The organism is Rubrobacter aplysinae, assembly GCF_001029505.1.
GTDB lineage: Bacteria > Actinomycetota > Rubrobacteria > Rubrobacterales > Rubrobacteraceae > Rubrobacter_A > Rubrobacter_A aplysinae.
In genome coordinates this window covers 1-112,012 of sequence record NZ_LEKH01000006.1, presented here as the reverse complement: position 1 = coordinate 112,012, position 112,012 = coordinate 1, and the positions used below count along the sequence as shown (strand labels likewise).

Annotated in this window: 115 protein-coding genes, 3 tRNA genes and 2 pseudogenes (1 of these 120 cut by a window edge); 72 read left to right on the top strand and 48 right to left on the bottom strand. The window is 64.9% G+C overall.

Translation table 11 applies throughout. From position 1 onward, the window contains the following. Positions 1-710: the 3' portion of a tRNA (adenosine(37)-N6)-threonylcarbamoyltransferase complex transferase subunit TsaD gene (gene tsaD / locus ABD53_RS08125; protein ID WP_047865264.1), read on the top strand. It extends 286 nt beyond the left edge of the window; 710 of the gene's 996 nt are visible here — the last part of the coding sequence; its start codon lies beyond the left edge, outside the window; it ends in the stop codon at positions 708-710. A gap of 108 nt (positions 711-818) precedes the next feature. Then, positions 819-1,886 (top strand): GGDEF domain-containing protein, encoded by a 1,068-nt coding sequence (locus ABD53_RS15875; protein WP_053057826.1) that lies wholly within the window; start codon positions 819-821, stop codon positions 1,884-1,886. An 81-nt stretch (positions 1,887-1,967) separates the two neighbouring features. Here the strand turns inward: ABD53_RS15875 and ABD53_RS15870 are convergent, their stop codons facing one another. Next, positions 1,968-2,573 carry a TetR/AcrR family transcriptional regulator gene (locus ABD53_RS15870; RefSeq protein WP_053057825.1) on the bottom strand — a complete coding sequence of 202 codons (606 nt, stop codon included), beginning with the start codon at positions 2,571-2,573 and terminating at the stop codon, positions 1,968-1,970. Between the two features lie 152 nt (positions 2,574-2,725). On the opposite strand from ABD53_RS15870, the gene ABD53_RS08110 reads away from it, so the two are divergent. Continuing rightward, positions 2,726-3,964 carry a cytochrome P450 gene (locus ABD53_RS08110; protein ID WP_053057824.1) on the top strand — a complete coding sequence of 413 codons (1,239 nt, stop codon included), beginning with the start codon at positions 2,726-2,728 and terminating at the stop codon, positions 3,962-3,964. 72 nt (positions 3,965-4,036) lie between these two features. Here the strand turns inward: ABD53_RS08110 and ABD53_RS16915 are convergent, their stop codons facing one another. Beyond that, positions 4,037-4,312 carry a hypothetical protein gene (locus ABD53_RS16915; protein WP_152670663.1) on the bottom strand — a complete coding sequence of 92 codons (276 nt, stop codon included), beginning with the start codon at positions 4,310-4,312 and terminating at the stop codon, positions 4,037-4,039. A gap of 152 nt (positions 4,313-4,464) precedes the next feature. Here ABD53_RS16915 and groL point away from each other — a divergent pair, with 152 nt between their 5' ends. From groL to ABD53_RS08090, 7 genes and pseudogenes are all read left to right on the top strand, one after another. Then, positions 4,465-6,099, top strand: coding sequence for a chaperonin GroEL (groL, locus tag ABD53_RS08105; RefSeq protein WP_047865263.1), 1,635 nt, complete (start codon positions 4,465-4,467; stop codon positions 6,097-6,099). Between the two features lie 141 nt (positions 6,100-6,240). After that, a pseudogene (locus ABD53_RS17960) lies at positions 6,241-6,351 on the top strand (zinc ribbon domain-containing protein); the annotation flags it as partial. Then, positions 6,328-6,660, top strand: coding sequence for a CD225/dispanin family protein (locus ABD53_RS17955; protein ID WP_084709445.1), 333 nt, complete (start codon positions 6,328-6,330; stop codon positions 6,658-6,660). The pseudogene ABD53_RS17960 and the gene ABD53_RS17955, both read left to right, overlap by 24 nt. 18 nt (positions 6,661-6,678) lie before the next feature. Then, positions 6,679-7,074 (top strand): DUF2752 domain-containing protein, encoded by a 396-nt coding sequence (locus ABD53_RS17950; protein WP_407690111.1) that lies wholly within the window; start codon positions 6,679-6,681, stop codon positions 7,072-7,074. A 417-nt stretch (positions 7,075-7,491) separates the two neighbouring features. Next, the gene (locus ABD53_RS08100; protein WP_047865262.1) at positions 7,492-8,649 is read left to right on the top strand and encodes a GuaB3 family IMP dehydrogenase-related protein; all 1,158 of its coding nucleotides are present in this window, start codon (positions 7,492-7,494) and stop codon (positions 8,647-8,649) included. A gap of 9 nt (positions 8,650-8,658) precedes the next feature. After that, positions 8,659-10,185: a glutamine-hydrolyzing GMP synthase gene (guaA, locus tag ABD53_RS08095; RefSeq protein WP_047865261.1), complete on the top strand. Its 1,527-nt coding sequence runs from the start codon at positions 8,659-8,661 to the stop codon at positions 10,183-10,185. A gap of 112 nt (positions 10,186-10,297) precedes the next feature. Further along, positions 10,298-11,089 carry an endonuclease/exonuclease/phosphatase family protein gene (locus tag ABD53_RS08090; protein WP_053057823.1) on the top strand — a complete coding sequence of 264 codons (792 nt, stop codon included), beginning with the start codon at positions 10,298-10,300 and terminating at the stop codon, positions 11,087-11,089. Between the two features lie 287 nt (positions 11,090-11,376). On the opposite strand, the gene ABD53_RS08085 is transcribed toward ABD53_RS08090, so the two are convergent. The 8 genes from ABD53_RS08085 to ABD53_RS08050 all read right to left on the bottom strand — a co-directional run bounded on the left by ABD53_RS08085 (position 11,377) and on the right by ABD53_RS08050 (position 17,104). After that, a complete protein-coding gene (locus ABD53_RS08085) occupies positions 11,377-12,174 on the bottom strand; it encodes a bacteriorhodopsin (protein ID WP_084709429.1) in 798 nt (265 codons plus the stop codon). Positions 12,175-12,261: 87 nt separating this feature from the next. Beyond that, entirely contained in the window at positions 12,262-12,501 is a 240-nt protein-coding gene (locus ABD53_RS08080; protein WP_047865260.1) for a DUF2273 domain-containing protein, read from the bottom strand. A gap of 23 nt (positions 12,502-12,524) precedes the next feature. Next, entirely contained in the window at positions 12,525-13,097 is a 573-nt protein-coding gene (locus tag ABD53_RS08075) for a hypothetical protein (protein WP_047865259.1), read from the bottom strand. Then, on the bottom strand, positions 13,094-13,675 hold the full coding sequence (locus tag ABD53_RS08070; RefSeq protein WP_152670660.1) for an Asp23/Gls24 family envelope stress response protein: 582 nt from the start codon (positions 13,673-13,675) through the stop codon (positions 13,094-13,096). The genes ABD53_RS08075 and ABD53_RS08070 overlap by 4 nt, the downstream gene beginning before the upstream one ends. After that, positions 13,662-13,958, bottom strand: a complete 297-nt coding sequence (locus ABD53_RS08065; RefSeq protein ID WP_235401465.1) for a hypothetical protein — start codon at positions 13,956-13,958, stop codon at positions 13,662-13,664. Before ABD53_RS08065 ends, ABD53_RS08070 begins: the two co-directional genes overlap by 14 nt. Positions 13,959-13,991: 33 nt before the next feature. Continuing rightward, entirely contained in the window at positions 13,992-14,465 is a 474-nt protein-coding gene (locus ABD53_RS08060) for an Asp23/Gls24 family envelope stress response protein (RefSeq protein ID WP_047865256.1), read from the bottom strand. Between the two features lie 438 nt (positions 14,466-14,903). Then, entirely contained in the window at positions 14,904-16,268 is a 1,365-nt protein-coding gene (locus ABD53_RS08055; protein WP_047865255.1) for an NCS2 family permease, read from the bottom strand. Positions 16,269-16,423: 155 nt separating this feature from the next. Further along, positions 16,424-17,104, bottom strand: coding sequence for a hypothetical protein (locus ABD53_RS08050; protein ID WP_152670659.1), 681 nt, complete (start codon positions 17,102-17,104; stop codon positions 16,424-16,426). A gap of 285 nt (positions 17,105-17,389) precedes the next feature. Here ABD53_RS08050 and ABD53_RS08045 point away from each other — a divergent pair, with 285 nt between their 5' ends. From ABD53_RS08045 to ABD53_RS08015, 8 genes are all read left to right on the top strand, one after another. Beyond that, on the top strand, positions 17,390-18,022 hold the full coding sequence (locus tag ABD53_RS08045) for a hypothetical protein (protein ID WP_047865253.1): 633 nt from the start codon (positions 17,390-17,392) through the stop codon (positions 18,020-18,022). Positions 18,023-18,037: 15 nt separating this feature from the next. Beyond that, entirely contained in the window at positions 18,038-19,396 is a 1,359-nt protein-coding gene (locus tag ABD53_RS08040) for a cytochrome ubiquinol oxidase subunit I (protein WP_047865252.1), read from the top strand. A gap of 59 nt (positions 19,397-19,455) precedes the next feature. Continuing rightward, entirely contained in the window at positions 19,456-20,127 is a 672-nt protein-coding gene (locus ABD53_RS15865; protein ID WP_053057821.1) for a QcrA and Rieske domain-containing protein, read from the top strand. 70 nt (positions 20,128-20,197) lie between these two features. Beyond that, the gene (locus ABD53_RS08030; protein WP_235401462.1) at positions 20,198-21,028 is read left to right on the top strand and encodes a cytochrome b; all 831 of its coding nucleotides are present in this window, start codon (positions 20,198-20,200) and stop codon (positions 21,026-21,028) included. Positions 21,029-21,114: 86 nt separating this feature from the next. After that, the gene (locus ABD53_RS08025; protein WP_047865251.1) at positions 21,115-21,597 is read left to right on the top strand and encodes a cytochrome b family protein; all 483 of its coding nucleotides are present in this window, start codon (positions 21,115-21,117) and stop codon (positions 21,595-21,597) included. A gap of 16 nt (positions 21,598-21,613) precedes the next feature. Next, positions 21,614-22,957, top strand: a complete 1,344-nt coding sequence (locus ABD53_RS08020; RefSeq protein WP_047865250.1) for a cytochrome ubiquinol oxidase subunit I — start codon at positions 21,614-21,616, stop codon at positions 22,955-22,957. Then, complete coding sequence (locus ABD53_RS17245; RefSeq protein WP_160309647.1) at positions 22,957-23,100, top strand: hypothetical protein; 144 nt, start codon at positions 22,957-22,959, stop codon at positions 23,098-23,100. Before ABD53_RS08020 ends, ABD53_RS17245 begins: the two co-directional genes overlap by 1 nt. Positions 23,101-23,244: 144 nt before the next feature. Next, a complete protein-coding gene (locus ABD53_RS08015; RefSeq protein WP_047865249.1) occupies positions 23,245-23,910 on the top strand; it encodes an LON peptidase substrate-binding domain-containing protein in 666 nt (221 codons plus the stop codon). A 187-nt stretch (positions 23,911-24,097) separates the two neighbouring features. Here the strand turns inward: ABD53_RS08015 and ABD53_RS08010 are convergent, their stop codons facing one another. The 5 genes from ABD53_RS08010 to ABD53_RS07990 all read right to left on the bottom strand — a co-directional run bounded on the left by ABD53_RS08010 (position 24,098) and on the right by ABD53_RS07990 (position 28,434). After that, the gene (locus ABD53_RS08010; protein WP_200900337.1) at positions 24,098-25,198 is read right to left on the bottom strand and encodes a D-alanine--D-alanine ligase family protein; all 1,101 of its coding nucleotides are present in this window, start codon (positions 25,196-25,198) and stop codon (positions 24,098-24,100) included. Positions 25,199-25,283: 85 nt separating this feature from the next. Continuing rightward, positions 25,284-25,838 (bottom strand): HD domain-containing protein, encoded by a 555-nt coding sequence (locus ABD53_RS08005; RefSeq protein WP_047865247.1) that lies wholly within the window; start codon positions 25,836-25,838, stop codon positions 25,284-25,286. 103 nt (positions 25,839-25,941) lie between these two features. Next, positions 25,942-26,436 carry a hypothetical protein gene (locus tag ABD53_RS08000; protein ID WP_047865246.1) on the bottom strand — a complete coding sequence of 165 codons (495 nt, stop codon included), beginning with the start codon at positions 26,434-26,436 and terminating at the stop codon, positions 25,942-25,944. A gap of 99 nt (positions 26,437-26,535) precedes the next feature. Beyond that, positions 26,536-27,192 carry a uracil-DNA glycosylase gene (locus ABD53_RS07995; RefSeq protein WP_047865245.1) on the bottom strand — a complete coding sequence of 219 codons (657 nt, stop codon included), beginning with the start codon at positions 27,190-27,192 and terminating at the stop codon, positions 26,536-26,538. A gap of 27 nt (positions 27,193-27,219) precedes the next feature. Continuing rightward, the gene (locus ABD53_RS07990; protein ID WP_200900336.1) at positions 27,220-28,434 is read right to left on the bottom strand and encodes a 2,3-bisphosphoglycerate-independent phosphoglycerate mutase; all 1,215 of its coding nucleotides are present in this window, start codon (positions 28,432-28,434) and stop codon (positions 27,220-27,222) included. Positions 28,435-28,608: 174 nt separating this feature from the next. On the opposite strand from ABD53_RS07990, the gene ABD53_RS07985 reads away from it, so the two are divergent. Then, the gene (locus ABD53_RS07985; protein WP_053057820.1) at positions 28,609-29,502 is read left to right on the top strand and encodes an MBL fold metallo-hydrolase; all 894 of its coding nucleotides are present in this window, start codon (positions 28,609-28,611) and stop codon (positions 29,500-29,502) included. 18 nt (positions 29,503-29,520) lie between these two features. Here ABD53_RS07985 and ABD53_RS07980 read toward each other — a convergent pair whose 3' ends face one another. From ABD53_RS07980 to ABD53_RS07965, 4 genes are all read right to left on the bottom strand, one after another. Continuing rightward, positions 29,521-29,886, bottom strand: coding sequence for a methyltransferase family protein (locus ABD53_RS07980; protein ID WP_084709427.1), 366 nt, complete (start codon positions 29,884-29,886; stop codon positions 29,521-29,523). Between the two features lie 215 nt (positions 29,887-30,101). Then, positions 30,102-31,508 (bottom strand): NAD(P)(+) transhydrogenase (Re/Si-specific) subunit beta, encoded by a 1,407-nt coding sequence (locus tag ABD53_RS07975; RefSeq protein WP_047865243.1) that lies wholly within the window; start codon positions 31,506-31,508, stop codon positions 30,102-30,104. A gap of 3 nt (positions 31,509-31,511) precedes the next feature. Continuing rightward, positions 31,512-31,820 carry an NAD(P) transhydrogenase subunit alpha gene (locus tag ABD53_RS07970; protein WP_047865242.1) on the bottom strand — a complete coding sequence of 103 codons (309 nt, stop codon included), beginning with the start codon at positions 31,818-31,820 and terminating at the stop codon, positions 31,512-31,514. Then, the gene (locus ABD53_RS07965; RefSeq protein WP_047865241.1) at positions 31,820-33,139 is read right to left on the bottom strand and encodes an NAD(P) transhydrogenase subunit alpha; all 1,320 of its coding nucleotides are present in this window, start codon (positions 33,137-33,139) and stop codon (positions 31,820-31,822) included. Before ABD53_RS07965 ends, ABD53_RS07970 begins: the two co-directional genes overlap by 1 nt. Before the next feature lie 137 nt (positions 33,140-33,276). On the opposite strand from ABD53_RS07965, the gene ABD53_RS07960 reads away from it, so the two are divergent. The 7 genes from ABD53_RS07960 (at position 33,277) to ABD53_RS07930 (ending at position 41,866) form a co-directional block, all read left to right on the top strand. Next, positions 33,277-33,978 (top strand): adenylate kinase family protein, encoded by a 702-nt coding sequence (locus tag ABD53_RS07960; RefSeq protein WP_235401456.1) that lies wholly within the window; start codon positions 33,277-33,279, stop codon positions 33,976-33,978. A gap of 245 nt (positions 33,979-34,223) precedes the next feature. Beyond that, positions 34,224-34,922: a GntR family transcriptional regulator gene (locus tag ABD53_RS07955; RefSeq protein WP_200900335.1), complete on the top strand. Its 699-nt coding sequence runs from the start codon at positions 34,224-34,226 to the stop codon at positions 34,920-34,922. Next, a complete protein-coding gene (locus ABD53_RS07950; protein WP_235401453.1) occupies positions 34,919-36,142 on the top strand; it encodes a CaiB/BaiF CoA transferase family protein in 1,224 nt (407 codons plus the stop codon). Before ABD53_RS07955 ends, ABD53_RS07950 begins: the two co-directional genes overlap by 4 nt. Further along, complete coding sequence (locus ABD53_RS07945; RefSeq protein ID WP_047865239.1) at positions 36,142-37,092, top strand: hydroxymethylglutaryl-CoA lyase; 951 nt, start codon at positions 36,142-36,144, stop codon at positions 37,090-37,092. The genes ABD53_RS07950 and ABD53_RS07945 overlap by 1 nt, the downstream gene beginning before the upstream one ends. Positions 37,093-37,208: 116 nt before the next feature. Continuing rightward, positions 37,209-39,323 (top strand): hydantoinase/oxoprolinase family protein, encoded by a 2,115-nt coding sequence (locus tag ABD53_RS07940; protein WP_047865238.1) that lies wholly within the window; start codon positions 37,209-37,211, stop codon positions 39,321-39,323. A gap of 2 nt (positions 39,324-39,325) precedes the next feature. Then, positions 39,326-41,239: a hydantoinase B/oxoprolinase family protein gene (locus ABD53_RS07935; protein WP_047865237.1), complete on the top strand. Its 1,914-nt coding sequence runs from the start codon at positions 39,326-39,328 to the stop codon at positions 41,237-41,239. A 3-nt stretch (positions 41,240-41,242) separates the two neighbouring features. Continuing rightward, positions 41,243-41,866: an isochorismatase family protein gene (locus ABD53_RS07930; protein WP_047865236.1), complete on the top strand. Its 624-nt coding sequence runs from the start codon at positions 41,243-41,245 to the stop codon at positions 41,864-41,866. A 28-nt stretch (positions 41,867-41,894) separates the two neighbouring features. Here ABD53_RS07930 and ABD53_RS15860 read toward each other — a convergent pair whose 3' ends face one another. Further along, on the bottom strand, positions 41,895-42,653 hold the full coding sequence (locus ABD53_RS15860; protein ID WP_160309646.1) for an amphi-Trp domain-containing protein: 759 nt from the start codon (positions 42,651-42,653) through the stop codon (positions 41,895-41,897). Positions 42,654-42,815: 162 nt separating this feature from the next. Here ABD53_RS15860 and ABD53_RS15855 point away from each other — a divergent pair, with 162 nt between their 5' ends. The 4 genes from ABD53_RS15855 to ABD53_RS07905 all read left to right on the top strand — a co-directional run bounded on the left by ABD53_RS15855 (position 42,816) and on the right by ABD53_RS07905 (position 48,448). Then, positions 42,816-43,805, top strand: a complete 990-nt coding sequence (locus tag ABD53_RS15855; protein WP_053057816.1) for a Ppx/GppA phosphatase family protein — start codon at positions 42,816-42,818, stop codon at positions 43,803-43,805. Next, entirely contained in the window at positions 43,802-46,024 is a 2,223-nt protein-coding gene (ppk1, locus tag ABD53_RS07915; protein ID WP_084709425.1) for a polyphosphate kinase 1, read from the top strand. The genes ABD53_RS15855 and ppk1 overlap by 4 nt, the downstream gene beginning before the upstream one ends. 82 nt (positions 46,025-46,106) lie before the next feature. After that, entirely contained in the window at positions 46,107-47,840 is a 1,734-nt protein-coding gene (locus ABD53_RS07910; RefSeq protein WP_084709424.1) for a CYTH and CHAD domain-containing protein, read from the top strand. Between the two features lie 11 nt (positions 47,841-47,851). Beyond that, positions 47,852-48,448, top strand: coding sequence for a SixA phosphatase family protein (locus tag ABD53_RS07905; RefSeq protein WP_047865234.1), 597 nt, complete (start codon positions 47,852-47,854; stop codon positions 48,446-48,448). A gap of 186 nt (positions 48,449-48,634) precedes the next feature. Here the strand turns inward: ABD53_RS07905 and ABD53_RS07900 are convergent, their stop codons facing one another. Then, complete coding sequence (locus tag ABD53_RS07900; RefSeq protein WP_047865233.1) at positions 48,635-49,330, bottom strand: 2'-5' RNA ligase family protein; 696 nt, start codon at positions 49,328-49,330, stop codon at positions 48,635-48,637. A 538-nt stretch (positions 49,331-49,868) separates the two neighbouring features. Continuing rightward, positions 49,869-50,978, bottom strand: coding sequence for a baeRF10 domain-containing protein (locus ABD53_RS07890; RefSeq protein WP_152670658.1), 1,110 nt, complete (start codon positions 50,976-50,978; stop codon positions 49,869-49,871). Positions 50,979-51,253: 275 nt separating this feature from the next. Here ABD53_RS07890 and ABD53_RS07885 point away from each other — a divergent pair, with 275 nt between their 5' ends. Beyond that, positions 51,254-51,811 carry a glutathione S-transferase family protein gene (locus tag ABD53_RS07885; RefSeq protein WP_084709423.1) on the top strand — a complete coding sequence of 186 codons (558 nt, stop codon included), beginning with the start codon at positions 51,254-51,256 and terminating at the stop codon, positions 51,809-51,811. 68 nt (positions 51,812-51,879) lie between these two features. Here the strand turns inward: ABD53_RS07885 and ABD53_RS07880 are convergent, their stop codons facing one another. Then, complete coding sequence (locus ABD53_RS07880) at positions 51,880-52,275, bottom strand: ArsR/SmtB family transcription factor (protein ID WP_235401450.1); 396 nt, start codon at positions 52,273-52,275, stop codon at positions 51,880-51,882. 180 nt (positions 52,276-52,455) lie between these two features. Further along, positions 52,456-53,439: an aldo/keto reductase gene (locus ABD53_RS07875; RefSeq protein ID WP_047865230.1), complete on the bottom strand. Its 984-nt coding sequence runs from the start codon at positions 53,437-53,439 to the stop codon at positions 52,456-52,458. Positions 53,440-53,650: 211 nt separating this feature from the next. Between ABD53_RS07875 and ABD53_RS07870 the strand changes: the two genes are divergently transcribed. The 4 genes from ABD53_RS07870 to pruA all read left to right on the top strand — a co-directional run bounded on the left by ABD53_RS07870 (position 53,651) and on the right by pruA (position 58,968). After that, complete coding sequence (locus tag ABD53_RS07870; protein ID WP_047865229.1) at positions 53,651-54,370, top strand: GntR family transcriptional regulator; 720 nt, start codon at positions 53,651-53,653, stop codon at positions 54,368-54,370. A gap of 319 nt (positions 54,371-54,689) precedes the next feature. Further along, positions 54,690-56,231 carry a sodium/proline symporter PutP gene (gene putP / locus ABD53_RS07865; RefSeq protein ID WP_047865228.1) on the top strand — a complete coding sequence of 514 codons (1,542 nt, stop codon included), beginning with the start codon at positions 54,690-54,692 and terminating at the stop codon, positions 56,229-56,231. A 190-nt stretch (positions 56,232-56,421) separates the two neighbouring features. Beyond that, a complete protein-coding gene (locus tag ABD53_RS07860) occupies positions 56,422-57,339 on the top strand; it encodes a proline dehydrogenase family protein (RefSeq protein WP_047865227.1) in 918 nt (305 codons plus the stop codon). An 81-nt stretch (positions 57,340-57,420) separates the two neighbouring features. After that, entirely contained in the window at positions 57,421-58,968 is a 1,548-nt protein-coding gene (pruA, locus tag ABD53_RS07855) for an L-glutamate gamma-semialdehyde dehydrogenase (RefSeq protein WP_047865226.1), read from the top strand. 111 nt (positions 58,969-59,079) lie between these two features. On the opposite strand, the gene ABD53_RS17240 is transcribed toward pruA, so the two are convergent. After that, complete coding sequence (locus tag ABD53_RS17240; protein WP_160309645.1) at positions 59,080-59,661, bottom strand: septal ring lytic transglycosylase RlpA family protein; 582 nt, start codon at positions 59,659-59,661, stop codon at positions 59,080-59,082. A 156-nt stretch (positions 59,662-59,817) separates the two neighbouring features. Between ABD53_RS17240 and ABD53_RS07845 the strand changes: the two genes are divergently transcribed. Beyond that, positions 59,818-61,050 carry a mannosyltransferase family protein gene (locus tag ABD53_RS07845; RefSeq protein ID WP_152670657.1) on the top strand — a complete coding sequence of 411 codons (1,233 nt, stop codon included), beginning with the start codon at positions 59,818-59,820 and terminating at the stop codon, positions 61,048-61,050. Between the two features lie 330 nt (positions 61,051-61,380). Further along, positions 61,381-61,911, top strand: a complete 531-nt coding sequence (locus tag ABD53_RS07840; RefSeq protein WP_047865224.1) for a DoxX family protein — start codon at positions 61,381-61,383, stop codon at positions 61,909-61,911. Positions 61,912-61,937: 26 nt separating this feature from the next. On the opposite strand, the gene ABD53_RS07835 is transcribed toward ABD53_RS07840, so the two are convergent. The 4 genes from ABD53_RS07835 to ABD53_RS07820 form a co-directional block, all read right to left on the bottom strand. After that, positions 61,938-62,564 carry a response regulator gene (locus ABD53_RS07835; RefSeq protein ID WP_047865223.1) on the bottom strand — a complete coding sequence of 209 codons (627 nt, stop codon included), beginning with the start codon at positions 62,562-62,564 and terminating at the stop codon, positions 61,938-61,940. Beyond that, on the bottom strand, positions 62,561-63,772 hold the full coding sequence (locus ABD53_RS07830; RefSeq protein WP_047865222.1) for a sensor histidine kinase: 1,212 nt from the start codon (positions 63,770-63,772) through the stop codon (positions 62,561-62,563). The genes ABD53_RS07835 and ABD53_RS07830 overlap by 4 nt, the downstream gene beginning before the upstream one ends. 102 nt (positions 63,773-63,874) lie before the next feature. Continuing rightward, positions 63,875-64,609 carry an ABC transporter permease gene (locus ABD53_RS07825; protein ID WP_047865221.1) on the bottom strand — a complete coding sequence of 245 codons (735 nt, stop codon included), beginning with the start codon at positions 64,607-64,609 and terminating at the stop codon, positions 63,875-63,877. A gap of 33 nt (positions 64,610-64,642) precedes the next feature. After that, the gene (locus tag ABD53_RS07820; RefSeq protein ID WP_047865220.1) at positions 64,643-65,554 is read right to left on the bottom strand and encodes an ABC transporter ATP-binding protein; all 912 of its coding nucleotides are present in this window, start codon (positions 65,552-65,554) and stop codon (positions 64,643-64,645) included. A 240-nt stretch (positions 65,555-65,794) separates the two neighbouring features. On the opposite strand from ABD53_RS07820, the gene ABD53_RS07815 reads away from it, so the two are divergent. The 4 genes from ABD53_RS07815 (at position 65,795) to ABD53_RS07800 (ending at position 71,008) form a co-directional block, all read left to right on the top strand. Then, positions 65,795-67,582 (top strand): S9 family peptidase, encoded by a 1,788-nt coding sequence (locus ABD53_RS07815; RefSeq protein WP_047865219.1) that lies wholly within the window; start codon positions 65,795-65,797, stop codon positions 67,580-67,582. Positions 67,583-67,650: 68 nt separating this feature from the next. Continuing rightward, the gene (locus ABD53_RS07810; RefSeq protein ID WP_047865218.1) at positions 67,651-68,259 is read left to right on the top strand and encodes a hypothetical protein; all 609 of its coding nucleotides are present in this window, start codon (positions 67,651-67,653) and stop codon (positions 68,257-68,259) included. A gap of 330 nt (positions 68,260-68,589) precedes the next feature. After that, entirely contained in the window at positions 68,590-69,957 is a 1,368-nt protein-coding gene (locus tag ABD53_RS07805) for a TrpB-like pyridoxal phosphate-dependent enzyme (RefSeq protein ID WP_235401447.1), read from the top strand. Between the two features lie 73 nt (positions 69,958-70,030). Next, the gene (locus ABD53_RS07800; protein WP_200900334.1) at positions 70,031-71,008 is read left to right on the top strand and encodes an aldo/keto reductase; all 978 of its coding nucleotides are present in this window, start codon (positions 70,031-70,033) and stop codon (positions 71,006-71,008) included. A gap of 136 nt (positions 71,009-71,144) precedes the next feature. Here the strand turns inward: ABD53_RS07800 and ABD53_RS07795 are convergent, their stop codons facing one another. The 4 genes from ABD53_RS07795 to ABD53_RS07780 form a co-directional block, all read right to left on the bottom strand. Continuing rightward, complete coding sequence (locus ABD53_RS07795) at positions 71,145-71,693, bottom strand: hypothetical protein (protein WP_152670656.1); 549 nt, start codon at positions 71,691-71,693, stop codon at positions 71,145-71,147. 145 nt (positions 71,694-71,838) lie between these two features. Further along, complete coding sequence (locus ABD53_RS07790) at positions 71,839-73,041, bottom strand: MFS transporter (protein ID WP_047865215.1); 1,203 nt, start codon at positions 73,039-73,041, stop codon at positions 71,839-71,841. Between the two features lie 302 nt (positions 73,042-73,343). After that, positions 73,344-74,705 carry an FAD-dependent oxidoreductase gene (locus ABD53_RS07785; protein ID WP_047865214.1) on the bottom strand — a complete coding sequence of 454 codons (1,362 nt, stop codon included), beginning with the start codon at positions 74,703-74,705 and terminating at the stop codon, positions 73,344-73,346. A gap of 252 nt (positions 74,706-74,957) precedes the next feature. Continuing rightward, positions 74,958-75,578, bottom strand: coding sequence for a superoxide dismutase (locus ABD53_RS07780; protein WP_047865213.1), 621 nt, complete (start codon positions 75,576-75,578; stop codon positions 74,958-74,960). A gap of 270 nt (positions 75,579-75,848) precedes the next feature. Here ABD53_RS07780 and ABD53_RS07775 point away from each other — a divergent pair, with 270 nt between their 5' ends. From ABD53_RS07775 to ABD53_RS07760, 4 genes are all read left to right on the top strand, one after another. After that, positions 75,849-76,175 (top strand): DF family (seleno)protein, encoded by a 327-nt coding sequence (locus ABD53_RS07775; RefSeq protein WP_152670655.1) that lies wholly within the window; start codon positions 75,849-75,851, stop codon positions 76,173-76,175. 84 nt (positions 76,176-76,259) lie between these two features. Further along, positions 76,260-76,520, top strand: coding sequence for a hypothetical protein (locus ABD53_RS07770; protein ID WP_047865212.1), 261 nt, complete (start codon positions 76,260-76,262; stop codon positions 76,518-76,520). Positions 76,521-76,594: 74 nt separating this feature from the next. Continuing rightward, positions 76,595-77,275, top strand: a complete 681-nt coding sequence (locus tag ABD53_RS07765; RefSeq protein WP_084709419.1) for a DsbA family protein — start codon at positions 76,595-76,597, stop codon at positions 77,273-77,275. Positions 77,276-77,277: 2 nt separating this feature from the next. Next, entirely contained in the window at positions 77,278-77,685 is a 408-nt protein-coding gene (locus ABD53_RS07760; RefSeq protein WP_047865211.1) for a vitamin K epoxide reductase family protein, read from the top strand. Here the strand turns inward: ABD53_RS07760 and ABD53_RS07755 are convergent. Together ABD53_RS07755 and nirA are read right to left on the bottom strand one after the other, a co-directional pair. Next, entirely contained in the window at positions 77,682-78,209 is a 528-nt protein-coding gene (locus tag ABD53_RS07755; protein ID WP_268778276.1) for a hypothetical protein, read from the bottom strand. The two genes, ABD53_RS07760 and ABD53_RS07755, sit on opposite strands and share 4 nt — an antisense overlap. Next, a pseudogene (gene nirA / locus ABD53_RS17795) lies at positions 78,183-78,338 on the bottom strand (ferredoxin--nitrite reductase); the annotation flags it as partial. The pseudogene nirA and the gene ABD53_RS07755, both read right to left, overlap by 27 nt. A gap of 221 nt (positions 78,339-78,559) precedes the next feature. On the opposite strand from nirA, the gene ABD53_RS07750 reads away from it, so the two are divergent. From ABD53_RS07750 to gluQRS, 5 genes are all read left to right on the top strand, one after another. Then, a complete protein-coding gene (locus ABD53_RS07750) occupies positions 78,560-79,024 on the top strand; it encodes a DUF4149 domain-containing protein (RefSeq protein WP_053057812.1) in 465 nt (154 codons plus the stop codon). 136 nt (positions 79,025-79,160) lie between these two features. After that, positions 79,161-80,240 carry a calcium/sodium antiporter gene (locus ABD53_RS07745; protein WP_047865210.1) on the top strand — a complete coding sequence of 360 codons (1,080 nt, stop codon included), beginning with the start codon at positions 79,161-79,163 and terminating at the stop codon, positions 80,238-80,240. Positions 80,241-80,375: 135 nt separating this feature from the next. Beyond that, complete coding sequence (locus ABD53_RS07740; protein WP_047865209.1) at positions 80,376-80,852, top strand: GNAT family N-acetyltransferase; 477 nt, start codon at positions 80,376-80,378, stop codon at positions 80,850-80,852. A 212-nt stretch (positions 80,853-81,064) separates the two neighbouring features. Continuing rightward, positions 81,065-82,678 carry a peptide chain release factor 3 gene (locus ABD53_RS07735; RefSeq protein WP_053057849.1) on the top strand — a complete coding sequence of 538 codons (1,614 nt, stop codon included), beginning with the start codon at positions 81,065-81,067 and terminating at the stop codon, positions 82,676-82,678. A gap of 49 nt (positions 82,679-82,727) precedes the next feature. Beyond that, positions 82,728-83,663, top strand: coding sequence for a tRNA glutamyl-Q(34) synthetase GluQRS (gene gluQRS / locus ABD53_RS07730; RefSeq protein WP_047865207.1), 936 nt, complete (start codon positions 82,728-82,730; stop codon positions 83,661-83,663). Between the two features lie 6 nt (positions 83,664-83,669). Here gluQRS and ABD53_RS07725 read toward each other — a convergent pair whose 3' ends face one another. The 4 genes from ABD53_RS07725 to folB form a co-directional block, all read right to left on the bottom strand. Next, positions 83,670-84,011 carry a DUF7475 family protein gene (locus tag ABD53_RS07725; protein ID WP_047865206.1) on the bottom strand — a complete coding sequence of 114 codons (342 nt, stop codon included), beginning with the start codon at positions 84,009-84,011 and terminating at the stop codon, positions 83,670-83,672. Between the two features lie 228 nt (positions 84,012-84,239). Further along, entirely contained in the window at positions 84,240-84,689 is a 450-nt protein-coding gene (locus tag ABD53_RS07720; protein ID WP_047865205.1) for a hypothetical protein, read from the bottom strand. Between the two features lie 269 nt (positions 84,690-84,958). After that, positions 84,959-85,732, bottom strand: coding sequence for a 1-acyl-sn-glycerol-3-phosphate acyltransferase (locus tag ABD53_RS16910; RefSeq protein WP_160309644.1), 774 nt, complete (start codon positions 85,730-85,732; stop codon positions 84,959-84,961). Between the two features lie 397 nt (positions 85,733-86,129). After that, positions 86,130-86,498: a dihydroneopterin aldolase gene (gene folB / locus ABD53_RS07710; protein WP_047865204.1), complete on the bottom strand. Its 369-nt coding sequence runs from the start codon at positions 86,496-86,498 to the stop codon at positions 86,130-86,132. A gap of 153 nt (positions 86,499-86,651) precedes the next feature. Here folB and ABD53_RS07705 point away from each other — a divergent pair, with 153 nt between their 5' ends. The 6 genes from ABD53_RS07705 to ABD53_RS07680 are packed head-to-tail and all read left to right on the top strand — an operon-like array spanning position 86,652 to position 91,321. After that, positions 86,652-87,467 (top strand): RibD family protein, encoded by an 816-nt coding sequence (locus ABD53_RS07705; RefSeq protein ID WP_235401444.1) that lies wholly within the window; start codon positions 86,652-86,654, stop codon positions 87,465-87,467. After that, positions 87,460-88,503, top strand: coding sequence for a zinc-dependent alcohol dehydrogenase (locus tag ABD53_RS07700; protein ID WP_047865203.1), 1,044 nt, complete (start codon positions 87,460-87,462; stop codon positions 88,501-88,503). Before ABD53_RS07705 ends, ABD53_RS07700 begins: the two co-directional genes overlap by 8 nt. A gap of 21 nt (positions 88,504-88,524) precedes the next feature. Further along, positions 88,525-88,971, top strand: a complete 447-nt coding sequence (locus ABD53_RS07695; RefSeq protein ID WP_084709416.1) for a pyrophosphohydrolase domain-containing protein — start codon at positions 88,525-88,527, stop codon at positions 88,969-88,971. Positions 88,972-88,986: 15 nt separating this feature from the next. Beyond that, complete coding sequence (locus tag ABD53_RS07690; RefSeq protein WP_047865202.1) at positions 88,987-89,361, top strand: 6-pyruvoyl trahydropterin synthase family protein; 375 nt, start codon at positions 88,987-88,989, stop codon at positions 89,359-89,361. A 5-nt stretch (positions 89,362-89,366) separates the two neighbouring features. Continuing rightward, a complete protein-coding gene (locus ABD53_RS07685) occupies positions 89,367-90,434 on the top strand; it encodes a glycosyltransferase family 4 protein (RefSeq protein ID WP_047865201.1) in 1,068 nt (355 codons plus the stop codon). Further along, a complete protein-coding gene (locus ABD53_RS07680; protein ID WP_047865200.1) occupies positions 90,431-91,321 on the top strand; it encodes a class I SAM-dependent methyltransferase in 891 nt (296 codons plus the stop codon). The genes ABD53_RS07685 and ABD53_RS07680 overlap by 4 nt, the downstream gene beginning before the upstream one ends. A gap of 672 nt (positions 91,322-91,993) precedes the next feature. Here ABD53_RS07680 and ABD53_RS07675 read toward each other — a convergent pair. Both ABD53_RS07675 and ABD53_RS17480 read right to left on the bottom strand, forming a co-directional pair. Next, a complete protein-coding gene (locus ABD53_RS07675) occupies positions 91,994-92,593 on the bottom strand; it encodes a GAF domain-containing protein (protein ID WP_047865199.1) in 600 nt (199 codons plus the stop codon). Between the two features lie 123 nt (positions 92,594-92,716). Next, positions 92,717-92,878, bottom strand: a complete 162-nt coding sequence (locus tag ABD53_RS17480) for a hypothetical protein (protein ID WP_200900332.1) — start codon at positions 92,876-92,878, stop codon at positions 92,717-92,719. Between the two features lie 254 nt (positions 92,879-93,132). Here ABD53_RS17480 and ABD53_RS16905 point away from each other — a divergent pair, with 254 nt between their 5' ends. The 3 genes from ABD53_RS16905 (at position 93,133) to ABD53_RS16515 (ending at position 95,012) form a co-directional block, all read left to right on the top strand. Further along, positions 93,133-93,738, top strand: coding sequence for a hypothetical protein (locus tag ABD53_RS16905; RefSeq protein ID WP_152670652.1), 606 nt, complete (start codon positions 93,133-93,135; stop codon positions 93,736-93,738). Positions 93,739-93,896: 158 nt separating this feature from the next. Continuing rightward, positions 93,897-93,969: transfer RNA gene (locus ABD53_RS07670), tRNA-Glu, on the top strand. A 104-nt stretch (positions 93,970-94,073) separates the two neighbouring features. After that, positions 94,074-95,012, top strand: a complete 939-nt coding sequence (locus ABD53_RS16515) for a transposase (RefSeq protein ID WP_084709415.1) — start codon at positions 94,074-94,076, stop codon at positions 95,010-95,012. A 20-nt stretch (positions 95,013-95,032) separates the two neighbouring features. Here ABD53_RS16515 and ABD53_RS16900 read toward each other — a convergent pair whose 3' ends face one another. After that, positions 95,033-95,434, bottom strand: a complete 402-nt coding sequence (locus ABD53_RS16900; RefSeq protein ID WP_152670651.1) for a hypothetical protein — start codon at positions 95,432-95,434, stop codon at positions 95,033-95,035. Between the two features lie 856 nt (positions 95,435-96,290). Between ABD53_RS16900 and ABD53_RS07655 the strand changes: the two genes are divergently transcribed. From ABD53_RS07655 to ABD53_RS07645, 3 genes are all read left to right on the top strand, one after another. Continuing rightward, positions 96,291-96,623, top strand: coding sequence for a hypothetical protein (locus tag ABD53_RS07655; protein WP_047865197.1), 333 nt, complete (start codon positions 96,291-96,293; stop codon positions 96,621-96,623). Between the two features lie 153 nt (positions 96,624-96,776). Then, positions 96,777-97,436: a class E sortase gene (locus tag ABD53_RS07650; protein ID WP_047865196.1), complete on the top strand. Its 660-nt coding sequence runs from the start codon at positions 96,777-96,779 to the stop codon at positions 97,434-97,436. A gap of 191 nt (positions 97,437-97,627) precedes the next feature. After that, positions 97,628-97,816, top strand: coding sequence for a hypothetical protein (locus ABD53_RS07645; protein ID WP_047865195.1), 189 nt, complete (start codon positions 97,628-97,630; stop codon positions 97,814-97,816). Between the two features lie 83 nt (positions 97,817-97,899). Here the strand turns inward: ABD53_RS07645 and argF are convergent, their stop codons facing one another. The 4 genes from argF to argJ are packed head-to-tail and all read right to left on the bottom strand — an operon-like array spanning position 97,900 to position 102,137. After that, the gene (gene argF, locus ABD53_RS07640) at positions 97,900-98,874 is read right to left on the bottom strand and encodes an ornithine carbamoyltransferase (protein WP_084709441.1); all 975 of its coding nucleotides are present in this window, start codon (positions 98,872-98,874) and stop codon (positions 97,900-97,902) included. Then, positions 98,874-100,112: an aspartate aminotransferase family protein gene (locus ABD53_RS07635; RefSeq protein WP_235401441.1), complete on the bottom strand. Its 1,239-nt coding sequence runs from the start codon at positions 100,110-100,112 to the stop codon at positions 98,874-98,876. Before ABD53_RS07635 ends, argF begins: the two co-directional genes overlap by 1 nt. A gap of 58 nt (positions 100,113-100,170) precedes the next feature. After that, positions 100,171-100,941 carry an acetylglutamate kinase gene (gene argB, locus ABD53_RS07630; protein WP_047865194.1) on the bottom strand — a complete coding sequence of 257 codons (771 nt, stop codon included), beginning with the start codon at positions 100,939-100,941 and terminating at the stop codon, positions 100,171-100,173. After that, positions 100,938-102,137, bottom strand: a complete 1,200-nt coding sequence (gene argJ, locus ABD53_RS07625; protein WP_047865193.1) for a bifunctional glutamate N-acetyltransferase/amino-acid acetyltransferase ArgJ — start codon at positions 102,135-102,137, stop codon at positions 100,938-100,940. Before argJ ends, argB begins: the two co-directional genes overlap by 4 nt. A gap of 130 nt (positions 102,138-102,267) precedes the next feature. On the opposite strand from argJ, the gene argC reads away from it, so the two are divergent. Genes argC through ABD53_RS07610 form a run of 3 tightly spaced genes read left to right on the top strand, consistent with a single transcriptional unit; the run spans position 102,268 to position 105,087 of the window. After that, positions 102,268-103,287 carry an N-acetyl-gamma-glutamyl-phosphate reductase gene (gene argC / locus ABD53_RS07620; protein WP_160309643.1) on the top strand — a complete coding sequence of 340 codons (1,020 nt, stop codon included), beginning with the start codon at positions 102,268-102,270 and terminating at the stop codon, positions 103,285-103,287. Between the two features lie 53 nt (positions 103,288-103,340). Next, the gene (locus tag ABD53_RS07615) at positions 103,341-103,820 is read left to right on the top strand and encodes an arginine repressor (protein WP_053057809.1); all 480 of its coding nucleotides are present in this window, start codon (positions 103,341-103,343) and stop codon (positions 103,818-103,820) included. Positions 103,821-103,866: 46 nt separating this feature from the next. After that, positions 103,867-105,087: an argininosuccinate synthase gene (locus ABD53_RS07610; protein ID WP_047865191.1), complete on the top strand. Its 1,221-nt coding sequence runs from the start codon at positions 103,867-103,869 to the stop codon at positions 105,085-105,087. 293 nt (positions 105,088-105,380) lie between these two features. Here the strand turns inward: ABD53_RS07610 and ABD53_RS07605 are convergent, their stop codons facing one another. Further along, the gene (locus ABD53_RS07605; protein WP_152670650.1) at positions 105,381-105,821 is read right to left on the bottom strand and encodes a hypothetical protein; all 441 of its coding nucleotides are present in this window, start codon (positions 105,819-105,821) and stop codon (positions 105,381-105,383) included. A gap of 43 nt (positions 105,822-105,864) precedes the next feature. Here ABD53_RS07605 and ABD53_RS07600 point away from each other — a divergent pair, with 43 nt between their 5' ends. From ABD53_RS07600 to ABD53_RS16895, 4 genes are all read left to right on the top strand, one after another. Continuing rightward, positions 105,865-106,395 carry a nucleoside deaminase gene (locus ABD53_RS07600; protein WP_047865189.1) on the top strand — a complete coding sequence of 177 codons (531 nt, stop codon included), beginning with the start codon at positions 105,865-105,867 and terminating at the stop codon, positions 106,393-106,395. A gap of 356 nt (positions 106,396-106,751) precedes the next feature. Next, positions 106,752-107,252, top strand: coding sequence for a transcriptional regulator NrdR (gene nrdR / locus ABD53_RS07595; RefSeq protein ID WP_047865188.1), 501 nt, complete (start codon positions 106,752-106,754; stop codon positions 107,250-107,252). A 121-nt stretch (positions 107,253-107,373) separates the two neighbouring features. Continuing rightward, complete coding sequence (locus ABD53_RS07590; RefSeq protein ID WP_235401439.1) at positions 107,374-109,725, top strand: vitamin B12-dependent ribonucleotide reductase; 2,352 nt, start codon at positions 107,374-107,376, stop codon at positions 109,723-109,725. A gap of 91 nt (positions 109,726-109,816) precedes the next feature. Beyond that, on the top strand, positions 109,817-110,497 hold the full coding sequence (locus ABD53_RS16895) for a hypothetical protein (RefSeq protein ID WP_152670649.1): 681 nt from the start codon (positions 109,817-109,819) through the stop codon (positions 110,495-110,497). A 60-nt stretch (positions 110,498-110,557) separates the two neighbouring features. Here the strand turns inward: ABD53_RS16895 and ABD53_RS16890 are convergent, their stop codons facing one another. After that, positions 110,558-110,872: a hypothetical protein gene (locus ABD53_RS16890; RefSeq protein WP_152670648.1), complete on the bottom strand. Its 315-nt coding sequence runs from the start codon at positions 110,870-110,872 to the stop codon at positions 110,558-110,560. 326 nt (positions 110,873-111,198) lie between these two features. Here ABD53_RS16890 and ABD53_RS07580 point away from each other — a divergent pair. From ABD53_RS07580 to ABD53_RS07575, 3 genes are all read left to right on the top strand, one after another. Continuing rightward, a tRNA-Ser gene (locus ABD53_RS07580) sits at positions 111,199-111,288 on the top strand. Between the two features lie 82 nt (positions 111,289-111,370). Beyond that, positions 111,371-111,462 (top strand) — tRNA-OTHER (locus ABD53_RS16885). Between the two features lie 189 nt (positions 111,463-111,651). Continuing rightward, the coding region (locus ABD53_RS07575) for a hypothetical protein (RefSeq protein ID WP_047865186.1) at positions 111,652-112,012 on the top strand (361 nt) is incomplete at its 3' end.

Below are 112,012 nucleotides of genomic sequence, written 5' to 3'. Positions count from 1 at the left end.
CCAAGGGGCTCGCCTACTCGCGGGGCTTGCCGCTGGTGGCCGTGGATCACCTCGAAGGGCACGTCGCCGCCGCCTATCTTACCGAGCCGGACCTCGAGCCTCCTTTCGTCGCCGGTATAGCCTCGGGCGGGCACACCGCCCTCTACGCCGTGGACGAGCGCCGTGGCATGGAAGGGCTCGGCGCGACGCTGGACGACGCGGCCGGCGAGGCGCTGGACAAGGGAGCCCGCATGCTCGGGCTCGGGTTCCCGGGCGGCCCCGCGCTGTCGGAGGCCGGGAGGGAGGGGGACCCGGCCGCATACGATTTCCCGGTCGCGCTCAAGGGCCGCGACGACCTGAACTTCTCTTTCTCCGGCCTGAAGACGAGCCTTTTGTACCGGCTCAAGGGGCTCTACGCGGAGGCGGTGGCCGCGGAGTTGCCGGATCTCGCGGCGAGCTACGAGTCGGCGGTGGTCGAGGCGCTGGTCCGAAAGATGGTGCGGGCTGCCGAGCTGCGGGAGGCGCGCTCGCTGGTCGTGGCCGGGGGCGTGGCCGCCAACGCCCGGCTGCGGCGCAGGCTCGGTGAGGAGTGCGAGCGCCGGAGCCTCGGGCTCGTGGTCCCGCCGTCCGCGCTGTGCACCGACAACGCGGCCATGATCGGGGCCGCAGCCCTCTACACGCCCGCGCTGGCCCACCCGGACTACCTCTCTGTGAGCGCCCGTAGCGCGTAAGGTTACGTAGCTTATGCGGCGGACGTAGAGCCGGAGGCGGCCAGGGGTTATTCTTGTACCGTGTCTACCATCGTGCCGGGAACGGGGCAGAGTGCTACGGGGGAGGTAGTGGATTCCCTAGCCGGTTTCAAGCGCCGCACCTACGCGGTGATCCTGACCGTGGGTTTTACAGGCTCCTGCCTTGCCTGGCTTGCAAACGAGCTGGCGGGCAGCATTTCGCCCTTTACCCGGGCCGCGTTCGTCTCCGTCTTGTTAGTCTCGGCCGTCTCTATCTGGACGTTACTCTCCGGCAGGCTGCCGGTGCGCATCGTCGAGGAGGCGGTGTATATAAGCATAGGGGCCGTGTTGCTCGCGGTCCTCGCCTATGCTCTGTACTTGGAGCCGCAGCCGGGGCTCACGGACGTCTCGCTGTTCAGCCTCTACCTGTGGTTTCCTTTTATCTACATCTTCGTCTTTCTGGCCCACGAGAGATTCGGGGCGCTGGTCCGCGCGGGAATTCTGTACGCGCTCTCCGTCCTGCTTTCCTTACCCGTTTTCTTTCTACCCGCCGGTGAGAGAACCCCTCTGGAGGGAGTGAACACGCTGGGCCTGACCTACGTCTCTGGAGTCTCTATCATTACGGTGCTCTATTTCTTGACCAGTATGAAAGACGACCTGCGCCGCACGGAGCTCGACGCAGAGCGCCTCAAGCGCCTGGCCGACACCGACCCGCTCACGGGGATATTAAACCGCCGGGGCCTGGAGCCGATACTGAGCCGGGAGGTGGAGCGGGCCGCGCGCACGGGCGGGGCTCTGTCCCTGATCGTCTTCGACCTGGACGACTTCAAGATCCTCAATGACACCTACGGTCACGACTCCGGCGACGAGGCCCTGATAAACGTCGCCCGCAAGGTCCAGCCACACCTCAGAGAAAACGACAGCTTCGCGCGCTGGGGAGGCGAGGAGTTCGCCGTCCTCGTGCCGGACACCGGCCTCGAGCCCGCCTACCTGCTGGCCGATAGGCTCCGGATCACCATCGAGGAGCACGAGTCGGCCACCGGATGGTGGATTTCGGCGAGCTTTGGGGTCTCCTCTTATCGCCACAACGATAGCGGGACCACGCTCTCAAAACGGGCCGACCTCGCCCTCTACCGCGCTAAAGAGCTCGGCAAGAACCGCACGGAGACCAGCGCCTGAGCCCGCTTGTCCCGCCTTACCCCGTATTGCCCTGTCTTTACTCTGCCTCGCTCCGATCCGCCCTGTCCGGGGACCGACGGCTCAGGTCTCGAACGCCGCGTTGCGGGTAGGGTGTTCGATCAGGTCCCGGTAGATCCCACCCATTCGCTCGGGCGGGTAGGGCATCCCGCGCTCCAGCCACCACCGGATCAGCGCGATCGAGGAAACTACCAGGTGGTGGGCCGCGATCTCCGCCGGCACGGGCTCGTTTTGATAATTCTCTCCGCCCACTCCGGACGGGACGTTCTGACCTAGCACGTTGCTCGTGCCGGTCTCTACCATCCGCCTGACCAGCGCCGGCGAAGCGCCGTCTCCCAGCAGTACCCGGCACACCTCGGCGTTCTCCTGAACGTACCGGAAAAGCGAAGCGCCGACGGCGGCCTGTCCCTCGGCCTGCGCTGGACCGAGCAGTTGGAGCAGGTCGTCGAGCACGACCTCCAGTACCTCTTCGAGCAGGGCGTCTTTACCGGGATAATGCCGGAAAAACGTCGCGTAACCGACGTCCGCGCGCCCGGTGATCTCCCGGACCGTCACCTCCTCGTAACCCCGCTCCAGGACGAGCGAGATCAAAGCCTCGGCCAGAAGACGCCGCGTGCGCCTCACCCTCCGGTCCCCGGAGTACCCGCTCGTCCCGTCTACGGCCTCCATGTCCCTCCTCTGCCTCTGGCATACCTCTGACTGACAACCACCACGGCTGCCAAGATTATTATGATACTCTGTGTCTCAAAAGCTGTACACCGTAACGTAAAGTAACGTAAAACGCCGGGTGGCGGATTAGCGGTGAGTGAGAGGGGTGATCCATGTCGGATGAGGTTCGGGGAGGGTGTCCGGTTGACCACGCGGCGCTGTCTCAGCGCAAGACGGTGCGTACCGTGGAGGCCCCCGCGCGGGAGGCGGTTGAGCAGGGGCCGGACGGGGTCTGGCACGTCCGCGGCCACGCCCAGACACGAGAGGTCTTGCGGAGCACCGAGGTCAAGCAGGCGGGGTTCAACGCGGAGCTACTACAGAAGATGCCGGGGGAGATGAGGGCCCCGATCCTGTACCAGGAAGGCAAGCCGCACAACGAGCAGCGCGCTAAGACCGCCCGTTTCTTCTCGCCCAGGGCCGTAAGCGAGAACTACCGGGGGTTGATGGAGGAGTTTGCGGGGGGCTTGATCTCCGAGCTGCGGCGCAAGCGTCGCGCCGAGCTAGACGACCTGAGCCTGAAGCTCGCCGTGAAGGTCGCGGGCAAGGTCGTCGGGCTCACGGATAGCAGAGTGCCGGGGATGGACCGGCGTCTGGAGGCATTCTTCGCGAACGACATCACGAGCTTCGGCTGGAGCCCGCGCGCCCTGCTCGGCTTCGCCCGCAACCAGACCCGGGTCGCGGCCTTTTTCTATTTGGACGTCAAGCCCGCCATAGAGGCTCGCAAGAAAGAGCCCCGGGAGGATGTGATCTCCCACCTCATAGAGCAGGGCTACGGCGACGGCGAGATCCTGACCGAGTGTCTGACCTACGCCGCGGCCGGCATGGTGACGACCCGCGAGTTCATAAGCGTCGCCGCCTGGCACATGCTCGAACAGCCCACGGTCCGCGAGCGTTACCTGCAAGCCGACGAGAAAGAACGCCACGCGCTGCTAGAGGAGATACTGCGCCTCGAGCCCGTGGTCGGCCACCTGTACCGGCGCGCCACCGCCGACATCCAGCTGGACGGCGGGCCGGACGGAGAAGCCTCGGTGACCATCCCGGCGGGCAGCCTCGTGGACCTCCACATCTACGACGCAAACGCCGACGAGTCGGTGGCCGGGGAATGTCCGCTCGCCCTCCGGCCGGGCCGCGAGCTGCAGAAAGAGAAGGTCGGAGCGGCGGTCATGGGCTTCGGCGACGGCAGCCACCGCTGTCCCGGGAGCTACATCGCCATTCAGGAGTCCGACGTCTTCCTGCGCAAGCTGCTCGCCCTCGAAGACCTGCACATCGAGCGTAAGCCCTCCGTGAGCTGGAACGAGCTGGTAGCGGGTTATGAGGTTCGGAGCTTCACCATAGCCCTGGGGTCCTCGTAGCCCGCCTTACTCCTCTGTAGGCCGGGATTCTTGAGATCCGGGGGACCTATCCGGGAGCTATCCCAGCCTGCTTTATGCGCCCTGTAGCGCCCGCTCCCGCTCCTCGCCGGTGAGCACGGTGCTACGGGCACACTCCCTGCAGGTCGCCTGCACGTTGTTATCGTGGTTTTTCAGGTAGACCACGAGCATCTTCTTGGGCACCCGATAGATAATGTGCTCCGTGTCGGCGGCGCACCGTTCACAGTAACGCTCTTCCCGGACCAGCTCTCTAGGTATTCTGCTAAGCGCCGGGAGTCCCTCCCGGCGCGAGCTATCGTTTCTTTCTCGTGATTCAGTCCTCGGGTTCATGGTTTGAATTCTACCCCTGCCGGGACTATACTGCTCGTTGTTGGCACTCTCCTGGTGAGAGTGCCGAAAAGTGTAAGCCGGTGGGCCGAGACGATTAGATGTAGCCAGATCGGCTAAAGTCCGGCAGGTAGTCTAACAGAGGAGGACCGAGGGTGGCTCACAAAGAGCTAAAGTTCCACACCGACGCCCGGCAGTCGCTAGAGTCCGGCGTCAACAAGCTGGCGGACGCCGTAAAGGTAACGCTCGGGCCGAAGGGCCAGTACGTGGTGCTGGACAAGAAGTTCGGCTCGCCGACCATTACCAACGACGGCGTGACGATTGCGCGCGAGATCGAGATCGAGGACATCTTCGAGAACCAGGGCGCGCAGCTCGTAAAAGAGGTCGCCACCAAGACCAACGACGTCGCCGGTGACGGCACGACCACGGCCACGGTGCTGGCCCAGATCATCGTGCGCGAGGGTCTGAAGAACGTCGCGGCGGGCGCCAACCCGGTCATCCTGCGCGCCGGCATAGACAAGGCCGTGGATCAGGCCGCCGAGGCCATCAAGGGTCAGGCGAACGAGATCTCCGGCAAGGAAGACATCGCCCGCGTCGGCGCCATCTCCGCTCGCTCGGACGAGATCGGCAACGCCATCTCCGACGCCATAGACAAGGTCGGCAAGGACGGCGTGGTGAACGTCGAGGAGGGCAACACGCTCGGACTCGACCTTGAGTTCACCGAGGGCATGCAGTTCGACAAGGGCTACCTCTCGCCGTACATGGTCAGCGACCAGGATCGCATGGAGGCCGTGCTCGACGACCCCTACATCCTGCTCGCCAACCAGAAGATCGGCAACATCCAGGACGTGCTGAACCTTCTGAACCAGGTAATGCAGCAGAACCGTCCGCTGCTCATAGTGGCCGAGGATGTCGAGGGCGAGGCTCTCGCCACCCTGATCGTCAACAAGCTGCGCGGCACCTTCAACGCCGCCGCCGTCAAGGCCCCCGGCTTCGGTGACCGCCGCAAGCGGATGATGGAGGACATCGCGACGCTAACCGGCGGCGAGGTCATCACCGAGGAGCTCGGCCTCAAGCTCGAGAACACCCAGATGAACCAGCTTGGCCGCGCCCGCCGCGTCGTTATCACCAAGGACGACACCACAATCGTGGACGGCGCCGGCGAGGCTGACGCCATCCGGGGCCGGATCGGCCAGATCCGCAGCGAACTGGATAACACCGACTCCGACTTCGACCGCGAGAAGCTCCAGGAGAGGCTCGCCAAGCTCTCCGGCGGCGTGGCGGTCATCAAGGTCGGCGCGGCCACGGAGACCGAGCTCAAGGAGAAGAAGCATCGCGTCGAGGACGCACTCTCCGCGACCCGCGCGGCCCTCGAAGAGGGCGTCGTGCCGGGCGGCGGCGTCGCGCTGCTGCACGCCCAGAACGCGGTCGGCGACTTCCTTTCCAGCCTGGACGGCGACGAGCTGACCGGCGGCAGGATCATCTACCGCGCGCTGGAGGAGCCGATCCGTCAGATTGCCTCCAACGCCGGGGCCGACGGCTCCATCGTGGTGGACAAGGTCCGCAATCAGGGCGGTAACGTGGGCTTCAACGCCCTGAGCGGCGAGTACGAGGATCTCGTGAAGGCCGGCGTCATCGAGCCCGCGCTCGTGACCCGCTCGGCGCTCCAGAACGCCGCTTCCATCGGGAGCCTCATCGTCACGACCGACGTCGTCGTGGCCGAGCCCGAGGAGGAAGGCGCCGGAGCCGCCGCCGGTGGCGGCATGGGCGGCATGGGCGGCATGATGTAAGGGCCGTCCAAAGCGAGAGATCCATCGGGGCGGGGCCTTATTGGCTCCGCCCCTCTTTGTTTTGCGGGACCCGCCACTGGATTCCAGTCGTCGTGTTGCGCGAAATGCTTCGCATAGCGCATAATAAACGAGCAGTGAGTAATGCTAGGGGAGTTTCAACCAGTAGCAATAATAGATGGAGGACTAGTGTATTGCTCTAACTGCGGCGCCCAGAACGACGATAATGCTATCCACTGCACCAATTGCGGGGCCAATCTACGATCTGGGGCTTCCCAGCCTACTGGTGTTCCACCATACACTCAGCACCACTCGCAGGAATACGTTCCGAATTACCTAGTTCCAGCTATTCTCACCACGATCTTCTGTTGTTTGCCGTTTGGGATAGTATCTATAGTCTATGCAGCGCAAGTTAATGGCAGAGTGGCGGCGGGTCAGAGAACAGCCGCTGCGGAGACGTCGAGGAAAGCAAAGACTTGGGCGTGGGTAGCTTTTGGGAGCGGGATAGTGCTTTGGCTAGGCTATCTATCCTTCACTGTCATTGCGGCTCTTGCCGGAGCCTGAGTCTTGGCCTCGACCTCTATGGCCCGGCTCTCCTCTGCGGGCTTTATTTTTGCAGTGTTAATATCTATAAGCGTTCTGTACTTAGTCAATCCGACTAACTCTAACCTCTTCCCGCGGTGCCCGTTTTTAGCAATGACGGGTTGCTATTGTCCGGGATGCGGGAGTCTTCGAGCTATACATCAACTCGCACGTGGAGAACTTGTTGCAGCTCTAGGCTTGAACCCTATGATGGTTCTTTCCGTCCCCTTTATCGCCTACTACTTTACATCTCAACTCAAGCTCACCTTCTTTGGACAATCGTTACGACGTTTCTTTATCCAACCTGTATTTATATGGTCATTACTATTGATTATCTTGGTGTACTGGATACTAAGGAATATCCCTGTTTATCCGTTCTCTTTGCTAGCACCGTAATATCCTGCTGGTTTGATTACTCCGCGTACAGGGAACTACACTTACAACGAAAACGGCGGTCAAGGGAGGAGTAAAATGGGACGAGGGCTGTTAGGCACAATCATTAGCGTGCTGGTCATAATAATCTTGGTTGTGCTCATATTGAGGCTTGTTAACTAAGCGTTCTTGCCAGAGGACCCGGTGCTGTGTGAACTAGCAGACAAGCTGGCGGATAACTTACCTTGACCCTCGCGGACGACGAGGTGTAGCATAATCTGGATTTGCGAGGGCCAGAGTAAAGAAGAGGCGGAGCCCACGGACGACTGTTCGTGGGCTTTGTTATACCCGCTGCGGGCTTTAGGCGTCGGGCGGCGGCCTCCGATTCGGGCTCTAGGTAGTGGTGCGGGCCTCTCGGGGCCTGCCTAGAAAGGAGGCTAAATGGACATTGAGATAGGGAGAGGAAAGACGGCGCGAAGGGCCTACTCTCTGGACGAGATCGCCATCGTCCCGAGCCGCAGGACCCGGGATGCGGAGGATGTGGACATATCCTGGAGTCTCGGGAATTTGCACCTGGATCTACCGTGTATGGCGAGCGCGTTGGACGCCTCGGTAGACCCCAAGACCGCCGGGATCATCGGTAACCTGGGCGGGCTGGCGGTGCTCAACCTGGAGGGGCTCCAGACCCGCTACGAGGACCCGGACTCGATCTTTGAGGAGATTGCGAGTCTGCCGCAGGAGAAGGCGACCCGCGTGATGCAGGAGCTCTACCAGGAGCCCATCAAGGAAGAGCTCATCTTCCGCCGGGTGCAGGAGATCAAGGACCAGGGCGTCCTCGCCTGCGCGAGCCTTACCCCCCAGAGGGTGGAGAAGTATCATCGCTCCGCCCTGGAGGCCGGGCTGGACCTCCTGGTGATACAGGGCACCGTGGTCTCCGCCGAGCACGTCTCCACCACGACCACTCCTCTGAACCTCATGGAGTTCATACCCTCGCTCAACGTGCCCGTGGTCGTCGGCGGCTGCGCCAGCTACTCGACCGCACTCCACCTCATGCGCACCGGCGCGGTCGGCGTGCTCGTCGGGGTCGGGCCGGGCCGTATCTGCACCACCCGGGGTGTGATCGGGGTCGGCGTGCCCCAGGCCACCGCGGTGGCCGACGCGGCCGCGGCCCGCATGCGCCACTACTTCGAGACCGGCGACTACGTGAACGTCATCGCCGACGGCGGCATGTCGACCGGGGGCGACGTATCCAAGGCGGTTGCGGTCGGCGCCGACGCCGTGATGCTCGGCAGCGCGTTCGCCAAGGCCGAGGAGGCCCCGGGCAAGGGCTACTCTTGGGGTATGGCGACCTTCCACCCGACGCTGCCGCGCGGCACCCGCATAAAGACCACCACTACCGGCAGCATCGAGGAGATCCTGACCGGCCCGGCTCGGGAGAACGACGGCTCCCTGAACCTTATGGGCGCGCTCCAGATGAGCATGGCCACGACCGGCTACCAGAACATCAAGGAGTTCCAGAAGGCCGAGGTCATGTACGCTCCGGGACTGCAGACCGAAGGCAAGGTCGAGCAGCGCTCCCAGGGCGTAGGTATGGGCTAGGGGCGGCGCGTGATCCTGGTCCTCGACTTTGGCGGACAGTACGCCCAGCTAATAGCCCGCAGGGTGCGCGAGGCCCGCGTCTTCAGCGAGCTCGTCCCCTACGACACGCCGGTGGAGAAGATAGCCTCCTACGGCGAAGACCTCGAAGGCATCATCCTCTCCGGCGGGCCGAACAGCGTGTACGAGGAAGGCGCACCGAGGATAGACCCGGCGCTCTTCGACCTCGAAGTGCCCATACTCGGCATCTGCTACGGCATGCAGCTCATGGGCCTCGCGCTCGGCGGCGAGGTCGAGAGCGTGCAGATCCGGGAGTACGGCCGGTCCGAGATCCACGTGAAGGACGATAAGGGGATCTTCGCCGGGACCCCCGAGACCCAGGTCGCCTGGACCAGCCACGGCGACGCCGTGCTCGCCCCGCCGCCCGGCTTCGAGGTAACCGCCGAAACCCCGACCGTGCCGATAATCGCGTTCGAGGACCGCGAGCGGCACCGCTACGGCATCCAGTTTCACGCCGAGGTAAAGCATACCGAGAGCGGCGAGGACATCCTCAAGAACTTCCTCTTTGAGGCGTGCGAGGCCAGGCCGGAGTGGACCCCGGTCAACATCATCACCGACGCGGTGGAGAAGATCCGGGATCAGGTGGGGGAGTCGAAGGTGATCTGCGGCCTCTCCGGCGGCGTGGACTCGGCTGCGGCCGCGCTGCTCGTCCACCGGGCCGTCGGCGACAACCTCACCTGCGTCTTCGTGGACCACGGCCTCTTGCGTCAGAACGAGGCGGATCAGGTCATGGAAACCTTCCAGGAGAACTCGGACGTGCCGCTCATTCACGTGGACGCCCGGGGCCGCTTCCTGGACAAGCTCGCCGGCGTCACCGACCCGGAGGCCAAGCGCAAGATCGTGGGCGAGGAGTTCATCCGAACCTTCGAGGAGGAGGCCGGGCAGATACAAGACGCCGGATTTCTCGTGCAGGGCACGCTGTACTCGGACGTCATAGAGAGCGGCACGCGGGACGCGGCCAAGATCAAGAGCCACCACAACGTCGGCGGCCTGCCGGAGGTGATGGACCTCGACCTCGTCGAGCCCCTGCGCAGCCTGTTCAAGGACGAGGTGCGTGTCGTGGCTGCGGAGCTCGGGATGCCGGAGCGCATGGTGTGGCGCCAGCCGTTCCCCGGCCCCGGCCTCGCCATCCGCATTATCGGGGAGGTAAACGCCGAGCGCCTGGAGATACTCCGCAGGGCCGACGCCGTACTACAGGAGGAGATCCGCACTGCCGGCCTGTACCGCGACCTGTGGCAGAGCTTCGCCGTCTTACCCGCCATCCACTCCGTCGGCGTCATGGGCGACGCCCGCACCTACGCCTACCCGGTGATGATCCGGGCCGTCACCTCCGACGACGCCATGACCGCTGACTGGGCGCGCCTCCCGTACGACCTGCTCGAAAAGGTTAGTAACCGCATCATAAACGAGGTCCCCGGCGTCAACCGCGTTGCTCTCGACATAACCAGCAAGCCTCCCGGCACTATCGAGTGGGAGTAGAGGCGGCCTGCCGCCGGCGGTCAGCAGGTGTGTGGAGCGACCTGCAAGCAGAAGAGGCCGCGTTCCCAGGAGCGTCAAAGCTTAAAGCTAAACGCTGAGCGCTCTAAGGGTGATGACCTTCAACGTCCGGGGCTCGCAGCACCGCGACGGCGCGAACGAGTGGCCCCGGCGCGCCGGGCTAAACGTGGACTGCATCCGGCGCTGCGCGCCGCACCTAATAGGCTTCCAGGAGCTTCAGAAAGGCAACCGGAAGACCTACGATAGGGAGCTGTCCTGCTACGAGCGGCGGCTCGGGCCAGGCTACGAGAATCACAGGCCGTGGGCCTACAACGCGGTCTACTGGGACCCGAATAGGCTGAACCTCCTCGACGGAGGCGGGTTCTGGCTCTCCGAGACGCCTGACGAACGATCTCGCTCGTGGGGGTCGAGCCACGTGCGCTCGGCGTCGTGGGCGCGTTTCCGTACCCCGCACGGCGCGGAGTTCGTTCACCTCAATACCCACCTGGATCACGAGAGCGGCGAGGCCCGGGTAGAGGGCAGCCGCCTCATCCTCCGCAGGCTTGAAGAGCTAACGGGCGGCACGCTACCCGCGATCGTGACCGGAGACTTCAACTGCAACCCGGGCTACAGGACCTACCAGATGTACGAGGAGGCCGGTTACTCGGACGCCCATCGTCTGGTCGGCAACCCGCCGGAGAACACCTTCCACCGCTTTGCGGGCCAGGACTTTACCCCCAGGAGGCGAGATAGCGAGGCGAGGCTCGACTGGGTGCTCGTGCGGGACGGCTCGGAGAGACGGTGGGAGACACGCTCCTGCTCCGTGGTACGCGACGAGGTCCCGCCCGTCTACCCGAGCGACCACTATCCGGTGGTCGCCGAGCTCGTGCTCTCTGACCCCGGCTAGCCGCTTACGCCCAGTTGGCGAAGGCGTACATCAACGCCGTTATGAAGACTATCGCCGCGAGGTCAGCCATACTCCGGTAAGTACCATCTGAGCGATGTAGCCGGAGCCGGGTCTCTCTGCCCCGGTGTTCCTCCGAGCTCCGCCTACCAGGACCACGTGTAGCGTCTTCCACGTCCAGTGCGGTCACGTCCAGTGGATTTTCGGCAAAAGTGGAGAAGTAGGGCAAAGAAAAAGCGGGCCCCCATGGGGACCCGCTAGGGAGTCGTGCAATACTTTTCGTTTACGCTCTAGCTAACCCGGGCGGCCCTTCTCTGGGAGCCACCGCCGCTCTGCTGCTGGCCACCCGAGGCGCGCCTGACGCCGCCGAGCAGGATAGCGCCGAAGGCTATCTTCGCCAGGACATCCAGAACCGCGTAGAGGAAGACCTCGATCGGGGCCGTAACGAGCCCGGCGCCTTCGGTACCGATCAGCCACACGATCGGGTAGATGATCCAGAGCACCGTCAGCATGGTAGCCAGGGTGTAGAACAGCCCAAAGCCGCCCTCCGGCTCACCCTGCTGGGCCGCGGAGCGCAGCGGACCCCAGACGAGAGCGAGTACGATCAGGAAGAAGATGGTGCTGAGCACGAAGAAAAGCCCGGACACGAACGCGGTGGTCGCACCGGCCACAACACCGGTCAGGATCATCAGCACGTCGGCGATGACGAGGCCCCAGATCAAGCCTGACCTGTTTCCTACTCCTGTGCCGCCGAGACCGACCCAGGCCAGGCCCAGGAGCAGCAGGGGAGTCGTTAGCGTCCAGTCTATGTAGCGACCAAAGTAGTACACCACCGGCTCGCCGCCGGGGCCCGAAACGAGAGAGATGGCACCGCCGGTGGCCATTATCGCGTACCACACGCCAGCCCAGAGCACGATAATGGTGCTAGCTACATAGTGGTGAGTGTGACTGCCACCGCTGGTAGCGGCCAGATAAACGAACCATGCGGTAGCGAGGAAGAAGCCGCCAGCCCCGATCCAGAGCCAGAAGACCGAACTGCCCTCCTGTACCAACTCTCCCAGTACTCCCTGCAACAACGCAAGCTGCATTCTTTACCCCTTCCTTTCTGAGTTGCTTTCCGGCACCTCACAGAACCTTAAATGCTCTGCGGCCCCGGAGAAGTGAAACAGACTACCCTAGTCCACCCTCGGAGGCCTCGGGGGACCCTGCCCCTGTTCCGGATACCGCGTGCGGCCCTGGGCCCGGTACTGTATCTCCTGGAGACTCAACTCTCCGTCGAGGAACTTGCCTATGAAGTATCCCAAAAGCCCCGCCAGGACGGCGAGGGCGGTCAACCCGACCCCGACCAGTCCTATAAAGAGCACCACCAGGGCACCGAATAGTGCGCCCCAATGTTTGTTAGTCCAGTATTGCACGAACTCTCCTTTCGTCTGGCGTTCTAGGACTCAGAGCCCGAGTCGGCCCCTTCGACCGTAACCTCGACCTCTCTTACCGGGACGCTCTGATTGTCCAGAACTTGCCGGATCTTATCCCGGGCACGTTCCGCTACCCCCGTGTAGCTGCTCGACTCTGGAACGTTGATCCTGCAGTTGACCTTGTAGGCCTTCTTCCTGGAGGCGAGCGACACCCTGGGGGAAGCCCCGCCGGCCTCTCGGGCCGCCCCCGCCGCGAGCGAGCGTACGCCCTTGGCGGTGATCTTGGTCTCCTTGCCGGACTCGCGGTTCAGGGTGACCTGTTTGGCAGGACGACGTCCCGGGGTGACCTCCCTGAATATGAGTATCAGGGCTATAAGCGCCACCAACGCGCTTACGACACCGGCTATGATCCTGGCCGTGTTCGGCAGCCCGGAGAGCGAGAAGCTGCCTATGGAGCTGGCCGCGCTCTGGTACCCGGTGTATGTATTCGCCAGCTGTGAAGAGATAACCCCGAGCCCGACCAGCAACAGCAGAACCGGCACCACCAGCAGTAGCAGGGCTATGATCAGCATTACTAACCTGTTGAAACCGTTCATTTCACCCTTGTCTCTGAGCTCGATCCCTGAGGGCTGGTCTCTTCTAATTTTAGCTTTAGCTTTTTGATCGGGACCCCCCTCTCCGAGAGCGTGCTGTTCATCTGGTCCCGGATGCTGGAGCTTTCTCCGCCCTCCCCGGTTCTGACGCTAGCCTTGACCTTGGCCTTGGCGCCGGCTCCCCGGCGCGCCTTGGCCTTGGCCTTGGCGCCCAAAACGGCCGATGTGCTCTCGGCGGCGCTCTTGACCGCGCTGCGGACGGCGCTCCGGGTCAGATACACGCCCTTTGAACTGGTACGCACGTGACGGGGCCTGCGCGGCTTCAGCTCTAGTATTAGCAGGATCAGGCCAAGAACCACGATAGCGGCCAGGATAGCGATTGTGAGGGCGGGCAGCGTGCCCTGCCCGAGGCTCTGCAGGAAGCTCTGCGCGCCGCTCAGTATGCTCGGTACACCCAGGGTCTGCTCCAGGCTGGAGAGACTGTAGCCCGCTATCTGGAAGCTGTAGATCACGCCGTAGATACCCAGAACCAGGAGCGCCACAAGAAGCAGGGTTACGACGATCCGGTTAAACACTCGCATCGTCGTTCACCTCCTCGGACATCGCCAGGTCGTCGACAACTACTTGTATACTGCGGCCTTCCGCGTCCCGGGCGACCTTGTCTCTTACCTCGCCCGCCAGCTCTGGGACGGTGCCCTTGAGCGGGTAGAGGGCGACTATGTGCACCTCCACCTCTTCCTCGGTCACTATAACCCCGAGAACCTTCTCCCCGGGCCCGTAAGTCGCAATCTCCGCCAGGGTGCCGGTGCCTAGAGAATGTATACCCTCTGTAGAGAGGGCCGTATCGGCTACGGCCCTCGCCACTTGAAGTTCGCCAGCCACAGACGCCTCGGCTGCCTAGCCGGACTGCTGCTGTTGGCCCTGCTCCAACTGCTGCTGGTTCTGATCGTTTTGCGGGAAGAAGATGTTGGTGACATCTATGTTGACCTCGTTGACCTTCAGGCCGACCAGGTTCTCCACGCGGTTGATCACGTTCCGGCGCACAGCCTCGGTGAGCTGGGGTATGGACTTGCCGTACTCCGCCGTCAGGATCAGGTCTATAGCGGCCTCTTCCTGGCCGACCTCGACGGTTACGCCGGTGGTCTGGCCGCCGCCCTGATTGCCGGTGATGCTACCTATGAGACCGGCCGCCGCCTGAGAGCCGCCGCCACCCATGCGGATGCCGTCAACCTCCTGGGCGGCTATACCGGAGACCTTCGAGACCACCGCGCTCTGGATGGTGGTGCCGCCACGCTCGCTCTGCAGGGGGCTGTTCGACTGCTGCCCTCTCTGCTGACTTTGCTGATTTTGCTGACCCTTCGACTCACTCATCGACTCTCCCTTCTGACTACTGCCTACGACAAGGACTAACCTAGCCTACCCCGGAGTATGTTCCCGTAAGAGGTATCTCTGCGATGGCTATCAAACGTCTGATTACATCCGGTTCGCTTGGCCTCGTCGAAGAGGCTTGACCCGCTCCAACAGAACCCGGGACGGAACGAAATTATCTGTGTGCCGCCGAACGGTAACGCTGGGGATAAGGGCCATGATTATGCGGACCGTGAACGTTGACTCGCCTTTCACCTCCCCCTTTACAATTACTCCGCAAGCTGCCACGTAGCGTCCGTAAGCGAAGCATAACAGATACTTTGTCTCGCGCTACACCAGGGCCTGTTACCCCCGGCTCAGGGAGCCTAAACATCCCGGACACATCCGGTCTCGTAACAGCCTCGTTAACAAGGGCCTCGCCTTAGCTCTCCGGAGTGTCGGTTAGGAGAACAGGCTCTGGAGCGCCGGCTCCACGAAGGCGAGCATGAAGAGCGCGGCCACGCCGTAGAGCAGGGGGTGGACCTCGCCGGGGCGGCCCCGGGCGAGCTTTATGAGCACGTACGAGATGAAGCCGAAGCCTATGCCGTAGGCGATGTTGAAGGTCAGCGGCAGCGTGAGGATGGTGAGAAAAGCCGGGATAGCCTCGTCGAAACGGTCCCAGGGGATGAAGCGGACCGAGGTCATCATCAGGAAGCCCACTACCACGAGCGCCGGGGCCGTTACGGGGGAGACGAATAGCTCGCCGCCCTCGGGTCCCGCTATGGGCACGGCGCCGCCGAAGACCGCGATCAGGGGCGCGAACGGCAGCGCCAGCAGGAATAGCAGCCCGACCACCACGCTGGAGAACCCGGTCCTGCCGCCCTCGGCGACCCCCGACCCACTCTCGACGTAGGATGTTACCGAGCTCGCGCCCATCGCGCCGCCGCCAACCGCCGCCAGGGAGTCCACGAGCAGGATGCGCTTGGTGTTCGGCACCGTGCCGTCGTCCTCCAGCAGATCTCCCTCCTGGGCGACCGCGATCATGGTCCCCATCGTGTCGAAGAAGTCCGTCATGAAAAGCGCGAAGATCACGGGTAGCAGCGTGAGCTGCAACACGTCCGGCACCGCCAAGATACCGCCGCCGACCGTGGAGGTGTCGAAGTTGAAGTCCACTACCTGCTGCGGCAGCGGCACCACGCCCGAGATCATGCCCGCTATCCCGGTTACGGCTATGCCGATCAGGAGCCCTCCCCGTATCCCCCGGGCGACCAGCGAGAGGGTCACGGCGAGCCCGAAGACCGCGAGCAACACCGGCCCGCTGGTGAGGTCTCCGAGGGCCAGATAGTTCGTCTCGTTGGAGACCACGATCCCGGAGTTCTTCAGCCCGATAAACGCTATGAAAAGCCCGATACCGACGGCTATGGCGAACTTTAGCGAGAGCGGGACCGCGTTAAGTACCGCCTCCCGCAGGTTGGTCAAGACGAGGACCGTTATCAACAGCCCCTCCACGACGATGGCCGCCATCGCCGTCTGCCACGGCAGCCCCAGCCCGAGTATTAGCGTGTAGGCGACGACCGCGTTCAGCCCGAGGCCCGAGGCCAGCGCCAGCGGGAAGTTCGCCGCCACGCCCATCGCGATGCTCGCGGCGGCGGCCGCCACGCAGGTGGCGAATATGATCCCGGAAGCGGAGAGCCCGGTGCCCTCGCTGGCGAGTATCGAGGGGTTGACGAAGATTATGTACGCCATCGTCATGAAGGTCGTCAGACCGGAGATGATCTCCGTGCGGAGGCTCGTGCCCCTCTCCGAGAACTTGAAGAAGCCGTCCAAACCTTCTTATCCCCCCAGAACCGATGACTCGCGAATGCTCCGCACCGCCCTTTGTCACGCCGCGAAGGCCCCGAGCTTGAGCCGGAGCCACACTAGATGCCTGATAAATATAGCAGTCTGGCGGGGGCGGGTACAGCCCGTTACCCGTCCAGGATTTACTCGTCCAGGAAGGGCTTGTTTCGCTTCCAGACGAGCCAGGCCAAGGAGAGGACCCACAGCCCGAGTATCGTGGAGTAGGCCGGGAAGATCTGCCGGTAGTAGTTCGGGGTGTCTCCGGTCTCGATTATCGGGACGCTCTGATTAGTAGTGAGTCCCGCGTTTTTGAGGCCGTCTCTGGTGGTGTCGTGGAAGATGACGGTCCCCACGTTGGAGAGCTTGCCGCGCCACACCCGCTCGCTCTCGTCCGTAACGTCCGGCGGGGTCTGGGCGGACTGTATCAGGAGGTTGTCTTCGGTCTCCTCCAGACCGAAGTAGAAGTAGTTTGCGCTGTAACGCTGGACGAAGCCTATACTGGACTCCTCGGTGCCGATGCGGCGCGTGTCCTCGCCGTAGTCCGGGGTGCCGGTGATCTCGACGAAGTCCTCGAGCTCCGCCTCCGGGGGGAGCTCGCCGGAGTTGATCTGCTCCACCGAGAGCGGTATCGGGTTGATCTCCAGCCCGTAGGAGAAGTTGGCCGCGGTCGCGGTCGCCCCGAACGAGAAGACTATCACCATGAACAGGCGGGTCAGGAGCCAGGGGTTGCGCTTGATCCAACGCCCGAGTCCCGGCTCGTCGGGCATCTCCCTGTCCGGGTACTCGCCCGGCCGTAGCGGTCTTTGAGCGTCTCTGGTGTCCACGGCCCGAATTCTAACCGAGCCCCGGGGCATAAACCGGTCAAACCTTCACAATGTGCGTCTTCCGTTCGAGGCACGGATAAAACAAGGACGCATGAAATACAGGGAGCCGGGCGGAGAGGCTGCGTGAAAGAGTTACCGGCGATACTCGGAGCGGGGTGGTCCGCTTGCGGGCGGGCATGTATCCTATCGGTCGTGGAACTCCCGGTGGCAAGTGGCGGGAGTAGAAGCCGGTAGAGAAGCGCAGAGGAAGCCGAAAAAGCTAATAAGCTCTATGGAGGTAGGGTCTTGGGTATATCCCGGGAGTCTCAGGAGCCAGGCTCCGAGTACACCATGATTGGGGTGGTAAACGACGGCGTCGAGTTGAACCAAGCCGTCAAGGAGGTGCGGGACCTCGGCGTGGGCCCCGACGACATGACCGTCGTCCTAAAGCGCCCGGCCACGGCCCAGCAGGAGCCCTTTCCGCAGGGGACGCGGTACATAACCATCCCGGACGACCGCCGGGGGCTCGAGGTGCCGATAGGCTTCGCCGTGTCCTTCGTCCTGCTCGGCATCTTCTTCGCGCTCGTCGTGCCGGCCATCGGGATACCGACCTTCGTGGTGTTCATGTCTCTGGCGGCCATCCTGGTTGCGGGGTCGTTTACCAGGGTGGGGATCTCCCCGATACTCACCGACATGGAAGCTCCCCGCCAGGAGGCCGGCATCTGGAACGACGAGTTCGAGATGGGTCGGGTGCTGGTCTTCGCCACCGTCCGGGACCGGAAGATGATCCGGCCCATCCGGGAGGCGTTGCAGCGGCAGGGGGCGACCTACTATATAGTCAACCGGCGTCTCGAGCCCCGGGCAGTACACCAGGCGACTTTGCACAGGATAGGGTCGAGCGACCTCGGAGGCCCGATCATCGGCGCCCAGAAGGCCTAGAAGGAGTATAGAAGAGTGCTTGTAGCCATCTCTCCAAACCTCTGGTTTCTAGGCCAGATAGACCTCGGTCAGGCGTTCAGCTTTCCGGGTGGGACCCGGGCTTTCACGGGGATCACGATGCTGGTCCACATGTTCTTCGCCCAGCTCTTCGTCGGGTTTGCCATAGCCTCGCCGGTACTCCAGGCCTGGGGGGCCCGCACGGGTAGCCCGAGGATGGACCGGCTGGCGCACTCCATGACGCGGTTCAATGTCCTGACGTTCTCCACGGGGGCCACGTTCGCGGTGCTCTTCATGGTGCTTTTGGTCGGGTTCTATCCGCGGGTCACGGGCTCGCTGTTTACCCACTTCTTCCTGCTCATCGTGGTGGCGATGGCCTCCATGGGGCTCGCGCTGTGGGGCATGTACAGCTACTACTACAAGTGGGACAAGTACGCGATGCTGCACAAGCGGCGTCACATCGCTCTCGGGTTCACCATGGGTTTCTTTATCTGGATCTGGATGGTCATCATGACCGGAATAGATACCTACATGACTACCGGTGGCGGCCCCGGAGTCCCGGCGCTCTCCGCTGGCAACGTGCAGAACTTCACCGTGGCCGTGCAGGGCGTCTTCAACCCGATGTTCACCGAGATGGTCTTGCACCGGACCTTCGCCAACCTCTCCTGGCCGGCGTTTGCGGTGGCTACCTGGGCCGCCTTCATGTACATGAGGGCGAAGCGGCCGGAGGACAAGTCCTTCTACGACTGGAGCACTTCGGTCGGGCTTACCTGGGGGGTGGGCTTCCTGCTGCTCCAGCCATTCGTTGGCTTCGCCACGGCCTACGCCATGAAGACCGCTGCCCCCGCGGATCCCCAGGGTCAGGCGCTCTCGGGCGGCTCCTACGAGCGGCTCACCAGTGGTGACACCGCGAGCATGCTCAAGATAAACCTCATCCTCGTGGTCGGGCTCTTCGTGCTCTCGAACGTGGCGATGTACATGGGCGCGATACGGCACCCCGACCGCGGTGGGCGGGTGCCGATCCGCATATTCGGGCTCGTGGCGGCGGTCGCCGGGCTGTACTCGATCTCGCCCATAGCCGATTTTCCGTTCCTGTACATGCGCTACATAGCGATGCTGGTGATGGCGCTCGCCACACTCGGGGCCTTCGTTACCTACCTGCGCGGCAGGCTGCGCTTCCGCTACGGCAGCCCGGGGACCTGGTACCGGGTGGTGCTGCTGTCTATAGGGGTGCTGGCGGCTGTAACGGCGCTCAACATGGGCTTTATGAAGTCCAACTCTAGGGTTCCGTTCACAGTATATAATCAGCCAGACTATAAAGTAGAGAGTCAGCAGATAAGTGATTACGAGGGCGGCGCCTTCGGGGGTAGTCGCTAGATTCAGCGGGGAAGGTCCCCGTACACGGAGCCGGACTAGAAGCTGGAAAGGGCGAAGCGTTGGCAGATCTTCAGAAAGACGGTATAAGCCGCGGGGACTTTCTGGGTTTCGGCGTGCTGGGCGGCGTGATGGGGGCCGCGCTCGTCGTACCCTCTACCCTCTTCGTGGTCGGGCCGGTTATAGACGTTGTGCGGGGCAAATCCGACGTCAAGGACGAGTGGCAAGAGGTCATGTCCGTCAGTGAGATACCGGCCGGTGCGCCGACCTCGACCGTGGTGGAGTTCCCGATCACCCAGTCATACGGTAACGAGGAGATTCAGGAAGAGAGCGGCAACGAGGCCTACGACCCGACCGTGAGGAACTTGATCTGGCTCTCATGGTACTCGCCGAGCGGTCACGCCAAAGAGAGCGAGCGGCCGGGCTTTCTGGACAGCAAGAGCCAGGGCTTCTCCGAGCAGGAGAAGAAAGAGATCCTGGACAAGCTGAACATCCTGAGCAACTCCTGCGCCCACCTGGGCTGCCCGGTGCGCTGGCTTGAGATAGAGGGTCAGGGAGAGTTTCTCTGCCCCTGTCACGGCGGCATCTACACCCTGAACGGCGACTACGTGGCCGGTCCTCCGCCCCGGGGGATGTACGAGTATCCCAAAGCCGAGGTCCGCGACGACGGTAAGCTGTACGTAAAGCACGAGTTCGACGGCAGCGCGCCCTACGGTGAGCCGCATGTCATATAGCACGCTGTCCATGAGCCCGGAGATGGTATCTGTGGCCTCTGCGCGGAGAGCCGGAAAGGAGGCCTAGAGAATGGGCATGATAAGCAAGGTCCGCTCCCAGACCGCGGACGCCAGCAAGTTCATGGTGGATTGGATGGAGCACCGGACCGGCGTCGTAACCTTCATGGAGCACACGCTGTACGAGCCCGTCCCCAAGCGCGGGGCCTGGCTCTACACCCTCGGCAGCGCCACGCTATTCCTCATAACGTTACAGTTTCTTACCGGCATCCTGCTGCTCTTCTACTACGTGCCATCCATCGAGCAGGCCTGGAACTCCGTTTACTTCATACAGAACGACACCTACTTCGGGCAGTTGATCCGGGGTATCCACTACTGGTCGGCGAATTTTCTCCTGGCCGTGATCGGGATGCACATGGCCCAGGTCTTTTTCTCCGGCGGCTACAAGGCTCCGAGAGAGCTGAACTGGGTGATCGGTGTCGTGCTGCTCTTGCTCGTGATCGGGCTCGCCTTCACCGGGTACCTCCTGCGCTGGGACCAGGACGGCTTCTGGGCCTCCGTGGTGGGTATGAAGATCGGCTCCTACTCTCCGCTCGTCGGAGCGCAGACGATACAGTTCTTGCTCGGTGGCGATGTGATCGGACCGGCCACGTTATCCCGCTTCTTCGCCATCCACGTGTGGCTGCTCCCCGCGCTCATAGCGCCCATGATCGGGCTCCACCTCGTCCTGATGCGCCGCCACGGCGTGTTCGGCGGCGAGTTCGAGTACACCGACCGGCTCTCCAAGCTGCACGAGAACCAGGCCGCCGACGAGGTGGCCCGCTACGAGCTCGAAGACGGGTACGAGGATGATGAGGACGGCTACGGTTCTAACGGGGACCGGGGCTACAGGGAACGGGAATGATGGGGAGTAAGAGTATTTACCGCCATGACCGCAACGATGCTGCTAACTTATCCAAAGCTATCCTTGTAGAAGGTGAGGTGTGAGAGATGTGGGCCAAGGCGCCTGACAAGTCGGTATCTCCCGAAGAAGAGATAATCACCGAGGAGAACGTCTTTGATCGTCCAGACGAGACGATGGGGTTCTTCCCGAAGCAGGTGCTCTACGACCTCTACGTGTCCACCGCGCTGCTAGTGGCCTGTATAGCCCTCTCGTACCTGTCTCCGGCACCGCTGTCCGAGCCCGCCAACCCGGCGACGCTGGACTACGTGCCGCGGCCGGAGTGGTTCTTCTTCTTCTACGAGCAGATGCTCATGTTCTTCCCGGGCTACGCGCTTATCAGCTTCGGAGCCGTCGTGATACCGACGATCTTCATCGTGCTGCTGTTTGCGCTGCCCTGGCTCGACACGAGCCCGCATTACGCGGCCTTTAAGCGGCCGTTCGTTACTATCATAGGCGTGCTCGTTATCGTGGTGGTAATACTGAACATGATGCTCTCGGTTAGCCGGATCATCAACTTCCCAGGTGGATGAGGGGGTATAAGCGCGGATGCCCATTGGTGATATAAACGTACCAATAGTCGGCAAGAACGTCGTAATCGCCGTTCTCGTCCAGTCTCACATACTCTTCGCCGCCTTCATTATCGGCGCGGTGCTGATAGCGGCGACCAGTGAGTACATGGGCATGGTGACCAAGCAGCCTCGCTACGAGAGGTTCGCCCGCAACCTGGCCAGGTTCGTGGTTCTCCTGTTCGCCTCCGGGGCGGCGCTCGCCATTACGTTCGTGCTGGCCCTGGTCACGTTGTTCCCGGTGTTCTTCTCTTATTTGCAGAACATCTTTTTCTGGGTGTTTCTGGTCGAGGCTTTCATGTTCCTCGGGCAGATCATTATCGTGTACGCCTGGTACAACGTGTGGGACAAACTAGCCTACCGCAAGAACCTGCACGTGGTATTCGGATTTATCGCGGGCTTCTTCGGCCTGATGGCGATGACCATGATAGACGCGGTGGCCTCGTACATGCTCACCCCGGCAGAAGCGCCGGCTACGGACGTTGCGCGGACCTTCCTGAACCAGACGATGGTGCCTTTGAACATGCACCGCTTCGTGGGCAACTTCGGCTACGCCGGGTTCCTGATCGCGGGCTGGGCCGGGTTCCGGTATCTGAAGAGCACCCGCGAAGACGACCGGGCTTACTACGACTGGATGGGTCACTGGGGGATCATCTGGGGCTTCGGGTTCACGATGCTGCAGCCCGTGATCGGGTACGGCTACATGAAGGGCATCCGCGAGAGCGCGCCCGACGCCTTCGACCGCATCATGCTCGACAACGCCTTTACCTTCAACCTGCTCATGATCTGGCTGACGGTGCTGGCGGTGGCGGCTACCGGTTACTTCGTACACAAGCTGAGATTCTCGGTGAGGCCGATGCCCTTCCTGCGCAAGCTTGCCATAGGAGGGCTGGCGTTCACCGCGCTGTTCTCGGTGCTGAACCTGATACCGGCCGACGGTCACATTGCCACCGGCATTACCTTCCTCGGTGGTGAGGAAACCCAGATACCCCTCGGCGGGATGTACCCGTGGAAGTACATCGGCCTGATCGGGCTGATGCTGGTCGGGTTCTTCGTGGTCGCGCTGTATCTGAGAGCGTCGGCGAGTGGCTTCCACTGGGGCAACGCCAGCCGCTGGAGCCAGTTTGCCCTGATCGCCTGCTCTGTGACGATAGTGTTTACGATGGTCACGATGGGCTACACCCGGGAGTCGGCTCGCCGGGTGGACAATGACCCCGGGTATTTGATCTACAAGTGCATCACCCTGGATCAGAAGGTGGTTAGCGAGAACTGCCCGGCGGTCTCTGACGGCGTGAACACCATCTCTGGACGGGAGGCCGGCTAATGCAAGCTCTGGAGATGCTGGATCTAACGCTGGCGGAGGCGGCCTTCCCTGGACCGGCCATGCTGTTTATCGGGTTCTTTCTGGTGATGTCCGTGTTCTCCGGGGCTTTGCTCTTTACCTACTGGATCAGTAAGGACGAGTAGGCTCAGAGCCCACCTATCTCAATACCGCGAGGGGCATCCTACGGGATGCCCCTCGTCTCGTGGTGGCAGGGCTTCAGCGCGCCGTCCACAGATACTTTCAGAGCCTTGATATAGAATGTTGCCGGACAGAGGTAAGGAGCCCTATTGCCCGAGATACCACTTTTCCCGCTCAACGTGGTGCTAATGCCCGGTACGCCGCTGCCGCTCCACATCTTCGAGGAACGTTACAAGCAGATGGTTGACGAGTGCCTGGAGAGTGGGGGGGAGTTTGGCATGGTCCTCTCCGACGACTCCGGGACCCGTGAAGTAGGCTGCACGGCGAGCATCTCCGAGCTGGTCGAGCGCTACGATGACGGGCGGCTCGTAATACTCGTAGAGGGCTCGCAGAGGTTCAAGCTCAACAACATCCTCTCCGGCGGGCCCTCGGGTAAACCGTACTACGTCGGGGAGATCGAGTACCTGCAAGACGAGGAGGCGACCGGAGACCTCCAGGCGCTGGCCGAGGAGAACATAGCCCTGCTCGAGCGCGTGGTGGAAGCCGCGACGGAGGGCTCCGTGGATATCGAGGTGGAGCCCCCTTACACGAACCTCTCCTTCGGGATCGCGGGCCGCATAGAGTTCGAGCTCGATACCCGGCAGGAGCTACTGGAGATACCCACGGAGAAGGGGCGTCTCGAACGCCTCAAGGAGCTGCTCTCGGAGGCCGCCGAAAGGCTGGAGAGCACCCGGCAGGCCACGGAGAAGGCCAAGACCAACGGTCACCTGAGAAAAGACTGGCGCCCGGACGAACAGCAGGGCGGCGGTGAGTAGAGCCCGACGCCCTCCGTAACGTCCGGCCCCCGGGTCTTACTGCGGCTCTGGGGCCGTGTCCGTGGGAGATGTGAAATTAGACCTCCGTGCCGGATGACGGTCGCGAGAGTGGGTCTCCGAAGCCCTGACTCGTACCTCTGCGGGAGCAGAACGGCTTGGCTTCGGGGAGAGGCTCCGGTGGCGGCGTTTAGCCGCCGTGCCGCTCCAGCGCGAGTTGTATGAGACGCTCCAGGAGGTCGTCGTAGGGGAGGCCGGAGGCGTCCCACAGCCGGGCATAGACGCTCGTCGGGGTGAAGCCGGGGATGGTGTTGATCTCGTTCAGGAATAGCCGGTCCGTGCCCTGTTCCAGAAAGAAGTCCACCCGCGCCATACCCGCCGCGTCCACCGCCTGATAGGCGGTACGGGCTACGGTCTGGATCTCCTCCACAGTGCTCCGGGGGAGGTCGGCGGGGGCGACGATCTCGCTCGCACCCTCGGTGTACTTGTTCTCGTAGTCGTAGAAGCCTTCCGGGACGACTATCTCGCCGGGCAGGGAGACCTCCGGGTGCTCGTTGCCGAGCACGGAGACCTCGATCTCACGGGCATCCACGCCGGCCTCGACCATGATGCGGCGGTCGAACTCCGCGGCGGCGTGTATCGCCTCGGGGAGCTCCGCCGGGCCGCCGACCTTGCTGATGCCCACGCTGGACCCCATGTTCGAGGGTTTTACGAAGCACGGGTAGCCGATCTCGGTCCCGATCCTGTCCGTTAGGGAGTCTCGTTCGGATTCCCACTGCAGGCTGGTTAGCCCGAGCCAGTCTACCTGGGGCAGCCCGTGATAGTCGAAGACCTTCTTCATGGTGACCTTGTCCATCCCGACCGCGCTGGCGAGCACGCCGGAGCCGACGTACGGCACCCCGGCTAGCTCCAGCAGCCCCTGCATGGTCCCGTCCTCGCCTCTGGGGCCGTGCAGCACCGGGAACACCACGTCCACGCCGCCGAGATCGGAGGGGAGCCGCTCGCGGGCCAGCTCCCGAGCCGGGGCGGCGGATACTTCCGAAGCCGGGGAGCCCCGTCCGGCCTGTCCGCCGCCGTCCTGGTCGTGGTCTCCGTCATCTGATTCTAGCTGGTGCGTTAGCCGTTCCAGCGAGTCGTTGCCGGAGACCCAACGTCCCTCGCGGGTGATGCCGACGGGCGTTATCTCGTACCGCTCACTGCCGTCTAGGGCCTCCATGACGGCGCGGGCCGAGGCCAGGGAGACCTCGTGCTCCCCGCTCCTGCCGCCGAATATGACCATTACCCGAAGCACCTGCCAGAACTCCTCTCTTCCGCCGCGCGACCATCGTAGCAGAGCGCGAGACCTTTCTTTATCCCCTCTGGTCCAGAGAGTTCTCTTACGGCGCGAGGCCAAGCTCAGAGGATCTTCTCTGGAGGGCCGAGATCACGAACTCTACGTGCTCGTCCAGGTCCACGCCGAGCTCTTCTGCGCCGTTTACTATGTCTTCGCGGTTGACGCTGGCGGCGAAGGAGGCCTGCTTCATCTTCTTCCGTACGCTCTTGGCCTTCATGCCAGAGAGACCTTCCGGGCGCACCAGCGCGCAGGCGGTGACGAAGCCCGAGAGCTCGTCCACGGCGTACAGGGACCGGGACATCAGGGTGTCTCGGGGAGTGTCCAGGTAGTCCGCATGTCCCTCTATGGCATGTAGCACGTCCTCGGGATAGCCCTGACTCCGGAGCTCCCGCACGCCGACCATCGGATGCTCGTCCGGGGTCGGGTGTTTCTCGTAGTCCATGTCGTGCAGGAGGCCGGTTATGCCCCACTTCTCCTCATCCTCGCCGAAGTACCGGGCGTAGTCCCACATTGCGGCCTCCACGGCCAGCATGTGCTTGCGGAGCGAGTCCCCCTCGGTCCAGTGGCAGAGTAGGTTCCAGGCATACTCGCGGTCCATCCCGCCTCCTCGCTTCTAGCTGATCTTCCGTTGTTTCCCGATTATCTTATGACCCTCGTGGGATACGGCTATCCGGCCGCCGATCTCATTCTACAGCCGCTGGCTAACCGGCGGAGCCTCCGGGGACGTCGTGAGAGACGTTGACGACCCCGCCTCCGGCGTTGGTCTGCTGCACGGAGCGGGTCGAGTCCCCGGAGACCACGGTTACCTTGAGGTTGCCCCCGCCGGAGTCCTGTTTCTGTATCCGGCACGAGAACGAGCTCTCCTCGAAGGAGTACGTCCTGGATGGCCTGCCGCTTATCACGTACTCTCGGTCGCCCGCCATGCAGAGCCCGGAGAACCTGGTGCGTTTACCGCCCTCGACGCGCAGCACCGTCTCGCCGGGTGATCCCGTGGTGCCGCCCGGGAGGCTACTCGTGCCCCCAGCCGGATCTTCCTGGCCGCCGGAAGAGATGGTGCCTTCCTGAAACTCTCCACTCGTGGTTTCGGGCGGGTCGTCTCCTCCGGAGCATCCGCCGATTACCAGCGTGAGTATCAGCATGATCAGCAGCGACGGCGTGGGGGAGAGGATTATCTGTGCCGTTCTGCGAGACGCCATGCGTGCCTCCGGGCGTAAAGAGCGTAAAGGTGGAGCGGAATCCGGGTATTGTAGCAGCGGGGGTGCCAGAGATCGTGGTCCTGCCCCACCCTATCCGCTCTACCCGGCGGCAAGCTCCCGGGCCCTTTCGAGGCTCGCGTCTAGCATGGGCGGGGTGAGGCGTCCGGTGAAGGTGTTCTGCTGGGAGACGTGGTAGCAGCCGAGCAGGACGATACCGGAGGCCGTTACGTGCTCCGCGCCGTGGGAGAACTTTGGCTTGGGGCTCGCGGGGAAAATCCTGAGCGCGGCGTCCCAGGCGAAAGCCCCGAGGCAGAGCACGACCCGCGCTCCGGGCAGCAGCCCGAACTCTCGCCCGGCGTATGGGAGACAGGCGTCACGCTCGGCGGGGGTGGGCTTGTTCTGCGGCGGGGCGCAACGGACGGCGGCGGAGATCCAGAGCCCGTACAGCTCCAGGCCGTCGCCGCGCTCCCGGGAGACGGGGCTGCTCGCGAAGCCAGTCCTGTACAGACCGGCGAACAGGAAGTCGCCGGATCGGTCGCCGGTAAACACGCGCCCGGTGCGGTTAGCGCCGTGGGCCGCCGGAGCCAAGCCGAGGATGACGACCCCCGCCGCCGGGTCGCCAAAGCCCGGGACCGGTCGTCCCCAGTACTCCTCGTCGGCGTGGGCGGGCTTCTTCTCCCGGGCTACCCGCTCGCGCCACTGTACGAGCCTCGGGCAGTGGCGGCAGGAGACGATCTCCCCTTGCAGAGCCTCCAGATCATCTGTCGGGTTACTCTCCGTGGGCTACGCTCCGTAGCGGTTCAGCTTCAGGGCGTTGCCCATGAGGAGGCCCATGATCTCCGCCGCCGCGAAAGCCCCGAGCGAGCCGCCCGCGCACGTCCGTTCGCCGAAGCTTTCCGCCGTGGGCAGCGTGTACGGGGAGTTGAGCATGAACGGGACCCCGTGCCAGGAATGGCTCATGAGCTTGGCCGGGGTACCGTGGTCGCCGGTAACGGCGAGCACGTCCGGGCCGAGATCCAGCAGCCCCGGAAGTAGGCCGTCAACCTGCTCGATGACCTCGGACTTGCGCCGGTGGTCGCCGTCCTCGCCTGAACTGTCGGTGTACTTTACGTGCAGGAAAAAGAAGTCGTGATCGTCCCAGCTCTCGCGCAGCGTGTCGAACTCTCCGGCGATGCCCTCGCCTTCCTGCAGCACCTCCATACCGGCCAGCCGGGCGAGGCCCTTGTACATCGGGTATCCGGCTATCGCCGCCGGAGAGAGCCGGTAGATGTCGGAGAACCCGGGCAGCGCCGGGTGCATGCCAAAGCCGCGCAACAGCACCGTATTTGCCGGGCTCTCCTCGGCGAGTATCCGGTCCGCCTGGGCGACGAACTCGTTCGCGACCTCCGCGCCGCGCTCCGAGCCGCTGCCGCTACCGTCTTCGGCCTCTACCGTGAACGGTTCGAGGCCGGTGCGCTGGGGATCGGTGTCGGTGAGCCTGTCGCCGAGCCCCTCGCCCCGGAAGATGACGACCGCCCGGTGCTCCTTCTCGTGGGAGAGGATCACCTCCACGCCGTCTATCTCCACCTCGGACTGCAGCCGCTCGACGAGCCTGGCCGCCTTCTCACTCTCTATACGGCCGGCGCGGCGGTCCGAGATCTTGCCCGACTCGTCTTTGGTGGCGAAGTTGATGCGCGCGGCGAGGTCGTTCTCGCCAAGCTCCAGCCCCACGCCGAGCGCGCTCAGGATGCCGCGCCCGACCACGTACTCCAGCGGATCGTAGCCGAAGAGCCCTAGATGGCCCGGACCGCTGCCGGGGCTGACCCCGCCCTGGGTGCCGAGCGGCCGCGAGAGCCCAAGGTCCGAGCGGGAGGCGAGATCGTCCAGGTTCGGCGTGTCGGCCGCCTCCAGCTCCGTGCGGCCCGACTCGTCCGGCAGACCGCCAAGGCCGTCCATTACGAGCAGCACGATCTTGGAGTCCGTAGAGAACGAAAGCTCGCGCATCAAATCCAGGTTCAAGGTTCCCTCCCGATTGTTCTAGCGGATAGTAGCGGGTAGCCCCGACGTACCCGGAGACTTCTCTCATTACTCTGTATAATCCTCCTTTTCAGGAGCCGGAGTCAAATGCGTCCGAGGGCGGGCGGGATACAGCAGTTACGGCGGTTATGGGGGGTTACGGTGCGGATACATACCTTGGACCTGAACTTTCTGGGGAGCGAGGAGATCATAGGCTCGTTCCTGTTGACCGGAGAGGAGTCGGCCGCCCTCATAGAGACCGGCCCGACGACGTGCCTCGAAGCCCTGGAAGAAGGTCTCGCCGAGCGCGGCGTCGCCCGCGAGGACGTGCGGCAAGTATTCCTGACCCACGTACACCTGGACCACGCCGGGGCCGCCGGGCACCTGGCCGAGCGGCTGCCGAACGCCACGTTCTACGTGCACGAGATCGGCTACCCGCACCTCTTGGACCCCTCCAAGCTGCTAAAAAGCGCGACCCGCATCTACGGCGAAGATATGGATAAGCTGTGGGGCGAGATGCGCCCGGTCCCCGAGGATAGGCTCGTCTCCCTCTCGGACGGCGCGGAGATACGGACCGCGGGCACGACCATCACCGCCCACGACACGCCCGGTCACGCCTACCATCACTTCGCCTACATGGAGGACTCCACCGGTTCGCTCTTTACCGGCGACGTGGCCGGCATCCGGCTGCCCGGGCAATCTTACGTGCGCCCCCCGACCCCGCCACCCGAGATAGACGTGGAGGCCTGGATGCGGAGTATCCAGAGGGTTCGTGAGCTGGACCCGGCCAGGACCTTCCTGACCCACTTCGGCGACTACGACGACGTCGAGCGGCATCTGGGCGAGCTGGAGCAGAGGCTACAGGAGTGGATGCTATTCGTGGAGTCCCGGCTGGACGACGGGCAGTCACGAGAGGAAATAACGGACGAGCTGGCCACCAAGGGCGACGCCGAGCTCCTCGCGGAAGGCGGTAACCCCGACGACCCGGATCGCTATGAGCTGGCCGGAAACTACGAGATGCTCGTAGCCGGGCTTGCCAGGTATGTGGAGAAGCGGCAGCAGCAAGAGTAGAGCGGTCACTACCGGCGGCTAACGGTTTGGCATACCCAGGTACCGGGGCGTCCTCGATTTATACCTCCGATACTCCTCTCCAAAGGTACGCTCCAGATGTTGCTCCTCGATCTCGAAGTACAGTCTATGTAGAACCAGGAAAGCGGCCGCGAGCAAAAGACCCTGAGAGGAGCGATAAGTCAGCGCCACGCCCAAAAGCCCGAGCAACCACCCGACGATTTGCGGGTTGCGGCTGTAGCGGTATGGCCCGCTCGTAACCATGCTACCGGTTTCCATACCCGAGGCTTGCTCGAAGGAGCGGAACTCGCGCATGCCTGCCCGGTACAGTCCTACGCCAGAGAAGAGCAGTGCACTCCCGAACGCAGCCGAACCTGCTCTGCTCATCGGGAGCGGTCCACGAGAACGGTGAGAGACTGCCACGGTCAGGGCGGCGTGTGTCAGGTAGAGGACCCAGCCAGCCGCCGAGGTCCCGGATGAGAGCCGCCCTTGCGACTCGTAATCTCGTTTGACCCCGCACAGTACCCAGACTGATAGGCCGGAGAGGGCCGCCGCTCCGAGCAGAACACCCGATTTACTCCTGCCCCTCCGCCCGCGTTTCGTCAGGCCGGACTTCTTACCGAGCTTACTATCTCCTGCAGGCCCTGCTTGGCGTCGGAGAAGAGCATCATGGTCTTGTCGGTGTCGTAGAAGAGCGGGTTGTCCACGCCGGCGAAGCCGGGGGAGAGGGAGCGTTTGACGAAGATGACCTGGCTCGCCTTACCCACCTCCAAGACGGGCATGCCGCTTATGGGAGTGCTCTGCTCGGGGTCCCCGGCTACGGGGTTCACCACGTCGTTTGCGCCAACTATGATCACGGCGTCGGTGTCCTCGAACTCGGGGTTGATGTCTTCGAGGTCGTAGAGCTTCTCGTAGGAGATGCCGACCTCGGTTAAGAGCACGTTCATGTGGCCGGGCATGCGGCCCGCGACGGGGTGGACGCCGAAGAGCACCGTCTTGCCCTCGGACTCCAGGGTCTCGACGAGGTCGCGCATCACGCTCTGGGCCTGGGCTACGGCGAGGCCGTAGCCGGGGACTATCACGATCTTCTGTGCCTCGTCGGAGAGGTACTCGCCGACCGCCTCGGCGCTCGCGTCGTTCACGGGGCGCTCCTCACGCTCCTGCTTGCCGCCGCCGGAGGCCGCGATGCTGGCGAACAGGATCTTGCCCAGCGGCCGGCCAAGCGCGCCGGACATCAGCCGTGTGAGGATGGTGCCCGACGCTCCGACGATGGTGCCGCCGATGAGCAGGATGTAGTTGTCCAGGACGAAGCCCGAGGCCGCCGCCGCGAGACCCGTGAAGGCGTTCAGGAGTGAGATCACTATCGGCATGTCCGCGCCGCCGATGGGGATCACGAGTAGCACCCCCAAGAGCAGCGAGGCCGCGAGCACCACGACCACCGAGGCTATCGGGGAGAGGAAGGGTAGTATCGCGCCGTCCAGGAAGGCGTTGGCCGCCAGCACCAGGATGCCGAGGAAGAGCAGGGCGTTCACCACCTGCTGCAGCGGGAAGGTCACCGAGCCGGAGAAGGCTATCTCCTGGAGCTTCATGAAGGCGATCACGCTCCCGGCGAAGCTGACCGAGCCAACGAGCACCGTGAGCGGTATCGTGATCCCGGAGACGGCCCCGAGCCCCTCTCCTTCACTAAGGTGATAGAACTCGGAGAGCGCGATCAGGGCCGCCGCGCCCCCGCCGACCCCGTTGTAGGCGGCGACCATCTGGGGCATCGCCGTCATCTGCACCCTCTGGGCCGAGACCGCGCCGACCACCGCCCCTAGTAGTATCGCCACCCCTATGAGCAGCAGAGCCTGGAACTGGATGACGAAGAGCGTGGCTACGAGGGCCACCACCATGCCGACGGCGGCGATGGTGTTGCCCGAGCGGGCCGTCTCCGGTGCTTTTAGCCGCCGGATGCCGAAGATGAACAGGGCCGCCGCCGCGAGGTAGGCCAGGAAGGTCGCCGCCTGCACGGGCTACCCCTCTCTCCGCTTCTTGACCCTCTTGACGGGCGGGCGGAACATGCCGAGCATCCGGTTCGTTACCCAGAAGCCGCCGACCACGTTTAGCGCCCCGAAGAATACCGCGAGAAAGCCTACCGCCTTTATGGCGAAGTTCGCGTCGGAGGCGAGCGTGATCATGCCGCCCACGAGTATTACGCCGTGGATCGCGTTCGTCGCGCTCATGAGCGGCGTGTGCAAGAGGTTGGGGACGCGCGAGATCAGCTCGAACCCCAAAAACGCGGCGATCACGAAAACGGCTAGCTGCGCGAGTAGCTCCTGCATTAGCCCGCCTCGCTCTCTCTGTGCGACTCTTTGTGCTGTTTGTGGGAGGCCTCTAGCGCCTCGCGGATCTGCTCGTGCCGGATCTCACCGGCGTGCGCGATACAGGTGCCCGAGACGATCTCATCCTCGAAGTCCAGGTTCAGCCTCACGTCTTTCTCGTCCTTGTCCTCCGAAGCGTCCTCCGTAATGTGCGAAATGAGGTTGAGCATGTTGCGCGAGAGGAGCTGGCTGGCGTGTATCGGCATCCGGCTCGGCAAATTCACCGGACCCAGCACCCGGACCCGCCCGTGCTCCACTGTCTCCCCGGGCTCGGTGAGCTCGCAGTTGCCGCCGCTCTCGGCCGCGAGGTCCACGACTATCGAGCCGGGCTTCATGGACTCGACCATCTCGCGGTCCACCAGCGTGGGGGCCTTCCTGCCGGGCACGAGAGCCGTGGTTATGACGATGTCCATCTCCTTCATGCGCTCTCTGACGAGCTTCTGGTCCTCGGCGAGCTTCTCCCGGTCCCACTCCGGCTCTCCCGAGTCCTCCTCCTCTTCGCCCTCGACGACGTACTCCCCGCGTGGGGGCTCGGCGAAGGAGTAGAAGCCGAGCCTCGTCATAAAGCCCCGGAACCCGGTCGGCTGGTACTCCTCGTACTCGTCTTCCTGGCCGTCGTCCTCCCGGTGATCGTTTGAGTCCAGGAACGTCGCGCCGAGCGAGCGGGCCTGGTCCTTGGTCTCGGGCCGGATGTCGTAGGCGAAGACCTCGGCCCCGAGCCGGTTCATGATTGCTATCGCCTGCAGCCCGGCCACGGCCACCCCGAAGACCATAACCTTGGCGGCCTTCGTGGTCCCGGCGGCGGTCGAGAGCATCGGCACGTACTTCTCGAAGCTGTCCGCCGCGATAATGGCGGTCTTGTAACCGGCGATGGAGCCCATCGAGGAGAGCGCATCCATGCTCTGGGCGACGCTGGTGCGGGGGACGGCCTCGTTGGAGAACACGGTAACCCCGGCCCCGGCGAGCCTCTCGACCGCCTCGGGCTCGGTCGGACCGTTTATGAAGCACAGGAGCACCTGACCCTCGTGCATTAGCGGGATCTCCTCTTCCGTGGGCCGCGCCACCTTGACGATGATGTCGGCCTCCCGGTAGACCTCGGAGGCTTCTCCGGCGACTCTGGCCCCGGCCGCCTCGTAGTCCTCGTCCAGGCTGTGTCCCTGTCCGGCCCCGGTCTCCACGACGCATGCTATACCTTGCTTGGCGAGCCTCTCCACCGTCTCCGGCACGATGGCGACCCGGCTCTCCTGCTCGGCGATCTCTCTCGGAACCCCCACTCTCATACGCTGTAGTATATCCAAACGTCCCGTACGTGTCCGGCATGTTTCATAATAGCGGGTGGAAGGGTAATCTTCGGCACTAATCGTAAGGGCCGGGATAGAGCGGAGCGGTGTTCCCCGGCACCCCGGTGGCGGGACTGGTGACAGAGCAGCGTACGGAGGAGGCGGTTGGGATGAAGCTGGCGTTCATAGGTCCCGTCGGCGCGGGCAAGACTAGTCAGGCGCAGAGGATCTCGCAGATGCTCACGGGCTACATGCGGGTCTCCACGGGTGAGATGATCCGGACACACATAGAGGCCGGCACGGAGCTCGGCCGCCAGGCGGAGGGCTTCTACCGGCGCGGGGAGCAGGTGCCGGATGAGACGATACTAGAGCTCGTCGGGACCAGGCTCCAGCCCGCGGGGTTCTGGATACTGGACGGCTTCCCACGCAGCCTGTCCCAGGCCCAGGCTCTGGACGAGCGCCTGGAAGGTCGCCGGGGAGGGCCGCTTACGCGCGTGATCGCCCTCGAAGGCCCCTCGGACGACGAGCTGGTGCGCCGCATAGTGAGCGGGAGGGTACACAGCCAGGCCACGCGCATGGTCTACCACACCGAGAATGACCCGCCGCCCGATCCTTCGGAGCACATGGACCCGGGGCCTTTCGTCCGCCGGGATGACGACGGCGAGGGCCCCATCCGAAAACAGCTACAGATCTACCATGAAGAGGCCGGCCCCCTGAAAGAACACTACGAGAGCCGGGGGCTGCTCTCCGTGGTGGACGCGGACCAACCCATAAACCGGGTAACGGGGGCCATACTGGAGGCCCTCAATCACCCGGAGAGCCCCAAGCAGAGCGCCTGACCCGGGGCCGCACCTCCCCCGACTTCCACGCTCCCAAACTGCATAGAAATTGTATACAGAAATTACGCCACGGCTCCTGTGAGACAGAGCTAAGCTTTTCGCGCTCTTTTATACCCTCTAATTAACGATATTCCGGGATGGAAAACGTCTCGCGCTTGACTCGGGGTGCTTCGTTCGGATAGATTGTATACAATAGTCTGTAACCAGAAGAACTTTTGTGGCGTTTTGTGTCGGGGGTATTGTAGTTGGGGGCTCAGGGGCAGAGGGTCGGGAATTCCGGGGTACTGGAGGAGATTCGGCGCGGGATCATGCTCGGAGAGCACCGGCCCGGGGAGCGATTGGTCGAGGAGCAGATCGCCGCCGAGCTGGGGGTTAGCAGGACGCCGGTCCGCCAGGCGTTGGCCATGCTTGAGGCGGAGGGTCTGGTGGAGATCGCGCAGAACCGCGGGGCGGTGGTCTGCTCGTTCTCGGCGGAGGAGGTGTGGGAGATATACGACCTGCGCGCCGTGCTGGAGGGGCACGCCGCGCGCCGGGCCGCGGACCGGATCGGGGCCTCCGAGTGGCGGAGGCTGGGGGAGCTTGCCGGGGAGATGGAGCGCTTGGAGTTGGAGATACAGCGGGAGCGTGGCGGGACGCCGGAGGAAAACATAAGGCGTCTGGTCGCCCGGAATCAGGATTTCCACGGGGCCATCGTGGCGGCGAGCCACAACCGGCGGCTGGAGAAGCTGATCCAGAGGACCGTGCAGGTGCCGCTCGTCTTCAGGGCTTTCTTCTGGTACACGCCGCGCGAGCGGGCAATATCCAACCATTACCATCGCAGGATTCTCGAAGCTCTGGAGGCTGGGGACGGCGAGCGGGCCGGGATAGTGATGCGCGAGCACGTTTACGAAGGGAGAGATTTCGTGATTCGATCTCTTAGAGAAGGGCGAGAGGAGAAGTATTGAACCAGGCGTACTCAGATGCTTCCGGGGGGCTGCCTCTTGAAGGGGTGCGGGTGGTGGAGATGGGCAGTCTCCTGGCCGGTCCTTTCTGCGGACAGTTGCTGGCGGACTTCGGCGCGGAGGTCATAAAGGTCGAGCCGCCGGGCAAGGGAGACCCGATGCGGGTCTGGGGCCGGCACCAGAAGAACGGCCGCACGCTGTGGTGGCCCGTGATCGCGCGCAACAAGAAGTCCGTCACCCTGAACCTGCGCGAGGAGGAGGGCCAGAAGCTGGCCCGCTCGCTGGTGGACGGCGCGGACGTGCTGGTCGAGAACTTCCGGCCCGGCACCCTGGAGCGGTGGGGGATGGGATACGAGGACCTGCGTGAGACGAACCCCGGTCTCGTGATGGTCCGGGTCTCGGGCTACGGGCAGACCGGGCCCTACCGGGATCAGGCCGGGTTCGGTGCGATAGGAGAGGCGATGGGCGGCATCCGGCACGTTACCGGGTTCCCCGACCAGCCGCCGCCGCGCACCGGCGTAAGCCTCGGCGACTCGCTGGCCGCCACCTTCGGGGCCCTCGGGGCTCTTACCGCCCTCTACAACCGCGACGCGCGGGGCGGGATGGGACAGGTGGTGGATATAGGGATCTACGAGGCCGTGCTCGCCATGATGGAGAGCACCATCCCCGAGTACGCGCTAACGGATCACGTCCGGGACCGGACGGGCACCGTCCTGCCCTTTGTCGCGCCCTCGAACATATATCCCACCTCCGACGGCGACTACGTCCTCATAGCGGGCAACGCCGACACCGTGTTCGGGCGTCTGGCGGAGGCGGTGGGCCACGCCGAATGGGCCTCCGAAGAACGCTACGCCACCCACCACGCCCGGGGCGAGCACCAGGAGGTGCTGGACGAGGAGATCTCCGCCTGGACCCGGGAGCGCACCGCCGGGGAGGTCCTCGACACGATGCGCGAGGCCGGGGTCCCGGCGGGTAAGGTCTACACCGCGGAAGATATGCTGTCCGACCCGCACTACGCCGCCCGCGAGAACATAGTCGGCGTCGAGGACCCGGAGATAGGGGAGGTCCCCATGCAGAACGTCGTGCCACGCCTCACCGGAACCCCGGGCGGGGTCAAGTGGACCGGGCCGGCGCTCGGACAACACAACGAGGAGGTCTACGGTGGCGTACTCGGCCTCGACGGAGAGGAGCTGGCGGCGCTCGGGGAGCGGGGGGTGATCTAATGCACGATCCAGTACGCCATTCGGCGCGTTCGGCGCGGGTCGAGCTCGTGGACGTGGGCCCGCGCGACGGTCTCCAGAACGAGGACAGAACACTCTCGGTCGAGACCCGCGTCGCCCTGTGCCAGAGGCTCGCCGCCGCCGGTCTGCCGCGGGTCGAGGCCGCGAGCTTCGTAAACCCGAGGCGCGTACCCCAGATGGCCGGGGCCGAGGAGGTAATGCAGGGAGTAGTGCAGGGCATGTCCGGAGGCCGGTCCGGCTCGAAGTTCGCCGGGCTGGTGCTGAACGAGAAGGGCTACGAGCGTGCCCTGGCGGCCGGGGCGGGTGAGATACGCTACGCCTTCCCGGTCACCGACGAGTTCGCCCGGCGCAACCAGAACACGACCGCCGCCGAGGGCGCGGCGCTCGCCGCAAGGCTCACGGAGCGTGCCAGATCCGACGGCTTACGGGTCTCCATAACGCTCTCGGCCGCCTTCGGGTGTCCGTTTGAGGGGAGGGTGGAAGCCGGGACCGTGCTCCGGCTGGCCGGGGAGGTCCTCGCTTCACGGCCCGACGAGCTGGTGCTGGCCGACACCATCGGGGTCGGGGTCCCATCCCAGGTTCGGGAGCTCGTGGGAGAGCTATCCGGCTCCGTGGAGCCCGGGACGGATGTCGGGGGGCATTTCCACGACACCCGGAACACGGGGCTCGCGAACGCGCTGGCCGCCGTAGAGTCCGGGGCCCGGGTGCTCGACGCCTCCGTGGGCGGCACGGGGGGCTGTCCGTTCGCGCCGAGGGCCACGGGCAACATAGCTACGGAGGATCTGGTGTACCTCCTGCACGGCATGGGTTATGAGACCGGGGTGGATCTCGACCGGCTAATGGAGTGCGCCGGGTGGCTGGCCGGGGAACTCGGCAAGGAGCTGCCGGGGCAGCTCTACAAGGCGGGGAGCTTCGATCCGGTGGCCGGATAGGTCTCGTGGGTCCGTAAAGGGTCGTAAGGACCGTGAAGGACTGTAAAGGGTCGTAACAAAGGGTCGTAAAGGGGAGGCCGCGGGGCCGCGGCTTACAGGGAAAGGAAGGGGAGAGAATGGCATATAACGTGGCCGTAGACGTCGGGGGGACCTTCACCGACGTGCTGGCCTTCGACGAAGAGACCGGCGGGCTGACCGAGGAGAAGGTCCTGTCCACGCCGGACGACCCTTCACGGGGCGTGGTGACCGGCGTGGAGAAGGTCTGCGAGCGGCTCGGGATCACGTTCGAGGAGCTGAACCTGTTCTTCCACGGCACCACCGTGGTGACGAACATGATCCTGGAGAACAAGGGGGCCAGGGTCGGGCTGTTGACCACGAAGGGACACGAGCAGATCCTGCACCTCGCCCGCGCCTGGACCCCGGGGCCGCTCTACGGCTGGATGGCGCTCGTCAAGCCGGACCCCGCCGCCGACCCGACCGACACGCGGGGCATAGACCAGCGCACCCTGGCCGACGGGACCGTGCTGAAGCCCCTCGACGAGGACGAGGTACGTTCCGCCGTCGAGGGGCTGGTCGAGCGGGGTGTGGAAGCGCTCGCGGTCGGCTTCTTGAACTCCTACATGAACCCTGATCACGAGCGGCGCGTGCGCGAGATCGTGGCCGAGATGTACCCGGATCTCGCCGTCTCCATCTCGGCGGACATCGGCCAGGAGTACGGCGAGTACGAGCGGACCCTGACGACCGTTATAAACACGGCGGTCCAGCCGAGCACCATCACCTACATGAACGGCTTCGAGTCCTCGATCCGCGAGAGGAACTTTTCCGGCAACCTATCCATAGTCCGCTCCGACGGCGGGGCGATGAGCACCCGGGCCACGGCCTCGCGGCCCATCCAGATCGCCCTTTCTGGCCCTTCCGGCGGCGTTACCGGGGCGGCGTACCTCTCGCGGGAGATCGGGGTCGAGGACGTGCTTACGCTGGACGTCGGCGGTACCTCCACCGACGTCTCCCTCTGCCTCGGCGGCTCGGAGCTGGTGCAGCGCGAGATGTCTCTCGGGTACTACCAGTTCAAGTCTCCGGCCGCCGACGTCCACAGCGTCGGGGCGGGCGGCGGGTCTATCGCTTTCGTCTCCACCAGCGGCGCCTTGCAGGTCGGTCCGGCGAGCGCCGGGGCGAGCCCGGGCCCGGCTTGCTACGGGCGGGGCGGCACCGAGCCCACCGTCACCGACGCGAACGTGGTGCTGCACCGCATCTCGCCCGGAGCCCGGCTGGGGCGCACCCTCGCGCTCGACGAAGCGGCGGCCCGCGAGGCCGTAGGAAAGGTCGCCGAGCCCCTGGGCATGAGCGTGGAGGAGGCCGCCGAGGCCATCCTGGAGATCGTCAACGAGAACATGCACGCGGCGCTGCGGGTGGTGAGTGTGGAGCGGGGCCACGACCCGCGCGGGTTCGGGCTGGTCGCCTTCGGCGGGGCCGGTCCGCTGCACGCCTGCGCGCTGGCGCGCCTGATCCGCTCCAGGCCCGTCGTGATCCCGCCGACGCCGGGGGTGATGAGCGCGTTCGGCTTTCTCTCGTCGGATACCAAGAACGAGTTCCCCGAGACCTACCTGCGGCTCGCCGAGGAGACCTCCGCCACAGACCTCAAGGAGCGCCTACAGTCCCTGCTCTCCCAGGCGGAGGAATGGCTCGCCGGAGAGGGGGTGGACGGCTCCGAGCGCGACTACGAACTGTACGTGGACTGCCGCTACTACCTACAGAACATCCAGATCCCGTGCCGGGTGGAGTTAGGCGAGCTGGATGAACTGGATGGGCTGGACGGCGGTAACGGGGCCGACTGCACGTTCCTGCGCGAGCGTTTCGAGCCGGAGCACAAGGGCCGCTACAACTTCGAGCTGCCGGACTCGCCGCTCGAGATGGCGACGCTGCGGGTCGTGGGGCGGGGCAAGATAAAAGGCGTCTCCCTGACCCCCTCGGAGAACGGGGCCGGCGAGGATGCCTCTGGCGCTATCGAGTCCCACGAGCCGGTCTACTTCGGCGGCTGGCACGAGAGCCCGACCTACGCCCGCGACCGGCTGCGCCCCGGCAACGTGGTCATCGGACCGGCGATAATCGCCCAGCCCGACACCACGACCGTCGTCGAACCCGGGTACCGGGCCGCCGTGGACCGTTTCGGCAACGTCCTCATAGAGAGCCTGCAGAGCTTAGAGGACTCACAGATCCTGGAGGAGGCGTAGATATGCTTGGTGAAGAGTCCCGCTCGTCCCATTCACAGCATTCGTCACAGGGTGGTCTGCCCGACTTCGTGCGCGAGCACGACATAGACCAGGTCACCCTCGACATCATCGAGAACGCCCTGAAGAACGTCCGCCACGAGATGGACCGGGTGCTCATCACGACCGCCGTGAGCCCCGTGATCCGGGAGCAGGCCGACGAGTTCCCCATGATCGCCGACCGTCAGGGGCGCATGATCGTGGGCCAGTTCGGCAGCCCCGTCAGCACCGTCATAGAGCACTCGCCCTACACCCTCGAAGAGCTCAAAGAAGGCGACGTAATAGCCGTCAACGATCCCTACATGATGGAGGGCTCGACCTCACACCTGCCGGACATCCTCCTCATACGCTCGATCTTCCACTCCGACGAGCATGTCGGTTACGCATTACAATGGGGCAATCTCATGGACGTCGGCGGCTCGACGGCTGGCTCTATCCCCGTGGACGCGCGTTCGATCTACGAGGAGGGTATCCGCATGCCTCCCGTCAAGCTTTATGACGCGGGGCGATTGAACGAGGAGATACTACGCACCTTCTGCCACAATTCGCGCACCCCGCGCGAGACCCGCGCCGACGTGATGGCGATAGCCGCCGGGACCGCCGCCGGGGCGCAACGGGTAAAGGACATCTGCGACCGCTTCGGCAAGGATACCTACCTCGAAGCCTGCGACGCGCTGCTCGACCGGACCCGCAACAGCATAATGGCCCTGATCCGGCAGCTCATACCCGAAGGCGAGCGGTTCGAGTTCGAGGACTACACCGACGACGACGGTCTCGGCAACGGCCCCATAAAGCTCAACCTGACCATGTGGCGCGAGGGGGACGAACTGTATCTGGACTGGGAAGGCACCGACGCCCAGGTCCCCGGCCCGGTCAACTTCCTCCTGAACAAGGAGATGTTCCAGATGTTCGCGGGGGTCTTCCTGATCTCCGCCGTGGATCCGACCATACTCTTTAACGACGGTTACGCCGACGTTATCAAGGTAAACATCCCCGAGGGCAGCGTCCTGCGCCCGAAGGCTCCGGCCCCCCTGAGCAACCGTCTGGTGGTGATGGCGCGCCTGTTCGACGTGCTCGGGGCGGTCTACGCCAGGGCAATCGGGTTCAACGTCTCGGGCTCCTACGGCACCAGCCCGAACTTCGTCTACTCCGGCGTCAAGGACGACGGCGAGCCTTTCCAGACGATGGAGATACTCTACGGCGGCATCCCCGCCATCCCCGGCAAGGACGGCCTCGACGGACACTCGTGGTGGCCCGAGTTCCTGGCCGTTCCGGTCGAGTACATGGAGAAGTACTATCCGCTGCTCGTCGAGGGCTACGAGGCCCGCCAGGACTCCTGCGGCGCCGGGGAGAACCGGGGCGGCTGCGGGGTGAGGCGGACGTACCGCTTCCTGGCCGAAGGCTACATAACCTACCAGGACGACCGCGCCCACACCTACCCCTACGGCGTGGCGGGTGGTAAGCCGGGCGCGGGCTCGGCGAAGCGCCTGATCCGGCCCGACGGCGAGGAGGTGGAGCTCCCCTCCAAGGTGCGCGACGTGCCGGTCCGTGACGGCGACCTGCTGGTCTTCGAGACCGCCGGAGCCGGGGGCGTCGGAGACCCGCTCGACCGCGACCCCGACGCCGTGGCCAAAGACGTCCGCTGGGGCCTGGTGAGCCCCGGGGCCGCGGTGGAGGTCTACGGTGTGGTCTTCGGCGACGCCGGGGCTCCCGACCCCGAGAAGACGCGGCGGCGCCGGGAGGAGCTAAGGTCCGCGAGAACCGAGAAGGCCTCGCGATTCGACCTCGGTCCTATACCCTCTCTCGAAGAGCACCGGGCCGAGATCTCCGGCTCCCGCCGCCGGTTCAACGAGTGGCTCTCCGGCGAGCTAGGCCGCTAGAGGATGGGCCAGATCCAGGGTTTCGGCGGCCGGGGCGGGGTCGGGGCGCGCCCGGCCCTCGCCGTCATAGACATGACGCTGGGCTTCACCGACCCGGACTCGCCGCTGGCCTGCGACCTCGAAACCACCGTTGGCGAGATAGCCCGGCTGCTGGAGGCGGCTCGCGGGTCCGGGGTCCCCGTGGTCTTCACCACCGTCGCCTACCGAGAGTCGGACAAGCTGACCGCGGCCGCCTTTATAGACAAGATCCCGGCGCTGCTAAACCTTGAAGCCGGCAGCCGCTGGGCCGAGATAGACCCGCGCCTCGCCCCGCGCGAGGAGGAGCCGGTGCTGAACAAGCTCTTCGCCTCCGGGTTCTTCGGCACCGGGCTCTCCAGCGCGCTGACCGCCGCGGGCGTTGACACCCTGCTGGTGACCGGGGCCTCGACCTCCGGCTGCGTGCGGGCGACCGTAGTGGACGCCCTGCAGTACGGGTTCCGCCCCGTGGTCCCGCGAGAGGCGGTCGGTGACCGCAACCCAGGAGCCCACGAGGCAAACCTCTACGATATCGAGGCCAAATACGGGGACGTGATCCCGGCCGGCCAGGCTCTGGAGTACCTGAGGAGCCTCACGGCGGGCGAGAGGTAGGCCGTCCGGCAGCCGCCGGGCGGCCTACCTACCCCTTCGCCTTTTGCGCGGCCCCCTTGCGTGGCCTGCGCTCGGCGGCGAGACGCTCGACGGGCTCGCCGCCCGCGAGGTGCTTCTCGACGACCTCTGGCACGTCGCCCTCCTTGAGCCCGAGGTACCAGCTACCCTCGGGGTAGACGATTACGTTCGGACCCTGCTTGCACAGGCCGAGACATTCCACGGAGTCCACCCGCACGTCCCCGTTCAGGCCCTCCGCGCGCAGGCCGCTCTTGAGCGCCTTTTTGGTCTCCCTGCCGCCCTTCTTCGAGCAGTCGCCGCCCTTGCACACCAGCACGTGCGAGTCGTAGTCGCGGACGCTGCCACACTTGCCGGAGCTTCTTGCGGTCTCCACGGCCTCTCCGCCGTGGACGCTACCGTTCGTACCGGGTCCCGGTCCTCCGGTCTCCTGCTTCGAGGCGGCGTCTTGCGCGTACTCCGGCGTTTTCTCGTCCTTCTCGACCTTTCGGTCTTGCTTGCTTTTCTTCTTACCCTTCTTCTCGTTCTTCTTTTCGTCCTTTTTCGAGGTCTTGGCGGGGCCCGGCTCTTCTGGCCACTCGATCTCGAGCTTTAGCCGGCGGTGGCCGTCCTTGGTCTTGCTCTTCACGCTGGACCCGAGTTGCGCCGGGAGATCCAACCTCTCCCCGTCCACCGTCAAGGTGCCGCTCCTGATCCGCGCGGCCATCTCTTCCAGCCAGACCGCGACCTCCTCTTGTCCCATCCGGTCCATCCCGGCCTCTCGTTTGCTCAAGCCCGCTACCTCCAAACTGAGAGTCATTCCCGATAACCTGAAGATACCACGAAGTCCGGGTCGTCTCGGGCGGTGTTATGATCCCGGATGTGGGAGGTTATACGCGTATGCGCGTTATACGCGTATGCGCGGGCCCGGAGCCGGGATTGCTAGGAGGTCGGGTTGAGCCGGGAGAGCCTTGTAAGCCGAGGAAATTCCGAAAACCAGAGATACGGGGTAATAGACGTCGGCTCGAACACCATCCACCTGCTGGTCGGTGAGGTGGATGGCGGGGCGGTGGTCCCGGTTACCGGCGAGAAGGTCTCGGCCAGGCTCGGCTCGGGCGTGGAGAAGACCGGCGGCATCGAGGCCGGGCGGCTGGAGGTCGGGGCCTCGGCCATCGAGATGTTCGCCCGCATCTCGGCTCTCAACGGCGCGGCCGAGCCTGCGGTGCTCGCGACCAGCGCCGTGCGGGACGCCGATAACGGGCCTGAGCTCACGGAGCGGGTGCGGCGGAGCACGGGGCTCGGGGTCAGGCTCATATCCGGCGAGGAGGAGGCTCTGCTCGGCTTCCGGGGCGCTCTCTCGGCCGGGAGCTGGGCCGGTATCTCGTGGGAGAGCCCGGCGCTAGTGGTGGACCTCGGCGGCGGCTCGGCCCAGCTCATACTGGGCGACGCCTCCGGCGGGCCCACGGCCCGCGTCTCTCTGCCACTGGGCACCAACCGCACCACGGAGCGTTACGTGGAAGGAGACCCGCCTTCCCCGGAGGATCTATCCCGGGTGCGCGAGGGCGTCCTAAACGACCTGAAGAGCCTTGGCGCGCTAACGGGCTGGGAGCTACCGGAGGACACCCCGATAGTCGCCGTGGGCGGCTCGGCACGGGCGATGGTCAAGATCACCCGCGACACCCTCACACAGGGGAGGCTGCGCGGCCTCGCGTCGGAGATAAGCGACCGGCCCTCTGGCGTGCTGGCCCGGGAGCAGGGTCTCGCCCCCGAGCGGGCGCGGGTGCTGCCGGCCGCCGCGGAGACCCTGGCGGCGGTGCTGGAGCACTTCGGCCGCGAGCGCCTCGTGGTGGTGCGCGGCGGCCTCCGGGAGGGGGCGGTCCTCACGATGGCCGGGGAGCTCGGGGGCGTCGGAGGTCACGGGACGCTTATCGAGGAGGGAGCATGACGGATACCGTACGCAGGGAGACCGCCCACCGGGAGGCCAAGCACCGGGAGGCGGTGGAGCGCGGCCACGGCACGGACCCGACGGGCCAGAATCTCTCCGACCCGGCGCTGTACATAAACCGGGAGCTGTCGTGGCTCGCGTTCAACGACCGGGTGCTGGCCCAGGCCCGCGACGACCGGCATCCACTCTTGGAGAGGGTCAGGTTCGTCGCCATCTCCGAGACCAACCTGGACGAGTTCTTCATGATCCGGGTTTCCGGGCTACAGCAGCAGGTCGCCTCCGGGCTCACGAACCCCGTACCGGATCGCATGACCCCCGAGGAGCAGCTCGCCCGGGTCAAGGAGCACACCGAGCAGTTCTTCGAGGAGCGCCGGCGCATAATGGACAGGGAGCTGATGCCCGCCCTCGCCGAGGAAGGCATAAAGCTCGTCCCCCACGAGAGGCTCCTAAAGCGCGAGCGGCAAGGGCTCAGGGAGAGGTTCGCCCGCGAGGTGCTTCCCATACTCACCCCGCTCGCCATAGATCCCTCGCACCCGTTCCCGCACATCTCGAACCTGTCGCTTAACCTGCTGGTCGTCATAGAGGAGGAGGACGGGCGCAAGGTGATGGCCCGCATCAAGGTCCCCGCCACCATAGACCGCTTCATGCCCGTGCCCGAGGTCGGTAAGGACGATAGGAGCGGTAACAGGGAGGAGGAAACTGGGGCCGCCGCGGGCGCGGCCGGTGCCCGCAACGAGCACCGGCTGGTCCGCATCGAGGAGGTCATAGCCGCGAACCTCGACGAGCTCTTCCCGGGCAAGAGCGTGGCCGCGAGCTACGTGTTCCAGATGACCCGCAACGCCGACCTCGACATAGAGGAGGACGAGGCGGCCGACCTCTTGCAGACCATCGAGGGCGAGCTGGAGAGCCGCTGGTTCGGCCAGAGCGTGAGGCTCGTCGTGACCGACGGGATGCCCGAGGAGCTCAGAGAGTGGCTCGCCGACAACCTTAAGGTCGGGCCGGGCGCGGTCTACGCGGTCCCGGAGCCCATAGGGCTGGCGGATCTCTCGGACCTTACGAAGCTCGACCGCCCCGACCTGCTCTACGCCCCGATAGCCCCGCGTTACCCGCCCGAGTTCCGGGGATCGGGCTCGGTCTTCTCCGCCATCCGGCAGGGAGACATCCTGCTGTATCACCCGTACGAGTCTTTCTCGCCGTTCGTGGACTTCGCCCGCGCCGCCGCCGCCGACCCGAACGTGCTCGCCATAAAACAGACCCTGTACCGGGTGGGATCCAACTCCCCGGTCGTGGACGCTCTCTCTGAGGCCCGGGACGAGCAGACCCAGGTCGCGGCGCTCGTTGAGCTGAAGGCCCGCTTCGACGAGGAGCCGAACATCACCTGGGCCCGGCAGCTAGAGGCCCGGGGCGTACACGTCGCCTACGGGATAGTGGGCCTCAAGACCCACGCCAAGGTCTGCCTCGTGGTGCGCCGGGAGGGCTCGGGAGAGAACACGACCCTTAGGCGCTACGTCCACCTCGGCACCGGAAACTACAACCCCTCTACGGCCCGGCTGTACACGGACTTCTCGTACTTTACCGCCGACCAGGAGGTCGGGGAGGACGGCTCGGACATCTTCAACTACCTCACCGGCTACTCCGAGCAGGAGGAGTACCACAGACTGATGGTCTCTCCGCTGAACCTGCGCGACGGGCTGGCGAGCCTGATCCGGGAGCAGATCGAGAAGGCAGGAGCCGGGGAGACCGCGCGTATCACCTGCAAGATGAACTCCCTGACCGACCCGCGCCTTATAGAGCTTTTCTATCAGGCGTCACAGGCCGGGGTCAAGATAGAGATGATCATCCGCGGCATCTGCTGCCTGCGGCCCGGTCTCGAAGGGGTGAGCGAGAACATCCGCGTCATCTCCATCGTCGGACGCTTTCTGGAGCACGCCCGCGCCTACGCCTTCCACGACGGCTCGGGCAAGAGCGAGGCTGACGAGAAGGTGTACCTCTCCAGCGCCGACCTCATGCAGCGCAACCTCGACCGCCGCGTGGAGACGCTCTTCCCGCTGCGCGAGAGACGCCACCGCGAGAAGGTCCGGAACATCCTGGACCTCCAGCTCGCCGACACCGCGAACGCCTGGGAGCTACGCCCCGACGGGACCTCCAAGCGCCTGCACCCGCCGCAGGGCGGGGAACCATTCGACAGCCAGGCCGCACTCCTGCAAGACCCGCCATAGAAGGTCAAAGATTACCAGTAGGAGTCTGAGAGAGCCGGGAAGCTGGCGGGAAAAACGTGAGTGGTGCTATTGTAGATAGTCCATGTTAGGCGACTCAGGCGACTCACAGAGGACGGGCGTGCGGGGCGAGACGGCTACCGACCACCGGGAGACCGAGTGGCAGTTCGAGGCCGCGGATATAGGCGCGGTACGGGATTGGCTGGGAGACAGGGTGGAGAGGGGAGCGGTTGGCGACTCCGGCGGCCTCTCGGTCGGCGACGGGAAGACGCTGCTCCTGACGGATCGTTACCTCGACACCGAGGACCGGAGGCTGTGGCGGGCCGGATACGCCCTGCGGGTCCGCAGCCGCGGTAAGAGCTCGGAGGCCACGCTGAAGTCTCTCGCGGAGGCCGGCGGTGGCGGTGTCAGGCGTCGGCGGGAGATCTCCGAGCCCCTCTCCTCCGGGGAGGCGCCGGAGGAGACGGAGGGACCGGTGGGCACCCGGCTGCGGGCGCTCGCCGCCGACCGGCGGCTCGGGGAGCTTTTCGAGGTCCGCACCCGCCGGGTGGCGTACCCGCTCACCCTCTCCTCCACCGCAGCAGACGGCGGCTCCTCCGAGTCCACGGCAGCCGGAGAGCTCGCCACAGACGAGACCGAGATACCGGTCCCCGGCGCCGGGCCCGTCCGGCTCTACCGGGTCGAGGTCGAGGTGGGGCCCGGTGGCCGGGAGAGCCTGGAGCCTTTCGTCTCCGAGCTGCGCGAGACGTGCGGGCTCACGCCGGCCGCCGAGTCCAAGTTCGGGGCCGGTCTCATGGCCCGGGGGATACAGCCGCCGGAGGAGCCCGACTTCGGACCGGAGGAGATCGACCCCTCGCTCACCCTCGGGGAGACCGCCTACGCCGTGATGCGGCGGCAGCTCAGGGAGTTCCTGGGCCACGAGCCCGGCGTGCGGCTCGGCGAGGACCCCGGGGAGGTACACGGTATGCGCCTCGCCGGCCACCGGCTGCGGGCCGCGCTCCCCGAGGAGGAGCGGCGCTTCGAGCCGGAGCTAAAGCACTTCGCCACCGTGCTCGGCGAGGTGCGGGATCTCGACGGGCAGCTAGAGAGCCTGGAGAGGTGTATCGCCTCCTCCCCCGGGGAGGATCACGGCCCGCTAGAGGAGCTGCGCGGCGTACTCCGGGGCGAGCACGCCGGGGCCAGGGAGAGGATGCTCGCCGAGCTCGACTCCGGGCGTTACGAGCGGCTCGTGGATACGCTCTCCCGCACCCTGCGGCTCGGACCCTCACGCCGCAATAATCCCTCCGACGAGCCCGTCGTCGAGGCCGCGCCGGAACTCGTCCGCCACGCCTACCGGCGCGTCCGCAAGACCGGCGACCGGATCTGCCCCGAGTCCCCCGCCGGTGACTACCACGCCCTGCGCAAGCGCTGCAAGCGGCTGCTCTACCTCGTGGAGCCGCTCGAAGAGGTCTACGGAGACCCCGCCCGCAAGCTCGTGAAACGTATAAAACCCCTCCAGGACGTGCTCGGTGGGCTACAGGATGCCGAGGCCGCCCGGGAACGTCTCAGGCGTATAGCCTTCGAGGCCGGTGAGTCCGGAGAAGGTACGCCCGAACTCTCGCGCGCGGCCGTATTCGCCGCCGGCGGTGTCGCCGCCCGCCGCACCCTAGAGGCGGAGGAGTTGCGGCGGGACTTCCCCGCAGCCTACTCCGGCATAAAGGGCAAGCCCCGCAAACGCCTGGAGAAGGCGATGAAGAAAGCGCGGAAAGAACACGAAGAACACGAAGAACACGAAGAGCGGGAAGAGCGGGAAGAGGGGTCCGGGCCAGACGGCGGTTAGCCCGGAAGGTCATGCGCGGGGAGATCACACCGGAACCAGACGGGCTCGGAGGCCACCGGGGCATCGGCGGCCGTGACGGGCTGGACGTGTACCTCGTGCGGCACGCCGTCGCCCACCGGCGGGACCCGGCGGCCTGGCCCGACGACCGCCTGCGGCCCCTGACCCGCGGGGGTGAGGAGGCTTTCCGGACCGCCGCCCGGACCCTCGGAGGGCTGGAGAGCGGGGTCGGCGCGGTCTTTAGCAGCCCGCTCACGAGAGCCTGGCAGACCGCCGGGATACTGGAATCCGAGGGCCTGTGGCCCGCCCCACGCGAGCTACCCGAGCTGGCGCCCGAGACGCCCGCGGCCGACATGTTCTCCGCCCTGACGGCGGCGATAGCCAGAGGCGAACTCCCCCGTACAGGAGCCGTGGCGCTCGTCGGGCACCGGCCGAGCCTGCACGAGCTGGCCGCGTACATGGTCTCCGGCGACCCGCGCGGCTTGGAGGTCAAGATAAAAAAGGGCGGGGTGGTCGTGGTGCGTTTCGGGGGCTCCGGAGAGGCGCTCCGGCCCGGGGCGGGCGTCCTGCGCCGGCTCGTCTCTCCGGGGTCGCCACACCCGGGCGCCTGAGCCGGTCAGGCCGAGTCGGGAGGGGGAGCGACGAGGCTGCGGTAGGCCGTCCGGAAGATCTCCCGACTCGCATCGCGTGCGTAACGCTTCCCGCTGCCTCCCGATAAGGTCACGCCCCTCCAGGGTCCCGCCGGACTCGCACCGTAGCGCAGACTCTCCTGCTTTCCGGCTCCCGACATCCCTACTTCAAGCCTTTCCGGTAGCCTCCCGGCGGCCGGAAAGCGGTAACTCGCAGAGGGTCCTGGGCTCCGGGTACTCGTCGCGGACGTTCAGGAGAGTGAGCTCGGCGCGCTCGACCTCCAGGGTGCCGACCGGCCAGTCCCGGTACTCGGAGACCGCCGAGACGAGGCTGTCCGGTGCCGGGGTGCCGTCCGGGGCCTGGAGGTAGGCGAGGGTGAGGTGGGGAGGGCCGGGGGGACGTTTGAGCCCGCAGCCCGAGCATAGCGTGTCCTGGAGGCGGGAGATCCCACCGCCGTCGTGGACCTCGACGAACGCCGCGCCGGGGAAGGCGTTGAGGTTCGCGAGCTCCACCGAGAACGGCGGAAAGTCCGCCAGCGCCTCCTTTGCGTGCTCCCCGAGCTCCGTCAACCGCCGGCTGGAGACCTCGTTGGTCTCCTCTGGCTCCGGCGTTAGAAAGCCCAAAAGCAGGAGCGTTATGTGCATGAAGTGATCCGGGTGCAGCGACACGTAGGGCTCGTTCTCCAGCGCGTCCCGCATCGGTTGCAGCCTGTCCGCGAACCGGGAGACGTCTACCGGGATCACGAACGACGCCGAGAGCTCGTGGCCAGACTGCCACTCCGGGTCCCGGTGTCCGCCGAACTCCAGCGTCCGCTCGGAGACGAAGCTCTCCCAGATCTCCTCATAGCCCTTTACGCCTTGCATGACGCTACTGTAACAGCCGCCGTGGGCTCGCGCGGCCTCTGGCGTAGAATCTGGGCTCGAATATCCTGGAGCGCAGTAGGCCACGGATGAGGGGTGGAGCCGTTGTCCGGCGATTACCTCAAAAGCGTGCGGGCAAGCCTCGCAGGCGGCGACGTCACCGGGCACGCACAGGGCCGCGCTGCAAGAGTTGATCGAGGGGATGGAGTTAGGAGGCACAACCGCCGGCGACGCCGGACCGAACTACATCGTGAGCCGCGCCGGCGTGCCGCTCTTCGAGGGCCAGATCTGGGTCCGGGTGGGACGCGGCGGCCTCCCGGTGTGCTCCGCGCACGATCATGATCATAGCTGTCCTGGGCACAGTCCAGATCGTAAGCTGAAGCCGGCCGTGGAAGGCGTACCTGCCATGATATAGCGCGGACAGCCAGCGCGGCCCGGTTGGAGAGTTTATACCCGGATAGCCACCGAGACGATCCGGGAAAGGGAGCGTTCGAGAGGCGCGGAGCCGGACTCGCGCCCCTCGGCCTCTATCCGCCTACCGTTAGAACCTGGTGCGTCCCGCGACGCCGCCGAACTCGTCGCGCAGGGTCACGGCGTTCTCGTCCTCGCCGCGCATGAAGTCCACGCGGGCTCCACGGGTGGCGGCGAGGTCCAGCAGCACGTCCATCAGGGGGCGCACGCGGGTCTCGGCGCCGGAGAGGGTCTCGGTCTGGGTGATGTCCTGTACGGCCATCTGCTCCTCGTCGGACCACCGGATCTCACCTTCGATGTCCCATAAGACCACGAGGTGATGCACCCGGTTCTCGATCTGGAGCGCCTCGACGGTACGGTCCAGACCGGAGACGCCGGACTCCCGGATCTCGGCCAGTAGCTCCCCGGCACGCTCGTGCTCGGAGTTCTCGCGTACCTCCTCGAGACGGTCTATGATGTCGCCGTCGGGGGCGTCGAGCGGCACGTTCTCCTCGGCCACGACGCGACTGGCGACGTCCTGCGGCAGCCGGGAGCGCAGGTCAGAGGTCCGCTCCTTGGGGCCGGCCAGGATCAGGCGCTGCACGCCCTCGCGGAAGGTGATGTCCCGGATCTGGCCGCCGAGCTCGTTGTAGAACTCGGCGATGTTGTGCTCGGTGCGTCGGCTCTGGGCGTCGCGGTCCATGCCGCCGCGCGGGCCGGGGGTCGAGGGCGAGGTATCCACCTCCAGGTACCCGCTGCCCTTGTGCTCCAGCGCCTCTCCGGCCGGGGCCTGCACGCGCGAGATGACGAAGTACCGGAAGTTCTCGGCGTCCACGAGCGCCACGCCGTAGGGCTCCTGCTCGTCCAACGCTAGTAGCATCGGCGAGACGTTCGGCTCGCCCCAGCGGACGGTCTCGGGCAGGGCCACCTGTAGCCGGTACAGCTCCAGCATCCCGCTCTCGTCGGCGAAGATCGCCATGCTCCGGGCCTCGGGCTTCTCCTGACCCAGGGTGTGACGCACCCTGTCGGCAACCTCTTCTGGCACGCCCGCCTCGTCCATCGCGTTTCGGGCGCGCACCTCGTAGGCCTGCTCCTGATTCTGGGAGACCCCCGGGTCCACGTGGATGTACGCCGAGAGTATCGGGCCTTCGAGCGCCGAGATCTCACCTATCGCCTGTCTTATGTCCTGCGCCTGTGCCACTATCAAAGCTCCTTCTGCCCGATCTATCTTCGTCGTGTCTCTCTTTTGTTCCTCAACCTACCTCGTGTTCCCGCGGAGGGCACCTTCGTAAACGGAAAACGGAGACATGCCAGCCTACCATGTATCGGGGTACCGTTGGAGATTACGCTCACGGTAACGCACGAGTCTCATGCTAAGATCTGCCTCGCAAACGTTAAACCGGATGTATTTTACGCATCTCTCAGGAGGTTTGGATGAAGCCGGTACTCTACAATACCCAGGGTTGACCGTTCGCGATGCGGACCAGGATGGTCCTGCAAGAGAAGGATGCGGACTTCGAGAACCGCGAGGTAGACCTGCAGAACAAGAGCGAGGAGTTTTTGAGCGTCAGCCCGACAGGCAAGGTGCCCGTGCTGGCCGTGGACGAGGGCGACGCGCTCTACGAGTCGAACGCGGTAAACCAGTACCTGGACGAGGTGTACGAGGAACGGCCGCTGTTGCCGGAGGAGGCAAAAGAGCGAGCCTTCGCCCGTGTGTGGATGGTCTCTGCCGACGAGAGCTTCTACCCGGCCGTGTTCAAGGTCAGCTTCCGCCGCGAGCGTGGCGAGCCTGAAAGCGAGCTCTCCGAGCCGCTGGAGAACCTGGGCACTGCGCTCTCGGCCGTGGAGAGCAGACTAGAGGGCCGGGAGTACCTGTCCGGCGGGTTCTCGCTCGCGGACATCGCCCACGCCGGGGCCTTCAAGCGCCTGCGCGGGCTGGATGACGGGGGAGACGTATCCCTGGGTAACTACCCGAACGTCTCCGCCTGGATGAGCCGCGTGGAGGAACGTGAGAGCTACCAGGCCTCGCTATAGGGGGTTATAGGAGCTTTACAGGGGTTTTCTAGTCCTGGAGCGCGGGGTCTGCTGACTCTTTGTCTTTGTTAGCAGGCCGGCTCGGCGGTCACGCCGCAGGCCTCGACGCGCTCCAGGTTGTCGCGCAGCAGCGACTCACCCAGGCAGATCATCTGCATCACGCGGCTGTCGGCTATGGAGTAGAAGGCGTTGCGGCCCTCCCGGCGCACCCCGACGTACCCGCACCAGGAGAGGCACCGCAGGTGATCCGAGATCCTGGGCTGTGGCGCCTCCAGCTCTTCGACCAGCTCACCGACCCGGGTCTCGCCCCGCCGGGCCAGGAGCAGCAGGATCGAGAGCCGGGTGGGGTTCGAGAAGCCGTTGAAGAACTTGGATAGCAGGCACATGATCTCGTCGTCCCGCCCGACTTCCACGCCCTCCAACGTCTCCGGCTGTTCTTTAAAGCTCTCCTGCATTTCCTGCATTCCGTTCCTCGCTTCCCTCGTTCTCTACTTCATTCACCGCGTTTACCGCGTTCATCGCGTTTACCGAGTGCGCTTTGTGTGCCCTCGGGCACATTCAGGCCGGTACTATAGTCTCCGCCTCGGCGGCCGTACAGTCTCCCTGCTCCCGTGATCCCCGCCGCTCCGCCTCCCCGGGACGCTTCAAGCGTTTGCCCGGGCGATCATGTTGTACGGGTACGCATAGGGCAGAGTTGCGGTCTCTTCGAGGGAGTCGAGCTCGCCCTCCGACAGAGACCAGCCGGTCGCCGCGAGGTTCTTCTCCAGCTGATCCAGGCTGCGCGCCCCGATGATCGGCGCGGTGACGCCGGGCCTGTCCTTGACCCAGTTCAGCGCGACCTGCGCGGGCTCCTTGCCGCGATCCTCCGCTATCTCCCTTACCCGGTCCACGACGTCGAACTTCTCCGGGGTGGCGTGGCGCTCCCAGGTATCGGTCCAGCTAGCCATGCGGGTGTCTTCGGGCGGGGCGTCCTCGCGGGAGTACTTGCCCGTCAGAAAGCCTCCGGCCAGCGGGCTCCACGGGATCACGCCAAGGCCCTCTTCCCGGCACACGGGCAGAACCTCGCGCTCGATGTCACGCACGATCAGGGAGTACTGTGGCTGCAGGCAGTCGAAGTGCGCCAGCCCCTCGCGCTCGCTGACGCGGATGGACTTCTCCAGCTGCCAGCCGGTGAAGTTCGACGCCCCGATGTAGCGGACCTTGCCGCTCTGCACCAGGTCGTCCAGCGCAGAAAGCGTCTCCTCTATGGGCGTGTGGGCGTCCCAGCAGTGGATCTGGTACAGATCTATGTAGTCCGTGCCGAGCCGCTTCAAGCTCGCCTCGCAGGCCGCGATCACGTGCTTGCGCGAGGCCCCGGAGTCGTTCGGGCCGTCCCCCATCGGGAACCGGAACTTCGTTGCCAGCACTATGTCCTCGCGGTCGTGATTCTCTATCGCGCGGCCCGTGATCTCCTCGGAGACGCCCCGCGAGTACACGTTCGCCGTGTCAACGAAGTTGCCGCCGGCCTCCACGAACCGGTCCGTGATCCCCTTCGAGGTCTCCTCGTCCGCCTCGTTGCCAAAGGTCATCGTGCCCAGGCACAACTCCGAGACCATGAGCCCGGTGCGGCCAAGCCTACGATACTCCATACAACCTCCCGATCCATGCTCCAACGTACGCTCGTGAACTCATCTCGTAAATCGTTTCAGCAACACTCGATATACGATTTAACCGTTATTCGGGTACGGACGCAACTCGGACTCGCGTACGCTTACGCGGTCACGGGGCCCGGCTCGGGCGGAGAAAGGTTGGAGCCGGGCCCTCGCGTATTCTGTTTTTGTATCCAATATAATGCCTCGCATGGGGATACAAGAGATAGCTTTTGAAGTCACGGGCCGGTACCGCACGACGCAGGACATGGTCTCGGAGGGTCTTAGAGAGGCCATCCTCGGCGGGACGCTCGCCGGCGGGGAGGCTTTGCGCCAGGAGGAGCTCGGCGAGCGGTTCGGCGTCAGCCGCATCCCCGTCCGCGAGGCGCTCCGGCAGCTGGAGGGCGAGGGGCTCGTGGAGTTCCACCCCCACAGGAGCGCGGTCGTCACGAGCCTGTCTTACCTGGAGGTCGAGGAGATCTCGGAGATTCGGGTCAGCCTGGAGACGCTCGCCCTGCGCCGGGCGCTCCCCATGATGAGCCGGGAGAGCCTGGACCGGGCGGGGGAGGTGCTGAATCTCATAGACGCGGAGGAGGACCTGCGCAAAAGCTGGGGCGAGCTCAACTGGCGCTTCCACGAGGCGCTCTTCGCCCCCGCCGAGAGGCCGCGCCTGATCTCACTCATAAAGTCCCAGCACACCGCCTTCGAGCGTTACATTCGCTTCCACCTCGCCCTCGCCGACTACGACAAGCCTCAGCACGAGCACCGCGAGCTGCTGGAGCTGTGCCGCCGGGGCGAGTCCGGGGCCGCCGAGGCCCTCCTGGCCCGCCACATACAGGACATCAGCGGGCTGCTACAGGAGCACCTGGACCGGCTACCCGTCAATGAGGCAAACCAGGGTCACCCGAAAAAAGCCACCCGGCCGGCGTAACAAGCCTGAGCCTCACCTCCCCGCCCACCCGGGGCGACCGCCGATCCTTGTACTTGACTTTGGATACAATATCCAATATAGTGCCTGCAGCACAAGTGGCAAGGCACTTTGTGGGAGGTGGAAGCAAGGTTGCGTGGGGCTTCCGAAGTTCGCTTCGCGAGACGGATGCATCCCACGACCGGGGTGAGCGGGGTATACGAGGCTTACGGGGTGGGCAGCGCGCTCGCGGTTTATGGAGCATGCGTTCTAGAGTGGCGAATGGCCCCGTTGTCTTTGGAGACCGGGAGGGCCCAAGGGTCCTGGAAAGGAGAGGGGTGAGATGCCTGCAGCGTTACCGGCGATCGCTACGTTCTTCGTATATCTAGCGGGGATGATGGGGATCGGGGTCTGGGTCTACCAGAGGAATAAGAGTCTTTCGGACTTCGTGCTCGGCGGGAGGAGCCTGGGTAGCTGGGTTTCGGCGTTGAGCGCCCAGGCGAGCGACATGAGCGCGTTCTTGCTCGTCGGGTTGCCCAGTGCGGCGTATATAGGCGGGCTAGGCGCGGGCTGGATAGCCGTCGGGCTCATGATCGGGACGTACTTCAACTGGCGGCTAATCGCGTCCCGCCTGCGGGTCTACACCGAGCGGGCCGGGCACGAGGAGAGCGCGGCCGGTTCCATAACGCTCTCCGAGTACTTCGAGAACCGTTTCGAGGACCGGAGTCATCTGCTGCGGGTGATCTCGGGCCTCACCATCATAATCTTCTACACGGTTTACGTGTCCTCCGGGCTGGTCGCCGGCGGGATACTTTTCAACGAGGTCTTCGGGCTGAGTAACGCCGTTGCCATCACCGTAGCGATCGTCGTGATAATCTCCTACACCTTCCTCGGAGGCTTCGCGGCCGTAAGCCTGACCGACTTCTTCCAGGGAAGCCTGATGTGGGTGGCAATAATACTGGTGCCGCTCTTCGCCGTTATCGCGGTTGGAGGAGTGGGCGCCGTGGTAAGCGGGATAGAGTCCGCCAACTCGGCGCTGCTCTCCGTAACCGGCAACGTCGAGCTGTCGGGTGGCAGTTGGACTAGCGGTTCCTCCCTGAGCGGGGTAGGCATAATCGCCGGGCTCACGTGGGGACTCGGGTACTTCGGGCAGCCTCACATCCTGGCCCGTTTCATGGGCATCCGCTCCCACAACGAGGTCCCGAAGGCGCGCAAGATCGCGACGATCTGGGTCGTTACCGGGCTCTCCGCCGCGATAATCGTCGGGATCGTCGGCATCACCTACTTCAGCCAGCCGCTCTCGAACCCGGAGACCGTGTTCATAAACCTGGTGCAGGAGACGGTGAACCCCTGGATCGGCGGGATACTCCTCGCCGGGGTCCTGGCCGCCGTGATGAGCACCGCGGACTCGCAGCTCCTCGTCGCCTCGTCGGCGCTTTCGGAGGACTTCTACCGCACGTTCCTGAACCGGGATGCCTCGGACATACTCCTGCTCTGGATCGGGCGCTTTACCGTGATCGGGCTCGCCATAGTCGCCTACATACTGGCGCTTCAGGGCGGCAGCGTCCTCGGGCTCGTCTCCTATGCCTGGGCCGGGTTCGGCGCGACCTTCGGGCCTATTATCATCATGTCGCTGTTCTGGCGTAAGATGAACCGGGTCGGCGCGATCGCGGGTATGCTCGCCGGCGGCTTGACCGTGCTGATCTGGAACTTTATCCCGTTCCTGAGCAGCACCGAATGGTACGAGCTACTACCAGGATTCGCCATAGGCCTCGCGTGCATCTTCCTCTTCAACCCGCTCGGCGCCGCGCCGTCACAGAGCATGGAAGACGACTTCGAGGCCGTGCAGAGCGAGCTGAACGGTGTGAGCGAGTCCGGTAGCTAGGTACCCGGACCCATCCGTAAGAGTCTCCACAAGGAGGTTCGAGCAGCGGGTGTAAGGGTATGGGTGTAGAAAATAGTCGCATGGATCGTCCGGTCACCGGGATTATCCGGACGGCCGGACGGTCCGCCATCCCGGTGCTTCTGGAACTTTTGGCACCCGGAACAGGATCGGAAGATAGGAGGTCAGCCACGTGGGGGTAGTAGACAAGGTTATAGCGAACTCCGTGCCCGTCATCCCGCGGCCTCTGGTGCGGGTGATCTCGGGCCGTTACATCGCCGGCGAGGAGATTCCAGAAGCCGTCGAGACCATCAAGGAGCTAAACCGCCAGGGCTGCTTGGCGACGGTGGACCTGATGGGCGAGTCCACGCAGGACGAGGATCAGGCCGCACAGAAGCTCGCGGGCTACAAGCAGGTCATAGACGCGATACAAGAGCATGGCTTGGGATCCGGGCTGTCGGTAAAGCTGACCGGGCTCGGGCTATGGGTTGATGAGGACCTGTGCCGGGCGAACCTGGAGGAGATCATCGGGTACGCCGCAGAGCGGGACCGCTTCGTGCGCATAGACATGGAGAGCTCTCTGCAGACCGGGAGCACCGTGGAGCTCGCGCTGGACATGCACCAGCGCCACGATAATACGGGGACCGTGATCCAGGCCTGCCTGCGCCGCAGCCTCAAGGACGTGATGCGCCTGACGGAGGCCGGGGTCACCGCCCGGCTGTGCAAGGGTATCTACGACGAGCCCCGCGAGGTCGCCTACAAGGACTACGACGTGGTGCGCGAGAACTACATCCTCCTGATGGAGGAGTATCTGAAGAGCGGTGTGTACGTCGGGATAGCCACCCATGATGAGTATCTCGTCTGGCACGCGCTGCGCCTGATCCACCACTTCGACGTCCCCGACGACCGCTACGAGTTCCAGATGCTCCTCGGCGTGGACGAGGAGCTCAGGCGCATACTCGTGGAGTCCGGCTACAAGGTGCGCGTCTACGTGCCCTTCGGTGGTGAGTGGTACGAGTACTCGACCCGCCGCCTCAAGGAGAACCCGAAGATAGCCGGTTACGTGGCGAAAGACGTGCTGGGAGCAATAGCCGGGTACGCGAAAAGGTAACGTCACGCAACGTCACGCGGGGTTCGACGAGAGCCTCGGCGAACGCAAGGAATGTAGAAAACGCGAGAGATAGGAGAGCTAATGGGGCTGCTGCCATACAAGAACGAGCCATACCTGGACTTCACCGACGAGGAGGTCCGCCGGGGGCTGGACGATGCCTTCAAGCAAGTCGAGGGTGATCTGGGCAAGAGCTATCCGCTGCGCATCGGCGAGAGCCGCATAGACACGGACGGTGAGATCGTCTCCGTCAACCCGTCGAAGCCGTCTCAGGTCATCGGGCGCACCGCGAGCGCGACCGAGCGCGAGGCCGACATGGCGCTCTCGACGGCGACGAAGACCTTCGAGGGCTGGAGCCGCACCACCGCCGAGTACCGGGCCAGGATCATGCTCCGCGCCGCCGGCATCATGCGCCGCCGCAAGCTGGAGCTCATAGGATGGGAGGTGTACGAGTCCGGCAAGGTCCCCTCCGAAGCCGTGGCCCACGTCGCCGAGGCCATAGACTTCCTGGAGTACTACTCGCGCGAGATGCTCCGGCTCAAGGACGGCGTGCCGGTATACTCGCTGCCCGGCGAGGAGAGCCGCTACTTCTACCAGCCGATGGGCGTCGGGGTCGTGATCGCGCCCTGGAACTTCCCGCTCGCCATACTCACCGGAATGTCGAGCGCCGCGATGGTCACCGGAAACACGGTCGTCCTCAAGCCTTCCGAATCTACCTCGGTGATAGCCGCGATCTACGCCGACATCATGGCCGAGGCCGGGCTGCCCGAGGGCGTGATGAGCTACCTGCCGGGCTACGGCTCGGAGATGGGCGACTACCTGGTTTCCGACCCCCGCACGCGCTTTGTCTCGTTCACCGGCTCGATGAACACCGGGCTGAGGATAAACGAGCTCGCCGCCAAGCCAAACGGCCAGCCCTGGATCAAGAAGGTCCTAGCCGAGATGGGCGGCAAGGACGCGATGGTCGTTGACGACGACGCGGACCTCGACTCCGCCGCCCGCGACATCGTGCTCAGCGCCTACGGCTACGGCGGCCAGAAGTGCTCCGCCGCCAGCCGCGCCATCCTGCACGAGAAGGTCTACGACACGGTACTCGAGAAGGTCGTCGAGCAGACGAACAATCTCAATCAGGGCCAGCCCACCGAGCCCGGTATAGACCTCGGACCGGTCATAAACCACGACCAGTTCGAGAAGGTCTCGGGGTACCTGGAGACGGGCAAGGGCGAAGGCGAGTTAATCACCGGCGGCGACACCACCGACCCCGAAAGCGGATACTTCGTCTCCCCGACGATACTCGGCGTAAACCCGCGGGCAACGGTCGCGCAGGAGGAGATCTTCGGCCCCGTGCTCTCGGTGATAAAGGCGAACAGCTTCGAGAACGCCCTGGAGATAGCCAATGACACGCCCTACGGCCTCACGGGCGGCGTCTACTCCCGCAATCGGGAGCACCTGGAGATCGCCCGCCACGAGTACCAGGCCGGAAACGTGTACTTCAACCGCACCATCACCGGCTCTCTTGTAGGAGTACAGCCCTTTGGCGGCTTCGGCATGAGCGGCACGGACTCCAAGGCCGGAGGCCCCGACTACCTGCCCCAGCACATGCTGCCCCGCACCGTGGTCGAGCGATTCTAAAGAGTTTCTAAAGGTTACGGCAGCACGAAAGAGAGCCTCCGGCGGATCTCCGCCAGAGGCTCTCTTATGTTCGGGTCTCTAACGAGTCCCGCGCTATCTAAAGCGTTCCGGCTAGGCGGTGACGCCGCCCGGGACCTCGAGCTCCCGGCCCGGGAAGATCAGGCTCGGATCCGCGATGTCGTTGGCGGCGGCGAGCTCGCCCACGGAGACGCCCTGCTCACCGGCGATGCCGGAGAGCGTGTCACCGCTCTGCACGGTTACGCCGTCACCGTAGGACTCGCCGCCCGTGGAGGCGGGCTGGACCTGCGGCTGGCCGGAGTCGGCGGAGCTGCCCTGGCCGCCCTGGCCGAGAACGGTCGCGTCTACGGTGCCCACGCTGCCGAGGCCGATGGCCTGCGCGGCGCCGGCGGAGAGATCGAACTCGCGCCCGGCGACGTACGGGCCGCGGTCGTTGATGGTGACGGTCGTGCAACCGCTGTAGCAGACCTCGACCTGGGTGCCGAATGGCAGCGTCTTGTGTGCCGCGGTCATGGCCGACGGGTTGAAGACCTCGCCGCTGGCCGTGAGGTTGCCCGCGAAACCGGGACCGTACCAGCTAGCGGTGGCCGGAGCCGCTTGAGCGTCGTCCGCGAAAGCGGTGACGGATAGTGCCAGGGCGCCCGCTACTACGGCGCCTTTGAGAGCGTGCTTCATGTGGAGTCCCCCTCCAGTTGTTATCGCAACCCGGGAAATTAACACGGGTTAATAACTGTGGCAAGCTGTAGCAAGAATGTTTCTAGCGAGCGATGTGATCCAGATAACTGCACAAGCATACCAGTGTAAACTCTCCCCGGAAGGTGATGAGCGCCCGTGGGGGTAAAATCTCCGGCCATGTACGGGACGGGAGAGAAGGTCGGAGGGTGGCGCGGGTTATGGTTCGTGGCGCTCGTGTTCGGGGCGAGCCGGGTGTTTTATCTGGCGGCGGGTGCGGTTCTGGCGGAGGTGGTGCCGGTCCATTCTTTTCAGGAGGGGACGCGGGACGTGCCGTACCGGAGCCTCAGCCTGTGGTCGCACTGGGACGGGGAGCACTACATCGGGCTGGCGCTGGACGGGTATCTGGACGGGGTGGGGCAGGTCTCGCCGGCGTTCTTTCCCGGGTACTCGCTCGTTCTGCGGTCTTTGGCGGAGCTGCTCGGAGGGCCGCTAACACCGGCGGCGCTCTCGGTGCTCGGGGTGGTGGTGTCGCTGGCGGCGCTGCTCTTTGCGCTGTACTTCGTGTACGCGATAGCGGCCGATGGTTGGGGGGAGGCGGCGGCGCGCAGGGCGGTGCTGGCGCTGGCCTTCTTTCCGACGGCGTTTTTCTTGAACTCGGTGTACACGGAGAGCCTGTTTCTGGCGTTCTCCGCCGGGGCGGTGTGGGCGGCCCGGGTGCGCCGGGATCTCCTGCTGGCGGCGCTGCTCGCGGCGCTCGCCGCGGCTACGCGCAACGTGGGGGTGTTCCTGATCCTGCCGCTGGCGCACGAGTGGCTCCGGGACCCCGGCGGATACAGGTGGCGCGGGGCTTATCTGGCCCTGGCTCCGGCTGGTCTGTTTGCCTACATGGGATACCTCTGGTGGCGTTTCGGCGAGCCCCTGCTCTTCTACACGGACCAGTCGCGGTGGGGCCGGGAGGCGACGGGACCCTTGGCGAGCATCGGGGGCGCTTTTACGCAGGCGTTCGAGGAGATGGGCCGGCTGACCCGGCCCGGAAATGTACCCGGAGCTAGGCCGGGAGAGATGGCGGACTACTTGCTCTCGTTCTCCGATAGCTTGAACTTGATCTTCTTGCTGTTAGCGGCGGCGTTGCTCGCCGTGGGTGTTATGAGGCTGCCCTGGGGCCTCACGGGCTACGCCGCCCTGACGGTCCTCGTGCCGGCTTTCTTCGGGACTGTACAGAGCCCATTGATGGGATTCCCTAGATATGTGCTCGCCGTGTTTCCCCTGTTTATAGTGCTCGGCACCCTGCTAAAGAACCGGGTGCTGCTCGCGGTCTGGCTGGGAGTAAGCGCCGTCTTCTCGCTCGCGCTGTGCGCCCTGTTCGTGAGCTGGAGGTTCGTGGCCTAGAAGTTCCCCATCTTCCCGGCACCCGCAGCGCGTGCCGGACTCCCCGAACCTCCGCGACGAGCGGGACAACGCCGCCGGGTCCGGCGGGCACCGTATAGTGGCGCGTAATGGCGCAATCTTATGGTACCCTCCGAACCTCCGTGATGGACCGCTGGTCCCGGTGTCACGCAGGCCTTTCCGGAGGCTCTGGAGGCCGAGGGGAGCAGGTAGGCTACCGTTACGTATGGCTCCCTGTAGACCGCAGTTGTCCCTGGAGCTGTGCGGGGGGTCGGTCCGGCGACACTATCTACAAACGTACGAAATTAGAGATGCGATAAGAGGAGGAAAGGTATGAAGGATCTCTCGTTGTTGCTGGTCAGAGGCCTGACCGGCACGCTGATGGCAGGGCACGGGGCGCAGAAGCTGTTCGGCTACGGAGGCGGGCCGGGCGTCGAGGGCACGGCGGGCATGATGGAGTCGCTGGGCCTGAAGCCCGGCAAGCCGTGGGCCGTGCTGGCCGGGGCCTCGGAGTTTGGCGGCGGCGCGCTCACCGCGCTCGGTTTTCTGAACCCGCTCGGCCCGCTCGGCATTATTGGCGCGATGAACATCGCCACGCACCGGGTGCACGGGACGGACCCGATCTGGGCTACGGAAGGCGGACCCGAGCTGCCCGTGACCAACAGCGCCATCGCCGCCGCCATCGCGCTCTCCGGGCCGGGCCGGTACTCGCTGGACCAGATGTTCGGCATAAAGCTGCCGCGCTGGATAGTGGTTCTGGCTCTCGCTCTCGGCGCTCTCGCGGCCTACTCTGCCCTCACCGCCGAGCCGGACGCCTCTGGTGGCGAAGAGGAGACGGCGGAAGGCTCCGGCGAGGAGGCATAGCGACGCCGGGATCTCCGGCCCGACGCTTACTCCAGGCGTAGTATGCCCCGCTCCAGGGCGACGGAGACGGCGGCGGTGCGGTCGGTTACGCCGAGCTTGCCGAAGGCGTGGATCAAATGCGTCTTGACCGTCGCCTCGCTGACGTGGAGGCTCCTGGCGGCCTGCTTGTTGCTCTGGCCCCGGCGCACTAGCTCCAGTACCTCTACCTCGCGCCTGCTCAGGCTCTGGCGCTCTGGGCCGCGGACGTTCCGCATCAGGCTGTCCGCCGCTGCCGGGGCGAGCGTGGACTTTCCAGAGGCGGCGGAACGGACGGCGGCGTATAGCTCTTCGCGCCGGGCGTCCTTTAGAAGGTAGCCGGTCGCGCCAGCCTCGACGGCACGCAGGATATCCCTGTCGGAGTCGTAGGTGGTGAGGACCAGGACGTTGGCGCCGGAGCCGGTACTGGAAAGTTCTTCTATGGCGGCCACGCCGTCGGTGCCGGGCATTCTGAGGTCCATGAGGACGAGATCCGGCCCGAGACGCCGGGCGAGCCGGACGGCCTCCGCCCCGTCCTCCGCCTCGCCTACCACGGTAAAGTCCGGCTGGCTGGAGAGGATGCTCTCCAGTCCGCTTCTGACCACCGGGTGATCGTCGGCGATGAGTATCTTTATCATGTGCCTACCGAGCCCGTCTCGGCTCCCCTGGATGCCCGCAGCGGGAGCCAGACGGCGAGCGTCGTGCCGGAACCGGGATCACTCTCGACCAGTAGCTCGCCACCGAGCGTCTCGACGCGCTCCCGCATGGAGCGCAGCCCGAATCCGTCAGAGCCGCCGTCCCCGTTGCGCTCCGAGAAAGTGGGATCGAAGCCCACTCCGTCATCCTGTACGTCCAGCAGCAGCAGGTCGGTGGTGTAGGAGAGCGTCAGGTCTACACGGCTGGCCCGGGCGTGCCGCCGGGCGTTGGCGAGAGCCTCCTGGGCCGCCCGCAGCAGCGTGACCTGTAGCTCCTGCGGGGTCTCGTCCGGGTCTCCGGTCACGTTCAGGTCCACGGGGATGCCGGCGTCCTCCGAGGTGCGGGTGGCGAGGCGGCGCAAGGCCTCCGGGAGTGAGTAGCTCTCCAGGATCTCGGGCCGCAGCGCAGCCACCAGCCGCCGGGCCTCGGCCAGGTTTTCCCGCGAGGTCTGCTTGGCCTGCTCGACGTGCCGGCGGGCTTCGCCAGTATTTACTCCGCTCTCCTCGGCGGCTTCGAGGTGGGTGACGATGCTGATGAAACCCTGGGCCAGGGTGTCGTGGATCTCCCGCGCCAGCCTACCGCGTTCCTCCAGGATACCGGCCCGGCGCTCCTCGTCCGCCAACTCGGCGCGGGTAGACTCAAGCTCACTTATGAGTCGCTGGCGTTCCTCGCTCTGGCCTATGATCGAGCTTATGAACAGGCCCATCGTAATGCTGACCGCTGAAGCCACCCCGACCAGGCCGAGGTTCAAGAAGCCCTCCGAGCCGGTAAAGCCCATGCCCTGACTACCGAGCAAGACGAGGGTAAAAGTCACTACGAGTACAGCGGACGACGCGACGGAGGCTATGGTCCACGCCTGCCAGTAGACCATGAACGCGAGCAGCCAGTACTGGTCGGAGAGGTTCACGAGCACCACGAAGAAGGCCATGATCCCGACCACGTACGAAACCCGGATGCCGAGATGCGAGTAGAACCAATCCGGCGAGCGTCCCTGGAAGTAGTAATGCCAGGCCCCGAAGAGCCCGGCGATAGTCGCCTCTAGCGCCCGGACCCTCCACGCCGGGTCGCCGAAGAAGAGCGCCAGCAGGGTGGTCAGAGCCAGAAAGCCGTACAGAGCGTAGTAGGCTATCCAGTACCATCTCTCCCACACGTTCGGTCTCGGTGCGTTTAGGGACTCGGCTTTCGAGACTCTCGCATTCGTGGAACTCATGTACCGAATTTTACCCGCTACTTTGCGCACGCTCTATCCTCTCTACTCCCAGCGGAAGACGCGGGCGGTGAGCAGCGTCGCCAGGGCGAGTATTGCCAGGAGTATGGCGGCGGCCATCCAGTTCCAGCCGTCGCCGATCCAGACCTCCTGCACGAGCCGGACGACGTAGGTGAGCGGGATGTAGTCCGAGACGGACCGCAGCCAGCCCGGCATCTGATCCAGCGGCAAAGCCGACCCCGAGAGGAAAAACATGGGGAAGAAGACCGCCTGCCCAACGGCCTGCGCCACCCGCACCGAGGGAAACAGGCTAGCCACAAGAAATCCGACGGCGAAGAAGCTCAGGCTGGAGAGGGTTATTGCGATGAAGACCATGCCCGGAGCGTGGGGCATCTGCAGGCCGAGGAACAGGGCGGCGGCCGTGATCAGAAGCCCTATACCGGCGAGAGTCATCACGAAGTTCACCAGCACGTGGGCGGCGAGTATCCGCGTCGGACCGAGAGGGGTCGCCCGCAGCCGGCGCAGGACGCCGCGTTCGCGGTAGGAGGCGAGCGTGGTGGGGAGCCCGATCAGCGCCACCGTCCCGATCACGAGCCCGGTGTAGGCCGGGGTGTAGAGGTCTATAGTGGTCAACGGCGTTCCGCGCACCGGATACCCGCCGAAGATGCTGCCAAAGAGCAACACTACTAGCACCGGGAAGGCGAGCGTAAAGAACACCGCTGCCGGTTCCCGCAGGAGCAGCTTGAACTCCGTGTAGGTGAGCCTGAGTAGAGCCTGCATGTTCGCCTCCCGTAGTTCTCGTAGTAGTGACTGCTAGTCCCGCATTTCACGCCCGGTGAGCGTGAGAAAGACGTCTTCCAGGGTTGCCTGTTCCATTTTCAGATTTCGGGGCGCGACGCCGCGGCGGTCCAGCTCGGCGGCGACGGGGGCGAGCAGCGAGCTTTCTCCGCGAACCACGATCCTGTCCCGCTCCCTGGAGGCCTCGGACACTCCCGGGAGATGCCGCAGACGAGCCGGGTCGAAGCCATTGGAAGTGCTGAAGCTCAGGCTGCTCTCCGCGTGAAGGCCGTTGATAAGCGCCGCCGGGGTATCGAGGGCGACCAGGTTCCCCCGGTCCACGACGGCGACGCGGTCGCAGAGCGTCTCGGCCTCGTCCATGAAGTGTGTGACCAGCACGACGGTCTTTCCAGTCTCCCGGATATCTCGTACGAGATCCCAGCTCGCCCGCCGGGCCTGCGGGTCGAGGCCGCTCGTAAGCTCGTCCAGAAACACGACCTCCGGGTCGTTCAGCAACGCGAGCGCGACGAATAGCCGCTGTTGCTGGCCGCCGGAGAGCGTGGAGAAGACGGTGTCCCGTTTCTCCGTGAGGCCCCAGCGGTCCATTAGTCCTCGCCAGTCGGCCGGGGAGTCGTAGAACGTGGAGTACAGCTCAAGAGCCTCGCGGACCTTTAGCCGGTCTGGGAGGGCGGCCTGCTGGAGCTGCACCCCGATGCGCCGGCGGAGATCGTCGCCGTTTTTCAGTGGATTCAGGCCAAGCACCTCGACCGTCCCGGAGTCCGGGCTTCTCATCCCGGTCAGACATTCGATGATCGTGGTCTTGCCCGCGCCGTTCGGGCCGACGACGCCGAAGATCTCACCCCGCCCGACCTCGAACGACACCTCCTCCACGGCGACCGTCTCACCGTAGGTCTTGCCCAGACTATCTACCCGGATCACGGTCTCCACCCTCCGCCTCCTCTGCTCGAACCTCTGGCCTGTACAAGCATTCTCCCCTGGTGCTCGCGGCCCTGGATCGGACACCCGGCCAGACTTCGCGGCGTAACCGGTGGATGGGCGGCATCCACCAGCCGGTTGATGTGGAGGACGGCCGGGAGGCGTGATCAGAAAGCCCCGCCGCTTCCTCTATAATCTCCCGAAATCCGCGAGCTCGACCAGTGTTACCGGGAGAGGAGATAAAAAAGACAAATGCTGCCCTACAGCTTCGACCGCTATCTCAAGATCCGCAGCGCCTACGCCCCGACCTGGTCTCCCGACGGGCGCAGGATAGCCTTCCTCACGGACATTACCGGCGTCCCGCAGGTGTGGGAGGTCCCCGCTGGCGGTGGCTGGCCGGACCAGCTCACCTTCCACGAGGAGCGGGTCTCCGGCGTCGAGTACTCCCCGGTCGGTGACAGAGGTGACAGCCTGATGTTCAGCATGGACTCCGGCGGCGATGAGAAGGCTCAGATCCACCTAATCGAAGGCAGCGACGAGTACGACGTCACCCGTGACCCCGACGCCATCCACTACCCCGGCGGTTTCTCCCCCGACGGCTCCCGCATCGCCTACACCGCGACCCGCCGCAACGGCACCGACTTCGACGTCTACGTGCAGCCCCTGGACGCACCGGACGGTGAGCCCGAGATGGTGTGGGAGGTTTCCGGCTACCACACCGTCGCCGACTGGGGCCACGACGGCACTTATCTCATAGTGTCGCGTCATTCATCCAACCTGGACAACGACCTGTATAGCCTCGATCTCGGAAGCGGGGAGGCCCGGCTGCTGACGCCGCACGAGGGGGAGGCGCGGTTCCAGGGTGTTCAGGTCGCGCCGGATGGCACGCGGCTTTTCGTGGCGACCGACCGCGACGGCGACTTCGTGCGGCTGGCGCGCCTGGATGTCTCGACTCTGGAACTGGAGTACCTGACCCCCGACGACCGGGACGTGGAGGAGGTGGAGCTCTCACCGGACGGGAGGTATCTTGCCGTCAGCCGCAACGTGGACGGCTACTCCCAGGTGATGCTCTTCTCGGGCCGGGGCCGCCGGATGCCGGACCCGGAGATCCCCTCCGGTATCGTCGAGGGCTTCGCTTTCTCGCCGGATTCCAGAAGCCTCGCTTTCACGCTAACCGCCCCCGATCGCAACCCCGACGTGTGGGTGCTCGACCTCGGAGCATCCGAAGGCGGGCTGCGGCGCGTCACCCGCTCTGCGACCGCCGGTATACCGCCCGCGACCTTCCGCCGGCCCGAGGTGGTCCGCCACGAGGCGTCCGACGGTCTGGAGATACCCGGCCTCCTGTATGAGCCGGACCGGGAAAACGCGCCGGTGGTGATAAACGTCCACGGAGGTCCCGAAGGTCAGGCCCGGCCCGGATTCGGGGCTGTGACCCAGTATCTGCTACAGCGCGGCTACGCGGTCTACTTGCCCAACGTGCGTGGCTCGACCGGCTACGGTAAACACTACACCCACCTCGACGACGTGCGCCTCAGGATGGACTCCGTCCGGGATCTCGCCGACGCCGCCGGGTGGCTACGGGGGCGCGGCCACGAGAGAGTCGCGGTCATGGGCGGCTCCTACGGTGGCTTTATGGTGCTCGCGGCGATGACGGAGTACCCGGAGCTTTGGAGCGCCGGGGTGGACATCGTCGGCATCGCCAACTTCGTGAGCTTTCTGGAGAACACCGGCAGCTACCGCCGCGCCCTGCGCGAGCCCGAGTACGGCTCGCTGGAGCGGGACCGGGATTTCCTCCAGTCCATAAGCCCCATACACAAGGCGGAAGAGATAGCCGCGCCCCTGATGGTGATCCACGGCAAGAACGACCCCCGAGTGCCGGTCGGGGAGGCCGAGCAGATCGTGGAGCGGGTGCGGGAGAGCGGAGGAGAGGTGGAGTATCTCCTGTACGAGGACGAGGGACACGGCCTCGCCAAGCTGGAGAACCGCCTGGAGGCCTACCCGAAGATAGCCGACTTCCTCGACGTCCACCTCTCCGGTTAGTCCTTGTCCGAGCCCGAGACGACGCAGGACGCCGCCGTGAAGCGTACCGTCCGTGGAGGCGGTGAAAGATGAGCCCCCGTCTCTCAAGGTGGTGCGCTCTCTCCGCGCTGCTTGGCGGGGCACTATCGGTGGTCGTCGGGCTGCTCGTGTTGCTAGCCCCAGGCTACTACCTCTTCGACTCTCCCTCGGACTACCTCGTCGCGGTCGCCGAGGGCGCGGCCCTGCTCGCCGTCCTCGGCGGGATAGTGGGGCTGCATCTGGCCCAGAGGAGCGAGTCCGGGAAGCTGGGCGGGGCCGGATTCTTGCTCTCTTCCGCCGGGCTCGTCATGGCTGGGGCCGGGCATCTTATCGGGCTGCCGTTCTTCGTGTTCCTGAACACCGGCGGGATAGTGTACGTGCTGATCGGGCTCTCCCAGGGCGTGCCGCTGGTGTGGGGCGCGATCTACATTCTCGGAACGCTGTTACTGAGCGTTGGAGTCCTGTTGCTGGGGATAGCCACCGTGAGAGCCAGGACGTTACCAATCTGGTGCGGCCCGGTACTCATCCTCGGGCTCGCCGCACTGTGGAGCCTCGGCAACGCGTTTGGCTGGTTCTCCTTCGGCGTATCCTGGCTCGCTCTCGGGCCAGCCCTGAGAGCCTCTGGAGCCGAGCCTACCACCGGCCGCCGTGTAGCCTGATCCGGAACAGCCTTATATACAGCCTCATATACAGACCCATCGCGGCGCCCCGGATTGCAGACTTCGCGGTTTGCCTGGAGCCAACTCCGGTCCCGGTGACGAGCCCCCTGTTCGTCACCGTCCAGACTCCGGGCCGGTCCCCCGCCATCCGGGGCCCGTGGGATGACGGCGCGCTATAGCGTAGTGGCTTCCAGCCCCGGCGGTCAGTGATGCGGGGAGCGGGCACGTATATCGGCTCGTACAGGCGCGCCCGCTTCTCTCCGCTCTGTTGACAACCTTTTCACCGGCAGCTTAAGCTCCGGTCAAGTCACCAGGATGGAAAGGTCGGAGTTGGAGAAGCTAGAGCGCACGAAGTTTCTGCTGGGCGAGGAGAGGCTGCCACAGAGCTGGTACAACGTCGTGGGGGATCTCCCGTTTGAGCTGGACCCGCCGCTCGATCCGGCGACCAGAGAGCCGGTCGGCCCCGAGGCGTTCGCCCCGATTTTCCCGGAGGAGATCATCCGCCAGGAGGTCTCTGCTTCTGACGTTCCCATCCCCGAGGAGGTGCGCGAGACCTACGCCCTGTGGCGTCCGACCCCGCTGTTCCGGGCCCGCAGGCTGGAGAAGCTCCTGGATACCCCGGCTCGCATCTACTACAAGTACGAGGGCGTGAGCCCCTCCGGCAGCCACAAGCCGAACACCGCCGTTCCCCAGGCCTACTACAACCGCGAGGAGGGCGTGAGACGGCTCGCCACCGAGACCGGGGCCGGCCAGTGGGGCTCCTCTCTGGCGTTTGCCTGCCAGGCGATGGACCTGGACTGCACCGTGTACATGGTGCGCGTCAGCTACGATCAGAAGCCCTACCGCCGGGCCATGATGCAGACCTACGGCGCGACCGTCCACCCGAGCCCCTCGGATCTCACGCAGGCTGGCCGGGATATTCTGGCCGCCGACCCGGACTCGCCCGGCTCTTTGGGCATAGCGATAAGCGAGGCCGTCGAGGATGCGGTCGGCGAGGATGACACCAAGTACTCCCTCGGCAGCGTCCTGAACCACGTCTTGTTACACCAGACGGTCATAGGACAAGAAGCAATCGAGCAGATGGATCTCGCCGGAGAGTACCCTGACGTGGTCGTCGGCTGCGCCGGCGGGGGCTCGAACTTTGGCGGCGTCGCGTTCCCGTTTCTCGGCGAAAACCTGAAAAACGGCCGCGATACCCGCCTGCTCGCAGTCGAGCCGGCCTCCTGTCCCACCCTCACCCGGGGGCGCTTCACCTACGACTTCGGCGACACCGCGGGCCTGACCCCGATGATGAAGATGCACACCCTCGGGCACTCCTTCGTTCCCTCCGGCATACACGCCGGAGGGCTTCGTTACCACGGCGAGTCGCCCATACTCAGCGCGCTGGTGCACCACGGTCTCGTCGAGGCCCGCTCCTACCCGCAGAACCCGACCTTCGAGGCCGGGGTCCTCTTTGCCCGCGCCGAGGGCATAGTCCCCGCACCGGAGGTCACGCACGCCATAAAGGCGACGATGGACCTCGCCGTAGAGGCCCGCCAGAGCGGGGAGGAGAAGGTGATCCTGTTCAACCTCTGTGGCCACGGCCACTTCGACCTCGCCGCCTATGAGCGGTACATGGCCGGAGAGCTGCCGGACCTCGAACATCCCGACGAGGAGATACAGAAAGCGGTCGCCCGGATACCCGGCCAGCCAGCGTGATATAAGTAGCGCGTCGGAGAGCCGCTAATGCGGGAAAACCGCTAATACGATGCGCGAAAACGCTGGAGGTGCTATGCAGACCGGGCAGACGGTAAGCCTGGGCGGGATGGAGGTGCCGGCTCTCGGGGTCGGGGCCTGGGCCTGGGGCACGAAGAACTCCTGGGGCTACGGCAGGGAGTATGGCCGCGAAGACGTGGCAGCGGCCTTCGGGGCCAGCCTGGAGGACGGCGTCACGGTGGTGGACACCGCCGAGGTCTACGGCAACGGCGCTTCGGAGAGGATTATCGGTGAGCTGCTGCGCGAGAGACGCTCCGGCTCCGGTAATGCAGGGCCTGCGGGGCCCGTCCTGGCGACGAAGTTCGCCCCGCTGCCATACCGTGTGCAGGCGCGGTCGCTGCTCAAGGCGCTGGACGGTAGCCTCGCGCGGCTCGGGGTGGAGGGCGTGGACCTGTATCAGATCCACTTCCCCTCGCCCGTGATGCGCGTCGAGCCCCTGATGGACGCGCTCGCCGAGGCGGTAAAGGAGGGCAAGGCGCGGCAGGTCGGCGTCTCCAACTACGGCGCCAGCGCCATGAATCGCGCCCACGACCGGCTGGCCCGGCACGGCGTGAGGCTCGCCTCCAACCAGGTCCACTACAGCCTCCTCAACCGCGACCCGGAGACCAACGGCGTGCTCGAAGCCTGCCGCGACCTCGGCGTGACCCTGATCGCCTACAGCCCGCTCGCCCAGGGCCTCCTTACCGGCAAGTACGCCCCGGGGGACGGGGAAAACAGGCCCGCCGGCATGGTCCGGCGCTTCGGAAAGAGCTTCTCGGAGAAGAACCTCCAGAAGATACAGCCGGTGGTGGAGATCCTGCGGGAGATCGGCGCCGCCCACGAGCGTGAGCCCTCGCAGGTCGCGCTAAACTGGCTCGTCGGCCGTCAGGGCGTCCTCCCGATACCGGGGGCCAAGAACGAGCGCCAGGCCCGCCAAAACGCCGGGGCGCTCGGCTGGGACATGACCCCCGGGGAGCGCGAGCGCCTCGATCTCGCCACCCTGGGATGGCGCTAGAGGCCGCGGGTAGTGCGCCGGTCCCGGCGGAGCCGACGTACTATCTCGGAAGCGTGCTTCCCGACACCCTTGGCACACCCGGCGCCGTGCCTACCGACCAGATACCGCCGTGGAGGCCGGGAGGCCGCGCGCTTCGCTAACCTCTGGATATGGTCCTGGCGGCCTTCGCGGGCAGGCCGCGTAGCCTGGAAACCAGTGTGCCGGGGAGCCTGCGGAGCAGTCGGGGCAGCACCCCGCTGACGGGTGCGCTCCTCCCGGCGCGCCGCGACCGGTCACGGCCCACTTTTTCGGCGGCCGAGACCGCCTCGCGGAGCTCCGGGCTGTGACGTCCAGCCCCGGTGAGGGCCAGAAAGGTCGAGGCGAAGATCCGGCCATTGGCGTCCCCGCGGTTATTCAGCCACCGGGAGACCGGACCGCGGGGATCTTTGCGAGAAAGCTCGACGTAGCCCAGGTCTTCGAGGTCCTCCGCGCCACGCCACAGCCTGGATCTGGAGAACCCGGTGCGGCCCCGCAGATACCCGAGGCTGGCGGCCTCGTCCCTGGTTCTGTAGATCAGCAACAGCAACCGTCCACGGTCGTTGCCCGGGTCCCGGCCACCGTTGCCCGCCGGCTCGACCGGCGGCGCTGATCCTCCTCCGGGCACCGGAAGTCCGCTCCCCGGCGTGGTCCCATCTGCTGTCGGCATGCTCTCTCCTCTGTTTCTCTCTGTTTCTCTTCTGCTTTTCCTCTGTTCCCCTTGTTTCGTCCGCGTACCGCTCTGGCTTTCTCCGCCGGGCGAGAGGCCGGATGTGGGTTATCTTTCGCCGCCTGCGACCGGTTGCTGCGGAGGCTTACGCTGGTTCGTGCGCCACCGTCCTACCCGTTCTGCCGGGGCCCAGTGCGCGGGCGGCTACCGCCACGAGGATGCTGAGCAGGATCACGGTAACCAGAGAGAAGCTCAACGCGGTAAGCTGGGCGACGAATCCTATTACAGCGGGGCCGAACAGGAATCCGCCGTAGCCGCAGGCCGAGACGAACGCGATGGTCGCCGAGGGGACCTTGCCGGTCTTGCCCGCGGTGCTCAGGGTTAGCGGGAATATCGTGGAGAAACCGAGACCGATTACGCCGAAGCCGAGCAGGGCCAGCGGCGGCCAGCCCGTGAGCAGCACCACGGCGAGCCCCATCGCGCCCAGGAGCCCCCCGAACCGCACGAGGCTCGCCGCCCCGAGCAGCTCCGTGAGCCTGTCGCCCGTCAGCCGGCCGGTCGCCATCGCCAGTGAGAATAGGGCGTACCCGGCGGCGGCAACACCCTCGGTTGTTCCCAGCCCCCGCAGATACACGGCGCTCCAGTCCGCCATCGCGCCCTCCCCGAAGAGCACGCTGAAGCCGATCACCCCGAGCAGCAGGACCACCGGGGCGGGCATCGACGGCCGCTTTCCGGCCCGGGTCTCGACGGCCTCCCCGGTAGTGGGCTCCGCCTCTACACCACCCTTACCGTCTCTGAACAAGAGCGGGAAGAACACCCCCGCGGCCGCCACGAGCGCGAGCGCGGTGAGCGGCAGGTGCACGGAGGCTTCGACCCCGGCGGAGGCGACGAGCCCGCCCGCGACGGAGGCCCCGAACCCGCCGAGACTGAACAGGGCGTGGAAGGAAGACATGATCGGCCGCCCATACTCCTGCTCTAGCTGCGAGGCCCGGGAGTTGAGGGCCACGTTCATCAGGCCGTTGCCCGCGCCGAGCACGAGCCCGGCCGCCGAGAGCGTGGGCAGGCTCGGCGCCAGCGCCGGCAGGGACAGCCCGAGGCACAGGAGCGGGGCGCCGGCCACGAGCACCCGGCTCGCCCCGAAGCGCTCCACCAGACCGCTCGCGAGAGACATCATCAGTATGGAACCGGCCGCCACGCATAAGAGCGCAAAGCCTAGCTGACCGGCCGAGAGCCCGAGCCCCGACTTCACCGCCGGTATCCTGACGAACCAGCTCGCCATTACCATCCCGTTTACAAAGAACAAAGCCGTGATCGCCAGCCGGATCAGGCCTACCCTCGGCCGAGTCATAAACCACCTCTCTTCCTGAATACCCTTCTTGAACCCTCTTACTGAAAAGCCTTACCGAAAAGCTCTGCGGGGAACCCTAAGAACTTTTAACTGCAACGATTCAGTAAACTAACATGAGGAGCGTGGATGTCAATGCGAGGGGAGAGAAAGATGGTGGGAATATCCGGCTCGTGGGTGTTGTGGAGGCGTCCGGGGCGGGGGGGAAGAGGGTTCGCCGCACGTAAGGGCCGAGCAAGGTCGGCCGGATGCGGAGGGGCTGCGCCCGGCCCGGAGGCCGGGGCCGAGCCGGCGGGTCCGGGAGCTTACAGCTTCCCGGAGATGATCGTCGCGGCCTGTATTACCGGGCTGAGTGCGGGCCCGAAAGGCGGGGCGTAGGCGAGGTCCAGGTTGATCAGGTCCGCGACGGTTAGCCGGCCCCAGAGGGCGGTGGCGCAGATGTCCACCATCTTGTCGGCCTGTGCGCCGCAGGTCTCGGCCCCGAGGACCCTGCCGGAGTCCTTGTCGGCGACGAGCTTCAGGAACACCTCCTGGCCGCCCGGGTAGTAGCCCGCGCTGCTCCCGGCCTCCACGGTGGCGCTTACCGGGGAGAAGCCGGCCTCCGCCGCATCGCTCTCCAGGAGGCCCGTCTTCGCCACGCCGAGGTCGAATACCTTGAAGATCCCGGTCCCCAGCACGCCGGGGAACTCTAGCGGCGTATCGCCGTCGGCCAGGGCGGCGTTCGTGCCTGCCACACGGCCCATCTGGTTCGCGGTGTCGCCCAGCGGCGCCCAGGTAGGAGCACCGCCGACGAGATGGGAGCTCTCCACGTTGTCACCCGCGGCCCAGACGCCCGGCAGGCTGGTCTCCATGCGCTCGTTCACCCGGATCGCACCCGTAACGCCGATCTCTGCCCCGGCCTCCTCTGCGAGCTCCACCACCGGCTCGATACCGGCCCCGACTATCACCAGCTCGGCCGGCGCCTCGCGGCCCTCGAAGCTTATGGACCGCACCTGGCCGTCCCCGTGCCCGCCGTCGGAGAAGCCGTCCACCCTCTGTCCGGTGTGGACGGAGACGCCCTTCTCGGCCAGGTGGTCTTGTATCTTGCCGGCGACCTCCGAGCCGTAGGCGGCGGCGACGTGCCCCGCGCTCTCGACCAGGGTGACCTCCAGGCCGAGGCTGACGAGGTTCTCCGCCACCTCGAGGCCGATATATCCACCGCCCACGACCGCAGCCCGCCCGGGGGAGTGCTCGCGGATGTGCTCCAGGATGGCGTCGGAGTCCGTCAGAAAGCGTAGCGGGAAGACACCCGCGAGTTCCGAGCCCTCGAAAGGCGGCATCTTCGCCCGGGCTCCGGTTGAGATCAGGAGCCGGTCGTAGCCCTCCTCGAAAGGCTCGCCGGTCTTCAGGTTACGTCCGGTAAGGACCCGCCGCTCGTGGTCCACGCGCTCGACCCTGTGGAGCACCCGGGCCTCGATACCCTTCTCCCCGAACTCCTCCGGGGTGCGGGCGATCAAGCTATCCCGGCTCCCGACCGTCCCCGAAAGCCGGTAGGGCAGACCGCACTCGCTGATGGAAGTGTCCGGCTCCTCCTGGTAGAGCACGATATCAAGCTCCGGGTCGACCCGGCGGGCCCTGGAGGCCGCCTTGGTCCCCGCCGCAACCCCGCCTACTACCGCTAGCCGCATACGAGACTCCGTTCTGTCTGGTCTGTCTGGTGAATGGTATACGCCCGAGTTTAACCACCGGATCTCCCGCCGGACGGTGGCTCCTGACACGGCCGGCCCGCGAATAGACGCGAAAAGAGGCCCCCGCAACCGTCGCGGAGGCCTCCGGGACCGGGCGTGCTACCCGGCTAGAGCTTCATCGTGCTTCGTCTTGCCTTGTCGTATTGCCTTGTCGTATTGCCTCGTATTGTGCCGTGCTGCTTCGTGAGCCTTCTAGCTCTTGGCGGCCTGGAAGCGGCGCTCGGCCTCCTGCCAGTCGACCACGTCCCACCAGGCGTTTATGTAGTCGGGACGACGGTTCTGGTACTTGAGGTAGTAGGCGTGCTCCCAGCAGTCGAGCCCTATGACGGGCAGCTTGCCCTCCATGAGCGGGGAGTCCTGGTTCGCCGTCCGCTCGATGCGCAAGCTACCGTCCGGCGCGGCGATGAGCCATGCCCAGCCCGACCCGAAGAGTGCGCCCGGCGCGGCCGCCGCTGCCCACTGCTCCTTGAACTGGTCGAACGAGCCGAAGCTGTCGTCTATCGCGCTCCCGAGCTCTCCTGCCGGAGACCCGCCGCCCTCGGGGGACATGATCTGCCAGAACATCGAATGGTTTGAGTGACCGCCGCCGTTGTTGCGGACCGCCGTGCGGATCTCCTCCGGGAGGCTGTCTAGGTCGGCGAGCAGCTCCTCGATGGAGCCCTTGTCGGAGTCGGGATGGTTCTCCAGCGCCGAGTTGAGGTTGGTCACGTAGGTGTTGTGATGCTTCTCGTGGTGCAGGTGCATCGTCTCCTCGTCGATGACCGGCTCCAGCGCGTTGTAATCGTAGGGCAGCGATGGTAGATCGTAGGCCATTGCGGCTCTCCTTTCCTGACTACACTAACTACATCGTCTCCAACACTCTACTATATCCGCCGGGCGGCCTGCTCTACACATACGTCCACCGGGATTCGAAGCCCCCCGCGCGGCCTCCCGGCGTGTGACGCGTCCACACGAGCCGTACCGAGCCGTAACAGGTTGTACCGAGTGGTGCCGAGTCGTCCCGGGTTGCTCCGGGCCGCGACCGGGCGTAAGGTGTCGAAAATATATACGATGTTCAAGATACATATTCCGGGAGAGGCTTCTATGCAGGCTATGAGGGTCGAGCTACTGTACTTCGAGGGTTGTCCGAGCGCCGGGGCCGCCGAGCATAATCTGCGGGAGGCTCTGGGGCTGGAAGGTGTAAGGGCGGAGGTGGTGCCCGTGCGGGTGGAGACCGACGATGCGGCGGAGAGGCTCCGTTTTCCCGGTAGCCCGACGGTCCGGCTCGGGGGCGAGGATGCCTTTCCCGTATCGGAGGAGCGGGAGCGGTGGGCGCTCGGGTGCCGGACGTATGTTACGCCGGAAGGCCTGCGGGGGTCTCCTACGGTCGGGATGTTCCGCTCGGCGATCCGGGCGGCCGCTGGAGAGTAGCCCCGGCTGGGAGCGGAGGGGGATCTCTATTAGAATCGGACTGTGGAAAGTACGGAGATTGCTCGTTCAGATAGGCGTTACCTGGTGGCCGCGGTACTCGTGGCCGTGTTCGTCGCCTTGTATCCGGCCCTGGACCTCGCGGGACACTGCGATCAGGGCGGCTGTCCGGATGTGATCCAGATCAGCGCCTCCTCCTCGCCGGATCTGCCGGCGACGGGGGTGCTCGCGGCCGCCGTCGCGCCGGTCTCCGGGACCGCACTCTCCCTCGGCCTTCTCCCCGCTCTACAGGAGCGGCCGCCGGATGAGATCCTCCTCTCTCCCGAGCCTCCGCCTCCCCGTACCTAGCTCCCCGGTGCGGCCCCGCCGCCCGATACGGAGACGCGTAGGGTATGGATTAGCCTCGGAAAGGTGGATACAGGATGAATGAGAAGCGATTCGCCCCCTGGATGATAGCGGCCGTGATCCTGGCGGCCTTCGTGGTCGCCGGGGTGCTCGTCGGCCTCAGCCAGCTCGGCGGGACGAGCGCGGAAGACGAAGGGGAGGAGGTGCAGAGCCTCATGTCCGGCATCCCGCAGGACGGGGAGAGGCTCGGGCAGGAAGACGCGCCGGTCGAGATCCGGGTCTACGAGGATCTCCAGTGCCCGGCCTGCGCCCAGTTTACCCGCGACTCCCTCTCCCAGATCATCGAGGAGCACGTTGAGCCCGGCGAGGCCAAGCTGGTCTCCGAGACCCTGGCGTTTATCGGGCCGGACTCGGTGCCGGCCGCGAAGGCGGCGCTGGCCGCCGGGGAGCAGAACCGCCACTGGCAGTACGCCACCCTGTTCTTCTTGAACCAGGGCGAGGAGAACGGCGGCTACGTGACCGACGAGTTCATGACCAACATCGCAGAGCAGACGCGGGGGCTGAAGGTCGAGCAGTGGAACGAGAGCCGCGAAGACGACGAGCTCGAGTCCAGGCTCCAGGAGGTACAGGATACGGCCTCCGACAACGGGGTGGAGAGCACGCCGACCATCGTCGTGAGCGGTCCCGGCGGGGAGCGCGAGCTGGTCGGCGCGGTCCCGGCCGAGGACGTGACCCAGGCTATAGAAGAAGTGGAGTAGCCTTGGGCGAAGGTGGACTCCGGGGCCTGCTGGCCGCCGTCTCGGTGGCGGGGCTCGCGGTTAGCCTGTATCTAACCTGGGTCTACGCCGCGGGCGCCGCCCCGGTGTGCGCCGGTGACGGGCAGGGCTGCGAAACGGTCCAGAGCAGCCCTTACTCAAGCCTCCTTGGCGTGCCCATAACGGCTCTCGGGCTCCTGGGCTACGCCGGGCTCCTGGTCTCTGCCGCCTTCCGCGGGTTTATCGTGGCGCTCTCCGGCCTGTTCCTCGCGCTGCTGGGGACGCTGTTCAGCGGGTACCTGACCTGGCTGGAGCTGTTCGTGATCGAGGCCATCTGCCAGTGGTGCGTGGCGAGCGCCGTGCTGATGGTCGCCGCCCTGGCTCTGACCGCGTTGCGTCTGCGTTACAGTTAGCCTTCAGCTTTATCCTTGCCGGCGGCTTCCACGAGACCGGTGTTGCGGAACCAGTCGGCGAAGCTCTCCTCCGGCCCACGCTCGTCGAGGTAGCGCCGGATCAGGGCCTCCACCTTCGGCGCCAGCTCCGCCACGGGCACCTTCTTCTCCCAGGGCTGTCCGAAGCGGGCCCCGAGGCCCTGTTCGCCGCCGAGCATGACGCTGGCGGCCTCCACTACCTCGCCGTCCTGGCGGAGGCCCTTGCCGTGCAGCCCGATCTCGCCGGTGTGGGGTCTGGCGCAGGAGTTCTGGCAGCCGGAAAAGTGGATGCGGAAGGGGTCGGTGATCCGGGCCACCTCCTCGCCGAGTTGCTCGTTCAGGTAGCGGGCCAGCTCGCGTCCGGGGTCTTTGGTCTCCGCCAGGGCGAACGGGCAGAAGTCCTTGCCGGTGCAGGTGATGAGCCCGCGTGTAAAGGGAGCCGGGGACGGGCTAAGATCCGCCAGCAACGGCTCGGCGAGCAGCTCCTCCAGCCTCTCCTCCGGCACGTTCGGGATGATCACGTTCTGCGCGGTGGTGAGGCGTAGCTCGGAGCTTCCGTACTCCTCGGCGAGGCGGGCCAGGTCGTCGGCCTGTTCCAGGGTGAGCCTGCCGGTGGGGACGCAGAGCCCGACGTAGTACTCATCGTCTTTCTACGCGTGTACGCCGAGGTGGTCTCGGGAACCGTTTTCGCGGGTGAGGTCTTCTCCGGCGGGCTCGTGCCGGGACGCGTTACAGACCGGCCCGGAGCTTCGCGGGCGGCGTCCGTCGTGGCTTCAAACGGCCCCAGATGGAACCAAATAACTTACAATAAACGTAATATTTGAGGACATGGCGAGAGTTATGGAGGTAACGGAGCTTGTACGAGGTTGTCCAGGTCGTACACGCGGTGTTGGCGGGGGTGTGGCTCGGCGGGTTGGTGTTCACCACCTTCGTCGTCTCCCCGGCGCTGAAGGCGATGAAGTGGTCGGAGGCGGAGCGGGTGATGGTGCGCTCCGTCATCGGGCGCTACTACTCTCGGCTGGCCACGCCGAACCTCTCGTTGCTCCTGCTTTTCGCGGTGCTCGCCGGGGTGCTCGGCGGCTTCGGTGGCGCGCTGTATGCGGAGCTTGCTCTCGTCGTGGTGGTCTTCGCGCTCTCGGCGTCGCACGGGGCGTACTTCGGGCAGCGGCTGCGGCGTCTCGCGGAGGCCGAGCGCGGCGCCCCGGATGAGGAGGCGGGCTCCCTCGGCCGGCAGCGCCGCAAGCTGCAGGACCTCTCGGTGCGAGTGTCGGCGCTGAACCTCGTGTTGAGCACGGCCGTGGCCGTTCTCGCCGTGGTGTAAATGGCGTGAGTGGCGTGAGGGGCCTCTGACCGGAGGCCGGCCGTCAAAATCTGATAGCTAGGCGATAGTCGGGCGCGCGCCTCGCTCAAAGGGTAAGCTCTACGGGGTCGAGCCGAAGGAGCCGAGGGAGGCGTGGCTGAGTTTCACTACGATCGTGTTGGCCGTCGTCGGGTTGGTGGCGCTGCCTTGCGGGGCGGAGCTTCTGGTGCGGGGTGCTTCGCGGCTCGCGGGGGTTTTCGGCGTCTCGCCGCTGGTGGTCGGGCTGACCGTGGTGGCCTTCGGTACCAGCGCCCCGGAGGCGGCGGTCGGCGTTCAGTCCGTCCTTACGGGTAGCGCCGACGTCGCGCTCGGCAACGCCATCGGCAGCAACGTCCTGAACGTGCTGCTCGTGCTGGGGCTTTCGGCGGCCATCACGCCGCTGGTGGTCTCCTCGCGGCTGGTGCGGCTCGACGTGCCGATCATGATCGGCGTCTCGTTTTTGTTGCTGGTGCTCTGCCTGAACGGCGAGCTCGGACGCCCCGACGGGCTGATCCTGTTCACGGGGATAGCCGTTTACACCTTCCACGCCATACGCCGTGGCCGCCGGGAGGGTGGAGAGGAGCCGCGGCGGAATGGTCGCGCGGAGACGGCGGGCATGCTGTTGCAGGCGCTTTATGCCGCTGCCGGGCTCTTCCTGCTGGTGCTCGGGGCGCGCTGGCTGGTGGACGGCGCGGTAGCCGTGGCGGAGGCGGCCGGGCTGAGCCAGCTCGTTATCGGGCTCACGGTCGTCGCCGTGGGCACGTCTTTGCCGGAGATCGCCACCTCGGTGGCCGCCGCCTTCCGCGGCGAGCGGGAGATGGCCGTGGGTAACATAGTAGGGAGCTGCATCTTCAACGTGCTCTTCGTGCTGGGCTTGGCCGGTCTCGTGGCGCCGGACGGTATCGGGGTCTCTTCGGCGGTGCTCGGGTTCGACCTCCCGGTCATGATCGCCACGGCGGTGGCCTGTCTGCCGATCTTCTTTACCGGGCTCGAGATCTCCCGCTGGGAAGGCTTTCTCTTTCTCGGTTACTACGTCGCCTACACCCTGTACCTGATACTGGCCGCCACGAACCACGATGCCCTCCCCGCCTTCAGCGCCGTGATGATGGCCCTGGTCATCCCGCTCACGCTCGTGGCCCTGCTCGTGCCCTTCGTGCGCGCCCTGCGCGGCCGGGCCGCGCGACGAAAGACGTCATAGGCGTCCCGGAGACCGGGTATGCTCCCGAGCCCGGCACACGGTACGATTGATGGAGGTGAGGCGAGCGGGAGAGTGGGGCACCGGACGGAGCATGCGTAACCGTGGAGATGGCGGTGCGGAGAGACCGGGTAGCTAATGCCCCCGCGGCTACGCAACCTCGGGGAGCCGGACGTCGAGCCGGTAAAGGCCGCGCTCGGCCGCTGGTGGGGAGGCTGCGACCTCTCGCACCTGGCGCTACCGCTGTTTTTCCGGCACTTCCGCGACACCAGCTTCGTGCTGGAGGACGGGGGAGAGGTGGCGGGGTTCCTGGTCGGCTTCGTCTCGCCGGCAAACCCCGGAGAAGGGCACATACACCTCGTCGGGGTTCATCCCGGACGTCGCCAGCGGGGGCTCGCCCGCTGGCTGTACGAGGCGTTCTTCGAGGAGGCTCGCGGACGTGGCTGCACCGTGGTCCGCTGCGCCACTACCCCGGGCAACGCGGGCTCGATCTCCTTCCACCACAGCCTGGGATTCGAGGCGGAAGGGGACGGCGAGCCGGGCGGGGTGCCCGTGCTCCGCCATTACCATGGGCCGGGAGAGGACCGCATACTGCTCTGCAAGAGCCTGGGCTGACCCCCGCGACTAACGACTTGCCGGTAGGCCGTATTATCCCGTGGGCTCCGGTACAAAGCCGCTACAAATGTGCGTCAGGTGGCGTTACACTCACGTAGCGGCTCGGGAGGCCACGTCTCTCCGCCGAATAAAGGTCACCGGCTCCGGTGGATCACGCGCACGAGAAATACGGAACATCACACAAAGCTACGAGAGGCTGGCGAGGTACGTTGGTGGAACAGACGAATGCGGCTGCAAGTAGTGGAGCCGGGACACACGCGGGCTCTCGGCGGACGTTCGCCATTATCTCGCACCCGGACGCGGGCAAGACCACGCTGACCGAGAAGTTCCTCCTGTACTCCGGCGCCATAAACATGGCCGGGGCCGTAAAGAGCCGCAAGCAGGCCGCCGCCCGCTCGGACTGGATGGAGCTGGAGAAGCAGCGCGGCATCTCCATAACCTCCACCGTGCTCGGTCTCTCCTACGACGGGTACCGGATGAACCTGCTCGACACTCCGGGCCACAAGGACTTCAGCGAGGACACCTACCGTACTCTGTACGCCGCCGACTGCGCGCTGATGGTGCTGGACGCGGCAAAGGGCCTTGAGCCGCAGACCCTCAAGCTCTTCGAGGTGTGCCGGATGCGGGGGCTCCCGATCATCACCTTCGTGAACAAGCTGGACCGGCCCTCGATGGAGCCTCTGGAGCTTACGGACCAGATCGAGCAGACTCTCGGCCTGGCAACCGCGCCCGTTACCTGGCCCGTGGGCAACGGACAGGACTTTACCGGCGTCATAGACCGCCGCTCCGGCAGCCTCCACCGCTACGACCGCGCCGGGCAGGGCTCCACGGAGGCCGGTGAGGAGGAGCTATCATCGCAAGAGGCCCGGGAGCAGCTGGGCGGCGGTGAGTTTTACGAAGCCGCCCTCGAGGAGCTGTCGCTGCTCGACGAGGTGGGCGCGCCCCGCGAGGTGGACGACGGCGGGAGCGCGCGCGAGCGGTTCCTCGCCGGTGAGCTTACCCCGGTCTTCTTCGGCAGCGCGCTCTCGAACTTCGGCGTGAGGCTGCTACTGGAGGAGATCACGACCCTCGCTCCGGCCCCCGGCCCCCGGGGCGACGCGGAGGGACAGCCGAGGGAGCTGGGAGACCCGTTCTCGGGCCAGGTGTTCAAGGTGCAGGCGAACATGGATCCCCGGCACCGCGACCGGGTCGCCTTCGTGCGGGTCCATTCGGGACGCTTCCAGCGCGGCGAGTCCCTGACCCACGCCCCGACCGGCAAGCCGGTCTCGACCCGCCACGCCCAGCAGCTCTTCGCCGAGGAACGCTCCACGGTCGAGGAGGCCGTGCCCGGCGACATCGTGGGTCTCGTGAACGCCGCCGGTCTCGGAGTCGGGGATACCGTGTACGCCGGCCCCCCCGTGAGCTTTCCGGCCATTCCGGAGTTCGAGCCAGAGCACTTCCTCATAGCGCGCAACAAGGACTCGGCAAAGTACAAGCAGTTCCGAAACGGCCTCAAACAGCTCGCCGAGGAGGGGGCGATCAAGATCCTCTCCCGCACCCACGACGGCGGCCAGGAGCCGGTGCTCGCCGCCGTCGGGCCGCTACAATTCCAGGTAGCCGAGCACCGCATGGAGCACGAGTTCGGCGCGCCGCTCTCCACCCGCTCCTCGCCCTTCGCCGCCTGCCGCCTCATAGACGAGGAGCAGGCCGAAGCCCTCGACGGCCGCCGGGGTGTGGAGGTGGCCCGCGACCTGCGCGGCACGCCGTTCGCCCTGTTCGAGAGCCGGTACTGGCTCGGTCAGGCCGAGGAGGCCCTGGGACACGGTATCGGCGTCTACCGCTCCTGAAGCTCCTGAAGTTTTGAGCGCCGCCGTGCCCGATACAGCACGAGACAGAGTGCGAGACGGACGCTTCGCCCCGAGTCCGACCGGCTCTCTACACCTGGGCAACCTGAGAACGGCCCTCCTGGCCTGGCTCTTCGCCCGCTCGGCGGAGCCTGTCGGAACTTCCGGGGCGCGATTCGTGGTCAGGATGGAGGACATGGACCGGGACCGCTTCCGGGAGGGCATCGAGGAGGAGCAGCTGGCGGATTTGCGCTGCCTCGGCCTCGACTGGGACGGCCCCGTGGTGCGCCAGACCGAGCGGCTGGATCTCTACGAGGAGGCCATCTCGCACCTGGACGAGGCCGGTATGCTCTACCCCTGCTACTGCACGCGGCGGGAGATCCGGAAGGCCGTCTCCGCGCCCCACGGCCCTATCTCCATGAGCTATCCCGGCACCTGCCGCCGCCTCACCTCCCGCGAGCGGGCCGGTCTCGAAGCCGCCGGACGCAAGCCTTCCCTGCGGGTGCGGGCCGAGGGACTTACGGCCTCCTTCGAGGACCGGATTCTCGGGTATCGGGAAGGCGGCTCGGACGACTTCGTGGTGCGGCGGAACGACGGCTCGCCGGCCTACCAGCTAACCGTGGTCGTGGACGACGCCGAGCAGGGCATACGCGAGGTGGTGCGCGGCGACGACCTCGCCGACTCCACGCCGCGCCAGCTAATACTGCACCGGATGCTCGGCCTGTCCGAGCCGGGCTACGCCCACGTCCCGCTCGTGCTCGGCCCGGACGGGGAGCGTCTGGCCAAGCGCCACGGCGAACGTCACGGCGGCATTACGCTCTCCGACCGCCTGAGAGCCGGCGAGAGGCCGGAGGGCGTGCTCGGCTGGATGGCGCTCTCTCTGGGGCTCGCGGAGCCCGGCGAGAGCCTGACGGCGGAGGATCTCATCCCGCGTTTCGACCCGGACCGGCTCCCGAGAGAGCCGGCCGTCTGGAGGCCGGAGGGCTAGCTCCGCCTAGTTACGCCTCAGGCGGCCTTCGACCACCAGCGCGGCTATTAGGAGAAGCTCGTTCAGCTTGTTCAGGTAGCCGAGGCTGTCCTTGGTGCCAAATAGTATCCAGAGGGCTATCGTTAGTGCGGCGAAGAGGATCAGGGCATAGCGGATAGCGCCGCGATAGGGGTCCAACGACCGCACCGGCAGGTAGAGTAGCGCCGTGAGCCCGATGTAGCCCAGGCCGTTGAGGATGAAGAGGACTCCGAGCCCGTAGCCGCCGAAGCCGGTTAGCTGCAGACCCAGATACAGGTGGGTTATGGCCGTGCCCAGGGCGAGCAGGATCACGGCGACGGTCAACGGCATTCCATATCCGGCTCTGGCGGTAGTGATGGGATCTCCTCTCGTACGCTGACCCGGATATTATGCCGGATGCGCCCTGGAGATCACCGTGAACAAAGCGCACAAAAACAAGCGAAAACCTTACGAAGACTCCGTGCTGGGAGACCCCGGCGGCGTAGTCAGGTCAGACGCCGCCGGGGCATTGTCCCCGGAAGCCGGAGCGGGGTTAACGGGAGCGCTGTCTACCCGAGCCTAACTGAGCGCCATCGTCCCGGTTTCGGCGGCGGCCTCTGACTCATGCAGCCTCTGGCCCTCCTCGCCGGGCTCCGGGCCGCGCTCCTCGCGGCGGAGCAGCACGATCCTGTCGGGGCTCACACGGACCTCGACGCCCTCCAGGCCCTCCCAGCCCGCGAGATACGGGGCGCTCTCGGAGACGCTCGGGTCGAACCAGACGGCGTAGCGCCCGTCGCGCTCCTCCAGCACGCCTTCGTAGGTCTCGGAGCCGGTGCTCAGGCCCAGCGAGGCGAAGGTGGCCTCGGTCGAGCGCTTGTAGTGGGGGATGCCGTTGCGGGAACGGAACGACTGCACGGACGAGGCGGTGCTGCCCACGGCGCGGGCGATCCACTCGTCGTCCTTGCCCTCGGCGGCCCACCGACGTATCTCGTCCACGCTCTTCTTCAACGATACCCTCTTGCCGGACATGCCGGATCACCTCCCTGGACGTAATATGCCTGCGAATACAGCTTATCCTCGGTGCCGCACAGCAAAACTTTACCGCACAGAGATACCAAAGTCCCGGAAAAACGTGAAAAAAGGCTAAAAGATGCGCCGGTAGTCCGTTGAGCGACGGAGAACGTTAGAGAAACGGTAGAGGAAAGCTGGAAAAAATCCTCGGAATCTGTGCGTCGGGCGCGTATCAGGCGGGGGGTTATCCGTCCTCACCCGCGACGATACTCAATATCACTCTGTCTTTAGCAGGACGCTCTGGCCGACCGGATCATCCGCCGCGCCTGGCTCAGGATTTCCTCGCGTACCCCGGCCACGCTCTTGTCGTTACCCCTGTATACGGGGCGACCGAAGCTGACTTCGGTGTGTACGTCACGGAGGGCCGGCACGAGCATCTGCAGCGAGGCGGCGAGCCAGCGGCTATCTTCCGGGCGGCGGCGGAGCCGGGTTACGGGGCTCGCCAGCGCCGCCGGTGAGATCACACCGCTCACGATGGCGGGGATCACCGGCGCCTCCGGCGCCAGCCTGGCAAACAGGTCCAGGCTCGGGCCCCAGTCTCCGAGTGAGTCCTCCGCCCCCGGCATGCTCGCCGGGTCCGGCTCTATGCGGCCCTTGGGGAAGACCAGCAACGCGCCGCCGGAGCCCAGGTGCCGGGAGGCCGCCCTGAGGCTCCCGACACCGGCCGGACGGCCGCCGGGGTCGCTTGCCGGGATCAGGTACTGCGAAGTGTTCGGGAGCGCCCGCAAAAACTCCCGCTCCTCGACCACCACTCGCAGGTCCTCCCCGCGCCCGCTCCGGGCCAGGGCCACGAACAGTGAGAGCGAGTCCGCGAGTCCGGGATGATTGGATACCACCAGGACCGGACCCTCTTCCGGGATGCCCTCCGCTCCCCGGATGGACAGGCCGCGGCAGAGGCGCTCCGTGGCCCACCCGCCGCCAGCCCCGAGACCACTTTCGCCCACGACGCCGTCGTAGAATGCTACCTGCCGGGCCAGACGCGCGGCCGGAAACCGCAACAAGAGCCCGACGGCTCGGGTGAGGAGACTCCGGTAAGCCCGGCGTGGGCCATTCTCTCTGCCGGAGGCGCCGGTCCATCTCCGGTACAGGCCGAGGGCCTCAGTAAGATCGTCGGCGCAGACCCGGGTGAGCGTCTCGATCTGCCCCGGCTCCCCGCTGGGGACGGGCGGCTGTTCTGTGGTGGTCTTCGGGGCTCTGTCCAGTTTCGGCTCCGGCGTCTTGTGAACTTCTGTAATCCTCTGACACGGTGGCCAGGTAGCTATAGAACATTCCCGGGGCTGCGCCCGTGGCTTCGCTTACGTCCTGCTAAGCGTTAGAGGCGAGACCGGCACGCCCGCAGGAGCTGGGGCCCGTACACCGCGTTCCTGTATTCCCTTTGCCTGTGCTCTTTGGGTTCTACTACCGGCGGCGCAGTATCTCGACCGCCGAGCCCGCGAGCACCGTGCCTCTCAGCCTGACCTGGGGCTTCGCGACCTTGACCCGGACCGCCCCGACCGTCGGGTGGTCCGCGAGCAGCGCCGCCGCTATACGCTCTGCCACGGTCTCGGTAAGGTCCACGGGCTCGCCTTCGACTATCTCCCGCGCACGGCGGTGGGCCTCGCCGTAGTCGACCGTGAGCGCGAGGTCGTCCGACCGGCCCGCGGGGCCGAGGTCCAGGTATAGCGCGAGGTCCACCACGAAGCGCTGGCCCAGCTCGCGCTCGGCGTCCAGGGTGCCGTGGTAGCCGTGGAACACCATGCCTTCGAGAAGAATCCGATCGTCGTCCATGCCCGGAGTATGACATCCCCGGAAGCCCGGGCGCCACGCGGGCCCGCGAGGAATCCAGGTGAAGGCCACACGAAGGTCCGTGTAACGCTCCGTAATTCTATGTGATCTCTAACGGTGATCCCGCAGAGACGCCCGTGCTAGGATTCTCGGGTCTTGAGTTGGGAAGAGTTTAGAGGATTTAGAGAAGAGGATCCCGGGGGCGTGCGGGAGGAGCTGAGCCCGCAGTCCCATAAGCCCTGGCCATTCCGGCCGCGGGTTACGGTGAGCTACGCGCAGACGCTCGACGGACGGCTCGCGACCGCCGGGGGGAGCTCGCAGTGGATCAGCGCCGGTGAGTCGCTCCGTTTTACCCACGAGCTGCGGGCGGCCCACGACGCCATACTCGTCGGGGCCGGGACGGCCTGCCGCGACGACCCGAAGCTTACCGTGCGGCACGCCGCCGGCGCCGACCCCCTGCGGGTGGTGGTGGATAGCGGCCTCCGCATCCCGCCAGACGCCGCCGTGCTCTCCGGGGAGGCTGCCCCCGGCACGCTGCTCGCCGTTACCGGAAAGGCCCCGGAGGAGCGCCGGAGGCGGGTGCGGGATCTCGGGGCGGAGGTCGTCGAGGTCGCGGAGGATCGCTCCGGGCGCATCGAGCTGTCGGCGCTTCTGGCGGAGCTCGGCCGCCGGGGCGTGGGCTCGGTGATGGTCGAGGGCGGGGCCGAGATCATCACCTGCCTCCTCGCCGAGCGGCTGGCCGACCGGCTGGTGGTGTGCGTGGCGCCAAAGATCCTGGGCTCCGGCATCGAGGCCGTCGGGGAGCTGGGCGTCCGCAGCCTCGACCATTCTCTGGAGCTCGCCGACGTCGCGGTCACGCGGTGCGGTGTGGATCTCCTCCTGGACGGCCGTCTCGTGTACCCGGAGACGGGGCCCGGCGGCCACGAGAACGGTCCCCGCGACGCGAGCCGGGAGGACGCCCGGGGTGTCTGAGGCGGTAGAGGCGGTGGAGGCCCGGTCATTGTGGTTTACGGCACCCCGGAGGGCGGAGTTGCGTAACGAGACGGTGCCCGCGCCCGGGGAGGCGGAGGTCCGGGTGCGGGCGGCGGCCTCCGCGCCGAGCGGCGGCACGGAGATGCTCGTATACCGGGGCGAGGCTCCCGCGGATGCGGCTTTGGATCTCCCGACCCTGGAGGGTAGCTTCGGCTTCCCGATAAAGTACGGCTATGCCCTCTCCGGGCGTATCGAGGAGCTTGGCGAGAAGGTTGAGGGCATGGCTGTCGGGGACCCGGTCTTCGTCCATCATCCGCACCAGAGCCGGCTTACCGTGCCCGCCTCGTACGTGGTGCCGCTGCCGACCGGCATAGACCCTTCGATCGGGGTTTTCGCCGCTAACCTGGAGACGGCGGTGAACATCGTCCACGACTCGCCGCTAAAGCTCGGCGAGACGGCGCTGGTGTTCGGGCAGGGCGTGGTCGGGCTGCTCGTGGCCCAGCTACTGAGGCTCGCCGGCGCGGGGGCGGTGCTTACGGTGGACCCGCTTGAGAGCCGGCGCAGGCTGGCGCTCGCCCTCGGCGCGGACGGGGCGCTCACGCCGGGTGAGGGGCTGGTCGAGGAGGTGCTGGCGGCCACCGGCGGACGCGGGGCGGACGTGGCCGTCGAGGCCAGCGGGGCGGGGGAGGCGCTGCAGGATGCCGTCGAGGCGGTCGCGGTGGAGGGTACCGTGGTCGTCGCCTCCTGGTACGGTACGAAGCCGGTAGACCTCTCCCTCGGGCAGAACTTCCACCGGGGCCGGGTCACGCTGCGCTCGTCGCAGGTGGGGATGCTGAACCCCGCGCTCTCTCCCCGCTGGGACCACGCCCGGCGTACCAGAACCGTGGTCGAGTTTCTCGAAGACCCGCGCTTGCGACTGGGGGCGCTCGTCTCGCACCGGGTGCCGTTCGAGCGTGCCCCGGACGCGTACCGTCTCATAGAGGACCGCCCTGCCGGTCTTGCCCAGGTCCTGTTGACCTACGAGGGGGAGCAGTGAGGGGAATGATAAGGAGCAGTCTTGCCTAGCAACGCGGGGCTCGTGAGCGAGTTTCACCGGGCCTCGGGCACGGTGGACCCCGCCGCGCCGTCCGTACCCCGGGATGAGGTATTGAGGTTGCGGGAACGTCTGATCTCGGAGGAGTACGAAGAGGTCCTGGAGGCTCTCTCCCGGCTGCAATCCGGCCAGCCGGAGCCGGAGGAGAGCGGGGAGTCCGGGGAGCGGGCGCTGGCGCACCTGGTACACGAGCTGGCCGACCTGCTCTACGTCACCTACGGTACGCTACTGGCCTGTGGGGTGGACCCGGACGGCGTGTTCCGCGAGTTGCACCGCGCCAACATGCACAAGGTACAGGGGCCGCGCCGGGAGGACGGCAAGCAGATGAAGCCGCCCGGCTGGAAGCCCGCGGATATGCGGGCCGAGATCTCCCGCCAGAGGAGCGGCAAAACCAGCGCGACGGAAGACTAGCCTCAGAGGAGGAGTATGTACGAGATCTACGTGGCCTCGCAGTTCGAGGCGGCGCACCGGCTGCGGGGAGACTTCGGCCCGGCCTCGCGGCTGCACGGTCACACCTACCGGCTGGAGGCCCTCGTGCAGGGCGAACGTCTCGCCGCCGACGGCACCCTCTACGACGTCGGCCTGTTGCGCGAGGCGGTGGAAGGGCTGGCCTCCGGGCTGCACATGCGCGACCTGGACGAGGTCGAAGGTCTCTCGGAGGGGAACACCACCGCCGAGAGGGTCGCGGACTACTGCTGGGAGCGGCTCACGCCGGACCTTTCCGGGAACGGCCTCTCGTCGCTTATCGTCCGCGTCTGGGAGTCCGGGCAGGTGTACGCCGCCCGCGAGGATGAGATCTAGCTCACATGCGCCTCGCCTTCGTTACCGTCGGCGACACCACCCGCAAGGCCGGCGGCCACCGCTACAACGCCCGGCTGCTATCCGGGCTGCGCGGGCGCGGCGTCGAGGTGGAGGAGATCGTGGCCTCCGCCGAGGGGGTGGGGGAGCAGCGTGCCGCCTCTCACTCCCTCGGAGAACGGCTCGCGCCGCAAGAGTTCGACGTGATCTCGGTCGACGCCCTCGCCCGCGTCGTGTGCGCCGCCCACCTGGATCGCTGGCGCGAGACAACGCCCGTGGTGGCTATGGTACACGAGCTACCGAGCTCCGCTGGCGTCGCGGGCTCCGGGGAGGCGGAGCGTCCCCTGGAGGAGCCGCTGTTGCGCGCCGACCGCGTGGTCTGCGTCAGCCGCCACGGCCTCTCGATACTCCGGGAGCGTCACGTTTCCCCGGAGCGCATCCACGTCGTCCCGCCCGGCCTTGAGCGGCCCACCGGCGATGCCGCGCCGGATGGGGCCGATGGACCCGGAGAGTCTCCGCTGCGGGTGCTGCGCGTCCTATGTGTGGCGCAGTGGATCCCACGCAAGAACGTACTCGGCCTCGTGCGGGCCTGGCGCTCGCTGCCCCCCGGTCACGGGGCGATCCTCGAGCTCGTAGGCGAGACCGCCGCCGACCCAGCGTACGCCGCCCGGGTGCGCGAGGCCGTATCCGGCTCGGAGGACATAGTCGTGCGCGGTCCGGTCGGGGAGGATGAGCTGCGCCGTGCCTACTCCGGGGCCTCGGTCTTTGCGCTGCCCTCGCTCTACGAGGGCTACGGCATGGTCTACGCGGAGGCGCTCTCGTACGGCCTGCCCGTGATCGCCCCGGCCGCCGGGCCCGTGCCCGAGGTGGTCGGCGACGCCGCCCTGCTCGTCGAGCCCGGAGACGAGGCCGGGCTCGCGGAAAGGCTTCTGGACCTGATCACGACCCCATCCCTGCGCCGGAGACTCTCGGAGAATGCCCATCGCCGGTCCGCGGAGCTACCCGCATGGGATGATACGGTAGACGGCTTCCTGGCCGCCCTGGAGGCCGCCGTGGCGGAGAGGCCGCGGAGTTGAGCGCGGACGACGGCCGGAGGCTCCGGGAGCTCCGGGAGCTTCGGGAGCAGAACCGCCGCTCCTGGGAGGCGGTGGTCCCGGCGCACGAGAGCCATCGCGGAGACCTCGCGGGATTCCTGCGGCGGGGAGGATCCACCCTGTTCCCGGAGGACCTGAGCCTGCTCGGCGGGGCCGAAAGCGTGGCCGGAAAGCGCCTGGCCCACCTCATGTGCAACACCGGCGGCGACACCCTGAGCCTGGCCCGGCTCGGGGCTGAGACAACCGGGGTGGACATCAGCGAACAGGCCGTGCAGAGTGCGAGACGCCTCTCCGAGGAGACCGGCATACTGGCCGACTTCGTGCGCTCGGACCTCTACGACTGGCTCGAACGAACGGGAGAGCCGGACTTCGACCTCGTCTACGCCTCATACGGCGTCATATGCTGGCTCTCCGGCCTCGATCGCTGGGCTGCGGGCCTCCACCGCAGGCTCGCCCCCGGTGGACGCTTCGCGCTGGTGGACTTCCACCCGGCGGCGATGATGCTCGACGCCGACTGGCGGCTGGCCAACGACTACTACTCCGGCGGCGAGCCTCTCGAAGCCGATGAAGGGGTCGGAGACTACGTCGGAGACTCGGACGGCGGCCTGACCCCGGCAGGACACGAGCCGGGCGTGCGGCACTTCGAGAACCCGGAGCCGTGCCATCTCTTCCGCTGGGGCCTCGGCGATGTCGTCACCGCCCTGGCCGGCTCCGGCATGATCCTGCAAACCCTCCAGGAGTACCCGTACGCAAACGGCGAGCGCCAGTTCCATGGCATGCGCGAGCTGCCCGGGCGCCGCATGGTCCCACCCGAGAATGCGCCGCGCGTGCCGCTGATGTACGGCATCTCGGCCACGAAACCGGTCTAGTCTCCCGGCACGAACGAAAAGAGCCGGACACGCCCCGCGCGCCCGGCTCGCAAGAGGCTCCCCCTCCAGAAAAACCTCTTATTTATACTCCCCACGGAGCCCGAGGGAGAGCCCCGGATGCCGTGAAAGGATCACGAAAACAGGACTATGTGCAGTTTACACATATATTGGGACTCTTCAAGCCCGTCTGAGGCTTTGCACCTAAAAGCCATTCTGAACCAAAAAGTGGAAAGTTGAACTAAAAGTCTGATGCTTGTAGAGTGATGATCGGTCTGGCCTTGTAGATTAAAAGGCCACTTGCAAAAGTAAACGCAATCGACAAAAAGGCTCTCGGTTAACCGAGAGCCTTTTTTCACTATGAATTGCTGTCTGCGAGTTTGTTGCTGTCTACGAGTCTGTGCGCTCCTTATCGCTCTCTTTCGTCCAGCTAGAGTTTAGAGAACGTAGGTTCTCCGACATCCTTTCCCTGGTAAGTTCGGTTCCACTCTTTGGAGCGGCCCCCTTGACTACCACGATGTTCTGGTTTTCTTTCACCGTACCTACCGACCTCCTGCCCGAACCCACGCTTGACTCCTCTCACGCTAGGTAGTCTTGGAGTCTACAGGTACAGAGCTACTCGCGCCACTATAAATTATGATTATACTCTGCGGCTCACCTCCATCAAGTGCCTCCTTAACACAAGAGTCGAGAACAATACTCGCTAATCTCCCGCAGGGCTGTAAACTGTCTTTGGAGCAGGGATTCGCCTTCAATGATCGTGTCCTTGTAGAAGCTCTCAGGATTAGGCTTACCGCTGTCGATGTTTACCACACCGATTATTTCATCCGTCAGATTCGTCTTCCCACCAGGGCCTTTCACCGCTCTTCTTATCGGCACACTGATCACGAAAGTGACATGTTCGGTCTTCTTTAGCTGCTCGGCGTCCAATCCAAAGGTCGGTCGCTCAGGGTCCGAGATTTCTGCGTAACATAGGTCTCCTTTCCGGACAGCATCACCGCAAACACCCTGCGTATAGCCCATGGGCATCATCTTGTCCGGGTGACTCGGCTCAACGAATAGATCATAGATGATGTTCAAAGATTTAGAGATTTCAGTGCCAATTCCTTCAACTTCCATTATATTGAGGCGAGCAGTCTCATCGAACTCTCTGAGTCGCTCCATAGCGTTTAGGCAAACGCTATCCAAAAAGAACGTCCTCTTCTCCTCAAAGCGGAGGTCCGGCTCGACCTCCGTATACTTTATGTACGCCGCTAGAAGCACGGAGCAAACCAACAGTGCATACGTTAGTCAGCCCAGCACATTGGGAAGCAGCCCCGTTAATTGAGATAGCCCTGTAAGTGCTCCAATAGCGAATACTAGCTTGTACTTAGAGAGGAACTTTAGCATTACTGACCGTTAAGGAGCTTCTTCCTCTCGCTTTTTAGCCCATCTCTTCTTAGCAGCTTCACGGGCGATCTCTTTTCGGCGTTCAGGAGATAGCTTCTCGGCGCGGGCCTTGCCGCCCTTCTTGCCGCCGAGTCTACCGAGTTCTTGAGCGGCTTTATTCTTTTCGGTCATACGACAATTCTAGCCTGAGCGATTAAGCACGGCAAGACAATATCTTTGACACACTTTTAGCGCCGATAGGAGAAGGCGTAAAGTGTACGGCGCAAGCACGACAATTTAGCTTGACTACGAGGTTTAGCGCGGCTTATTAAGCGCATCTAGGTTGTTTTTCATGTGCGCTCTCACCAAATCACAAGCTGACATTGACGCCAAAACGACAAAGCGACATTGACGCCAACCCGTGTAGAGGGTATATTGGCCCTACTGTGGACGCCAAACCAAATTCCGAGTTCTTCAGGTATGCCGTAAGCGGTATCCACTCCGAATATGATGAGGAGGTAAGGCAAGCGGCAGCACGGCGTGACGAGAAGATTGAAAAATTCCGCGCGTGGTGGATAGAGAAGTTTGGCGACTCGGAAGAAATCAACGCGGTTTCTCCAAGTGAACACGCAATATCCGGCATATCACAAGAGGACTCAAGGGCCGCAGCTAATGGCTCTGCAAAGCGCACTGAAACCAAGAAGGGGCAAACCGTGCCTCAGAAGGTTGTATGGGGTTACGTTGATAGCACGCTTGCCGACCCTAGCGTGGAGATCATCAGTCAGACGGTAGTCAGAGAGCGAGTCGTGCGAGACTATCCCGAAGCTAAGTTGCCTAGCATCCGATCCGCTATTGCCAATCGTCTAACTGAACTCCACAAACAAGGCAAGCTAGAACTGGTAGAGGAAGCCAGAGGTGGCGAGCCGAACAAGTTCCGCAGAACAGAGGCGGGGCATACAGAATTTTTGCCTAAGCTGGCAGGTGGAGAAACTTCGATTAAAACGAGCAACGAAAGACCGAACGTTGGGGAGAACAATGCGCTGAATTTCTAAAAACTGAGGTCAGGAGTGCTCTAACACCCCTGACCCCTGATAAAAGCCCCGGAAATTTGCCCAAAAACCAGGAGCTTACGTGCGAGTATACCAATTTCAGATACCCGAAACAAGATGTAGGTCGCCAACACAGCCCCTTTTGAGATGAGAGTAACAATGGGGGCGTAGTTTAACGGCAAAACGCCGGACTCTCCAATTCGCGTGATGCGGGTTCGATTCCCGTCGCCCCCACTATTACTCTAGCTGGATTATACCCTAGTTCTGTAGCAGAATTTATCCTGCAAAAGCCGGATTCTACTGGTGTATATGCTTGAGCGGTCAAGTATAATTACTGCATGATAGAGGGAAGCAAATCCCGCTCTTGGACCGCCTACAACGCCGCTCAAGTAGAGGAAAAGGTGCGTTTCACAGAGCTACTTGCCGATCTCTGTAGTGGCATTGAGCAGCCCGAGCAGACTAAGGGTAGACCGCGACTTCCGCTTGCGGATATGGTGTTTGCTAGCGTCTACAAGGTTTATGTCGGTTTCTCGGCAAGGCGTTTTACCTCTGATCTGCAAGAGGCTTACGCTGACGGTTTAATTGACAAAGCCGCCCACTTCAACTCTGTAAATCGGTATCTTGCAGATCCCGCCCTCACTAACGTGCTGAAAGAACTAGTGTCTCTGAGTAGCTTGCCTTTGAAGTCTGTAGAGACTGATTTCGCCGTAGACGCTTCGGGATTCTCCACCAGCACTTTTGCCCGCTGGCACGAGAAGAAGTACGGAAAGAAGGATCAGGGTCGGGAGTGGTTCAAGGCTCACCTTATCTGCGGCGTTCGGACCAACATAGTTACCGGGATGGATATTTCGGGCTGGACACACCACGACTCCTACTTCTTCAAGCCGCTGGTAAAGCAGACCGCCGAAAATTTCCAGCTTCGGGAAGTCTCGGCAGACAAAGCCTACCTCGGCAAGCAGAACATGGATCTCGTGAACGGCTTCGGAGCTACGCCGTTCATCCCCTTCAAGTCAAATACCGTGGTTCCCGAAGACGATTCGACGTGGGCGAAGATGTACCACTACTTCATGTTCAACAGAGAAGGCTTCATGGATCACTACCACCGCCGGAGCAACGTCGAATCCACGTTCAGCATGATAAAGCGCAAGTTCGGAGCCTCGGTAAAAGGTAAGAGCGATACGGCTCAGGTCAACGAGGTTCTAGCCAAGGTCCTCTGTCATAACATCTGCGTCCTGATACTGGCGACTCACGAACTCGGCATAGAGGCAGCTTTCTAAACTTTAGAATCGCCAGTAGATTATCCAAATGCCGCTCTTAGCTCTATCTGTCTTGGCTTTTCATCCTTGTCTAGTTTGTTATTAGCTGTCCCTTGCTCCGCTCCTGCGAGAACTAGAGGGTTCGGAGTGCCAGGTTCTAAACCTTCTCTTTCTACAAAAGTTTGAACGGCATGAACTAGGTGCTCTAGCGGCTCAGGATTAACTTTCTCCCAATAGATAGCCGTTTCCAGGGCTTCACCTTGAATAACTAAGATGCCCTGCTTTTGCCAAGACTCCAATTGCCGTAAGGCAGACAGCCTCTTATATTCGTCTAGTTGGCTCTTTGCTCGTACATAGCGACGCCTTGAAGCTACAGCAGCCCCGAGTGAGACTCCCGCGCAAACACTAGCTATTAGGAAAACAGTGAGATCAAGACTGGTCATCTTTACGCTCCTGTTCCGATATGTACAGGCTGCTTCCACTGCTGATTACCGCCAATACATAAAAGCCTATTGATATCCAGACCACCACGTCTGTATTGGGTTCTGCGGATATCTCGTACTGGCCTGATACAGAGGCGAAGTAGAAGGAAGCGCAGGCTATAACGGCAACGCACGCTAGGGATGCGATTATCTTTAAGCGGCTGAAGCGCCGATCTGTAAGCACCAAGTCCCCTAGTGTTGAAGCCGCCAAACCAACAGCGGGCAACAGCAGCTCTCCGCGTCCTAGTAGGTACATGCGCGTCAAGTCCACAGGGAACGTCGCTGCGTACAGCAGGTTGAAGATAATTGGCAAGAGTGCCAAGAGTACGCTGAATCCCAGCCATTTTCCGAATCTCGCAAGTACAGCGAATCACTCTTTCTAGCAAATTGACGCAAAAAGTTGTTGCGACCAATTGGACAAATCTAGGCGTCCCCATCCCCCTATTGACGGTGCGCGCCATATTGCTCTCCCCGCTATCTTCAACCCTCACCGGGGATACCATGTTCCCTCACCGGAGAATACACGGATTATATCCATAAATTGACTTTTGGTTCAGAGCGGGTTTTTGGTTCAGATTCGCAACTTGAACCAAAAAACTTCCTTTAATTGGCCTTTTGGTGCAAAGCCCCCGTCTGAGGAGCTAACTATAATTGCCGTGACATCGTGACCTCGGACCCCGCTGAGGCAAGCCTCGTCGCGACGAGCCTCCTCTGCTCGTGCCCGGCTGGTACCCACCTTCCTGAAACCCGGTCACAGCCAGCAAGGTTATGATAAACGGGTTGCACTTACGGAAGTTTACGCGGAAGAAGTTCGAGAGTGGAGAGGTTCAAGGTGTTCGAGACGCCGGGAAACGGTAACGGTTACGCGGTGCTGGAGAGGCTGGAGGGCGAGGTGCCCGGATACCTTTCCTACAGCGCCGACGAGGGCGAGGTGGTGTGCGTCTTCGAGGGGCTTGGCGAGGCGGAGGAGTTCTACGAGCGGTGGCGGGCCCAGATCCCGGGCGACGGCTGGCGGGCGGTCAGGCTCGAAAAGGAGGAGCTCGACGACGTGCTGAAGAACTTCGATCTCGTGGTCGTCAACCCGAACCCGGTTCCGGGCTCGCAGGAGTATCTGTACCGGCGGGACGACTTTATGGCCTCGCTTAGGTGAGCCGAGGCACCAAAGCCGGGCGAGATTAGTATAATCTCTGGCCGGGTTCGAGGCGCTCCGGGTCCCGATCGTGGCACGGTAGCGCATCGGACGTTGAAGCCAAGTTCAAAGAACGTTGTACCCACGAGTACCGTGAGAAAGAAGGTTAGACACATGCGGCCGAGAAGCCTCCTACTCATACTGGCCTGCGTAACGCTGGTGTTCGCGCTCTCCGCCTGTGGCTCCTCTGAGGAGTCCGGGTCCGGCGGGGGGCAGGACCAGAGCGGAGATACGCAAAAAGAGGAAGAGAACAAGGGCGAGAAAACGCAGCAGGAAAGCACCAGGCAGAAAGAGAGCACGGAGCAGGCGGCCGCGCCGCAGGACAAGACCCTCAAGGTCTCCGTACCCAAGATGCAGAACGTTAACAACGCCACGATCCCCAACGTCCCCTATACTCAGCAGGCGATCAACAACGGCGTCGCCGAGCAGGGGCTCAAGAACCACGCCGCCATACACGTAGATAGCACCGGCTACCCCTGGCAGGAAGAGGCAAACGTGTACCTTGCCGGGCACGCCCTCGGCTACGAGAATACGCCGAGCTGGCACGCCTTCCGCGACCTCGACAACCTCAAAAAGGGCGACAAGATCTTCGTCGAGGACGCAAACGGCAAGCAGTACACCTACGAGGTCTTCCGCGAGAGCTTCGACGTCGAGCCTACCCAGGTCGAGGTCATACAGCCGAAGGAGGGCCGTAACATCCTGAGCCTCCAGTCCTGTACCCTCCCCGACTACGAGGACCGCGTAATAGTCCAGGCCGAGCTCGTCGAAGCGTAGCCTACAAGCCCAGGTATCGCATCCTCCCGAGGCCCTGGCTCTACGCCGGGGCCTCTGCTGTGAGTCTCCGCTGGATATAGGATGTGACTATCCCGGCGATAAAAATAAAAGATTGGTTTTATGGCAATGCCGGAGATAGATTGTTCGCGTGTAGTTTCGTGCGGGAGTCGGTCTTTCGGGAGGAGTAGAGGATGGTCGCGGTTCATTACCTGGATGCGGACACCGGGGATCGCCTGGGTCAGAGGTTCGAGGAGACGCTGCCCGAGGTGGGGGACAGCGTATCGCTCGACGAGAAGGGTGACTTCTCGGTGATGGGATTCTGGGAGCTGCGGCCCGAGTCCTGCGACGTGTACGCCCGCAGGATCTACTCCGCCGCCTGAGCTCTCTGCACTACTCTACGCTTCGCACCAACCGAGTATTGCCCGGTCCAGGGTGAGGGCCGGGCTCCTCTTTTTTAGCTTGGCTAACCGAGCAAAAGGTAAAGCAGCGATTTCTGGGCGTGGAGGCGGTTCTCGGCCTGGTCGAAGACGCGGCTCCGGGGCCCGTCTATCACCTCTTCCGTGACCTCCTCGCCCCGGTGTGCGGGGAGACAGTGGAGGAAGATGGCCTCTTCCCAGGCGAGGGACATGAGCTCGCCGTTTACCTGGTACGAGGCGAACCTCTCTCTGCGGTCCTCGGCCTCTGACTCCTGGCCCATGCTGGCCCACACGTCGGCGTAGAGGGCGTGGGCCCCGTCGGCCGCCTCGCGGGGGTCCTGAGTAAGCGTGGGCGCTGCTCCGAGGCTGCGGGCGAGCTCGAATACCTCCGGCGCGGGGGCGTGGCCCTCCGGGTGGGCGATGGTCAGCTCCGCGCCGGTTAGCGCGCAGCCTATCGCCAGGGAGTGGGCGACGTTGTTGCCGTCGCCGAGGTAGGCTACCTTCAGGCCCTCCAAGGTGCCGAACTCCTCGTGCAGCGTTAGCAGGTCCGCTAGCCCCTGACAGGGGTGATGGTCGTCGGAGAGGCCGTTTATTACCGGCACGTCGGCGGCCGCCGCCAGCTCCTCTAGCTCTGAGTGGTCGAAGGTGCGGACCATGATGGCGTCTATGTATCGGGCGAGCACGCGGCCCGTGTCCGAGGGGGTCTCGCGCTTGCCCATCTGGATCTCCTCCGGCGAGAGGTGGAGGGCGTGGCCGCCGAGGTTGTACATCCCGACCTCGAAAGATACCCGGGTGCGGTTGGAGGGCTTCTGGAAGACCATCGCCAGCGTCTTGCCGCGCAGGGGCTGGAACGGGATGCTGGAGCGGCGCAGCGTCTTGAGCTTCGCGGCCTCGGTCAGGATCAGGTCTATCTCCCCTGGAGAGAACTCTGCGAGGGTGAGACAGTCGCGCCCGGCGAGCGGGCCGGGGTTGCGGGGCTTGCCCTGGGCCGTCACGGTGGAGCTTGTCTGGGACCGCTGCATCACGCCACCGCCGATCCTGCGGAGCCATCGGGTTCATCTGGCTCCGTTGACTCTCGGGACGGGCCTCCCGCGGCCTCGACCGCCCGCCGCAGCGTATCCAGCGCGCTCCGTATCTCCGACCGTGACACCGTGAGCGGCGGGGCGAGGCGCAGGGTGCCGCCGCCGAGCAGGTTCACGAGTAGCCCGTCGGCCAGGCACCGCTCAAAGACCGCCGGCGCCAACTCATCGCCGAGATCGAGGCCAAGCAAGAGGCCCTCGCCGCGAACCTCGGCCCCCGGCACCTTTGCCGCGACCCGCTCCAGGGCGTGCTTCAGCACGCTGCCCTTGAAGCGGACCTCCGCGAGGAAGTCCGCGTCGGCCACGACGCCGAGCACCGCCTTTACCGCCGCCATCGCGAGCGGGTTGCCGCCGAAGGTCGAGCCGTGATCTCCGGGGCCGATGGAGACGAAATCCTCTCTGGCCAGCAGCGCCCCGACGGGTACGCCGCCGCCGAGGCCCTTGGCGCTCGTGAGGGCGTCCGGGACCACGCCCATCCCCTGGTAGGCGTACAGGTGACCCATGCGGCCCGCCCCGGTCTGGACCTCGTCGAAGACGAGCATCGCACCGTGCTCGTCACAGAGCTCACGCAGTCCCTCCAAAAACCCTTCCGGGGCCGGGTTGATGCCGCCCTCGCCCTGGATAGGCTCGACCAGAATCGCCGCCGTCTGTGACCCGACCTTCTCGCGGGCGGTCTCGAGGTCTCCGAACGGCGCGTAGACGAAGCCGTCCACCAGCGGACCGAACCCCTCCTGGATGCTCTGCTTCGCCGTCGCGGAGAGTCCGCCGTAGGTGCGGCCGTGGAAGCCGCCGGTGAAGGTCAGGATCTCGTGCTTCCCGGGGCCGTGAGCCTCGTGGGCGTGCTTGCGGGCGAGCTTTATGGCGGCCTCGACCGCCTCGGCGCCGGAGTTGCAGAAGAAGGTGCGGTCGAAGTTCGTGTGGCCGGCGAGCAGGCCCGCGACCTCCTTCTGTAGCGGCATCTCGTACAGGTTCGAGCAGTGCAGGAGCTTCTCGGACTGCTCCTTTATCGCGGAGACGAGCGCCGGGTGGGCGTGGCCTATGGAGTTGGTCGCGATCCCCCCGATAAAGTCCAGGTAGCGCCCGCCGGAGTCGTCGAAGAGCCAGCTCCCGCGCCCGCTCGTCGGGGCGACGTTCATGCGCTTGTAGGTCTCCAGTATGGCCGTCTGGCTCACTCCGTCCACTTCAGGGCTCCTTCCGACGCTTCCCATGTTCCCGATGCTTCCCGCGTCCCGATACTCCCTACCTCCCGGATACCAACGTCCCGGCCTTCTCGCCGGAGAGGGCGTCGAGCAGCACGCCTCGTCGCTCTCCGTTCACTATCCGGGCCTCGACCCCGCCCTGCGCCGCCTCGGAGGCCGTGCGCAGCTTCGGCACCATGCCGCCGGCGGCCAGCCCGCTCTCGACGTACCCCTCGCACTCCTCCGGGGTGAGCGAGGAGACCAGCTCTCCGTCCGCCAGCAGCCCGTCCACGTCCGTCAGGAGGAACAGATGCCCCGCTCCGAGCGCGACCGCCAGGGCGGCGGCGGCCGAGTCCGCGTTCACGTTGTACGCGCCCTCCGGGCCCAGACCCAGGGGGGCGACGGTCGGCACGAACCCGCCGTTCAGGAGGGTCTGGATCAGGGCTCCCTCCACCTTCTGTACCTTTCCGACCCGTCCTAGCCCCGGAACAGGGGAGACGCGCAAGGTCGGGCCGTCCGTCCCCGAGATGCCGACCGCCGGGATGCCCAAAGAGTTTAGCCCGCGCCCGAGCGTCTTGTTCACGTGCCCGGCGTAGACCATCTCCGCGACCTCCAGCGCGGCCTCGTCGGTGACGCGCAGCCCCTCGACGAAGTGGCTCTCGACGCCCAGGGCTTCGAGCATCTGCGTTAGCCGGTTGCCGCCGCCGTGGACCAGCACCACGGGCCTCCCGCCGGCGGCCAGATCGCGCACGTCCTCCAGGGCGCCGCCCTCCAGAGCTCCGCCGCCGACCTTTACCACTACCGGGTCCAGAGTTTTTCCCGGCTCGCTCAAGTCCTGTAGCTCCCGTTGATCCTGACGTACTCGTAGGTGAGATCACAGCCCCACGCCGTCGCCGACGCCCCGCGACTCCCGACGACCGCCCGGATCTCGACCTCGTCCCCGGCGAGCGCCCGGTTCGCCGCCTTCTCGTCGTGGGCGACGGGCTCACCGGCCTCGAAGACCTTCACGCCGCCGAAGTACAGCGTGAGCCCCGCCGGGTCGAACTCCGCGCCGGAGTACCCCAGGGCGACCAGCACCCGGCCCCAGTTGGCGTCCTCCCCGGCGACGGCGGCCTTGACCAGACTGCTGCCGACCACCGCCTTCGCGAGCGCGGCGGCCTGCTCCTCATCCCGCGCCCCCTCGACCGTCGCCTCTACCAGCTTCGTGGCACCCTCGCCGTCGCGCGCGATCTCCCGCGCCAGCCGTTTCGTTACCGCCTCTACCGCCTCGACGAACGCCGGGTACTCGGACGAGTCGGCGTTTAGCGGCTCGTTGCCCGCCGCGCCGTTCGCCAGCAGGAGCGCCATGTCAGACGGTGAGGTGTCGCCGTCCACGGTGACGCGGTTGAACGAGAAGTCCACCGTCCGGGCGAGAGTCTCTTGCAGACAGTCGCGGTCCACCGCCGCGTCGGTGGTCAGGAAGGCGAGCATGGTGCCCATGTTCGGGTGGATCATGCCGCTCCCCTTCGCCGTCCCGCCGACGGTAACGTACCCGCCGCCGAGCGGCACCCGAACCGCGGCCTCTTTCGTGCGCGTGTCCGTGGTAAGTATGGCCTCGGCGAACGACGACCCGTCCCGGCTCAACCCTCCGGCCACCTCGGGGATGCTCTCCCGTATACGCTCAATCGGCAGCCGCTCCCCGATAACCCCGGTCGAAGCCACCGCGACCTCCCGCGCGCCGAGCCCCAGCGCCCGGGCCGCCGACTCCTGCATGGCCCGCGCATCCTCCACGCCCGGCGCTCCGGTCGCGGCGTTGGCGTTGCCGCTGTTCGCGACGACGGCCCGCACCGCACCGGCCTCTACCGCCTCCCGCGTTACCGCAAGCGGCGCACCCTCGAAGGCGTTGCGCGTATACACCCCCACCGACACGCACGGCGACTCCGAGTAGAGCAGGCCGAGATCCCGGCCCCCCTCGCCCCGCACGCCGCAGACGATGCCGCACGCCGCGAACCCCTCCGGCGCCGTCGCCCCGCCCGGAGCCTCCTCCATCGGCGGCTCTATGCGAAATGTTGAATCTTTATTCATAAGCCAGCGGGATTGTCGCACCCGGCTCCGGGAAGTTCAACGGGGTTTATGCAAAAACTTGAATAATTATTCCGGGGGTGTTGTAATTGCGGGCATGGGTTTGAAGGTCGGCATCTACGGCGGCAGCGGGTACGGTGGGATCGAGCTTATACGGCTGCTCTCGGTGCACCCGGAGGTGGGTTCCCTGGAGGTCGCCTCGCGGGGTAACGCGGGGCAGAAGATAAGCGGCGTCTTTCCGCAGCTTTCGGCGGAGGGGGAGTTCGTCGCGCCGGAGGAGGTCGAGGCCGCCGGGCTCGACGTGGCTTTCGTCGCGTACTCGCACGGCGAGAGCGCCGAGACCGTAGCCCGGCTGCTGGACGCCGGAGCCGGGCTGGTCGTGGACCTCTCCGCCGACTTCCGGCTGCCGGGCGCATTGTACGCCGAGTGGTACGGTGAGCACCCCGAGCCGGGGCTTATACAGGAGGCGCACTACGGCCTGCCGGAACTCTTCGGCACGCCGGAGAACACGCGGCTAATAGCAAACCCCGGCTGCTACCCGACGGCCGCGACGCTCGCGCTCGCGCCGGTCGTAAAGAGGCTGGACGGGCGGGTGCGGTCGGTAACGGTGAACGCGCTCTCGGGGGTGAGCGGGGCCGGGGCCCGGCCGTCCGGAAAGACCCACTACGTGAGCGCAAACGAGAACGTCTCCGCCTACGGCTTCCCGCGCCACCGCCACGCGCCCGAGATACAGAACGTGCTCGACCGGGTGGGGGAGACGCCGGACGTCACCTTCGTGCCGCACCTGGTGCCCGTAAGCCGGGGCATACTGGAGACGATCACGGTCGAGCCCGAGGACCCTCTGGATCTCCCGACCGCCGAGGAGGCCCTGGGGTGGTACGCCGACGACTACTCGGGCTGGTCCTTCGTCGAGGCCCGCGAGGAGTACCCGCAGATAGCCCACGTTACGGGCACCAACCGCGTGAGGCTTTCCGCGGCGGTGGACGAGACGGCGGGCAAGCTAATACTCTTCTCCGCCATAGATAACCTGCTCAAGGGGGCCTCCGGGGCCGCCGTGCAGAACATGAACCTCGCGCTCGGTCACCCCGAGGAGCTCGGGCTAGAGCACCTGAAGTAGAGGTCGAGGCAGTATAAAAACGATATAAAAGAGAATCGTAGAGGGAGGAACGCTTGGGAGCCACGAGGTCCAACATGGACAAGACCACCCGCCAGGATCTTATACTGCGCCTGATCTCGGAGAAAGAGCTCGGCACGCAGCAGGACGTCGCCGAGGCTCTCGGGGAGGCCGGGGTGGAGGTCGCCCAGGCCACCGTAAGCCGCGACCTGGCCGAGCTCGGCGTCCTCAAGGTCGGCAGCCGCTATCTCGCCCTGCCACACGAGCCCGGCATGGCCGGCATAGAGGTGCTCCCGAGCTTTATCCTGCGCGTCACCCCGGCGCAGCACACGGTCGTCATCCACACCCGCGACGGCACCGCCGGAGCAGTGGCAAACGTCCTCGACCGCGTCCGGGGCCTCAGGATAGTCGGCACCATAGCCGGCCTCGACACCGTTATGGCCGCCGCTCCCGATAGCGCCGCCGCCGAGGAGGTCACCAGCCTCCTCACCGACGTGTGCCGGGCAAAGACCCGGCCCGCCGGAAACATAGATTAACCCTGAACCTTAGCTAGATACTATTAGTATATCTGGAGGTAGAGACTTGCAGGGAGAGAAGGTAGTGCTCGCCTACTCGGGCGGGCTGGACACTTCGGTGTGTCTGAAGTGGTTCGAGCAGCGCGGCGCGGAGCCGTATGCGCTGTATCTGGATCTCGGCCAGGGCGAGCCCGCGGTGGACGTAAAGAAGAAGGCTCTGAATATAGGGGCGGCCGACGCCTTCGTGCGAGACGCGAGGGCCGAGTTCGCCGACGAGTACGTCGCGCCCGCCATAAAGGCGAACGCGATGTACGGTGGGAGGTATCCGCTATTCACCGCACTCGGGCGGCCGCTGATCGCCAAGAAGCTCGTGGAGGCGGCGCGGGAAGTCGGGGCTGAAAATATCGCCCACGGCTCGACCGGCAAGGGCAACGATCAGGTGCGCTTCGACGTTACCACCGCTTCTATCGCGCCGGACCTCAAGGTCGTCGCACCGGTGCGCGAGTGGGGCATGAGCCGCCCGGAGGAGATGGAGTTTGCCCGCGAGAACGGTATCCCGGTGCCGACGACCAAAGAGTCTCCCTACAGCGTGGACGAGAACCTGTTTGGCCGCTCCATAGAAGCCGGTCCGCTGGAGGACCCCGATCACGAGCCCACCCCGGACGTGTTCGAGATGACCGCCGAGCCGGAGGATGCGCCCGACGAGCCGCGCCACGTCGAGATCGGCTTCGAGAAAGGGCTGCCGACGAGCCTGGACGGCCGGGAGATGGCGCTGGTGGATCTCATCCCCGCCCTCAACGTAATTGCCGGCGAGCACGGGTTCGGGCGTATAGACATGATCGAGGACCGGCTCGTCGGGATAAAGAGCCGTGAGATCTACGAGGCCCCCGCCGCCCTCGCCCTGATACAGGCCCACCGCGAGCTGGAGTCCATGACGCTTACCAAGGACGTGCTGCGCTTCAAGGCCCAGGTCGAGCAGCGCTACGCCGAGCTCACCTACGACGGGCTGTGGTTCACCCCGCTAAAGGCCGCGCTCGACGCCTTCATAGACGAGACCCAGAAGACGGCCACCGGCACGGTGCGCCTGAAGCTGTACAAGGGCTCCGCAACCGTCTCCGGGCGCACCGCAGAGAAGCCGCTCTACAGCCAGGACCTCGCCACCTACGACCCCAACAGCACCTTCGACGAGTCCGCAGCCGCCGGGTTCATCGCGCTCTGGGGCCTGCCCGCCCGCCAGTGGGCCGGGGTACACGGGGACGTCGAGAGCGCCCGGCAGAAGGCCGAATAGAGCAGAGCATAGCTTGCCGGAGGTCTTCCGAGTAAACGGCCTCTGGGCCCGGCGGTGAAAGTCTGTCCGGGAGCGGAGGACTGGCCGGGTTCTAGATGAGCGGGATTTGAATGGGCCGCAGCCGGTACGGTATTCAGCACGTCGAGGCCGGCGATTATAGTTTTTGCCCCTACAGGCACCGTGCTTGACCGTATACCGCAGGAAGAGAGCCGCCAGCCCGGGCCAGCCATGCTGGTTGGACTTGTCTCGGTGATTGTAGGATGAGTGTAAGGTCGCGCTTCGTGCAACGGTCTCTAGGGATAACCTAGAGACCAGATCACCTTGCCCTCTTCCGGGCAGTACAGGAAGATTACCCGGGTGCCGCTCTCGTCCAGCTTGATGAGCCGCCACGGCAAGCCCTCCACCGCGGAGGCGAAGCGCCCGCTTCCGGAGGAGATCTCCGCCGCGATGCTCCGGGCGAAGCGTAGATCGTCCAGCAAGCCTCGCTCCTCGTCTACCCGTAGGTCCGAGTGTACCCGTACCTCGAGGTAGCCGTCGGGCGCCTTCCAGAAGTTGACTCCCTGGTAGAGAGCGCATTTACCGTCCAGAAAACTCTGTATCGCGCTCTCGAACCTCAGCCCCCTAGGCTCCAGAAACTCCACCCGGCACACCTCCCCGCAGGCCACGAACATCCAAAGCGCGTTCTCCCCGCACACGATCCATCTCAGGCCCCTCCAGGCTCTCGTCGGACTCATAACTAGGGACGTCTCCCGCGCCCCTGGTTGTTATTATCGGTTGATGTCGCCAGACCTTGAATCCGGGCTCCCGTGTGAGACGGACCAGGCTCTCATGGGCCGGGCCCTCGACGCCGCCCGGGAGGCCGCCGGGCGGGGTGAGATCCCGATCGGAGCCGTGGTCGCCAGAGGGGGGGAGATACTATCCGTGGCGGGCAACGAGCGCGAGGCCTCCAAAGATCCCACCGCCCACGCCGAGGTCCTCGCCCTGCGCCGGGCCGCCGAAACCGTAGGCTCCTGGCGGCTTACCGGCTGTACGCTCTACGCAACCCTCGAACCATGCCCGATGTGCGCCGGAGCCGCACACTCCGCGCGCATCTCGCGCCTGGTCTACGCCGCCCCAGACCCCAAGGCCGGGTTCGCCGGTACCCTCCACGACCTCCCCTCCGACAGCCGCCTCAACCACACCTTCCCCGTCTCCGCCGGGCTCCTGGAAGCCGAGTCCTCCAAACTGCTCCGCGACTTCTTCCGCTGGCGGCGCGGAAGCCCCGAAACACCCTTCGCGGACCCCCAGGCTAATAAACCTCAACCGTAGAAAAAGACTAACGAGCATACAAGTTTAGAGTTAAACTGGTAGTACAGTGTTGCCGCCTGTACTTGAAGGTAAAGGTGTACGATTTGCTGCGAATTTCGCTTTCGACAGCTTTCGTGAAAAGTTTTTGCAAGATTTTTTGGGGCCGCTGCCCGCAGGGTCACGCAGCAGAGTCGCCTTAAAAATGCACCTCGACGTCTCAAGACGGTGGGTAAGGCTAATGTTTAGGGTGAGAAAAGCTCTGTTGCTCTGCAAACATGTGGTGTGCTAGCTTTCCCGAGCACCAGATGTTGGAGTTTGCTGGCTTTTGCTGGTTTTGTTGGCTGTTTACTGGCGTTCGGCTCACTGGAGGTCGAAAGGTGCAGTGTCCATACTGCGATTTCGAGGATACTAAGGTTATAGACTCGCGGCTTTCGGAGAACAAGGACGCCGTGCGCCGCCGCCGGGAGTGTCTTTCGTGCGGGGAGCGTTTCACCACCTACGAGCGGCGTGAGCCGCTCCGGTTGATGGTATTGAAGCGTACCGGCGAGAGCGAGCCCTTCGAGCGGGAGAAGTTCAAGGCCGGTCTTGTAAAGGCTTGCGCCAAGCGGCAGGTGCCCGAGGAGGAGATCGAGTACATCGTGGACGAGGTCGAGGCCGAGCTTCGGGAGCGCCGGCGTCACGAGGTCGCCTCGCGGCGGCTGGGCGACATGGCCCTGGTGCGGCTGCGGAGGCTCGACATGGTCGCGTATCTCAGGTTCGCCTCGGTGTACCGGCAGTACACGGATGTGGATCAGTTCCAGTCCGAGCTGGTTCGGCTCTCAGGGGCCGTCGGGGCTCCGGCCCCCGAGAAGCCGGCGGCGGGTAAGGGGGGCCAGTAGCAGGGGCCGGGAGCAAGAGCGGTAAAAGCGAGAGTAGTAGAAGCGGTAGCGGCGGAGAAGCCGAAGGCCGTAAGACAAGTAAAGTAAGTAAGGCAAGCGTAAGACAAAGGGGAGGATGGCTTTGGAAACGGAGCGCAACGGGAGAAACAGCGGCGTCTCTAGCGAGGCGAGGGACGAGATCATGCAGCTCTCGGATAACGCGGTCGCGGTGCTCAAGAAGCGCTATCTCAAGAAGGACGAGTCCGGGGAGCCCACGGAGGAGCCCATGGACATGTTCCTCCGCGTCGCCTCGAACATCGCCGAGGGCGAGTACAGGTTCAAGCGGGGCGAGGAGGCCGAGGAGCTGTACGAGCGGTCCCGGGAGCAGTTCCTGCGCCTTATGACCAGCCGCAAGTTCATGCCCAACTCGCCGACCCTGATGAACGCCGGGCGCGAGCTACAGCAGCTCTCGGCGTGCTTCGTCTTGCCGGTCGAGGACTCAATAGACGGTATCTACGACACGCTCAAGCACCAGGCGGTCATCCACAAGTCCGGCGGCGGCACCGGCTTCGGCTTCTCCAAGCTCCGGCCCAAGAACGACATCGTAAAGTCCACGATGGGCGTGTCGAGCGGGCCCGTGTCGTTCATGGCTATATACGACGCCTCGACGGACAAGATCAAGCAGGGCGGCACCCGTAGAGGCGCGAACATGGGCATCCTGCGGGTGGATCACCCGGACATCGAGGAGTTCATAAGCTGCAAGCGGGATAACGACCAGATCAACAACTTCAACATCTCGGTCGCCATCACCGACGAGTTCATGGAGGCCGTGGAGTCAGACTCCGAGTTCGCCCTGCGCAACCCGCGCGACGGCGAGGTCCACAGCATGGTGAACGCCCGGGACCTCTTCGGGGAGATAGTCGAGGGCGCGTGGCTCAACGGCGAGCCCGGCGTCGTATTCATAGACCGCATCAACGACGACAATCCGACGCCGCAGTTCCCGATAGAGTCCACGAACCCGTGCTCCGAGGCGCACCTGCCGCCGTATGACTCGTGCAACCTGGGCTCCATAAACCTGGTGAAGTTCGTCGAGAACCCGGGCGCGAGCATGGGCGCAGCGAGCGGCGAGTCCACCATAGACTGGGACGGCCTGCGGGAGACCGTGCGCACCTCGGTCAGGTTCCTCGACAACGTGATCGAGCAGAACAGCTACCCGCTGGCCGAGATCGACGCCATGAGCCGCGGCAACCGCCGCATCGGGCTCGGCGTGATGGGCTTCGCCGACGCCCTGATAAAGCTCGGCATCACCTACGACTCCGAGGAGGGCCTGGCCTTCGCGGAGAAGGTGATGAAGTTCGTGGACGACGAGGCGTGGGAGGCGAGCCGTCACCTGGCCGACGAGCGCGGCGTCATGCCGAACTACGAGGGCACGACCCACGAGCAGCGCGGCGACCTGGTGCGCAACGCCACCGTCACGACCATCGCCCCGACCGGCACCATCTCCATGATCGCGGGCTGTTCCGGCGGCATCGAGCCGCTCTTCGCCGTGGCGTTCATGCGCCGTCAGGCCGACATGGAGCTGCCGGACGTGAACCCCGAGTTCGTGGCGCTCGCCAAGGAGCGCGGCTTCTACTCGGAAGACCTGATGAAGCAGGTCGCCGAGCACGGCAGCGTGCGCGACATCCCGGGCGTCCCCGAGGACGTGCAGAACGTGTGGGTGACCTCCCACGACATCGGCAGCGACTGGCACGTCAGGATGCAGGCCGCGTTCCAGAAGTACACCTCGATGGGTATATCCAAGACCATCAACCTCCCGAACGAGGCTGACACCGGCGACGTGGGCGACGCCTACCTGCAGGCGTACCGTACGGGCTGCAAGGGCATCGCCGTATACCGCGACGGCTCGCGCGAGGCCCAGGTGCTCTCGACGGGATCCACCGGCTCTACCGGGAAATCCGAGGCCCCCGAGGAGCCGCCGACGGGCGCTCCGGCCGACGCGAACACGGGCAACTACATCTCGCTCGCCGAGGCCCGCAACGGGAGACCACGCACGCTATCCGGCGTAACCAAGAAGCTCCAGACCGGCCACGGCCAGCTCTACGTTACGATGAACGACGACGAGTTCGGCCCCCGAGAGTGCTTCGTCGTGATCGGCAAGCCGGGCGGCACGGCGTCCGCGTTCTCCGACGCTCTGGGGCGCATGATCTCACTCGCCATGACCCACGGCGCGAGCCCCGAGGAGGTCCACCACCAGCTCCGGGGTATCCAGGACGGGCACCCGGCCGGGGTCGGCCCGAGCGCGATCCTCTCCGTGCCGGATGGCGTGGCGAAGGCCATCGGAGAGCACTACATGACCCAGGACGAGCAGCGCAGCGGCGGGGCTGAGGCCCGGGAGCTGCCGGTAATAGGGGCCTGCCCGGACTGCGGCAGCGGCCTGACCCGCCAGGAGGGCTGTGTCACCTGCTTCTCCTGCGGCTACTCAAAGTGCAGTTAGTTAGAAGCGTGATTGTAGCTTTGTAATCGTCGAGTCGCGGAAGGGTGTAAGAGTAAGGCTGGGCTTGCACCCTTCTAGAGGAGGAAAGACTGTGCTAAAGGAACGAGTTGAGCCTAGAATATCTGTAAATAAATTGGGCGAGTACGCGGCCACTAACAGTGCAACTCGTCGCCGCCGCATCGTACTGGACCAGAAAAAGCCTAAAGACTTTATCGTATCCAGATATTCTGACGCACAGGATCTTGTAGCTGACTTCCTCTCTGGAAATCTAGACTATGAAGACCTTTTAGACAAAGTAGACGAGTTCCGAAATACGACAGCAAGTACAGACTGGCAAGAGAACAGAAACAAAGTTTGTGCAGAGGCATTGCTTTCTTTTATCGATATGGCTGATAAGCTCGACTTTGGCAGCCTTGTCTTAACCAAAGGCGAACAGACTCCCCCCAGGTTATTAGTACAGAGTGTTTCTGTAAGTATTAAACCAGAGCTGTTGATTACTAAGCACAAACGTTCCGGTGATTCTGTTGCAGGAGCAGTAAAACTGCACATGAGTAAAAGTTACACAATGTCCGATAATGCCGGTTCTTATGCAGCTACTATGCTGCAGCAATTCGTTGAAGCGAATTCTCAATTTCCCTGTGATCGGCGTCTTTGCTATGTAGTAGACGTTTTCGGACAGCGTATATTTACCGCACCTCGATCACACATACGACGGCGCAAAGCCATTGAAGCATCCTGCGAAGAGATAAACAGAGCTTGGCCTGAACTGTAAAGCTAAGTAGTGGTGGAAATCGCGTTATCCAGTCTAGTTGAACCGCTCCGGGGTCAAAGCCTAAGCTCCACAGTAAGTTAGGTTGCAGCCAGCAAATATCGTACCGACTATAAGCGCCGGTACGGCTACCAGCAGCAGGAGGGTTAACCGGAGTTCACCGGTTAGCCCTCCTTGCATTGGGAGGCGCAGCCTCCACGTCGCCAGAGAGGTGATCGCCACGAAGACGATAGTCCCGGCCAGGTAAGGGGAGTAGTAGATGGTCCCGATTAGAGCGGAGTTGGATGGCCAGTAGAGGGTGTTTATGAGCCAGGCCGTGCCCCAGTAGGGTAGAAGAGCAAGGAAACCGCCGATCAAAGAGACGCCGAGGATGGCCAACAGGCGGCTTCGGCTGTGCCCCCACCGAGCAAGATTGGCGACCCACCCGGTACACAGCGTAGCGAGCCACGCCCCCGACAGTAGCGACAGAGGTAAGACCAGGAAGATAGGAATCATAAGTCCCAGGGTGAACACGGGGAAAAATCCCACTATCCCGCCTGCAAAGGCTACCAGCGGTACCCCGATCAGCCACAATGCCTGTCGCGACGCTTTTTTCATATTGTGTGAATAATATCATGCGCTGGGCTATTTACGCTGTGCCGGGAGCAGGCTCGCTATCTAACCGGCAGTTGAACCACCCCGGGGCAGGGTTTAGACTCCGTCGCGGAGAGGTGGCAGAGTGGACTATTGCGGCGGTCTCGAAAACCGTTGTGTCGGTAACCCCGGCACCGGGGGTTCGAATCCCCCCCTCTCCGCACCGCGCCGCGAAGATTTTCCGCTTATCCGTTGAACGTGCCCCGGCTAACCTTTACACTCTCGCCTCTGTAAGGCCCGCGAGGAGAGCGTGGCAGAGTGGCCTAATGCGGCGATCCTTCGGGATCGTCGTGCCGGTACTCCCGGCACCGGAGGTTCAAATCCTTCCCTCTCCGCTATCCGGCCCGGCTGCGGTACCCGCGCCGGGCCTTGTCTCTTTTTCTTACGTTCTTTTTCTCACGTTTCCGGTCCCGGAACCGTTATCGGTCGGGCTGTATGATGCCGGGTATGCTCGGATTGCCCACTCTATACGCCCATGACCCTCCAGCGCGAGCCTTTACGAGTGCTTCCACGGGAGCCTGGGCTTGAGGGGGTACCGGAGCGCCGGTGTCGTGGCGGTGTGGGCGCTGGCGGCGGCCGTTCTCGTGGTGGTGGCCTGGCTCAACTACCGGTACGGCGAGGACTCGCTAACCAGGATCGCGACCGGCTCGATGGACGTACACGCGGACTTCGAGACCTTCTGGGAGTCCGCCTACGCCCTGCTCTCCGGTGAGCCCGTCTACGATACCGGGGCCCGGCTTACTAACCTGACCCCGCCGCTGTGGGTGCTGTTGACGGCGCCGCTGGCGCTCCTGGGCCAGCTGGAAGCGTACCGGCTGTTTACCCTGCTGATGCTCGGCCTGTTCGTCGGGACGCTCTCGTGGATGGCGGGGGAGAGCCGTATCG

Excerpts from the sequence above, each read along its gene's own strand:
- ABD53_RS07795 (WP_152670656.1), bottom strand. The coding sequence starts at position 71,693 with ATGCCGACAGCAGATGGGACCACGCCGGGGAGCGGACTTCCGGTGCCC.
- putP (WP_047865228.1), top strand. The coding sequence starts at position 54,690 with ATGCCTGCAGCGTTACCGGCGATCGCTACGTTCTTCGTATATCTAGCG.
- ABD53_RS07875 (WP_047865230.1), bottom strand. The coding sequence starts at position 53,439 with ATGGAGTATCGTAGGCTTGGCCGCACCGGGCTCATGGTCTCGGAGTTG.
- folB (WP_047865204.1), bottom strand. The coding sequence starts at position 86,498 with ATGGACGACGATCGGATTCTTCTCGAAGGCATGGTGTTCCACGGCTAC.
- ABD53_RS07645 (WP_047865195.1), top strand. The coding sequence starts at position 97,628 with ATGGTCGCGGTTCATTACCTGGATGCGGACACCGGGGATCGCCTGGGT.
- ABD53_RS07725 (WP_047865206.1), bottom strand. The coding sequence starts at position 84,011 with ATGCCGTTGACCGTCGCCGTGATCCTGCTCGCCCTGGGCACGGCCATA.
- ABD53_RS07720 (WP_047865205.1), bottom strand. The coding sequence starts at position 84,689 with ATGTCCGGCAAGAGGGTATCGTTGAAGAAGAGCGTGGACGAGATACGT.
- ABD53_RS07835 (WP_047865223.1), bottom strand. The coding sequence starts at position 62,564 with ATGATAAAGATACTCATCGCCGACGATCACCCGGTGGTCAGAAGCGGA.
- ABD53_RS08090 (WP_053057823.1), top strand. The coding sequence starts at position 10,298 with ATGACCTTCAACGTCCGGGGCTCGCAGCACCGCGACGGCGCGAACGAG.
- argC (WP_160309643.1), top strand. The coding sequence starts at position 102,268 with ATGGGTTTGAAGGTCGGCATCTACGGCGGCAGCGGGTACGGTGGGATC.
- ABD53_RS17950 (WP_407690111.1), top strand. The coding sequence starts at position 6,679 with ATGGCCCGGCTCTCCTCTGCGGGCTTTATTTTTGCAGTGTTAATATCT.
- ABD53_RS07840 (WP_047865224.1), top strand. The coding sequence starts at position 61,381 with ATGAAGGATCTCTCGTTGTTGCTGGTCAGAGGCCTGACCGGCACGCTG.
- ABD53_RS17480 (WP_200900332.1), bottom strand. The coding sequence starts at position 92,878 with ATGACCGAAAAGAATAAAGCCGCTCAAGAACTCGGTAGACTCGGCGGC.
- ABD53_RS08070 (WP_152670660.1), bottom strand. The coding sequence starts at position 13,675 with ATGCGAGTGTTTAACCGGATCGTCGTAACCCTGCTTCTTGTGGCGCTC.
- ABD53_RS07775 (WP_152670655.1), top strand. The coding sequence starts at position 75,849 with ATGCAGGCTATGAGGGTCGAGCTACTGTACTTCGAGGGTTGTCCGAGC.
- ABD53_RS08085 (WP_084709429.1), bottom strand. The coding sequence starts at position 12,174 with ATGCAGCTTGCGTTGTTGCAGGGAGTACTGGGAGAGTTGGTACAGGAG.
- ABD53_RS08020 (WP_047865250.1), top strand. The coding sequence starts at position 21,614 with ATGCCCATTGGTGATATAAACGTACCAATAGTCGGCAAGAACGTCGTA.
- ABD53_RS08075 (WP_047865259.1), bottom strand. The coding sequence starts at position 13,097 with ATGAACGGTTTCAACAGGTTAGTAATGCTGATCATAGCCCTGCTACTG.
- ABD53_RS07800 (WP_200900334.1), top strand. The coding sequence starts at position 70,031 with ATGCAGACCGGGCAGACGGTAAGCCTGGGCGGGATGGAGGTGCCGGCT.
- ABD53_RS07945 (WP_047865239.1), top strand. The coding sequence starts at position 36,142 with ATGCACGATCCAGTACGCCATTCGGCGCGTTCGGCGCGGGTCGAGCTC.
- ABD53_RS08005 (WP_047865247.1), bottom strand. The coding sequence starts at position 25,838 with ATGGACCGCGAGTATGCCTGGAACCTACTCTGCCACTGGACCGAGGGG.
- ABD53_RS08030 (WP_235401462.1), top strand. The coding sequence starts at position 20,198 with ATGGGCATGATAAGCAAGGTCCGCTCCCAGACCGCGGACGCCAGCAAG.
- ABD53_RS16915 (WP_152670663.1), bottom strand. The coding sequence starts at position 4,312 with ATGAACCCGAGGACTGAATCACGAGAAAGAAACGATAGCTCGCGCCGG.
- ABD53_RS17245 (WP_160309647.1), top strand. The coding sequence starts at position 22,957 with ATGCAAGCTCTGGAGATGCTGGATCTAACGCTGGCGGAGGCGGCCTTC.
- ABD53_RS17240 (WP_160309645.1), bottom strand. The coding sequence starts at position 59,661 with ATGAAGCACGCTCTCAAAGGCGCCGTAGTAGCGGGCGCCCTGGCACTA.
- ABD53_RS07940 (WP_047865238.1), top strand. The coding sequence starts at position 37,209 with ATGGCATATAACGTGGCCGTAGACGTCGGGGGGACCTTCACCGACGTG.
- ABD53_RS07810 (WP_047865218.1), top strand. The coding sequence starts at position 67,651 with ATGAGCCCCCGTCTCTCAAGGTGGTGCGCTCTCTCCGCGCTGCTTGGC.
- ABD53_RS07765 (WP_084709419.1), top strand. The coding sequence starts at position 76,595 with ATGAATGAGAAGCGATTCGCCCCCTGGATGATAGCGGCCGTGATCCTG.
- pruA (WP_047865226.1), top strand. The coding sequence starts at position 57,421 with ATGGGGCTGCTGCCATACAAGAACGAGCCATACCTGGACTTCACCGAC.
- ABD53_RS07780 (WP_047865213.1), bottom strand. The coding sequence starts at position 75,578 with ATGGCCTACGATCTACCATCGCTGCCCTACGATTACAACGCGCTGGAG.
- ABD53_RS07870 (WP_047865229.1), top strand. The coding sequence starts at position 53,651 with ATGGGGATACAAGAGATAGCTTTTGAAGTCACGGGCCGGTACCGCACG.
- ABD53_RS07650 (WP_047865196.1), top strand. The coding sequence starts at position 96,777 with ATGCGGCCGAGAAGCCTCCTACTCATACTGGCCTGCGTAACGCTGGTG.
- ABD53_RS16515 (WP_084709415.1), top strand. The coding sequence starts at position 94,074 with ATGATAGAGGGAAGCAAATCCCGCTCTTGGACCGCCTACAACGCCGCT.
- ABD53_RS08100 (WP_047865262.1), top strand. The coding sequence starts at position 7,492 with ATGGACATTGAGATAGGGAGAGGAAAGACGGCGCGAAGGGCCTACTCT.
- ABD53_RS08000 (WP_047865246.1), bottom strand. The coding sequence starts at position 26,436 with ATGGCGTCTCGCAGAACGGCACAGATAATCCTCTCCCCCACGCCGTCG.
- ABD53_RS07785 (WP_047865214.1), bottom strand. The coding sequence starts at position 74,705 with ATGCGGCTAGCGGTAGTAGGCGGGGTTGCGGCGGGGACCAAGGCGGCC.
- ABD53_RS07685 (WP_047865201.1), top strand. The coding sequence starts at position 89,367 with ATGCGCCTCGCCTTCGTTACCGTCGGCGACACCACCCGCAAGGCCGGC.
- ABD53_RS07930 (WP_047865236.1), top strand. The coding sequence starts at position 41,243 with ATGGGCCAGATCCAGGGTTTCGGCGGCCGGGGCGGGGTCGGGGCGCGC.
- argF (WP_084709441.1), bottom strand. The coding sequence starts at position 98,874 with ATGCAGCGGTCCCAGACAAGCTCCACCGTGACGGCCCAGGGCAAGCCC.
- ABD53_RS07880 (WP_235401450.1), bottom strand. The coding sequence starts at position 52,275 with ATGCAGGAAATGCAGGAGAGCTTTAAAGAACAGCCGGAGACGTTGGAG.
- ABD53_RS07740 (WP_047865209.1), top strand. The coding sequence starts at position 80,376 with ATGCCCCCGCGGCTACGCAACCTCGGGGAGCCGGACGTCGAGCCGGTA.
- ppk1 (WP_084709425.1), top strand. The coding sequence starts at position 43,802 with ATGACGGATACCGTACGCAGGGAGACCGCCCACCGGGAGGCCAAGCAC.
- ABD53_RS07605 (WP_152670650.1), bottom strand. The coding sequence starts at position 105,821 with ATGAGTCCGACGAGAGCCTGGAGGGGCCTGAGATGGATCGTGTGCGGG.
- ABD53_RS07980 (WP_084709427.1), bottom strand. The coding sequence starts at position 29,886 with ATGAGCAGAGCAGGTTCGGCTGCGTTCGGGAGTGCACTGCTCTTCTCT.
- ABD53_RS15870 (WP_053057825.1), bottom strand. The coding sequence starts at position 2,573 with ATGGAGGCCGTAGACGGGACGAGCGGGTACTCCGGGGACCGGAGGGTG.
- ABD53_RS07965 (WP_047865241.1), bottom strand. The coding sequence starts at position 33,139 with ATGAGAGTGGGGGTTCCGAGAGAGATCGCCGAGCAGGAGAGCCGGGTC.
- ABD53_RS07905 (WP_047865234.1), top strand. The coding sequence starts at position 47,852 with ATGCGCGGGGAGATCACACCGGAACCAGACGGGCTCGGAGGCCACCGG.
- ABD53_RS07600 (WP_047865189.1), top strand. The coding sequence starts at position 105,865 with ATGTCGCCAGACCTTGAATCCGGGCTCCCGTGTGAGACGGACCAGGCT.
- argJ (WP_047865193.1), bottom strand. The coding sequence starts at position 102,137 with ATGGAGGAGGCTCCGGGCGGGGCGACGGCGCCGGAGGGGTTCGCGGCG.
- ABD53_RS08110 (WP_053057824.1), top strand. The coding sequence starts at position 2,726 with ATGTCGGATGAGGTTCGGGGAGGGTGTCCGGTTGACCACGCGGCGCTG.
- ABD53_RS08060 (WP_047865256.1), bottom strand. The coding sequence starts at position 14,465 with ATGAGTGAGTCGAAGGGTCAGCAAAATCAGCAAAGTCAGCAGAGAGGG.
- ABD53_RS07935 (WP_047865237.1), top strand. The coding sequence starts at position 39,326 with ATGCTTGGTGAAGAGTCCCGCTCGTCCCATTCACAGCATTCGTCACAG.
- ABD53_RS07825 (WP_047865221.1), bottom strand. The coding sequence starts at position 64,609 with ATGCAGGCTCTACTCAGGCTCACCTACACGGAGTTCAAGCTGCTCCTG.
- ABD53_RS16900 (WP_152670651.1), bottom strand. The coding sequence starts at position 95,434 with ATGACCAGTCTTGATCTCACTGTTTTCCTAATAGCTAGTGTTTGCGCG.
- ABD53_RS07885 (WP_084709423.1), top strand. The coding sequence starts at position 51,254 with ATGCGGACCAGGATGGTCCTGCAAGAGAAGGATGCGGACTTCGAGAAC.
- ABD53_RS07690 (WP_047865202.1), top strand. The coding sequence starts at position 88,987 with ATGTACGAGATCTACGTGGCCTCGCAGTTCGAGGCGGCGCACCGGCTG.
- ABD53_RS07900 (WP_047865233.1), bottom strand. The coding sequence starts at position 49,330 with ATGCAAGGCGTAAAGGGCTATGAGGAGATCTGGGAGAGCTTCGTCTCC.
- ABD53_RS07815 (WP_047865219.1), top strand. The coding sequence starts at position 65,795 with ATGCTGCCCTACAGCTTCGACCGCTATCTCAAGATCCGCAGCGCCTAC.
- ABD53_RS07790 (WP_047865215.1), bottom strand. The coding sequence starts at position 73,041 with ATGACTCGGCCGAGGGTAGGCCTGATCCGGCTGGCGATCACGGCTTTG.
- ABD53_RS07910 (WP_084709424.1), top strand. The coding sequence starts at position 46,107 with ATGTTAGGCGACTCAGGCGACTCACAGAGGACGGGCGTGCGGGGCGAG.
- ABD53_RS08025 (WP_047865251.1), top strand. The coding sequence starts at position 21,115 with ATGTGGGCCAAGGCGCCTGACAAGTCGGTATCTCCCGAAGAAGAGATA.
- ABD53_RS07970 (WP_047865242.1), bottom strand. The coding sequence starts at position 31,820 with ATGCAGGAGCTACTCGCGCAGCTAGCCGTTTTCGTGATCGCCGCGTTT.